The following is a 113981-nucleotide window of genomic DNA, read 5'->3' as shown; positions in this document are numbered from 1 at the left end:
TGGTCTCGTCGGCTTTGGGCGCCGGCGCCACGGACGTGACCTTCCCGTCCGGTGCGGCGGCCTTGGCCGCCGCGACCTGGGCGCTGAGCGGCAGGGCGGCCTCGCCCACGCGGGCGACGGTCAACTGGTCGGAGTAGACGATCCTCTCGGCCTGCCAGGAGCCGGCGTAGAGCAGCCCGGTGGCGGCGGCGAGGAACAGCAGCGGGGCGACGAGCAGGCCCGCGTAGAAGTGCATGCGCAGGAGCAGCGGCCGCAGGGCGGCCCAACTGCCGCCGCGGTTCTTCGGTATGCCGGCGGGGGCGTCTGGGGTGGCGTCCGGCGTGCGGGCGCCCTGGGCCTCGTCGAGAGACATGTGGGTCCTAGGTGTAGGCGAAGACATGGGGAAACCGGCCCCAGGTCTCGCCCCTCCGGGCGGAGGGTGCGCCGGTTCAGGCGCGGGCAGGACGGCCGGGGGCCGTGGTGCGGACGGCTCGGCCCGCGGGCGGCCCGCGGCGCACCACGGCGTGGGCGTGCACGGCCCCGCGCAGACGGCGCGGCCGTTCGTACGGGGGGCGGCACGTCATCAGGGCTGCCGGGGCCGCCGGGGCCGCCACCCGTTCCCGTACGAGGACGAGCGCGCGGGCGAGCGGCCGGGCCGCGTGCCGCGCGGCGGCGCCCAGGGTCCGGGCGAGCCGGAAGACGGCGGCCTCGCCCCAGGCCAGCCAGGCGGCGCAGAACAGTCCGGCGAGCACGTGCGCGGCGATCATCCCGGCTCCGCCGTGACCGGCCATGGCGTGACCGGCTCCGCCGTGACCGGACATCGCGTGCCCGGCCATGCCGGCGAGGTCGGCCATGCCCGTGAGGTCTGCCATGCCCGTGAGGTCTGCCATGCCCGTGAGGTCTGCCATGCCCGTCGGGTCGGCCATCGCGGCCGCCATCGCGGCCGGGTCGGCGCCCGCGCCCCCGCTCCCGCCCGTCTCCATGCCCGGCACGTGGTGGTGACCGGTGGTCGCCGCGGACGCGGACGCCGGCGCGGCGGCCCGGCTGCCGGAGAAGACGAGGTGCAGCACCCCCTGCACGGCGAGCAGGGCCGCGGCGATCCCCGCCGGTCCCCGCCGCCGGCCGGTGGCGAGCCGGGCGAGTGCGCCGGTCACCCCGAAAGCACACAGAAGGCCCATAAGGGGGATATCGGTGCCGGACATGTACGAATGCCCCACCGCACCCAATGCGGTACACATCGCCGCGAACATCGCGGCCCGCGTGGTGCGCATCGGCGCACGGCTCCTCGGCATGGCCGGGACATGGTCCCACGGGGCCGGTGGAGCCCGCCAGGAGGCCGTATCCGATCATGATCGGGTGAATCCAATTCCACTGGGAGCGGTCTACGCCGGCGGGGTCCAGCTCGGGGCGCACGCCTTGGAGCGGATGGCGGCCGCGGAACGGGAGCGCCTGCTCCGCAGCTGCTCGACGAATGTCGACAATCTCGCCGCCGGGCGCTGGGAGACGCTGCTGAGCAGCGCCTTCGTCGTCGAGGAACCCATGCCCCTGCCGTACGCGCTGCTGCTGGTCGCGGTGCTCGGGTACGCCGAGTACGCGTACGGCGCCTGGTGGACGGCCGCGGTGTTCCTGTTCGGGCACGCGACGGCGACCCTCCTCGTGTACGGAGCCCTGCGCCGGACGGCCGATCCGCGGACCCGGCGCGCCCTGGACGTGGGGACCAGCTACGGATTCAACGCCGTGCTCGGGGCGCTGACCTCGGCCCTGCCGCGCGGGGCGGTCCGTACGGCTGGACGGGCGGGGCTGCTGGCCCTCGCCGCGGCCCCCGTCCTGGGGCGCCGGCGGAGCTTCACGGACGCCGGACACCTGGCGGCCCTCGCCCTGGGGATCGGGGTCTCGCTGGCCGTCGATTGCCTTTCCGGGCCAAAGCATCCGAAAATCATATGAATCACCAAAGAGTGCGCATGCAAGAACACGCACGAGAGCACGCGCACGAGCCCGCCCGAGCCGCTGGAGCAGCCACGATGACCGCCACCCCCGCCACCACCGTCGCCAACCTCCGCGACCTCGGCGGCACCCCCCTCTCCGGCGGCCGCACCGTCCGTTCCGGCCTGGTGCTGCGTTCCGGCCAGCTCGACCGGCTCGACCTCGACGCCGACCCGGTGATGGCCGCGCTGGGCCTGCGCACCGTCATCGACTTCCGCACCGCCGGCGAGCGCACCGCCTACCCCGACCGCGTCCCGGACGGCGTCCGGGTGCTCGTCGGCGATGTCCTCGCCGACAAGATGAACTCGGGCCGGATGCCCGCCGCCGCACAGCTCAAGGACCTGCTGTCCGACCCGGTGGTGGCGGAGGAGCGCCTGGGCGGCGGCAAGGCGCAGGCCCTGTTCGGCGACGTCTACCGCTCCTTCGTGAGCTCGGCCTCCGGGCAGGCCGCGTACCGGATGCTGCTCACCGAGGCCGCCGACCCGGACGCCGGGCCGCTGCTCTTCCACTGCACGGCCGGCAAGGACCGTACCGGCTGGGGCGCGACGGTCATCCTGTCGCTGCTGGGCGCGGACGAGGAGACGCTGATGGCCGAGTACCTGTCGGTGAACCCGGCGGTCAAGCAGGCCTTCGCCCCGATGATCGAGGGCTTCACGGCGGCCGGCGGCGACCCGGACATCGCGCTCGCGCTGATCGGCGTCTTCCCCGCCTACCTGAAGGCGGCCCTGGACGAGGTCGAGACGCGCTACGGCTCCATGGAGAAGTACGTGCGCGAGGGGCTCGGCGTCTCCGACGAGACGGTCGAGGCGCTGCGCGCCCGCCTGACGGCCTGACGGCCTCGCGGCCTCGTGGCCGGGGCCGTCCGCCGGAGCACCGGCCCGCTGCCCCACCCGTGCGCCCGGGCGCTGCCGCCGGTCCTTCCGAACGATTGCGCCGGGGATCGGTGACCATCCGACGATTCCCTCGTTCTGCTGAATGTGACTGCGCCGGATACCGCCACCCGCCCCCTGTCTCCCGACGTCGAGCAGGCCGAGGCCGCCATCGTCGAGCACTACCCTCGGCTGGTGCGGCTCGCCTACCTGGTGCTGCCGCCCTCACTCGGCCGCAACCGCCGGGTGCTCACCGCCCATTCGCTGGTCCAGCGGGCCCTGCCCCGCGGCCGCCGGGACGCGGCGGCGGCCGTGCGGGGCGGGGTCCCGGGCCAGCGCGGCGGCGAGGGCGACGCCGGGTACGCGTACGTCCGGCTGCGCGTGCTGCGCGCCGCCCTGGAGGCCGGGGTACCGCTGACCTTCCGCGCCCTGCCCCGGCGCGCGCAGCTCCCGCCCGCGCTCCCGCAGGTGTGGGGGCTGCGGCTGTTCCCCCGCTCCGGCGGGGCCGAGGAGCTCGCCCTCGACCAGTGGCTGGCCACCCTCGGCGGGCCCGGGCGCGCGGCCTGCGTGCTGCGGGCCCTGGAGCGGCTGCCCGAGCCGGAGGTGCTCCGGGTGCTGGACGAGGCCGGGGTCGCGGACCCGGCCGCCGCGGTCGCGGAGTCCGGGGACCCGGCGAACGACTCCCTGTTCGCCTCCCCCGAGTTCGACCCGTGCGTGCTCCAGGCCCGGCCCACCGACCTGCTGCGCCGGCGGCGCCTGGTGCGGGCCGCGTTGGCCGCCGGGGCCGCCCTCGCCGTGTGCGGGGCGCTGCTCGCGCTGCCCGGCGGGGGCTGGGGCGCGGACGGGGCCGCCGCCCCGCCGTACGCGCGCAACGCCGCCGCCGAAGAGGCGCTGGATCCCGGCAAGCTGCTCCGGGCCGCGCCCACGCTGTGGCGCACGTCCTCCCGTACGGACTTCTCCGCCTGGCCCGCGCGCGGCGACCGGGCCGACGACGCCGGGCTGCTGCGCCGGGCGCTGGCCGTCTGGGCCCGGCCCGGCTCCTCGGTGGTCGTCTCGGCCACCCCGGGGACCCCCTCCGGACCGCCGATGGGACCGCCGCAGCTGCTGTTCGCCGGCGCCGTCGACCAGGCCGTCGTGGTGCTGTTCCACGACGGCCTGCGCGTGGTCCGGTACGCCGAGCCGCGCACCGGGACCAGCGGCGCCGCCCTGGACTTCGCCCGGACCGACGGCGCCTCCGCGGACACCGCGACCGCTCTCGTGGTCAGCCGGGTCGACGGCAACGTCCGCTACCTCGCCGCGCCCTGGGTGACCGGGGCGGCCCTGCGGGACCTGCTGAAGCCGGGCGAGGCCCCGGCGGCCCTGAAGCTCGGCCCGGACGGGGTCACCCCGCCCGTGCCGAGTCCGGCGCCGGCGGGCGACTGCACCAGCTGGAACGGTCTGGCCCTGACCGGTGACGGCGCCACCCGGCTCATCACGGACCTGGGTGAACTGACCCCGGCCCGGCTCACGTCGGGCGCCCCGGGTGCGGAGCGCGATGTGACCGAGGCCGCGGAGCTCGGTGACTGGTCGCGGATCGCCTGCCTGCTGCCGTCGGTCCGCTCGCACGGGGTCCGTACGGTCAACGCCTGGACGTACGCGAAGCAGCCGCTGCCGGAGGGCGAGGGGACGGCGACCTGGCTGTGCACGCGGGCCGAGACCTGGCAGGGCTCGGCGGACCGGGTGCAGGCGCAGTTCCTGACGCCGGGCGCCCCGCTCGCCGCGCAGGCGGCGAGGTCGGAGGGGTCGCAGGCCTGCGGTCCGCGGGAGCCCAGGGTGCTGGCGGGCGTGCTGTGGAAGTCGCGGGCGGGCCAGTGGTACGTCCTGGCGGCGGGCAGTGCGCAGTTCGCCTCGCTGTCGGTGTCGGGCGGCGGGGTGAGCGGGTCCGCGAACGGCAACCGGCTGGCGGTCAAGGCCCGGGAGGGCGCGCAGGTCGACCTGTCGGGCAAGCTGACGGACGGCACGAAGGCGGGGGCGCTGCGGTAGGAGCCGGCGGGCCGGGCGCGCGACCGGCTCCGCAGGAGGGTGGGTGAAGCTTCAACCACCAAATAACGTCAGGGAGTTGGCGGGATCCGGACATGACTGCCGCTATACGCACATGGCATGATCGACTTCCGGTTACCGATCGGTAATCCCCCCCACCCCTCACGCACTCGAAGGTCACCCACGTGCGCACGCTCGCCCGACGCCTCCTGCTCCCCGGCCTGACCACACTGGCGCTCGCCGCCACCGGCTGCTCCTCCACCGCCCACACCGGCGCCTCCGACGCCGCCGCCCCCTCCCCCCTCGCGGCCACGGCCGACGGCACGTCGCAGCGGCTCGACGTGGCCGCGGCGCCTCAGGGGACGCCCACACCGGCGGCCGTGGCCCGCGCCGCCGGGAAGGGCACGACCGAGAAGTCCTCGCTGAAGGTCACCTCCTACGACCGGGCGAGCGGACGGGCCGTCATAGCCAAGGCCCCCCAGGGGCCCTCCCGTTCGCCGTCGCCGGGCAGGTCTCCCGAGGCCGACCGGCCCGTCGCGGTGGGCGACGTCATCGCCAGCGCTCCGGCGCCCGGCGCCCCCGACGGTCTGCTCGCCAAGGTCACCGAGGTCGTCGGGAAGACCGAGGGCGGCACCGAGGTCAAGACCGCCTCCACGACGCTGACCTCCGTCCTGGGCGACGACAAGGCCGACGGCAAGGTCCCCGTCGACCCGTCGTCGGTCACCGTCGAGCCCCTGATGAAGGGCGTCACCTTCTCCTGGGCCAAGGGCCGGGGCATGACGTTCGGCCCCGAGGGCGCGAAGCTGCCCCTGGGCAACCTGCGCCTCGACGTGCAGGCCGCCGTCGACACCGCCCCGGACGCCCCCGCCTCGGCCGGCGCCTCGGTGTCCGGATTCGTCCAGCTCGCCCCCCAGGTGGAGTTCTCGTACGACGGCAGCTCTGGCGGCGGTTCCGGTCCGCGCGGCGCCTTCCTCGGCATGAGCGGCGACTGGTCCTCGCAGTGGAAGCTCCAGGGCCGCGCCGCCGCGAGCACCGGGGCGCCCAAGCGGATCCCCTTCGCGAAGCTGCACAGCGCTCCGGTCATCCAGGTCGGCCCGGTGCCGGTCGTCGTCAACCTGGACCTGACCTGCTACGTCCAGGTGGAGGCCGACGGCCGCGTGACCCTCGACGTCCAGCAGGACGTCAAGGGCGACTTCAAGGTCGGCGGCAGCTACGCGGCGGGCAAGGGCTGGACGCCGGTCAGCGCGTCGAACGTCCGGAGCACTCCGGTCAAGGCGAGCGTCACCGCCGCCGGAAAGGTCAAGGGCGCGCTCGGCGCCGAGGCCTCCGTCGGCCTGTACGGGGCCGTCGGCGTCAGCGCGGACTTCGCCCCCTACGTGCGCGGCGAGGCCGACGTCAAGGCGGCCGCGTCCAGCGACGGCAGGTCTTCCCTCAGCGGCGCCTGGGCGCTGTACGGCGGCTTCGACCTGAGCGGGCAGCTCCACCTGCAGCTGTCCCTGTTCGGCACGCCCGTCTTCGAGCGCCGCGTCCCGCTGGGCACCCTCAACCGCGAGTGGGCGCTCGCGAGCGGGACCGCCGGGCGAGAGAAGTAGACGCAGAGGGGTTTTCCTCTCCACTACCCCTCAGTACATTGACGCCATGTCTAATACGCCGCTCGCGCCCGCCCCCGTGGCGTCGGAACGCATGGACCTGAAGCCCCGGAACGTGTCCTTCGGCTGGAAGGACACCCCGCTCCACTGGCTGCCGAACGACCCCTTCGCCGGGCACATGATCAACGTCCTGCACCTGCTGCTCCCCGCGGGCGAGCGCTGGTTCGTGCACGTCTACAAGCAGGTGCTCCCGTACATCGAGGACGAACGACTGCGCGCGGACGTCGTCGGCTTCATCGGCCAGGAGGCCATGCACGCCGCCGCGCACGACGACGTGCTCCCCCACCTCAAGCGGCTCGGCCTGGACCCGACCCCGTACACGGCACAGGTCGACTGGCTCTTCGAGAAGCTGCTCGGCGACCGGACCCTGCCCCCCGGCCGGGCCCGCCACTGGTGGCTGATGGAGCGGGTCGCGATGATCGCCGCGATCGAGCACTACACGGCGTTCCTCGGCGACTGGGTGCTGAACGCGGACGAGCTGGACCGGCGGGGCGCCGACCCCACCATGCTCGACCTGCTGCGCTGGCACGGTGCGGAGGAGGTCGAGCACCGCTCGGTGGCCTTCGACCTCTTCATGCACGTGGACGGCAACTACCGCCGCCGCGCCCGGACCTGGGCCACCGGCTTCTCGGCGCTGGTCTTCCTGTGGCAGCGCGGGGTCCGCTTCTTCATGGAGAACGACCCGACGCTCACCGACGGCAAGGCCTCCTTCGGGCAGTTCTTCCGGGCGGGACAGCAGGGTGTACTGCCCTCCACGGGCGCCATGCTGAAGTCCATACCGAAGTACCTCTCCCGTACGTACCACCCCTCGCAATCGGGCTCGACGGCCCAGGCCGTGGCCTATCTGGCCACCTCCCCCGGCGCGAACGGCGGTGCGAAGGCGTGAGGCGCACCCTCGCGGTCACGGCGGTGGCCGGCGCGGCCTGGGCCGCCAGGCGGGCGCTGGGCCGCCGCATCGCGAAGTCCCCGCTGTGGCCGCTGCCCGCCCTGGACACACCGGTCTCCGGGTACTCCCCGCGCCGCCCGCTGCGCGCGCTGATCGTCTCCCGTACGGAGCCGGCCGAGGGGGTGCTGCGGCTGGTCCTGGAATCGCCCGAGCTCCCCGCGTGGACGCCGGGCGCGCACGTGGACATCACCCTCCCCTCGGGCCTGGTGCGGCAGTACTCGCTGTGCGGGGATCCGGCGCAGGCGGGTGCCTACACGATCGCGATCCGCCTCGTCGAGGACGGCCGCGGCGGCTCCCGCGAGGCGCACGCCCAGCTGGTCGAGGGCGCCGAGCTGGAACTGCGGCCGCCGCGCAACCGTTTCGAGCTGGTCCCCGCGCCCTCGTACGCGTTCGTCGCGGGCGGCATCGGCATCACCCCGATCCTGCCGATGCTGCGGGCGGCCACGGCGGCCGGCGCCGACTGGACCCTCCTCTACGGGGGCCGCTCGCGCGCCTCGATGCCCTTCCTGGCCGAACTGGCCGAGTACGGGGACCGGGTGACCGTGCTGCCGGAGGACGAGGTGGGCCTGCCCGACCTGGCGCCGCTCGCCGGGATCCGGCCCGGCACGCCGGTCTACTGCTGCGGCCCGGAGCCCCTGATGCGCGCCGTTGCGGCCGCGGTCCCGGATCCCGCGCAGGTCCGCCTGGAGCGTTTCGTCCCGTCGGCGCCCGGCCCTGCGCGGCCCTTCACCGTCGAACTGCGCCGCTCGGGGCGCACGGTGGAGGTCGGCGCGGCGGAGAGCGCGCTGGCCGCGGTGCGGCGGGAGCTGCCCGACACCCCGTACTCCTGCGAGCAGGGCTTCTGCGGCACGTGCCGGCACCGGGTGCTGGTGGGCGAGGTCGACCACCGCGACGAACTGCTCAGCGACCAGGAGCGTGCGGATGCGATGCTGCTGTGCGTCTCGCGCGCGAAGGGGGACCGCCTCGCCCTGGACCTCTGAGGGGTCCCCAGTAGGGTGTCCGCATGACAACCGGGGTGCGGCGCAGGATGGGTGTCGAGGAGCGACGGCAGCAGCTGATCGGGGTTGCCCTGGAGCTGTTCAGCAACCGGTCGCCCGACGACGTCTCCATCGACGAGATCGCGGCGGCCGCGGGGATATCGCGGCCGCTCGTCTACCACTACTTCCCGGGCAAGCTGAGCCTGTACGAGGCGGCGCTGCGGCGGGCGGCCGATGAGCTGGCGCTGCGGTTCGTGGAGCCCCAGGAGGGGCCGCTCGGCGCCCGGCTGCTGCGGGTGATGGGGCGGTTCTTCTCGTTCGTCGACGAACACGGGCCGGGTTTCTCGGCGTTGATGCGGGGCGGCCCGGCGGCCGGGAGCAGCCGGACCAACGCGATGATCGACGAGGTGCGGCAGGCGGCGTACGAGCAGATCCTCGCGCACCTGGGGGTCGAGGAGCCGCCCGCCCGCCTGGAGCTGGTGGTGCGTTCCTGGGTGTCGCTCGCCGAGTCCACGGCGCTGATCTGGCTGGACGGGCGGCGGATCCCGCGGGGCGAGCTGGAGTTGCAGCTGGTGCACGACTTCGCGGCGCTGGCCGCGGTGAGCGCCGCGTACGACGCGGAGATGGCCGGGATCCTCACGCGGATCCTGGCCCACGAGCCGGTGGACGGGCCCTTCGGGGAGCTGGTGGCCCGGCTCGGAGCGCTGGTGGCGGCCGGGGTCGCCGGAGGGGCGCCGGCCCCGAGCTGATCTTGGCTGTGGCGGTCCCTCGCACGTCACCGATAATGCCCGCGTGATCATTGACGACGGGATCTTGTTCCGGCCGGCCGAGGAGAAGGACGCCGGCACCCTGGTGCAGCTGTACGACCAGGCTGCCCGCTGGATGCGGCAGCAGGGCATCGAGCAGTGGAAGCCGGGCGACAAGGACGCCGCGCACTTCCTGGCGAAGATGCGCGACGGCGACGTGTGGCTCGCCGGTGACACCGACGGGCGGGTGGTCGGGGCGTACGAGCTGTGGTGGTCCGACGAGGAGGCCTGGGGCGTGCAGCCTCCGGTGGCCGGGTACGTGCACCGGCTGATGGTGGCGCGCGGGGCCGCCCCCGCCGGCGCCGGGCGCCGCATGCTCGAACATGCCGAGCGGCGGATCGCCAGGACGGGACGGGAGCGGGCCCGGCTGGACTGCGTCTCCACCAACCCCCGGCTGCTCGCTTACTACCGGGCTGCGGGCTACCGGGTGGTCGGGGAGTTCCCCCACAAGGAGGGGAAGGACGGCAGGATCTACGGGGTGATCCTGCTGGAGAAGCGGCTGGACCGGCTCACCGCCGTGTGAAGACGGCGACGGTGCGGGCGGGGGTCGTGAACTCTCCTGTCTGCGCGTCGTAGGTCGCCTGCTTGACCGTGGCGTCGGAGCCCGCGGCCTGGACCGGGTGGAGGGCGTAGGCGCTGCCCGCGAGCGCGGTCAGGCGCTGGGGCTGGGCGGTGGGGGTGGCGTTGAAGACCACCACCAGGTCGCCCAGGGTCATGGTGATCACGCCCGGGGTCTCGTCCTTGCCGGAGAGGGGGAAGGCCAGCTGCTGCTGGACGGCCTCCGCGGTGGTGAGGGCGAAGGACCGTTCCATCGTACGGATCTTCAGCAGGTCTCGGTAGGCGGCCGAGGCTGCGGTGATCTCCGTGCAGCCGGGAGCGGCCGCGCCCGTCAGGAGGGGCTTCGCGTAGAGCCACTTCGAGGCGTTGTCGGCGGCCGGGGGCAGGCCGCGGCCGAAGCCGTTGCCGTCACGGCAGTCCCAGTGGACGGCGTTGAACCAGTCGCCGCTGTCGTAGGAGTTGCGGTCCAGGGACTTGGAGCGGAGCAGGTCGGTGCCCGCCTGGGAGAGGGCCGGGCCCTGGGAGAGGGCGGCCGTCGCCATGGCCAGGACCTGCATGCGGGCCCGGTCGGCGGCGGAGGTGCCCGGCGGGAGCTTGTAGGTGAGGGCGTCGGCGAGGGTCTCGTTGTCGTGGGCGTCCGCGTAGGCGAGGGCGTCGCCGGGGGCGGCCGCGTAGCCGGCGGGGGCGCCGTTGTAGTCGAGCTCGGAGCCCTTGATGCGGCGGCCGGTGGTGTCGGTGAAGGCGTACGGGGCGAGGTTCCCGGACAGGCCGACCTTGATCAGGTCCTGGGCGTGCAGCAGGCGGGCCTTCTGCTCGGCCGGGGTGCCGTTGGCCGGTGAGCCGTTGGGCGCGGTGAACAAGCCCGAGGCGAAGCCCTGGACGCGCGGGTCCTCGTCGAAGGGGCCGCCGCCGCGGACGGCGTCACGGGCCCGGTCGGAGAAGGTGGCGATGCCGGTGCCGGCCATGTTCTGCTGGGTGGCCTGGACGAAGCGGGCGTCGTTGGCGATCTCGCCGAAGTTCCAGCCCTCCCCGTAGAGGACGATCTTCTTCCCGTCGACCCCGTCCTTGGCGGGGGTGAGCTCGTCGAGGGCCTTGCGGACGGCCAGGATGTTGGCCTTCGGGTGGTGGCCCATCAGGTCGAAGCGGAAGCCGTCGACCTTGTACTCCTTCGCCCAGGTGACGATCGAGTCGACGACCAGCCGGCCCATCATCGCGTTCTCGGGGGCGGTGTTGGAGCAGCAGGTGGAGGTCGCGACGCTGCCGTCGGCGAGCAGGCGCTGGTAGTAGCCGGGGACGATGCGGTCGAGGACGGACTTGTCCGACTGCCCGGCGGCGACGGTGTGGTTGTAGACCACGTCCATCACGGTGCGCAGGCCGGCGCCGTTCAGGGACTGGACCATGCGGCGGAACTCGACCGTGCGGGCCGTGCCGTTCGGGTCGCTCGCGTACGAGCCCTCGGGGACGGTGTAGTGCAGCGGGTCGTAGCCCCAGTTGTAGGCGTCCTTCGCGGCCGCGGCGGCCACGCACGCCTGCTGCTCCTGCGAGTCCGGTGCGTAGACGGTGAGGTCGCAGGCGGGTTCGGTGCGGTCGGAGGCCTTCTCCGGGATGGTGCCGATGTCGAAGGCCGGGAGGAGGTGGACGTAGGAGGTCCCGGCGGCGGACAGGTCGCGCAGGTGGCGCATGCCCGCCGACTCGGTGTCGGTGAAGGCGAGGTACTGCCCGGGGTGGCGCGAGGTGCGGTCCGCGACGGAGAAGTCGCGGACGTGCAGCTCCTGGATCTGCGCCGAGGTGAAGGGGACGGGCGCGGGCTTGCGCAGGTCCTTCCAGCCGGGCGGGGCGAGCTTCGGGTCGGCGAGGTCCACGACCAGGCTGTGGGTGGAATCCGCGGTCAGGGCGGTGGAGTACGGGTCGGTGACGAGGTTGCGGACCACCTGGCGGGTGCTCGGCGCCCAGACGGTGACGGCGTAGCGGTACGGCTTCGCGGCCCAGCCGCGCTCGCCGCGCACCGACCAGACGCCGGTTGTGTCGTCACGGCGCATGGGCAGGGTGCGGCCGTCGAGTTCGAGGGAGACCTCCTGGGCGGTGGGGGCCCATACGGAGAGGGTGGGGCGGCCGTCCTTGAACACCGGGCCCAGGGGCGCCGTGTTGGCGTACAGGTCGTCGAGGACGCCGGCGAGCTGGACGCCGGTCGCGGCGAGGACGGCGCCGTTGGCCGCCCGGGCGCTCGCGACGAGCTGGCCGCGCAGGGCCTCGCGGACCCGGTCGCGGTCGCGGGGGTCGACGGTGAAGGCGGTGTACGCCGCCAGGTGCGGGAACTTCTGCTTCTGGGCGGCGGTGAGCTCGGACCGGTTCAGCCGCAGCCACCGGGCCTGGCCGGTCAGGGTGCCGTTCTCGGCCTTGACGGCGCCCTCCCGGGAGGCGAGGAGCTGTACGGAGGCGGCGGCCGCGGGGGCGTTCCAGGCGAGGGTGTCGCGGTCGATCCAGACGGCCTGGGCCTTGGTGAGGTCGAGGGCGGCCGCCGATCCGGCGGGCTGCGGGAGGAGGTAGTGCTCCGTGCCGCCGAGCATCCAGACCTCGTGGCCGGTGGTCTTCAGGTCGAGGGACTGGTCGGTGGGGAGGTCCTTCTCGTCGCCCTTGTGGAGGATGTAGCCGAGGCTGGTGGCCCCGGCCGCGAGCGGGACCTCGTAGACCGCGCCGTAGGAGTCGGTGCGGGTGGGGAGCAGCGGCTTGGACCAGTCGGTCGGGGTCGCGGCGCCGGTCCAGACGTGCAGGCCCCAGCCGTCGTAGGCGCCGTCGGGGCGCTGGTAGTGCAGGACGGCCTTGGAGGTGTCCTGGGGCGGGTAGGCGGGCCGGTCGGTGCGGGCGGGTTCCTTGCCCTGCTCCAGCCAGATCTCACCGGTCTTCGTCACGTCGATGGTGCGGTCGGCGGCGACGTCCTTGTTGCCGTCCTTGTCGATGACGAGGTAGCCGACGGAGGAGGCACCGGGCTTGAGCTTGACGTGGGCGAAGGCGCCGTACGCGTCGCGGCCGGTGAAGTCGTGCCCGGCGGGCCAGGGCGTCGCCTCGCCGTCGGCGAGGTCGCCCCAGGCGTACAGGCGCCAGTTCGTGTAGTCGCCGTCGGGCCGGTTGTAGTGGACGACGGCGTAGTCGCGCTGGGTGGCGGTGGGAACCTCGGCGGGCGGGACCTGGCCGGAGGTGGACTGGGCGAGGGCGCTCGCGGTGCGGCCGGCGGAGTCGACGACGACGGCCTTGTAGCGCAGGGGCGTTCCGGCGGGGGCGGTGAGGTGCTGGGTGACCTTGTACGGGGCGTGGTCGGCGGAGCCGAGGACCTGCCACCTGTCGGTGCCGGTCTGGGCGGCGAACACGACGCGGTTCAGGCCGCCGCCGGTCACGTCGGCGGTGAGCTCGACGGTTCCGGTGGCGCCCGCGGCCGGCGCCTTGAGGGTCAGGGCGGGCTTGGCGGCGGGGGCCGGGAGGGGGGCGGTGCCCTGGAGGACGACCGAGCCGAAGGCGGGGACGACGACGGTGAGCTTGCCGGCCGAGGAGGCGCGGATCAGCGCGGTGCCGCCGTGGAGGGTGCGGTACTGCGCGCCGGCGGGGGCGTCGATCTCCACGGCCCTGGACTCGGTCCCGTTGTTGGCGGCGACGAGGTACTCGGTGCGGCTGCGGCTGTCCGTGCGGGCGAAGGCGTAGACGGAGCCGTCGCTGAGGCGCTCGCTCTGCATGCCGTCCCGCAGGGCGGGGTGGTCCTTGACCAGCTTCGAGAGAGCACTGATCTGCTGGTAGAGCGGGTGCCCCGGATCGTAGGCATCGCTCGCGTGCGTGCGCACTGTTCCGAGCTGGTCGTCGTCGACGTAGTCGGCGACCCGGGAGGCGAACAGCGGCTGGCGGGCGTCCTTGTCGCCGCCCGCACCCGTGAAGCCCTGCTCGTCGCCGGAGTAGACCACCGGATTGCCCCGGGAGAAGAACATCAGCTCATTGGCCAGCCGGTAGCGCTCCAGCAGCTCCTGCTCGCCGGCGCCCGGCCGGTCCTGCTTCAGGAAGGTGCCGAAGCGGCCCATGTCGTGGTTGCCGAGGAAGGTCACCTGCTCGTAGGCGTTGGCCTTGTCGGTGGTGTACCGGTAGTCGTCACCGAAGACGGAGGCCAGCCTCCCGGCTCCCGCGCCCTGGGAGGCGTAGGCGCGGATCGCGTCCTGGAGCGGGAAGTCGAGGGTGGCGTCGAGCCGCCCGCGCGTCACGTACGGAGAGGTGACCGCGGTGTCGGCGGAGTAGACCTCGCCGAACATGAAGAAGTCGTCGCGGCCGCGCTTGGCCGCGTACTTGTCCAGCGCGGTGGCCCACTGCGTCCAGAACTCCGTGTTGACGTGCTTGACGGTGTCGATACGGAACCCGTCGATGTCGAAGTCCCGGACCCACTTCTCGTAGATCTTCTCCATCCCGTCGACGACCTCGGGACGCTCGGTCCACAGGTCGTCGAGACCGAAGAAGTCGCCCTGCCCGGAGGACTCGCCGGCGAAGGTGGAGTCACCGCGGTTGTGGTACATCGCCGGGTCGTTGAGCCACGCCGGCGACTTGAGGTCCTTCTTCGCGTCGGGCACGAAGGGGGTCCGCGGGAAGGACCCGGCACCGACCTTCGGGAACTTCCCCTTCCCCGCCGCGTAGTCCGCGTCGTCGAACGGCACCCCGTCCTTGGTCAGGTACGGGAACGCCCCCTTCGACAGGTACGAGTAGGACGCCTCCCGGTAGTCGACGACATCGGCGGTGTGGTTGGTGATGACGTCGAAGAAGACCTTCATCCCCTTCCCGTGCGCCTTCTCCACGAGCCGCTCCAGATCGGCGTTGGTGCCGAAGTGCGGGTCGACCTGCGTGAAGTCGGTGATCCAGTAGCCGTGGTAGCCGGCGGAGACGTCATCGCCCTTCCCCTGCACCGGCTGGTTCTTGAAGATCGGCGCCATCCAGATGGCGGTCGTCCCCAATCCCTTGATGTAGTCGAGCCGGTCGGTGAGCCCCTTGAGGTCGCCGCCCTGGTAGAAGCCCTTGTCCGTCGGGTCCAGGCCGGTCTCCAGCCGGGTGCCGGTCAGACCGCCCCGGTCGTTGCGCGGATCGCCGTTCGCGAACCGGTCCGGGAGGACGAAGTAGAACTGCTCCCGGGTCAGGTCGTGACGGGCCGGCTCGGCGGCCAGCTTGGCGTCCGAGGGCGGGGCGGGCGGCCTGGCCGTGGCGGCCGCGGCGGGGAGGGCGGGCAGGAGCGTCACGGCCAGGGCGGCGGCGAGGACTCCTGCTGCAGGGCGTCTCAAGGCGAATCTCCTCGTGGATGAGGGCCGCCCGGCGGTGGCGGGGAAGAAGGTGCCGGGCGGCCCTGGCAGGTGGGGCGAGGGCTCAGCTGCGCCAGGTGTCGGTCAGCGTGATCGTGCCGCTCGCGGGGACGGTGGCCGTACGGTTGGCGCCGCTCTCCCAGGTGACGTTGCCGGAGCCGTCCTTGCGGATGTACTTGTACGCGAAGGAGGTCCCGGCCGGGAGCGTGACGTCGAGCTTCCACACGGGATAGGCGGCGGGGTCGAGCTTCAGCGCGCTGCCGGTGTTCCAGCCGCCGAGCTCGGCACGGTCGCCGGCGACGTAGACGTTCTCACCCGGCACGGTGGTGGCGTTGACCGCGAAGGAGGCACCCGCGCTCGTCGCGGGCGGCGTGGAGCCGGAGCAGGTCCGCGCACCGGCGTGCAGCGCGAGCGCCGTCCCCGCCGGGAGGGTGGCGGAGAAGCGCCCACCCGAGTCCACGGTCACCGTACGGCCGCTCTGGACGTCGCAGTAGGCGCCGCCCGGCAGGGAGGTCTGGAAGGTCCGGCTGAGCGCCGAGCCCTCGTGGTTGATGGCGACGTACGCCTTGGTTCCGCGCCCGAAGGCGATCTGGTCCGCGCCGTTGTCCCACCAGTTGGTGACGGCCTGACCGCGGGCCGCGTTGCGGAAGCCGACCATGGAGGAGATCTCCCGCCAGGCGTGCTGGCACTTCCATCCGTCGGCGTAACAGGCGCTCACCGCGCCGCCGTTGGGCGGACCGGCGTCCTTGTCACTCCACTCGTACCCGGAGTGCACGTCGGGAGACCCGTACGGCCAGGCCAGCATGAACACGCTGGCGAGCGTGTAGTCGGACCCGTTCTTGTAGGTGAGGGTGTCACCACCGCGCTCGGTGTCGTGATTGTCGACGAAAACAGCCGACTGCGCACTCGCCGTGTACCCCCAGGCCTCACCGAAGTTCTTCAGGTACGCCAGGTTCTCGTTCTGGAAGACCCGCTTCAGATCCCGCGCGTACCGGAACTCCTGCACGTCCCCGTTCCCGAGGTACTCACTCGGCGACACGGCCTCACCGGCGCCGTGGATGGCCTCCTGCTTCCAGTAGACCCCCGGAGCGGTCAGCCGGGACTTGATGGCGGCGAGGTCGGCGGCGGGCATGTGCTTGGCGGCGTCGATCCGGAACCCGTCGACACCGAGCGACAGCAGATCGTTCAGATAGCCGGCGATCCGCCCCCGCACGTACTCCTCACCGGTGTCCAGATCGGCCAGCTGCACGAGCTCGCAGTTCTGGACGTTGCCCTTGTCCTGGTAGTTCGAAATCACCGCCCGGCAGTCGTCCATGTCGGCCCCGGAGTAGAGACCCGGGTACCCGTACTTCGTGTACGAACTCCCGCCCGTCCCCACGCCGTCCCCGGCAGCCATGTGGTTGATCACCGAGTCGGCGACGACCTTCACCCCGGCCGCGTGGCACGTGTCGACCATGGCCTTGAAGGCGGCCCGGTCCCCGAGCCGCCCGGCGATCTTGTAGCTGACGGGCTGGTACGAGGTCCACCACTGGGAGCCCTGGATGTGCTCCTGCGGCGGCGACACCTGCACGAACCCGTACCCGGCCGGCCCGAGCGATTGGGTACAGGCCTTGGCCACGGACTCGAACCGCCACTCGAACAGCACGGCGGTGACGTCCTTGTCCCCTGGCGGGGCGGCGGAAGCCTGCGGAGCGTATCCGGTGACCGCGGCGAGCGCACCGGCGGCGAACAGGCCGGCGACGACGGCGCGCAAGGGTCTGGCAGCACTGACAGACATGTGGGGGGCCTCCTGGCGGGAGAGGTGGGGATTGTCCGCGACCGTAGAGGTGCAGCCCCGGCTGTTGCAAGAGTTTGCGCAAGAGATTGCAGAATTGTTTCCGGCCACCCCCGGCCTTTGACCAGTGATCCACTTCAGTGAGACGCTGCCGCGTGACTTCGAAGCAGACCGGCATCTCATCGGCGCGATATTCGGCCTGGTCTTCATCCAGGTGAACGCCGCCGCCCTGCCCCCGGCCGCCGGAATCCCCCTCCGCGTCCTCGCGATCGCCGCGTTCCTCCGCCTGTTCATCACCCTGCGCCGGGCCCGCACCGCGACGTCCGACGACGCCACCCCACCGCGCACCTTCGGCCGGGGCTACCTCGTCGTGGTGGCCGCCGAGGTCCTGGCCGCCGCGACCGGCCTCTTCGTCATCAACCGCGTCCTGCACGTCCCGAACGCCTCGGTCGGCTGGCTCGCCCTGGTGGTAGGCCTCCACTTCTTCGGCCTCGCGGCCGTCTGGGCCATGCCCCGCCTGCACTGGCTGGCCGCGGCCATGACCACCTGCGGCGCCACCGGCCTGGCCCTGGCCGCCTACGACGCCCCCACCGCCGCCATCGCCACGGTGGCAGGCATCACCCCAGGCGCCTTGCTCCTCACCTCCGTCTGGCGGAACCTCACACCGGCCGGCAAGACCCCCCAAAACGCGTAGGCTGTCGCCTGCGTCAGACAGAGAAGCCGGAGATCTTCTGCGGCGTCACCCGGACCACCAGCCGAAGGACCTCGTCCGGCTCCGGGGGCGGGTCCTCACCGAGGTACTTCTGCGAGAGCTCGCGCGGAAGCGACTTCTCCGGGTCTTCGATCAGTTCGACGGTGCCGCGGATGTCCACGGAGTGGTACGGGTTCGCGATGTCGTAACTCGTTGAAGTCCAACACGACCTCACCGTTCTCTCCGACATGCCTACGTGCTCTGGCTGCATGGAACCAACCCAGGTCCCCGGTTCTTCCCGACGCAGCAGCCCATGACTCACCCGGTCAACGGCGGTGATACGCATGACGGTTGAAGTGGCCGCAAGGACCGGGCCCACAGCCGGCGGCGGACGCCGAACCGGCCGAAGCACGTAGCGATCCAACGCGCCACCAGCCACAGACGGCGGCGGACGCCAAGCCCGGCGCAGCGCGTAGCGAACTGACGCGCGCGCTGTCCCGCCCCGCTCGCCTCGCGGGCGCTGACGGGGCTGCCGGTTCGCCCGGAGGGCGCGACCTCCGGGCGGTGGCGCTCCGGCGGGCCGGTCATGGCCGGTCCCCCTCGCCCCCCCCGGCCATTCCCCTGGGGGCTTCCCGGCGGTCTGTTGGCGTTTCGGGGTGGGCCGGTCTGTCAAGGGTGGCCGGAGGCCATCGCGAAGCGACGCGACGAAGGAGCGCCCTTGACAGGCCGGCGCGCCCCGAAAGGACAGTGGACCGCCGGGAAGCCCCCAGGCACTCTCCCGGCCCCGCCCGGCACAACCCCCAAGCCCAGCCACCGGCTGGGCCCGGTTCGCTCGGGAGGGGGTGGAAGCGGACCCGCACAACGCAGGCCCCCGCCCCCTCAGCCCCCCGGCCCCGGCCCCGGCCCCGTAGACCCCCGCACCACCAGCTCCGGCTGGAACACGTACTCCGTGCGCTGGACGGGGGTGCCGCCCACCGCCTCCAGGAGGGCGCCGACCGCCGCCGTCGCCATCGCGCGCACCGGCTGGCGGACCGTGGTCAGGGGCGGGTCCGTGAAGGCGATCAGCGGCGAGTCGTCGAAGCCGACCACCGACACGTCCTCCGGCACCCGCAGCCCCCGCTCCCGGGCGGCCCTGATGACGCCGAGGGCCATCGGGTCGCTCCCGCACACCACCCCCGTGCAGCCCCGGTCCAGCAGGGCTCCGCCCGCCGCGTGGCCGCCCTCGACCGTGAACAGCGTGCGCTGGATCAGGCCTTCGGCGTCGGCCCCCGGCCGCGCGGCCAGGAACCCCTGCTCCTTGCGGGCCGACGGGACGTACCGGGTCGGGCCGATCGCCAGGCCGATGCGCCGGTGCCCGAGCTCCTCCAGGTGCCGTACCGCCATGTCCGCCGCCGCCCGGTCGTCCGGGGAGATGAAGGGGGCGTTCACCCGGTCGTTGAAGCCGTTGATCAGGACGAAGGGAACACCCCGCGCGGCGAGCCGCTGGTAGCGCGCCGGGTCCGCCGCCGCGTCGGCGTGCAGGCCCGACAGGAAGACGATCCCGGTGACGCCGCGCTCCTCCAGCTGCTCCACCAGCTCGTCCTCGGTGGCGCCGCCCGGAGTCTGCGTGCACAGCACCGGCGTGTACCCGTGCCCGGCCAGCGCCTGCTCTATGACCTGGGCGAACGCCGGGAAGATCGGGTTGGTCAGCTCCGGGATGAGCAGTCCCACCAACCCGTTGCTGCGCCGCTTGAGCCGCACCGGCCGTTCGTAGCCCAGCAGGTCGAGCGCGGCCAGCACCTTGTGCCGGGTGCCGGCCGCCACTCCCGACTTGCCGTTCAGCACACGGCTGACGGTCGCCTCGCTGACCCGGGCCTGCGCGGCGATGTCCGTCAGCCTCAGGGGCGTGCCGGAGGGGGAGGTCACACCTCCCACCACACCGCCGTGTCGGCCGGCAGGACGTCCGGCTCCGCGAGCTCCCCGCTGGCCAGCAGTACGGTGCCCGGCGCGGGCAGCCGTACCGGTGCGCCGGTGGTGTTCACCGTGCACACGAAGTCCCCCCGCCGGAAGGCCAGCACGCCGTCCGGGGCGGGCAGCCACTCCACGGAGTCGCCCGCGCCCAGCTCGGCCCGCTCCCGGCGGATCCGCAGCGCGGAGCGGTACGTCTCCAGCGTCGACGCCGGGTCCCCGGTCTGCGCCTCGACGCTCAGGCCCGCCCATTCGGCCGGCTGCGGCAGCCAGCTGCCGCCGCTCCCGAAGCCGTACGGGGCCCGGTCGCCGGACCACGGGATCGGTACGCGGCAGCCGTCGCGCAGCCCGTCCTGGCCGTTCGCCTTGAAGAAGGAGGGGTCCTGGCGCACCTCGTCCGGCAGGTCCAGGACCTCGGGCAGGCCGAGCTCCTCGCCCTGGTAGACGTACGCCGACCCGGGCAGGGCCAGCATCAGCAGGGCGGCGGCCCGGGCCCGGGCCAGGCCCTGCGCCCCGCCCCCGTAGCGCGTCACGTGCCGTACGACGTCGTGGTTGGACAGCACCCACGTCGTCGGCGCGCCCACCGGGCGCATCGCGTCGAGCGAGTCGTCGATGGTGGCGCGCAGCGCGTCGGCGTCCCAGCCGGTGTTCAGGTAGTGGAAGTTGAAGGCCTGGTGCAGCTCGTCGGGCCGCAGGTACAGCGCGGTCCGGGCCGTGCTCGGCGTCCAGGCCTCGGCGACGCCGATCCGGTCGCCCGCGTACTCGTCCAGCACCGTCCGCCAGGAGCGGTAGATCTCGTGGACCCCGTCCTGGTCGAAGAAGGGGAGCACCTGGTTGCCCAGCAGCTTCAGCTGCTCGCCGCGCCCCAGGTCGGGCAGGCCGGGCGCCTTGACGAGGCCGTGGGCGACATCGATGCGGAACCCGTCGACGCCCAGGTCCAGCCAGAACCGCAGCACGGACCGGAACTCGTCCTGGACGGCGGGGTGTTCCCAGTTGAAGTCGGGCTGCTCGGGGGCGAAGAGGTGCAGGTACCACTCCCCGTCCGCGACCCGGGTCCACGCCGGGCCGCCGAAGATCGACTCCCAGTCGTTGGGCGGGAGTTCCCCGGCGGCGCCCCGTCCCGGGCGGAAGTGGAAGCGCTCGCGCAGCGGGGTGCCGGGGCCTTCGCGGAGCGCCTGCTTGAACCATTCGTGCTGGTCGGAGCAGTGGTTGGGGACCAGGTCCACGATGATCCGCAGGCCCAGCTCATGCGCTTCGCGGATCACGGCGTCGGCGTCGTGCAGGGTGCCGAACATCGGGTCGATGGCCCGGTAGTCGGCGACGTCGTAGCCGGCGTCGGCCTGCGGCGAGGCGTAGAAGGGGCTGAGCCAGACGGCGTCGACGCCCAGCTCCTTGAGGTAGGGCAGGCGGCTGCGGATGCCTTCGAGGTCCCCCATGCCGTCTCCGTTGGAGTCGGCGAAGCTGCGCGGATAGACCTGGTAGATCACCGCTTCTCTCCACCAGCCGGGCTGGGTGCCGGTGGAGGTGGGAAGTGTCTCGGCGAGGTGCTGGGTCATGTCGTCCTTGAAGAGATCGGGCCGGAAGGTACGTCGGGCGGGCAGGGTGGTCAGCCCTTGGTGGCGCCCGCCGTCATGCCGGCGACGAGGTGACGCTGGGCGAATACGAAGAAGATCGCCGCGGGGATCGCGATGAGGACCGAGGCGGCGCTCATCGCACCCCAGTTGGAGGTGTACTGCGTGACGAAGGTCTGGAGCCCGCCGGCCAGCGTGAGGTTCTCCTCGCCGACCATGAAGGCGGAGGCGTACGCGACTTCGCCCCAGGCGGTGATGAAGGCGTAGAAGCCGGTGACGGCGAGGCCCGGCTTGGCGAGCGGCAGGATGAGCCGCCAGAAGGTGCCGAAGGGGTTGAGGCCGTCGACGCGGCCGGACTCGTCGATCTCCACCGGGATGGTGTCGAAGAAGCCCTTCATCATCCAGGCGCAGAACGGCACGGCGATGGTGAGGTAGGTGATGATCAGGCCGACCGGCTGGTTGAGCAGCCCGAGATCGCCCATCAGGTTGTAGAGCGGGACGATGAGGATGGCCATCGGGAACATCTGCGTGATGAGCAGGGTCCACATCAGCGGCTTCATTCCGGGGAACTTGAAGCGGCTGACGGCGTATCCGGTGGTGGCGGCGATGAACACGCCGAGGACGGTGGTGACGCCGGCGACGAGGACCGAGTTGCCGAACCAGCTGAGGAAGTGGCTCGACTCCAGCAGGTAGCGGTAGTTGCCGAGGGTCGGTTCCTTGACGAAGTCGGTGGTGATCGCGTGCTGCGCGGGCTTGAGCGAGGTCAGCAGGATCCACAGCACCGGGAAGACGGCGATGACGGACGCGGCGAGCAGCGTGAGGTGCAGGCCGGCGGAGGCGAGCGGGGAGCGGCTGCCCCGGCCGCGGGCGGCGGGGGTCCGGGCGGCGGGCGTGCGGGGGGCCGGCGAACCGGTGGTGGACGTATCGGTGGTCATGGTCACCACACCTCTCCCTGCTTGCGCAGCGAGCGCCGGTACACCAGCGCGAAGATCATGAGCAGCAGGAGGATCAGCACGCCCCAGGTGGCGGAGACGGCGAAGTCGCGCGGGCTCGTGATGAACGCCTCGCGGAAGGCCTGGGTCACCAGGATCTCGGTGGAGTCCCCCGGTCCGCCGCGGGTGAGCAGGAAGATCACCGGGAACATGTTGAAGGTCCAGATGGTGGAGAGCAGGATCACCGTCATGCTCACGGCGCGCAGACCGGGCAGGGTGATGTGCCGGAACCGCTGCCAGGCGGTGGCGCCGTCCATCTCGGCGGCTTCGTAGAGCTCGCCGGGGATCGACTGCAGTCCGCCGAGCAGGGCGACCATCATGAAGGGGACGCCGAGCCAGACGTTGACGGCGATGACCGAGAACTTGGCCCAGGTCGGGTCGTCGAGCCACGGGACGGCCGCGATGCCGCCGCCGTCGAGGAGCTTGTTGAGGATGCCGTTGTCGCGGTTGAAGAGGAACCGCCAGGCGAAGACGGAGACGAAGCCGGGGACGGCCCAGGGCAGGATGAGCGCCATGCGGTAGGCGGCGCGGCCCTTGAAGTCCCGGTTCAGCATGTTCGCGAGGACCAGGCCGAGCGTGAAGGTGATCGACACGCACCCGACGGTCCACAGCACCGTCCACACCAGCCGCTGGAGGAAGACCGGGTCGCCCAGCACGGCGACGTAGTTGTCGAGTCCGACGAACTCGTACGTGGCCTCGAGGTGGCGGGCGCCGATGGTACGGGAGACGTTGCGCTCGTTGGCGTCGGTCAGCGACAGGTAGACGCCCTTGACGAGCGGCCAGCCGATGATCACGCCGAGGACGAGCACCACCGGGGCGACCATGGCCCAGGCGTACCAGTGGGTGGCGAGGGCGCGCCTCAGTCCGCCGTTGTTCCCGCTGTCAGTCCTGCGGCTCCGGCCGCGGGCCACGACGCTGTCGTCGTCGCCCGCGGCCTTCGCCACCGACTGGCTGGTGTGAGCAGCCATGGTTTCTGTTACTTCCAGCCCTTGAGGATCTTGCGGAACTCGGCGCCGGCCGCCTTGGCGGCGTCCTCGGGGCTCGACGCCCCGGTGATCGCCTTGGTGTACTCGACCTTCAGCGGCTCGAAGAGGGAGCCGTTCTCCGGGATCCAGGCGCGCTCGACGGCCTTGTCCACGGCCGGCTTGAAGAACTGCACCATCTCGCTGCTCTTGACGTCCGGCTGGTCGTAGGCGGCGGTGCGGGTGGGGAGCAGGCTCAGCTCCTTGGCCGACTGCACCTGGACCTCCTGCGAGGTCATGTACTCGACGAAGGCGTGGGCCGCGGCACGGTTCTTCGAACCGGCGTAGACGGCGAGGTCGTGGCCGCCCTGCGGGGCGCCCGCCTTGACGGAGCCGGCCGGGACGGGGGCGACGCCGAGGTTGGCCTTGTCCTTGAACTGGTCACCGGCGTAGCTGTCGGCGACCGCCCACGGGCCGTTGATCATCATGGCGGCCTGCCCGGTCTTGAAGGCAGTCTGCATGTTGTTCCAGCCGTCGGTGGCGTTGGTGATCGCCGCGCCGGAGGTGACCAGGTCGCGGGCGGTCTTGAAGGCCTTGACGCCGGCCGCGTTGTCCACGGTGACGGTCTTGTTCTTCGCGTCGACCAGGTCGCCGCCCTCGCCGTAGATCAGCGGGAGGAACCAGTAGGAGTCGTCGCCGCGCAGGTAGAGCCCGGCCTTGCCGGTCTTCTCCTTGATGGCCGCGGCGGCGGTCTTCAGCTCCTCCAGCGTCTTGGGCGGCTGGACACCGGCGTCCGCGAGCATCTTCTTGTTGTAGAAGAGGCCGAGGGTGTCGATGACCTGCGGAACGGCGTAGGTCTTGCCCTCGTACTTGCCGCTGGCGGCCGCCTGCGGCAGGAACTCGGCGTCGACCTTCTTGGCCGTCTCGGCCGGTACCTCGTCGAGGTACTGGAGGGAGGCGAAGTCCGCGACCCAGCCGACGTCGGCGCGGATCACGTCAGGGGCGTCGGAACCGCTGCTGAAGGCGTTCTTGACCTTGTTCTGCGCGTCGCCGTACGGGACGTTGACGTACTTGACGGTCACCTTCGGGTGCTTCGCGGTGAACGCCTCGGCGATCTTCTGGAAGCTGGCCTTCTCGGCGTCGTTGGAGGTGTCCCACCACGTGACCGTGCCGGAAAGCTCGCCGCCGGCCTTGGTTTCGCCACCGTCGCCCTTGTCACCGCCGCAAGCCGTCGCCGCGAGCGCCAGGGTCGCGACCAGCGCGGTGGCCGCTATGCCACGCCGCATATGAACTCCTTCGATGATCCCGGCCGCGCCCTCGCGGTCCCGAGTTGCCAGGAACGTAACAAGACTGAAAGCCGACCGAAAGAGCTTGCGGCAATTTTCTGCAAGACCCGGGGATCGTTACATCCGCGTGTCCGGACGGTTGCCGCAGCTTGCTGTTAGTTCGAGTCACCTTCGAGCCTCCGGGCCCGCAACCAGGGGGCGTGTGCTCGCGTTGACCCCGATATGACCCACGAGCTGACGGCCGCCCCGCTTGCAAGCGCTTCCAGCAATACCACCGCAAACGGCGGCTGGTGGCGTGATGCCGTCATCTATCAGGTGTACGTCAGGTCCTTCGCCGACAGCGACGGCGACGGCGTCGGGGACCTGCGCGGGGTCCGCGAGCGCCTCCCCCACCTGGCCCGCCTCGGGGTCGACGCCGTGTGGCTCACCCCCTTCTACGTCTCCCCGCAGGCGGACGGCGGCTACGACGTGGCGGACTACCGTGCCGTCGACCCGCTCTTCGGGGACCTCTCCGACGCCGACGAGCTGGTCCGGGCCGCGCACGCGCTGGGACTGCGGGTCATCGTCGACGTCGTGCCGAACCACACCTCCGAGCGGCACCCGTGGTTCCGCGCCGCCCTCGCCGGGGAGCCCGGGGCCCGGGAGCGCTACCTCTTCCGCCCGGGCCGGGGCACCGCCGGGGAGCTGCCGCCCAACGACTGGGAGTCGGTCTTCGGCGGGCCGGCCTGGACCCGCGTCGCGGACGGCGCCTGGTACCTGCACCTCTTCGCGCCCGAGCAGCCCGATCTGGACTGGGGCCACCCCGAGGTCGCCGCCGAGTTCACCTCCGTGCTGCGGTTCTGGCTCGACCTCGGCGTCGACGGCTTCCGCATCGACGTCGCCCACGGCATGGTCAAGGCCTCCGGGCTGCCCGACATCGGCCGCGGCGCCCAGGCCACCCTCATCGGCACCGAGCCGCTCCCCTTCTTCGACCAGGACGGGGTCCACGAGATCCACCGCTCCTGGCGCCGGCTCCTGGACTCCTACGAGGGGCAGCGCATCGGCGTCGCCGAGGCCTGGGCCCCGACCTCCGAACGGCTCGCCCTCTACGTCCGGCCCGACGAGATGCACCAGGCCTTCAACTTCCGTTTCCTGAACTGCCCGTGGAACACCGCCGCCATGCGGACCGTCATCGACGAGTCGCTGGCCGCCACCGCCTCGGTGGGCGCGCCGACGACGTGGGTGCTGTCCAACCACGACGTCGTACGGCACGTGACGCGCTACGGGGGCGGGGCGCAGGGCCTGGCCCGGGCCCGGGCCGCCGCCCTGCTGATGCTGGCCCTGCCCGGGTCGGCGTACGTCTACCAGGGCGAGGAGCTCGGCCTGCCCGAGGTCCTGGACCTGCCGGACGCCGCCCGGCGCGACCCGGCCTTCCTGCGCACCGCCGGACAGGACGGGCTGCGCGACGGCTGCCGGATCCCGCTGCCCTGGTCGGGGGACGGGCCCCCGTACGGCTTCGGGCCGGCCGGCAGCTGGCTCCCCCAGCCCGCCGACTGGGCCGGCCTCAGCGTCGCCGCCCAGACCGGCGACCCGCACTCCACGCTGGAGCTCTACCGGGCCGCCCTGGAGCTGCGGCGCGCGCTCCCCGGCCTCGGGGCCCCGGAGGCGGGGGCGCTGACCTGGCTGCCCGCTCCGGAAGGCGTCCTCCTCTTCACCCGGCCCGGTTTCGCCTGCACCCTCAACAGCCGCCCGGCCCCCATCGAACTGCCCGCACCCGGCCGTCCCGTGCTCTCCAGCTCGCCGGTGGAGACGGACGGCCGCACCGTCCGTCTTCCGCCGGATTCGTGCACGTGGTGGGCATTTTGACGTGGCGGCCGGTACAGTCCCATCCCGTGACCGCACGGCTAGCCGACATCGCAGCCCAGGCGGGGGTCAGCGAAGCCACAGTCAGCCGCGTGCTCAACGGCAAGCCCGGCGTGGCCGCCGGCACCCGTGAGTCCGTGCTGGCCGCGCTCGACGTGCTCGGTTACGAGCGGCCCGTACGGCTGCGCCAGCGCAGCGCCGGGCTCGTCGGGCTGATAACCCCCGAACTGGACAACCCCATCTTTCCGGCGCTCGCCCAGGTCATCGGGCAGGCGCTGACCCGCCAGGGCTACACGCCGGTGCTGGCCACGCAGACGCCCGGCGGGTCCACCGAGGACGAGCTGACCGAGATGCTGGTCGACCGGGGGGTCTCCGGGATCATCTTCGTCTCCGGACTGCACGCCGACACCACGGCCGACATGGGCCGCTACGACCAACTCCGCGGGCAGGGCGTCCCGTACGTCCTCATCAACGGGTTCTCCGACAAGGTGCGGGCCCCCTTCGTGTCCCCCGACGACCGGGCCGCGATGCACCTCGCCGTCACCCACCTCACCGCTCTCGGGCACACCCGCATCGGGCTCGCGGTCGGGCCGAAGCGGTTCGTGCCGGTGCTGCGCAAGATCGAGGGCTTCCGGACCGCGATGAAGGAACGGCTCGGGCTCCGCGAGGCCGAGACCGAGGAGCTGATCCAGCACTCGCTGTACTCGCTGGAGGGCGGCCAGGCCGCCGCGGCCGCGCTCATCGCGCGCGGCTGCACGGCGGTGGTGTGCGCCAGCGACATGATGGCGCTCGGCGCGATCCGGGCAGCCCGGCAGCAGGGGCTGAAGGTGCCGCAGGAGGTGTCGGTGGTCGGTTTCGACGACTCCCCGCTCATAGCGTTCACCGATCCGCCGCTCACCACGATCCGGCAGCCCGTGCAGGCCATGGGACAGGCGGCCGTCCGGACGCTGCTGGAGGAGATCGGCGGTACGCCGGCCCCGCACAGCGAATTCGTCTTCCTGCCCGAGCTGGTCGTGCGCGGCTCCACGGCGTCCGGTCCCGGGCAGCGCGGAAGGACGTAACGGGCGTGAAGGACGTAAGGGCCACGTGTCGTCCGTAGGGCTGAGCGGCTGCGTGGAAGACCGTCCCGAGGGATGATCGGAGGCGAGATCGCATCTGGCAGACTCCTATCCCATGGGTGAAGCGAGCGTGAAGACACTGGAAACCCGGACGGATGTCTCGTCACCCACGGTGAGCGAGCTCGAGACCCGCCCGGGGTCCGATCGCGCGCTGCTGAGCCGGCTGCGGTCCCCGCGCCGGCCGCGGATCTGGTTCGAGATCGTGCTCATCGCGGTCAGCTACTGGACGTACTCGCTGATCCGCAACGCGGTCCCCGAACAGAAGGGGGCCGCTCTCGCGAACGCCGACTGGATCTGGGGCGTCGAGCGCTCCCTCGGCATCGCCATCGAGCAGTCGGTCAACCACGCGGTCAACTCGGTGACCTGGCTGATCGTGGGCATGAACTACTACTACGCCACGCTCCACTTCATCGTGACCATCAGCGTACTGGTGTGGATCTACCGCTTCCATCCCGGGCGTTACGCGGCCACCCGCCTGGTTCTCTTCGCCACCACGGGCGTGGCCCTGGTCGGCTACTACTTCTACCCGCTCGCGCCGCCCCGGCTGATGAACGGGCAGAGCTTCGTCGACACCGTGCTGGTCCACCACACCTGGGGCTCCATGGCCTCCGGGAACCTCAAGCACATGTCGAACCAGTACGCCGCCATGCCCTCGATGCACATAGGGTGGTCGCTCTGGTGCGGGCTGACGATCTTCGCGGTCGCCTCCGCCCCCTGGGCCCGGATCCTGGGTCTGCTCTACCCGACGGCGACCCTCGTCGTCATCGTGGCCACCGCCAACCACTTCTGGCTCGACGCCGTGGGCGGCATGCTCTGCCTGGCCTTCGGCTTCGCCCTCTCGCGGACCTGGTACGGCTCGCTCCCGCACCGGCTGCCGCGCCACCCCGTGCACGTCGGCCCGCACCCCTTCTCCGCTGCGCTGAACCGCTTCCGGCGGTAGTACGGGGTCATGCCCGCCGGTAGCGGTTCAGCCGCCGGCAGCGGGTTTGGCCGCCGGGAGCCGCTTCAGCGACCGCCGTCCCGGTGTGTGATCCGGCCGCCCGACATCGTGAGGCGGACCGGTGCCTCGGCCAGCTCGTCCGGCGGGGCCGTGACCGGGTCGAGGCCGAAGGCCGTCAGGTCCGCCCGGCAGCCGGGCGCGATCCGGCCCGCCACCCGCTGCTCCCCGGCCGCGAGCGCCGCGTGCGAGGTCAGCCCCTCCAGCGCCATCAGCCCCGTCAGGCCTGGGCCCGCCGAGGCCGCGCCCAGCGGGCTGCGGGCGGTGACCAGCACCCGGCGGGCGTCGTAGTGGGCGATGGGCCAGTCCGACCCGAGCGCGAGGACGGCTCCCGCGTCCCGCAGGTCCCGGCAGCGCCAGGCCCGGCCGGCCCGCTCCCCGCCCAGCCGCTTCGACCACTCGTCGGTGTGGTCGGCGCGGGTGTAGGCGGTGTGCGGCGGCTGCATGGAGGCGATCACCCCGAGTTCGGCGAACCGCTTCAGCTGGTCGTCGGGGACCGTCTCGATGTGCTCGATCCGGTGCCGCATCCGGGCCTGCTCGCCGAGGGTCGCCACCGTGTCCAGGACGTGGCGGACGGCCGCGTCGCCGATGGCGTGGGTCGCGGTGCGCACCCCCGCCGCGTCGAGGACCCGTACGGCACGGGCGTAGGCCTCGGGGTCGGGCCAGAAGGCGTCGGTGCCCTGGCCGTGGCAGTCGGCGTGCTCCAGCCAGGCGGTGCCGCCCTCGACGGTGCCGTCCATGAAGAACTTCACGCCGCCGACCTGCCAGTGGCGGCCGCCGAGGCGCTGCAGCCCGATCAGCTCGTCCAGGTCCTGCGCGGTGGCCCCCGGCATGCACCAGGGGGCCAGGCGCAGCCGCAGCGGCAGGTCGCCCTCGTACTCGACGGTGGCGAGGAGGGCGGGTACGTCTCCGTCGCCGAGGTCCATGACGTGGGCGCCGGTGAGGCCGGTGGCGGCCATGGCGTCGAGCAGTGCGACGAGGCTTGCCCGGCGCTGGGCGTACGTCGGCTTCGGCACGAGGGCGCCGACGAGGGCCATCGCGGCGTGTTCGACGAGGTGGCCGGTGGGCCGGCCGTCGGGGTCGCAGACGATGTCCGAGCGCTGGGCGAAAGCGCGGGGGCCGGTGATGCCGGCGGCGGCCAGGGCCGCGCCGGTCACGAGCGCGGAGTGGCCGTCGTACAGGCGCAGGAAGGCGGGGGCGCCGGCGAGTGCCTCCTCGATCAGGTTGCGGTGGACGGGGCGGCCGCCGAAGGCGTTGTGGTCGAGGCCGTGGCCGGTGACCCAGCCGCCGGGGCCGCGCTCGGCGGCGCGCAGGGCGGCGCGCAGCTGGTCGAGGTCGCGGACGGCGGAGAGGTCGGTGCCCTGGGCCATCTCGATGCCCCAGACGGGGTGGCTGTGGGCGTCGGTGAGGCCGGGGGTGAGGGTGGCGCCGCGGAGGTCGACCAGCTCGGTGCCGGGGCCGCGCCAGTCGCGTACGTCGGCGTCGTCGCCGACGGCCACGATCTCGCCGTCGCGGACGGCTACGGCGCCGGCCTGGGATCGGGCGGGGTCGAGGGTGCGGACACGGGCTCCGGTGAGGACGGTGTCGGGAGCGGGCACGTCGGTACGTCTCCTTCGTGGTCTGCGGGGGCGGGCTCGGCGGCGAAGCGGGCGTAGACCTCGGGGCGGCGGGTCTTCAGCCGCTGGGCGAGGGCGAGGCCGGCGAGGAAGACGCCGGGGACGAGGGCGATGAGGACGGTGTTGACGGTGGGGGAGGCCATGGTGAAGAGGTCCACCTTGGAGACCACCAGGAAGATCGCCACGGCGAGCAGGGCGGCGGCGGTGACGGGCGCGATCACCGTCCGCCAGGGGCCTTCCGCGTGGGCGGCGCGCCGGAAGTAGACGGGTACGGCGATGGCGGCGAGCAGCATCAGGGCCATGAGGCCGATCATGCCGGGGGTGTTCACCCACAGCAGGAGCTGCTGGTACGGGTCGGCGCCCGCGAGGGCGAAGGAGAGGACGACGACGGCGCCGAGGGCGGTCTGCGCGGCTCCGGCGAGGTAGGGGGAGCGGTGGCGGGGGTGGACGCGGCCGAGGGCGGCGGGCAGGACGCCCTCCTCGGCGAGGGCGAGGGCGTAGCGGTTGATCGCGTTGTGGAAGGCGAGGAGGGAGGCGATGACGCTGGTGACGATGAAGACGTGCATCAGGTCGGCCGCCCAGGGGCCGACGTAGGTGGTGATCGCGGCGAAGAACAGGCCGGCGGGGTCCTCGGTGGCGGCGGTGATCACCTCTTCGGCGCCGAAGGCCTGGATGACGGTCCAGACGACGAAGGCGTAGAAGAGGCCGAGGAACCCGACGGCGATGTAGGTGGCGCGCGGGATGGTCCGGTCGGGGTCCCGGGCCTCGCGGCGGTAGATGACGGTGGACTCGAAGCCGGTGAAGGCGGCGAAGGCGAAGGCCAGGACGGCGGCGGTGCCGGGGACGAGGACCGCGCCGGGGGCGAAGCTCCTCGCGGACAGGCCGTGGGCGCCGCCCTTGATCAGGACGCCGGCGGCGAGGAGGACGAGTATCCCGGTCTCGGCGACGAGGAGGACGCCGAGCACCTTGGCGCCGAAGTCGATGGAGCGGAAGCCGCCGTACCAGATGAGGGCGAGGCCGGCGAGGGACACGGGGAGCCAGGGGACGTCGAGGCCGCCGAGGGCGTGGGCGGTGTCGGCGGTGGTGGTGCCGAGGAGGCCGTAGACGCCGATCTCCATGCCGTTGTAGCCGACGAGGGCCAGCAGGGCGGCGCCGATGCCGACGCGCTTGCCGAGGCCGCGGGTGATGTACGCGTAGAAGGCGCCGCCGCTGCGGACGTGGCGGCTCATGGTGGTGAAGCCGACGGCGAAGACGGCGAGGGTGATGCCGGCGAGGAGGTATCCGGCGGGGGCGCCGATGCCGCCGAGGAGGATGGCGACGGGCGCGACTCCGGCCATGACGGTGAGGGGGGCGGCGGCGGAGACGACGAAGAAGGAGATGTCGGTGGTGCCGAGCGCTGCGCGGCGCAGGGCGGGCGCGGAAGCGGGCGGGGGTGCGGATGCGGATGACGGCGCTGGCGTTTGGGGCAACGGGAGGCACCCTTCTGCGAACGGCAGGCTGCGGAGGGAAGAAAACCTAAAGGCTTTCGGTTTGCGGCAATGTAGCCTCCGGTTTTGGGATACGGGAAGACCTGACGGCGGGAGAAGACCGATGGCACGGCCGCGCACCCCCCTCCTCGACCGGGAGCGGATCGCCACGACCGCCCTGCAACTGGTCGCGGAGCAAGGCGAGTTCAGCGTGCCGCAGATCGCCCGGGCGCTCGGTGTGCAGACCGGGTCGGTGTACCACCACGTGGACGGCCGGGCGGGCGTGGTGGAGCTGATACGCGAGCTCGTGTGCGACCGGATCACCGATGGGGCCTGGGCCCTGGAGCCCTGGGACCGGGCCCTGGAGGAGTGGGCGCGCTCCTACCGGGCCGCCTTCGCCGTCTACCCGCGGGCCATCCCGCTGCTGATGACCACACCGGTCCGGGCCCCGAAGGTGCTCGCGCACTACGAGCGCGCCGTCGGGCTGCTGCTGGCGGCGGGTTTCGCGGGCGACCGGGTGATGCCCCTGCTGACGGCGCTGGAGAACCTGGTGCTCGGCTCGGCACTCGATCTGGCCGCACCCGAGACCATGTGGGAGCCGTCCCCGGACACCCCCCTGCTCTCGCGCGCCCTGGCGGCGGTGGGCACGGGCCGCGCGGACGCGGCCTTCGAGGTGGGACTGGCGGCCTTCCTGGCCCACGCGCGGGCCCTGCGGGGCGAGGGCGAACCGGAGGATCTCCCGGCGCAGGCGCGCAAGTAGGGCCCCGGGCCGGGCATTTACGCCTCCGCGGGCGTGCGTTCCGACCCTGATCCACCGGCACCCTCTAAACTACCCAGCCGACCGTTTCCCTTATCCGCACGCGCGCCCAGGAGTTGTCCCGGCATGGCCGTCATCCACCGCACCACCATGACCCCCGGCAAGCTGGAGCTCCTGGCGGCCTGGCTGCCGGCGCAGCCCTGGTACGCCGGTCTCCCCGGCCGGGCCCCGGAGTTGGCGAAGGCGGGCGGCTTCCGGCTCGACGACCCCGAGGGCGAGGTCGGCATGGAGTTCATGGTGGTCACCGACACCTCCGGCGACAGCCCGGTCACCTACCACGTGCCCCTGACCTACCGCGGCGCCCCGCTGGAGGGCGCCGAGCAGGCCCTCGTCGGCACGTCGGAGCACGGCGTCCTGGGGCGGCGCTGGGTGTACGACGGCACCCACGACCCGGTCCTGATGGCACAGCTCCGCGCGCTGCTGCGGGGCGAGGCGGTGCCGCAGAACCAGAGCGAGAGCGGCACGCCCGACCCCACGGTCACCGTCGAGGCGGCCGGCCTGCCCCTGGACGCCGAACCCGCCGTGACGGTGACCCGCGTCCTGCACCCGGAAGCCCCCGGGGGCCCGGGCGCGCCCGCTCGCGTCACGGCCGGCTGGCACACCCCGGACGGCGGGTCCGCCCGCGGCACCTTCGTCACCGTGCAGGCGTGATCGCGGCCTACGCCCCGTAGAAGAGCTCCTCGACCACCGCGCGGGCGCGGCGGGTGATGCGGCGGTAGTCGTCGAGCATCTCCCCCACCGTGCCCTCGGCGTAGCCCAGGTAGCGGGCCACCGCCGCCAGGTCGCGGGCCTCGGAGGGGAAGGTGTCGCCGGCGCGGCCGCGGACCAGCATCACGGCGTTGCGGACCCTGGTGGCCAGGACCCAGGCCTCGTCCAGGATCTGCGCCTCCTCGGTCGGGATGAGCCCGGCCGCGTGGGCGGCGTACAGGGCGCGGCGGGTGCGGGTGGTGCGCAGGCCCGGTTCGGCCCAGGCGTGCCGCATCTGGATGAGCTGGACGGTCCATTCGACGTCACTGAGGCCGCCGCGGCCGAGTTTGGTGTGGAGGGTGGGGTCGGCGCCGCGCGGCAGGCGTTCGGACTCCATGCGGGCCTTGAGGCGGCGGATCTCGCGGACGGCGTCCTCGGTCAGGCCCTCCATGGGGTAGCGCAACGGGTCGATGAGGTCGATGAAGCGGCCGCCCAGGTCCGTGTCCCCGGCGACCTGTTCGGCGCGCAGCAGGGCCTGGCTCTCCCAGGTCAGGGACCAGCGCCGGTAGTAGGCGGCGTAGGAGGCCAGGGTGCGGACGAGCGGGCCCGAGCGGCCTTCGGGGCGCAGGTCGGCGTCGATGAGCAAGGGCGGGTCGGCGGTGGGGATCTGGAGCAGTCGGCGCATCTCGGCGATGACGGTCTGGGCGGCCTTGGCGGCCTCCTGTTCGTCGACGCCCTCGCGGGGCTCGTGGACGAACAGGACGTCGGCGTCGGAGCCGTAGCCCAGCTCGTGGCCGCCGAAGCGGCCGACGCCGATGACGGCGAAGCGGGTGGGCAGCATGTCGCCGTAGTGGCTCTGGACGGCGGCGCGCAGGGCTCCGGCTATGGTGGCGGCGGCGAGGTCGGAGACGGCTCCGCCGACCCGGTCGACGAGGGCTCCCTGGTCTTCTTCGGCGGGGCTGTCCTCCGTACCGTACGAGCCGATGATGTCGGCGGCGGTGGTGCGGAAGAGCTCGCGGCGGCGGACCCCGCGGGCCGCGGCGACGGCGGCTTCCGCGTTCTCGGCGCGGCCGACGGCGGCGAGGACCTCCTGCTCCAGGGCCTCGTGGCTACGGGGCTGCAGGCCTTCGGGGTCGCCGAGCAGGGCCACGGCTTCGGGGGCGCGCATGAGGAGGTCGGGGGCGAGGCGTCCGGCGGACAGGACGCGGGCGAGGTTTTCGGCGGCGGCGCCCTCGTCGCGGAGCAGCCGCAGGTACCAGGGGGTCTTGCCGAGGGATTCGGAGACCTTGCGGAAGTTGAGCAGGCCGGCGTCCGGGTCGGCGGAGTCCGCGAACCAGCCGAGGAGGACGGGCAGCAGGGTGCGCTGGATGGCTGCGGCGCGGGTGACGCCGGAGGCGAGGGCTTCGAGGTGGCGCAGGGCGGCGGCCGGATCGGCGTAGCCGAGGGCTTCGAGGCGCTGGCCGGCGGCGCGCGGGGAGAGCCGGGTCTCGCCGGGGGCGAGCTGGGCGACGGCGTCGAGCAGCGGGCGGTAGAAGAGCTTCTCGTGGAGGCGGCGGACCACGGAGGCGTGCCGGCGCCAGGCCTTGTTGAGTTCGGCGACGGGTTCGGTGCGCAGGCCGAGCGAGCGGCCGAGGCGGCGGAGGTCGTTCTCGTCCTCGGGGACGAGGTGGGTGCGGCGCAGCCGGTAGAGCTGGATGCGGTGCTCCATGGCGCGCAGGAAGCGGTACGCGTCGTGGAGCTGGGCGGCGTCGGCACGGCCGACGTAGCCGCCGGCGGCGAGGGCGTGCAGGGCGTCGAGGGTGGTGCCGGAGTGCAGGGTGGCGTCGCTGCGGCCGTGGACGAGCTGCAGCAGCTGGACGGCGAACTCGACGTCGCGCAGGCCGCCGGGGCCGAGTTTGAGCTCGCGGTCGACCTGGGCGGCGGGGATGTTGTCGACGACGCGGCGGCGCATCTTCTGGACGTCGGCGACGAAGTTCTCGCGCTCGGCGGCCTGCCAGACCAGGGGGCTTATGGCGTTGATGTACTGGGCGCCGAGTTCGGGGTCGCCGGCGACGGCACGGGCCTTGAGGAGGGCCTGGAACTCCCAGGTCTTGGCCCAGCGTTGGTAGTAGGCGAGGTGGGAGGAGAGGGTGCGGACGAGGGGGCCGTTGCGGCCCTCGGGGCGGAGGTTGGCGTCGACGGGCCAGATGGTGCCTTCGACGGTGGTCTCGGAGCAGATCCGCATGAGGTGGGAGGCGAGGCGGGTGGCGGCCTGGATGCCCTTGCCCTCGTCGGTGCCGGGGGCCGCCTCGCCGACGAAGATGACGTCGACGTCGGAGACGTAGTTCAGCTCGTTGCCGCCGCACTTGCCCATCGCGATGACGGCGAGGCGGCAGGCGGCCGCGTCGGCGGGAGCCGCGGCCGAGGCGATGCGCAGGGCTGCGCGGAGGGTGGCGGTGGCGAGGTCGGCGAGTTCGGCGGCGGTCTCGGCGACGTCTATGGTGCCGCAGACGTCGCGGGCGGCGATGGACAGCAGGCAGCGGCGGTAGGAGACGCGGAGCTGGACCGGGTCGTGGGCGTCGGCGAGTCCGCGCTCGAAGTCGGGGAGGCCGGGGTGGAGGTCGGCGGCCTCGTAGGTGACGAGGGCCTGCCAGTCGAGGGGGTGGCGGGCGAGGTGGTCGCCGAGGGCCTCGGAGGCGCCGAGCACGCCGAGCAGGCGGTCGCGCAGGGGCTTGGCGCTGACGAGGGTGGCGAGGAGTCCGGGCAGTTCGTCGGGTGGCTGCGCTTCGGCGAGCCGGACGAGTCCGCGCAGGGCGAGGTCGGGGTCGGCGGTCGCCCCGAGGGCGTCGAGGAGCACCGGATCGGCGCGTACGGCGGCCAGCGCGTCGGCGTCGAGCAGCCCGGCGGCGGCGGAGGGGTCGGTGAAACCGCTGCGCAGCAGCCGGATGAAGGTGCTGCTCCTGCGTCCCGGGACCGTCATCCCGCCGCCTCCCGCGGTTGTCGCTGCCTCTGCCCTGGCGTGCTGGGAGTGAGCCTAGCCGGAGCAGGCGTTCGACTCACCGCCGCGTATCATGCGGAGGCTTATCGGATTATCCGAAGACTTATGGCTCCATGGGGCCCGCACCCCGCCGACCGGCCGCAAGGACCCCCATGCCCGACTCCCGCCCCGACCGCCCCACGGCGGGGCAGAGCGCATGGCCCGGCCCCCCGGCGCCGGTCCCGGCGGCGGGGCACGGATGGTCCGGGCCCACGATGCCCCCGGCCCCGGAACACGGTTGGTCCGGGCCCGCGATGCACCAGGCCCCACCGGCGGCAGAACACGCGTGGTCCGGCCCCGCGACGCACCAGGCCCCACCGGCGGCAGAACACGCGTGGTCCGGCCCCGCGACGCACGAGGCCCCACCGGCAGCGGAACACGCGTGGTCCGGGCCCACGGTGCCCCCGGCCCCGGCGGCTGAACACCCGTGGCACGGACCCACCACGCACCAGGCCCCACCGGCGACGGGACTCCCGTGGCCCGGATCCAGCACCCACCAGACCCCGGCGGCGGCGCCGGAACACGCGTGGTCCGGCCCCGCGATGCACCAGGCCTCACCGGCAGCGGAACACGCATGGCCCGGCCCCGCCACGCACCAGCCCGCACCGGCAGCGGGGCACCCGCAGGGCGCGGCGCCCTTCGGTGCCTGGCACGCCGCCGCGGATCATCACCAGGTCCCGCCGGCAGCGGGACACCCGGAGACCACCGCTGCCCACGCCATCCGGCATGCCGCCGCGGGCGCCGCGTACGGCCCGCAGCCGTGGCAGCCCGTCGCCGCGGGAGCCGCCGCCCCGTACCCCCAGACGCCCCCGGCCGACGGTGGCGGGCACGCCGCCACCGGCCCCGGACCGGGCCCGCAGCCGTGGCAGCCGGCGGTGCACGCTCAGTCGGTACACGCCGCCGGGCGCGCCGGGCAGCCCTACGCGCCCGCCGCCACCCCGGCCGGTGCCGGATACCCGGGCCCGGACGCGCGCGCCCCGCGCTCGGCGACCCCGCCGGACGGGGACGGGGAGGCGGTGCGGCCCGGCCGGGGCCCGCAGCGCACGGCACCCGCCGGTTCCCCGCAGGGCCGGCGGGCCGCTCGGCGCGCCGAGGAGGCCGCCGCCGGCACCCGCCGCGCGGGCGACACCGGCACCGGGCGCCCGGCCGCAGCGGCACGGGGAGGACGGGGAGGACGGGGAGGACAGGGGTCCGGGTCCCCCGGGGACGGCCGAACGGGCGGCGCCGCGCGCCCCCACGGCCCGTGGAAGCGGCTCGTCAAGGCGGTGGCCCTCTGTGCCGCGGCCGCCGCCACCGCCATGCTCGTCCTGCGCGGCAACGACGCCCTCGACCGCCTCGCCGCGCCCGCTCCCCCCGACGCCAAGGCCACCGCCCCCGCGGTCCGGGCCGACGCGCCCGACCCCGGACGCGTGCTCCAGATCGTCGCCCACCCGGACGACGACCTCTACTTCATGAATCCGGACCTGCGCTATTCCATAGCCGCCGGCCACCCCGTGACCTCCGTCTACCTCACCTCCGGCGAAGCCGACGGCATCAACGCCGCCGAGGGCAAGCAGGGTTCGGCCAAGCCCGACAAGCCCGGCTACGCCGAGGCCCGCCAGAACGGCATACGCGCCGCCTACGCCAAGATGGCCACCGGTGACCGCAGCAGCGCCTGGAAGCGCACCGTCGTCCCGACCAGGGGCGGCGGCCAGGCCGAAGTCGACGTCCTCCAGGCCAAGCCGCAGGTGAACCTCGTCTGGCTGCAGATGCGCGAGGCCGGCACCGTCCACGATCCCGCCCCCGACAGCCTCCACGGCCTCTGGGACGGCAAGGCGACCCGCCTGGAGTCGGTGCTCGCCTCCGGAACCCCCGTCAAGCAGAGGTTCACGTACACGAAGGACCAGGTCGTCCAGACCCTGGTCGGCGTCCTGGAGCAGTACAAGCCGACCACCATCCGCTCCCAGGACCCGACCCCCGGCCGGTTCCCCGACACCCGGCGGTACACCGACCACCAGGACCACCTCTACGGCGCCCGTTTCGTTCAACTGGCCACCGCCGCCTACGCGAAGGACGTCAAGGACCGCCCCCACTTCGCGGTGCAGAACTACCTCGGCTACGTCAACGGCTCGCTGCCCAGCGCCCTGGACCCGGACGAGGCCAGGGAGAAGCTGGACATCCTGGGCACCTACGCCTGGCTCGACCGGCAGAACCACTGCGGCAGCAACGCCGGCTGCGGCGACCTCAAGGTGTCCGGCAACCCGGCGGGCAACCGGTGGACTGAGTCCATCAACTACGCCCGCGGAGCGGGCACTTCCTGGCTGACCTCCGACAAGGAGCACGGCCTGTGGGCCTTCAAGGTCCTCGACGGCCAGCTCGCCGTCTGGCACCGGACCGGCCTCATCGGCCGCTGGAGCGGTCCCACCCTGCTGCCCGGCACCGGCATGGACCAGGGCATGTCCACCGTCACCCTGACGGACGGCCGGATCGCCGTCTTCGGCACCCGCACCTCCTTCGGCGCGAAGCCGGCCGACTACAAGCGCGAGGTCGTCTACGCGGTCCAACAGCGCCCGGGTGCCGAGGAGTTCGGCGAGTGGCAGTCGCTGGGCACCCCCGAGGCGGCGGACGAGAACTGGACCTCCGACATCAGCGCGCCCGCCGTCTCGGTCGACGGCACCGGCCGCCCGGCGGCGTACGTCCGCGACGGCTCCGACACCCTGCGCGGCCGCGTGCAGCAGGCGGACGGCAGCTGGGGTCCGTGGGAGAAGTACGGCGGCACCGACCTGCACGGCACCCCGGCCACCGCCACCGACGGAGCCGGCCGGCGGATGGTCTTCTCCTCGACCTCCAAGACGGTGGTGGGCTGGGTGCAGCCCAGACCGGGCGCCCCCCTGGGCCCGGCCACCGCGACCGGGCTGCCGGACACCACGCTCCCGCTCACGGCGGAGGGCCGCGAGGGCGGGGTCCGGCTGTGGTTCCGCAAGCCCGGCTCCGGCAACGTCCGCACCGCCCTCGTCACGGGCGACGGCGGGCTGAAGGTGAACCACCTCACCGACCTCGGCGGCCTCCAGGGCTTCGGCGCGGTGACGGCGAGCGGACACGTACTGGCCGGCCGCACGGCGGGCGGCCAACTGGGCTCGGAACTCGGATCGGGCCGGCCCTGGGAGCGGTCGCCGCTGATGTTCGTCGGAGCGCCGTCCTCGACGATGACCGGGAAGAACATGGTCGGTCTGGCGGTGCTGGGGCTCGACGCGCGGCTGTACGTGACCTCCTCGGCGGACGCCCCGGACGCGTACCTGGCGCCGTGGCAGCCGGTGGGTCCGCGCAACACCGCCCCGTAACGGTGCACAGCACCACACACGAAGCATTCCACGCCCAACGCCCCGTACCAGACAACCGGTAGCCGCACGGGGCGGACGAACAGCCTCCACATCCAGGTCACATATCCGGACCAAAAACTCCACAGGGTGCAATCACGTCCGGCCTTTTCCGGAAACCGGCAGTCATCGGCGAAATGGGTGAACCAAATTGCCGGTATCGGCCTCTCTCTGACTGCTCAGCAGTTTTCCCGACCGGAACGACCGAACGACCTCCGAGGCGTGACCGATGCCCATGACCCGCCGCCGCTTCGCGGCGCTCGCAGCCGTGCTGGCCGCCGGTACCACCGGCGTGTTCGCCGTGGCCTCCGGCCAGCAGACGCCGGCCCGGGCCACCCAGGACAAGGCCCCGGCGGCCGCGCTCCCGGCGAGCGCCACGGCCGGATCGGTCGTCCAGGTCGTCGCCCACCCCGACGACGACCTGTTCTTCATGAACCCCGACCTCAGCCGCTCGCTGCAGGCCGGAATCCCGGTCACCACCGTCTACCTCACCTCCGGCGAAGCCGACGGCCGCAACGGGGCCAAGGGCGGCGCCGCCACGGACCCCGAGCAGCCCGTCGACCACGCCCACTACGCCGAGGCCCGGCAGAACGGCATACGTTCCGCCTACGCGCAGATGGCCCTCGGGGACCGGACCGGTGTGTGGCGCCGTACGGTCATACCGACCACCGGCGGCGGCCAGGCCGAGCTGGACGTCCTCGTCGACAAGCCGGAGATCAACCTCGTGTGGCTGCAGATGCGCGAGGCCCGCTCCACCGGCGGGGACGCGCCGGAGAGCCTGCGCGGCCTGTGGAACGGGCGGATACCCGCGCTGCCCTCCCAGCTGGCCTCCGGCACCCCGGTCAAGCGGACGTACACGTACACCAAGGACCAGCTGATACAGGCGATGGCCGGAATTCTGGAGCGGTACCGGCCCACGACGATACGGATGCAGGACCCGACTCCGGGCCGGTACGAATCCGGCCGGTACACCGACCACCAGGACCACATGTACGGGGCGCGCTTCGTACAGGCCGCCACCGCCGCCTACGCGGAACGCGTCACGAACCGCCCGCACTTCTCCGTCCAGAACTACCTCGGCTACCACAACGGCGACCTCCCGCACACGCTGGACCCGCAGACGGCCGAGACGAAGACCGGCTACCTGCGGACCTACGCCTGGCACGACCACGAGAACTACTGCGGCTCCCCCTCGGGCTGCGGCGACCGCAAGGTCGCGGGCAATCCGACCGGGCGCAACTGGGCCCAGTCCCTGCGCTACAGCCGCGCCGACCACACCTCCTGGCTGGCGGAGGGCACGCCCGGCCGCCTCTGGGCCGTCGCCGCGCTGGACGGGCAGGGCGCGTACTGGACGCGGAGCCCCGGCGGCGACTGGGCCGGACCGGCCCTCCTCCCGGGCACCGGCATCGACCCGGGCCCGACCACCACCCGCCTCCCCGACGGCCGGATCGGGATCCTCGCCACCCGCACCGTCCTGGGCTCCGGGCCCGCCGACTACCGCCGCGAGGTCGTGTACGCCGTCCAGTCCGCGCCCGACGGCCCCTTCGGGCCGTGGCAGTCGCTCGGCACACCCGAGCGGGGCGACGAGGAGGGCACCTCGGCGATCAGCGCGCCCTCGGCGGGCGTGGACGCCGAGGGCCGCCTCACCGTCTACCTCCGCGACGCCCGCCGCACCCTGCGCGCCTGCGCCCAGCAGCCGCACGGCGGCTTCTCCTCCTGGCAGCAGCTGGGCGGCGACGACCTCCAGGGCGATCCGGTGACGGCGGTGGATTCCGCCGGCCGCCGCCACGTCTACGCCACCACCAGCGACTCGGTCCTGGCCTGGACCCAGGCCACCCCGGGCGGCCCGCTGCTGGGACCGTCGCCCACGGGGCTGCCCGCCACCACGGTCCCCCTGTCGGCGGCCCCGGACGGCGCGGGCGTCCGCCTGTACTTCCGCCGCCCCGATTCGGGGGTCGTCCGTACCGCCCTGGTCACGGCCACCCCGGGCAGGCCGCAGGTCTCCAGCGTCGCGGAGGCGGGCGGCCGGGCCGGCTACGGCGCGGTCGGCGTCGCGGGCCGCGTCATCGCCGGTCGCGCGGACACCGGCACGGTCGGCACGACCTCCCTCGGCGGCCCCCCTGCGTGGTCCGAGTCCCGCATGCTCTACGCGGGCGCCCCCGGAGCCGTCCTCGAACTCTCCGGCACCACGACGGCCGTCCTCGGCCTCGACGCCGCCCTCCACATCACCACGACCCCCCGCCCCCCGACGGCCCCCACCTGGCACCGCGCGGTGCGCTGACGCTGGTGTTCCGCATTTGACGACGGCCCGCAAGGGGCATGGACTGGATTCACGGGCGCGCCGGCCAGACTCCGTCCTAGGGAGAACGGCGATGACAACCAGCGAATCCTTCACCCTCCTCGAGCCGTACCGGATCGCCGAGGAGACGTTCGTCATCCCCTGGGCCCTGGAGGCCCCTCCGGTCGGCCATTTCCCGATGAACTCGATGGTGATCCGGGGGGCCGAACCGGTACTCGTGGACACCGGGGCGCCGGCGGTGCGGGCCCAGTGGCTGGAGGCCGCGTGGTCCGTGGTGGATCCCCTGGACGTCCGGTGGGTCTTCCTCACCCACGACGACCGTGACCACGCGGGCAACCTTTTGGCGGTGCTCGCCGCGTGCCCCAACGCGACCCTGCTGACCACGTGGTTCTCCATCGGGCGCATGGCCGAGGAGTGGGAGACGCCCATCAACCGGTGCCGCTTCGTGACCGACGGCGACACCGTGGACGCGGGCGACCGGACCCTGGTCGCCAAGCGGCCGCCCCTGTACGACAACCCGACGACCCGGTCCCTGTTCGACCCGAAGACGAAGGTCCTGTGGTCGGTGGACACGTTCGCGACGAACGTGCCCGCGCCCATGCCCTACGTCGCAGACCTGTCCGACGACGAATTCCGGGACGGTCAGTTCTTCGGCGGCCGCCTGGTCTCGCCCTGGTCCGCGCTGCTGGACGGCAAGAAGTTCGGGGCGGTGGTGGACGACATCCAGCGGCTCGGCGCCGAGGTCATCGCCGGCTGCCACTGCCCGGTGCTGCGCGGCCCCCGGACCGCGGAGGCGTTCGACCTCCTCCACCAGCTCCCCGGCATCCCGCCGTGGCAGGAGTTCACGCAGGCCGACCTCGACAACTGGATGGCACTGGCGGAGAGCTCGGTCCCCCCGGAACAACCCCGCCCGTCGGCCACGTGACACCCCGGCCCACCCCCTGACGGCCCGGGGGGCCGACGACGTGACGCCGCCGACCCCGGGATCCCCGTCCGGAACGGGCCTGCCTGCCGACTACAGCACCGGCTGCGACAAGTCCCGCGGGCAGGACTCGGCGCCCTGGTCCACGTTTCACCGCCTACCCCGGGCATGAAGACTCGGGGCACGGCAACCGCTAGGGGCGGGCTTCGCTGAGCATCGGAGAATCCGGTCGAGGAGCGGCGGACATCCGGGCCGCTCACGGCACTGCCGAATCCCTCCCCGGGGTTTCAACTCAGCTGCTCGCGCACGAGATCAAGGAATGCCTGTCGGCTCGGACGGATGTGCGCCCAGACCTTCTCATCCTGTGGCTCTCCCGGGTCTTCGGGGCCCTTCCTGATCACGTCCTGTACTGCCCACGCGAGGCTATGTGCCGCTTCGCTGACCTCAGACGTGCACAGCACGTGGATCGTCTTCTGCATCACCCACACCCTGTCAAGGACCTGCCTTGCCCGGTCCTGCCACTGCTCGTCAGTCAGGTTGTGGTGATACCGATCCACCGCGACTCGTTCAGCTTCCTGCACCGCAGACAGAAATTCGATGAGGTGAGTGAGACGCTCGTTGCGGCGCGCCTCGGCAAGTTCACGAACACTGCGGCGCTCCTCGCCGCGTTCCAAGGCGCGTCCTGCCGAGCGCTGGGCCAGCATCGACATCAACCCGCCGAGCAGGACGCCGATGAGCGGCGCAAGCGTTGTCCACACAACGTCCGATTATGACACCGATGGCATGAGCATGGCGCGGGGTTGATTCTGCGGCGGACGGCCCACAGACGGCCCAGGGCGAATGAGACGACTCAGGGCCAGCGGCTGAGTGCCGCTGGCCCTGAGTGTGGTTCTGACCCGAAAGGCCGCCTGACCTGCGGTTACAGCACCGGGAGGTTCTTGCGGAGTTCGAAGGCCGTGACCTCCGAGCGGTATTCCTCCCACTCCTGCTTCTTGTTGCGCAGGAAGAAGTCGAAGACGTGTTCGCCGAGGGTTTCGGCCACCAGTTCGCTGCGTTCCATCAGGGCGATGGCCTCGCCGAGGTTCTGCGGGAGGGGTTCGATGCCCATCGCCCGGCGTTCGGCGTCGGAGAGGGCCCAGACGTCGTCGTCGGCGCCGGCCGGGAGTTCGTAGCCCTCCTCGATGCCCTTGAGGCCCGCCGCCAGGAGGACGGCGTACGTCAGGTAGGGGTTGGCGCCCGAGTCGATCGAGCGGACCTCGACGCGGGAGGAGCCCGTCTTGCCCGGCTTGTACATCGGGACGCGGATCAGGGCCGAGCGGTTGTTGTGGCCCCAGCAGATGTACGAGGGGGCCTCGCCGCCCGCGCCGGCGCTGCGGGAGGAGCCGCCCCAGATGCGCTTGTAGGAGTTGACCCACTGGTTGGTGACCGCGGCGGTTTCGGCGGCGTGCTTGAGGAGGCCCGCGATGAAGGAGCGGCCGACCTTGGAGAGTTGGTACTCGGCGCCCGACTCGTAGAAGGCGTTGCGGTCGCCCTCGAAGAGGGAGAGGTGGGTGTGCATGCCCGAGCCGGGGTACTCGGAGAAGGGCTTCGGCATGAAGGTGGCCTGGACGCCCTGTTCCAGGGCGACCTGCTTCATCACCAGGCGGAAGGTCATGATGTTGTCGGCCGTGGAGAGCGCGTCGGCGTAGCGGAGGTCGATCTCCTGCTGGCCGGGGGCGCCCTCGTGGTGGCTGAACTCGACCGAGATGCCCATCGATTCGAGCATCGTGATCGCCTGGCGGCGGAAGTCCATGCCCACGTTCTGCGGAGTGTGGTCGAAATAGCCGGAGTTGTCCGCCGGGACCGGGCGGGTGCCGTCCAGCGGCTTGTCCTTCAGCAGGAAGAACTCGATCTCCGGGTGGGTGTAGAAGGTGAAGCCCAGGTCGGAGGTCTTGGCCAGGATGCGCTTGAGGACGTAGCGCGGGTCCGCGAAGGACGGGGAGCCGTCCGGCATCAGGATGTCGCAGAACATCCGGGCGGTCCCGGGGGCCTCGGCGCGCCACGGCAGTATCTGGAAGGTGCTCGGGTCCGGCTTGGCGATCATGTCGGACTCGTAGACCCGCGCGAAGCCCTCGATCGCGGAGCCGTCGAAGCCGATGCCCTCGTCGAAGGCCTGCTCCAGCTCCGCGGGGGCGACCGCGACGGACTTGAGGAAGCCCAGTACGTCGGTGAACCACAGGCGCACGAAGCGGATGTCGCGCTCCTCAAGCGTCCGGAGGACGAATTCCTGCTGCTTGTCCATGCCTTCATCCTCGCAGTTCAGACGGCCTGTGCACCACCGCCCCCGGGGGGTTCGGACACAGTCGGGCCGGCCCAGTATCGCCAGTGGTGGTTTCCGCCACATTACGCACCCGCCAAAGGTCGCGGCACCCCCGCACTGACCGCGGAGCCGTCATGAGCATTACCATCTGCGCCCATGGGGGGCCGGGAGGACACACAGCGGGGGCGTCGTGTACGTCCCGGACTGCTGCGCGCCGTCCTGCTGACGGCCTTCGGGCTGCTCGCCGGGTTGCTCCTGCTGTGCGCGCGGCCCGGTGAGCCGCACGCCCCGCCCCCGACGGCCTCGCAGGTCCGCGAGCCGGCGCACGCCGTCTGCGTGTCCCCGTACGACCTGCCCGGCTGCTCCTCCCTCGCGCACTCCATTCCGGGCGTCCTGCCCGTGCCGCCGCCCCCCGTGACCGTGGCGGGCGGCGATCCGCTGCCCGCCGCCGCGACCGGCGGGGCCGGCCGGGTCCGGCCGCCGGAGCCGCTCGCGCGCGCCCCCGGCCTGCATGCCCTCCAGGTGCTGCGGACCTGACGGGTCCGGTCTCCGTTCCACCACCCCCCCTCATCGGCTTTCAGCAGAAGGAACCAGGGCACATGGCCAGCAGGACCTCGGACAACCACTCCCGCCAGCAGCGCATAGCCGAGATGCGCCGGGCCGACAAGGCGCGGGACCGGCGCAACACGGCCATCGCGATCACGGTCTCGTCGGCCGTCGTCGTCGGCCTGGTCGGCTTCGGCGCGTGGGTGCTGATCGACCAGAAGCAGACCGAGCAGCGCAAGCTCGCCGCCATCGAGAAGGCCCGCAACACCCCCGTCGACGGCGTGCGGGAGTGGGACGCGAAGAAGCTGGGCCGCACCCACGTCGAGACCCCGGTGACGTACGAGATGAACCCGCCGGTCGGCGGCGACCACCACCCCCGCTGGATGAACTGCAACGGCGACGTCTACGCGAGCCCGGTGCCGGAGGTGAACGCCGTGCACTCGCTGGAGCACGGCGCGGTCTGGGTGACCTACAACGAGAAGGCCCCCAAGGACGACGTGGACAAGCTCGCCGCCACGGTGGGCAAGACCCCGTACTCGCTGATGAGTCCGGTCAAGGAGCAGGCCGGCGCGATCATGCTCAGCGCCTGGGGCAAGCAGCTGACGGTGGAGAAGGCGGACGACCCCCGCGTGGCGCAGTTCTTCACCAAGTACGTGCAGGGCCCGCAGACCCCGGAGCCGGGCGCGGCCTGCACCAACGGACTGGGCGCCAACGGGCTGGGCGCCAAGTGAGCCGTACGCCCCGCACGTACTGGGTCGCGGGTACGGCCGTCCTGCTGGCGCTGCTGTTCGCGGCGGCCGCCACGGTCGCCGCCGCGAGCGGGGATTCCGGTACGGAGCCCCGTACGCCCGGTCTCCACTCGGCGGACGCGGGCTTCGCCCGCGACATGGCGGTGCACCACCAGCAGGCGGTGGAGATGTCCTTCATCGTCCGCGACCGCACGCAGGACGAGGCGGTCCGCAGCCTCGCCTACGACATCGCCAACACGCAGGCCAACCAGCGGGGCATGCTGCTCGGCTGGCTGGACCTGTGGGGGCTGCCCAAGGTGGTGGCCGGTGAGCCGCCGATGTCGTGGATGGGCAGCGAGGGGGAGCACGCGGGCCACTCCGGGCACGCCGGTCACTCCGGGCCCACCGGTCACCCGGAGCACGCCGACCCCGGCGCGAAGCCCGGCGCGCTCATGCCCGGCATGGCCGGCAAGGAGGAGCTGGCGCAGCTGGGCGCCGCCTCCGGCCGGGACGCGGAGGTGCTCTACCTCCAGCTGATGACCGACCACCACCAGGGCGGCGTCGCGATGGCCGAGGGCTGCGCCCGGCTGTGCGGGACCCCGGTCGAGCGGGAGCTGGCGCAGGGCATGGTCGACGCGCAGCGCTCGGAGCTCACCCTGATGGCGGACATGCTGAAGCAGCGCGGAGCTGCGCCGCGCGGGTGACGGGACACGCCCGTACGGTGGTGGGAGGCGCCCTCTCACCCGTACGGGCGTGTGTTTCGCCGTGCGGGGCCGCACGGCGGGCCGAACGGCACCGTCGCGGCGGGCGCCGAGCCGGGCGCGTCCGCGTCCGGCGCGAACGGCGCGTTCAGGAGGTTAAGCGATGACCACCGCCGCAGAGATCATGCACGCCGGGGCCCAGTGGATCCCCGCCACCGAGACGCTGGACCGGGCCGCCGAGCTGATGGCCCGACTGAACGTGGGCGCGCTGCCCGTCAGCGACGCCGACGAACGGCTGTGCGGCATCATCACGGACCGCGACATCGTGGTGGGCTGCATAGCCAAGGGCCAGGACCCGGCGAAGATGACGTGCGGTGACATGTGCCAGGGCACCCCGCGCTGGATCGACGCCGAAGCGGACGTGTCCGAGGTGCTGCAGGAGATGGAGAGCCACCAGATCAAGCGCCTGCCGGTGATCAGGAACAAGAAGCTGGTGGGCATGATCAGCGAGGCCGACCTGGCGCAGCACCTGTCGGAGGAGCAGATCGCGGAATTCGTCGAGAAGGTCTACGCGAGGCGCTGACCCCGACGCGGCTCCCCCGCTGTGAGGACCGCCCGGGCCACCTGGTCCGGGCGGTCCAGCATGACCAGGTGCCCGGCGGGCTCGGCGACCTCGAAGCGGGCGCCGAGCCGGTCGGCGAGCTCCGCCTGCCGGGCGAGCCAGCGCAGGGCGCCGCGCCCCGAGCTGCCGTCGTGGCCCGCGAGGACGGTGGCGGGTGCGGTCAGCGGGTGCGCCGCGCGCAGCGCCAGGACCTCGGCGGCCATGTCCGGGTAGCGGGAGTTCTCCAGCAGGGCGCCGCGCCAGACGCGGCCGGTGCGGTAGCAGCGGCGTACGAGGTCCCGTGCGGCCGGGTCGCCGCCGCCGGTGCGCGAGGCCCGTACGGCCCGGCGGCGGGCCGCGGGGCCCAGCGCGGCGGGCAGTCCCGCGGCGGTCACGGCCCGGCCGAGGAGACCGGCGGCGGCGGTGCGCAGCGCGGCGGGTACGGCCGTACGGGGGCGCTCCTCGACACTGCCGTCGAGCAGGACCAGGGCGGCGGTGCGCTCCGGGTGGAGGCGGGCGAAGGCCTCGGCGTGGAAGCCGGCGATGGAGTGCCCGACGACGGTGACGGGGCCGGACGGCAGCGGCCGCTCCGGGCCCGCCGACGACCCCCCGGCGCCCAGCGCGTCCAGCAGTCCGGCGATGCGCCGCGCCTCCCCCGCCGCCGTCGGCGGTTCGGCGGCCGGGCCGCTGAGGCCGTGTCCGGGGCGGTCGAAGCGGACGACGGTGCGGCCCGCGGCGACGAGCGGCGCCACCACCGGATCCCAGTCGAACCAGGCCATGGCGAGCCCGGCGCTCAGCACGACCACGGGCCCCCGCCCCTCGACGACCACGTGCAGCGGGACCGCGCCCCCGCCCCCGTCCACCAGGACGAAGCGCCCGGCACCGGCCCCGGTCACGTACGGCGCTCCTCGTGCACGGAGTACGCGAGCAGCCCCAGCCAGAGCGCCACGAGCAGCACCTGGAGCCGCTGCCCGGCCCCCAACGCCCACGTCCCGCGCCCGGCCGTGAACAGCGCGATGGCGGTCAGGGTCCAGACGGTCGCGAGCAGCTCCAGGACGACGAGCGCGGGGCCGTAGCGGGCGAGCGGGGCGAACCAGCCGTAGCGGCGGGCCGCGACGGTGAGGGCCACGAGCGCGACGAGGGCGCCGGTCATCGCGAGGCTGCTGCTGACGGCATGGGCCTGATGGGTGGCGGGAACCAGTCCGGCCGTCTCCCGGGCGGCGCATTCGGGGTCCGCGGTGGGCGTGCAGCTGAGCGGCAGCCAGGCATCGGCGGCGGTGGCCGCGCCGAAGAGGGTGACCCCGGCCCACCCGGCGACCGCCCAGGGGCGGCGGGATTCGGCGTACCGCACCAGCCGGAGCAGGGCCAGCAGGCCGCCGGCGAAGGCGAGCAGCCCGGCGGTGAAATCGGTGGCCCGGAACAGGCCGCCGAGCGGCCGGTCCTGGGCGGCGAGCTCGCTGACGTACGTCTCGATGGGGTTGAGGCCCGTGGAGAGGACCACTTCGAGCACCCACGCGGTGTAGGCGGCGGCGCCGAGACCGAGGAGCGTCGCGACGGGCCACGCGGTACGCGGAGACAGGCCATGGGGGGACATAGTGTGACTAATCCTAAGCAGACCGGGGTCGGTCCATCGATCGGATACCCACCCCGGGTAGGGTTCCGATCATGACGCGCAGTGACCAGCGAGCCGCCCCGCGGGCCCGGCTGCTCCTGCCGCTCCTGCTGCTCCTGCTGCTCGCCGCACTGCTGCCGGGCTTCGCCACCCTGCACCCCGGGGGTCGTCCGGCTGAGTCCCACGCCCTGGTAGACGTGGTCACGGCCCACCCCGTTGCCTCCGCCCCGGCACCGGCCGCCGAGGGAGCCGGTCCGGCCGCCGGGCTCGCCGTGCTCGGGGAGTCCGGCCTGCCGGCTCTCGCCGCCGGACCCACCGGCTCCCGCGCTGCCGCGCCGCTCGGGGGCGCGGCCCGCGCTCCGGGCCGGTCCGGCGCGGGCCGGTCGACCGTCCTGCGGATATAGGACCGGCCCCGAGGGGTCTCGCCGATCGGGCCGGCTCCCGGCGGATCCGATGCGGTCGGCGAGACACCTCCGGGGCGCCGTGCCCCCGTCCGCCCCCGGGCGGCGCCGCAGCGCGCCCACCTGCCCGTACCCCTCCCCCCCACAGCCCCGAGGTGCTCCCCCATGCCCGCTCTGCCCGCCCGAACCCCGTCCCGCCCGCCCGCCCGACTCCTCTCCCGCCGCTCCGTGCTCGGCGCGTCCGCATCCGCTGCCGCCGCCGTCGCCGGTGCGGCGCTGCTCACCGCCTGCGGCGGCTCCGCCGCCTCGCGCTCCGGGGCTTCCCACGATTCCGGCCGGGGGCACGGGCCCATGGACCACGGCGGCTCCGCCGCCGATGTCCCCGGCTACGTCGACCCCGCCGGCCCCGAGGTCAAGGCCGCCGAGGCCGCCCGCAAGGCCACCGGCCCGCTCACCGAGGTCAAGCTCACCGCCACCGCCACCACGCTCGACCTCGGCGGCGGGCACTCCGTCCGCTCCTGGGCGTACGGGGACGCGCTGCCGGGCCAGGAGGTCCGGGTCACCGCGGGCGGCACCCTCGCCCTCACCCTCGCCAACAACCTCCCCGAGGCCACCTCCCTGCACTGGCACGGCCTCGCGCTGCGCAACGACATGGACGGGGTCCCGGGCCTGACCCAGCGGAACATCGCCCCCGGCGGCTCGTTCGCGTACCGGTTCGCCGTCACGCAGCCGGGGACGTACTGGTTCCACCCGCACACCGGGGTCCAGCAGGACCGCGGGCTGTACGCGCCGCTCATCGTCGAGGACCCGAAGGAGCCCCTCTCGTACGACAAGGAGTGGGTGGTGGTCCTGGACGACTGGATCGACGGGGTCGACGGAACCACCCCGGACGCGGTCCTCGCCGAGCTCCGCAAGGGCGCGAACCCGGGGAGCCACGCCCACGGCCGGGCACCCAGCCCCACCCCCACGGCCACGGGCGCCGCCCGCAAGCCCCCGCGCCTCCTCGTGGGCGCCGACAGCGACGTCCTCGGCAACGAGGCGGGGGACGTCGCCTACCCGTACTACCTGGTCAACGGCCGGGTGGCCCAGGACCCGTCCGTCTTCACGGCGAGCCCCGGCGACCGGATCCGGCTGCGCATCATCAACGCCGGCGCGGACACGGCCTTCCGGATCGCCCTGGGCGGCCACGAGCTGACGGTCACCCATACGGACGGCTACCCGGTGGAGCACGCGAAGACGGGCTCCCTGCTGCTGGGCATGGGCGAGCGCTACGACGTGCTGGTCACCGCGAAGGACGGGGTGTTCCCGCTCACCGCCCTCGCCGAGGGCAAGGGGCAGTCGGCCCTCGCGGTGCTGCGCACCGGGGCGGGGACGGCCCCGACCCCCGCCACCCGGCCGGCCGAGCTGGACGGGCCGCCGCTCATGGCGGACTCGCTGAGGCCCGCGGAGTCGGCCGCGCTGGCCCCGCGCGAGCCGGACCGCACGGTGCAGCTGCGGCTGACCGGCTCCATGGCCCGGTACAACTGGGCCTTCAACGGCGCGCCGTACACGCCCGACCAGCGGCACCCGGTGAAGGCGGGCGAACGGGTCCGGCTGGAGTTCGCCAACGCCACGCCGATGTGGCACCCGGTCCACCTGCACGGCCACACCTTCGCCCTGGGCGGGGAGACGGGCGGGGCCCGCAAGGACACCGCCGTCCTGCTGCCGGGCAGGCGGCTCGCGGTGGACTTCGACGCGGACAACCCGGGGCTGTGGATGACCCACTGCCACAACGTCTACCACTCGGAATCCGGGATGATGACCGTCCTCGGCTACCAGCTCTAGGGCCTGCGGCGGGACCGGAAAGAGGCCGGGCCCAGGACATCGCGTCAGAAAGACGATTACACTGGGCCGCGTGCCTCAACTACGCCTCGCACTGAATCAGATCGACTCGCGCGTCGGCGACATCAGCGCCAACGCCGACTCGGTCGTCCACTGGACCCGGCACTCCGCCGAGCAGGGCGCCCACCTGGTGGCCTTCCCGGAGATGATGCTGACCGGGTACCCCGTCGAGGACCTCGCCCTGCGCGAGTCCTTCGTCGAGGCCTCCCGCACGGCGCTGCGCGGGCTCGCGGCGCGCCTCGCGGCCGAAGGCCTCGGCGAGCTGCCGGTCGTCGTCGGCTACCTCGACCGGACCGAGAAGGCCAGGCCCCGGCTCGGCCGCCCGGCCGGCTCCCCGGAGAACGCGGCCGCCGTGCTCCACCGCGGCGAGGTCGTGCTGCGCTTCGCCAAGCACCACCTCCCCAACTACGGGGTGTTCGACGAGTTCCGGTACTTCGTGCCGGGCAACACCCAGCCGGTGATCCGGGTGCACGGCGTCGACGTGGCCCTGGCCATCTGCGAGGACCTCTGGCAGGAGGGCGGCCGGGTGCCCGCCACCCGCTCCGCCGGGGCCGGGCTGCTGATCTCGATCAACGCCTCCCCGTACGAGCGCAACAAGGACGACGTACGCCTCGAACTGGTGCGCAAGCGCGCCCAGGAGGCCGGCTGCACCCTCGCCTACCTGGCCATGATCGGCGGCCAGGACGAGCTGGTCTTCGACGGGGACTCGATCGTCGTCGACGGCGGCGGCGAGGTCATCGCCCGGGCCCCGCAGTTCTCCGAGGGCTGCGTCCTGGTCGACCTCGACCTGCCGGCGGCCCGCCCCGACGCCCCCGAGGGCGTCGTCGACGACGGACTGCGCATCGACCGCGTCGTCCTGTCCGAGGAGCCGGTGGAACCGTACGAGCCGGTCGTGCCGGGCGGGTACGCCGACCGCCTGGAGGACGACGAGGAGATCTACGACGCGCTGGTCGTGGGCCTGCGCGCGTACGTCAGGAAGAACGGATTCCGCTCCGTCCTGATCGGGCTCTCCGGAGGCATCGACTCCGCGCTCGTCGCCGCCATCGCCTGCGACGCCGTCGGCGCGCAGAACGTATACGGCATCTCGATGCCCTCGAAGTACTCCTCGGAGCACTCCAGGGGCGACGCGGCCGATCTGGCCGAGCGGACCGGCCTGAACTTCCGGACCGTGGCGATCGAGCCGATGTTCGACGCGTACATGGGCGCGCTGGGCCTGACCGGCCTGGCCGAGGAGAACCTCCAGTCCCGGCTGCGCGGCACCCTGCTGATGGCCGTCTCGAACCAGGAGGGCCACATCGTGCTGGCCCCGGGCAACAAGTCCGAGCTGGCCGTGGGCTACTCCACCCTGTACGGCGACTCGGTCGGCGCGTACGGCCCGATCAAGGACGTCTACAAGACGGACGTCTTCCGCCTGGCCCACTACCGCAACCGGGCGGCCGCCGAGCGCGGCGAGACGCCGCCCATCCCGGAAAACTCCATCGTGAAGCCGCCGAGCGCCGAACTGCGCCCCGGCCAGGTGGACACGGACTCGCTGCCGGACTACCCGGTGCTGGACGCGATCCTGTCCCTGTACGTGGACCGCGACCGGGGCATCGAGGAGATCGTCGCGGCCGGCTTCGACCGCGAGCTCGTCGCCAAGACCCTGCGGATGGTGGACACGGCCGAGTACAAGCGCCGCCAGTACCCGCCGGGCACGAAGATCTCCGCGAAGGGCTTCGGGAAGGACCGCCGGCTGCCGATCACGAACGGCTGGCGCGAGCAGTCCTGAGGTGTCCGGCCCGGGCACGGGCCGGACAGGGGAGGGCCCCCGCCGCATCAGCGGCGGGGGCCCTCCCCTGCGTCTGCCTGCGCCTGCTTCTCCTGCGCCTGCTTCTCCTGCGTCTACTTCTTCACCGTCAGCCGCGCCGCGACCGGGAGGTGGTCGCTACCCGTGCGCGGAAGCGTCCAGGAGGCCTCCGGCTTCATGCCGCGGACCATGATCTGGTCGATGCGGGCCATCGGGAACTGGGCCGGCCAGCTGAAACCGAACCCGTCGCCCGCCGCGCCCTGCGTGGAGCGCATCTGCGAGGTGACCTCGGACAGGGCCCGGTCGTTCATCGTCCCGTTGAGGTCGCCGAGCAGCAGGACCTTGCGCAGCGGTTCGGCGGCGAGCGCGGAGCCGAGCGCGTCGGCGCTGTTGTCGCGCTGGTTGGCGGTGAAGCCGGCGTTCAGCTTGACCCGGACCGAGGGAAGGTGGGCGACGTAGACGCCGATGTCGCCCTCGGGGGTGGCCACGGTCGTGCGCATGGCGCGGGTCCAGCCCAGCCGGATGTCCACGGGCCTGCTGGAGGTCAGCGGGTACTTGCTCCACACGCCGACCGTGCCCTCGACCGCGTGGTACTTGTACGTGCCCGCCAGGGCCTTCTCGTAGACGGGGACGGCGCTGCCCTTGAGCTCGGTCAGGGCCAGGACGTCCGCCCCGGACTTCGCCACGGATTCGGCGGTGCCGCGCGGATCGGGATTGTCGGCGTCGACGTTGTGGGTGGCGACCATGAGGTTGCCGCCCCGGCCGGACTTGTCGGTGACCAGTCCCCCGAACAGGTTCACCCAGACCGCGGCCGTCAGCAGGATCGCGATGAGCGCGGTGGCCGACCTGCGGTACACGGCCGCCGCCAGCAGGACCGGGACGGCCAGGCCCAGCCAGGGCAGGAAGGTCTCGGTGAGGCTGCCGAGGTTGCCCACGTCGTTGGGCAGCTCGGCGTGGAAGATCATGACCAGCGCCAGCAGGACGGCGAGGCCGGCGAGGACCAGCCCGCGGCGCCAGATGCCGCGGTCCCCTCTCAGGGCGGCCAGCCGGCGCCGGAAGCGGGATCCGGAGGGCTCGTGCTCCGAGCCGCCATTCCCCATTTCCGTCAGATACGCCTGTGCCATGCCGCTGCCCTCACTGCCGTGCTCGCGCTCCGTCCCCGCCCCTTGACCCTAGGCGATGTACGGAGCCTTACGTGTCCTACGTCACGACCGTTCGTCACGGTCGTACGTCCGGGAGGACGAACGGCCGTACGCCACGGGTTCCGCTTGTCACGAAACGCGCACATTGACGCGCCCGGGCCGGGCGCGCCCCCCGGAGCACTTCCGCCACGGGCCCGGCGGATGCCACCATGGTGGGTGAGTCCGGGGACACCGTGAGGGTGCCTCGAGATGACACAAGGAGCAGTTGCAATGACGCATGCCGTTTCGCCTGCCCGCGAACCCGCAGCCGCCGCCACCGCCACCGCCACGTCGGGTACCCCCACCCTGTACGGAGGCACGGGCACCCGCCGCATCACCGTCCGCGACCTGACCCTCGCCAAGGAACGCGGCGAGAAGTGGCCCATGCTCACCGCCTACGACGCGATGACCGCGTCCGTGTTCGACGAGGCCGGCATCCCGGTGATCCTCGTCGGCGACTCGATGGGCAACTGCCACCTCGGCTACGACTCCACCGTGCCGGTGACCATGGAGCAGATGACCATGCTGTCGGCGGCCGTCGTGCGCGGCACCCGCCGGGCGCTGGTCATCGGCGACATGCCGTTCGGCTCGTACCAGGAAGGCGCCGTGCAGGCGCTGCGCAGCGCCACCCGGCTCGTGAAGGAGGCGGGGGTCGGAGCGGTGAAGCTGGAGGGCGGCGAGCGCTCGCTGCACCAGACCGAGCTGATCGTGCAGGCCGGCATCCCCGTCATGTCCCACCTGGGGCTGACCCCGCAGTCGGTGAACGCCATGGGCTACCGGGTGCAGGGCCGCGGCGACGAGGCCGCGCACCAGCTGCTGCGCGACGCCAAGGCGGCGCAGGACGCGGGCGCCTTCGCGGTGGTGCTGGAGCTGGTTCCGGCCGAGCTGGCCGCCGAGGTCACCCGGTCCCTGCACATTCCGACGGTCGGCATCGGCGCCGGCGCGGAGTGCGACGCGCAGGTGCTGGTGTGGACCGACATGATGGGTCTGACCGGCGGGAAGATGCCGAAGTTCGTCAAGCAGTACGCGCAGCTGCGCCAGACCATGGGTGACGCGGCGAAGGCCTTCGCGCAGGACGTCGTCGGCGGAACGTTCCCGCAGGAGGAGCACGCCTTCCACTAGTCATCGAGTGCCGTACCGACAGCCCGCCGACCGTGCGTCGGCGGGCTGTCGGCTGCCTGTCGGTCTGCTGTCGGTCGTTTGTCAGTGGCGGCTGGTCCCATGGTGGACATGACGCGAAACGACAAGACGCACAACGCCGTCGAAGTACGGGGGCTGGTCAAGCACTACGGCGAGACCAAGGCCCTCGACGGTGTCGACCTGGACGTCCGCGAGGGCACCGTCCTCGGGGTCCTGGGTCCCAACGGCGCCGGCAAGACCACCCTGGTCCGCTGCCTGTCCACCCTGATCACCCCCGACGCCGGGACGGCGACGGTCGCGGGCTACGACGTGGTCCGCCAGCCGCGGCAGCTGCGCCGCACCATAGGCCTCACCGGTCAGTACGCCTCGGTCGACGAGAAGCTCTCCGGCTGGGAGAACCTCTACATGATCGGCCGGCTGCTGGACCTGTCCCGCAAGGACGCCCGCCTGCGCGCCGACGAGATGCTGGAGCGCTTCTCCCTGACCGAGGCGGCCAAGAAGGCCGTCATGAACTACTCCGGCGGCATGCGGCGCCGGCTCGACCTCGCCGCCTCGCTGATCGGCAACCCGGCCGTGCTCTACCTGGACGAGCCGACCACCGGCCTGGACCCCCGTACCCGCAACGAGGTCTGGGACGAGGTCCAGCGGCTGGTCGCCGAGGGGGCCACCGTGCTGCTGACCACCCAGTACATGGAGGAGGCCGAGCAGCTCGCGAGCGAGCTGACGGTCATCGACCGGGGCAAGGTCATCGCCAACGGCAAGGTCGACGAGCTGAAGGCGCGCGTCGGCGGCCGCACCCTGCGGATCCGGCCTGCGGACGCGGCGGACCTGCCGAGCGTCGCCCGCTCGCTGGCCGAGGCCGGACTGGACGGAGTGGCCGGCTCCCAGGCCGTGCCGGACGAGGGCGTGCTCCTCGTCCCGATCCTGAGCGACGCACAACTGACCGCAGTGGTCGGCCTGCTGGCGGCCCGCGGGTACGCCATCGCCGACATCAGCACCTACCTGCCCAGCCTGGACGAGGTGTTCCTGTCCATCACGGGCCAGAAGCCCGCCATCATCACCGAGGAGGTCGCGGCATGAGCTCCGTAACCACGACGAAGCCCACCGGCCAGGCGGCCGCCCCGGCCGCGGCCGCCGCGGCGTCCGACGAGGGCCGGATCGGCCTGCGGGCCAACCTGCGCCACATCGGCGCCCTGGTCCGGCGCAACGCCCTGCAGATCAAGCAGGACCCCGAGTCGATGTTCGACGTCCTGTTCATGCCGATCATCTTCACGCTGCTGTTCGTGTTCGTCTTCGGCGGCGCGATCTCCGGCAAGGGCAACCAGGGCGAGTACGTCAACTACGTGGTGCCCGGCCTGATGGCCATGATGGGCATGAACATCGCGATGGGCGTCGGCACCGGCGTCAACGACGACTTCAAGAAGGGCGTGATGGACCGGTTCCGGTCCATGCCGATCGCCCGGTCGTCGGTACTCCTCGCGAAGATCGTCGTCGAGCTCGGGCGCATGATGGTCGCCATCGCGATCCTGCTCACCGTCGGCTTCATGCTCGGCCTGTCGATCAAAAGCTCCGTGCTCGACCTGTTCCTCGCCATCGGGCTGTCGGCGGTCTTCGGCGCCTCGCTGATGTGGATCTTCATCCTGCTCGGCCTCACCCTGAAGACCGCCCAGGCGGTGCAGGGCATGGCGATGATCGTCCTGATGCCGTTGCAGTTCGGCAGCTCGATCTTCGCCCCGCCGACGACCATGCCCGGCTGGCTGCAGAGCTTCACGGACTACAACCCGCTGTCCAACCTCGCCGACGCGGCCCGCGCCCTGATCAACGGCACCCCGCTCGGCAACTCCGTGTGGATCACCCTGGCCTGGTCGGCCGCCATCACGGCGGTCACCATGCCGATCGCGGTCCGCAAGTTCCGCCAGAAGACCTGATCCGGGTCGGCCGGTCCGTTCGGATCGCGTCCCGGACGGGCCCCTGACCGGGGGCCGGGTCAGAAGAGGGCGGCGGCTTCCTCCAGGGTGAGGCCGCCGCCCTTGGCGTACGCCTCCTCGTAGGCGGTGTCGCCGAGCGCCGCCCGTGCCAGCTCCTCGGCACGGGCGGCGTCTTCGCGCTCCGTGGTGACGGGGAAGTGCCCGGGCGGCAGGTGGGCCCGGTACGCGCCGAGCAGCCTGGCGGCGTCGTACTCCCGCTGCCGGCCGCCGAGCGAGACCAGGGACACCGCCGCCGTCACCAGGAAGACCGCGGGCAGCTGCGGGGCGACCATCAGCGCGAGCGGGTTGTCCAGGGCCTCCATGGCCTCGTGCACCCGCAGCAGCGCCTCCTCGTGCTTGCCCTCCTGGTTGTCCAGCCAGGCCGTCGTGGCGAGCAGGAAGACGTCGAAGACGGCGAAGGCGCCCATGGCGAACTCCTCGCGCAGCGCCCGGATCTGGGCACGGGCCTCCGGGATCCGCCCGGTGCGGCCCAGGATGGCGGCGAGGAACATCCGGGCCGCGGGCATCGCCTCGTTGCCGAACCGCTGCACGGTGGCGACCGTCCCGGTCAGGATCTCCTCGGCCTCGGTCATCCGGCCGCTCTCGACGAGGGAGCCGGCCATCCGCACCCGCAGGACCGTCACCTGCGCCTTCGCGCCGAGGCGTTCGGCATACGCGATCGCCGCGAGGTAATCGTGGGCGGCCGGCCCGTACTCGCCGCGCCTCTCGCGGGCCTCGGCCCGGGCGGACAGCGCCTCCGCGCAGCCCCAGGCGTCACCGAGCTCCCGGAAGAGGGCCAGGCTCTCCTCCGCGTCGCGGGAGGCGTCACCGGCCCAGTCGGCGCGGTTGGCGAGGATGTTGGCGCGCAGCTGGAGCGCCGAGGCCAGTTCCCACCGGTAGCCGAGCGAACGGGCCGTCTCGACGGTCTTGTCGACGACCTCCTTGAGCAGGCCGGGGTCGCCCGCGATCATGACGGCGTAGATCCACAGGGAGCCCGGCGTCCGGCAGGTCTGCGGGAGCCCGGGCCGGTACGTGGCGAGCACGCCGTCGATCTGGGCCCGGACCTCCGGGTTGTCCCAGTCGGGGCTGGTCTGGTCACGCGAGGCCAGCCGTACCAGGTTCAGGGCGCGCCAGCCCTCGGCGAGCACGTCATCGGTGTAGGGCGGGGGCGTGTCCACGAGCCGCTCGTACACGGGCTCCGCGGGGACGATCGGCGGCACGAAGGGGTCGGGGCCGAGGGCGGCGGCCGCTTCGGTCCAGTGCCGGGACTCGGCGCGCAGGTCCTGCATGTGCCAGTACCAGCCCAGCGCGTGGACCAGGCACAGGACTTCGCCGATGTCGCGGGTGGCGACGGCCCGGCGCAGGGCGGTACGGAGGTTCTCGTACTCGGTGGCGATCCGGTCGGCGGCCGCCCGCTGGCCGTGGCCGCGGAGCAGGGGCTCGCTGGTGCGGGCGAGTTCGCGGTAGTGGACGAGGTGGCGGCGCCCGGTGTCCTCGAGGTCGCCGGCGGTCTCGGCCAGGCGCTCGGCGGCGTACTCGCCGACGGTCTCCAGGAGGCGGTAGCGCATGGCCGAGCCGTCGGGGCCGGGGGCGGCCACGACGAGGGACTTGTCGACGAGGGAACCGAGGGTGTCGGCGACGTCGAGTCCGGTCCCGTCGGCGCAGACGGCTTCTGCGGCGGCGAGGTCGCAGCCGCCGGCGAAGACGGACAGCCGGGCGAGGACGGCCCGTTCGGGCTTGTCGAGGAGGTCCCAGGACCAGTCGACGACGGCGCGCAAGGTCTGCTGGCGGGGCAGGACCGTACGGGCGCCGCTGGTCAGGAGGCGGAAGCGGTCGTCGAGGCGGTCGGCGATCTGGCGCGGGGTCAGCAGCCGCAGCCGGGCCGCGGCCAGCTCGATGGCGAGCGGCAGGCCGTCGAGGCGGCGGCAGATCTCGGCGCAGGCCGCCGGGTCGTCCGCGGTGCTGAACCCGGGCCGGGCGGCGGCCCCGCGGTCGGCGAGCAGCCGCAGCGCGACGGGGTCGGGCAGCGGTTCCACCGGGCGCAGGGTCTCCCCCGGCACACCGAGGGGTTCGCGGCTGGTGGCGAGGACCTGCACGCCGGGGCAGCGGGCGAGGACCTCCTCGGCGAGTGCGGCGGCCGCCCCGATGACGTGCTCGCAGTTGTCGAGGAGCAGCAGCATCCGCCGCCGGGCGGCGTACTCGACGAGCCGCTCCAAGGGGTCGTCCCCGGCGCGGTCGGTCAGCGCCCGCAATTCCTCGGCGGCGGCGCCGCGCAGCTTGGTCTCCCGCGCCCCGAGGGCGGCGAGCACCGCCTCGGGTACGTCCTCGGGGTCGTCCACGGGGGCGAGTTCGACGAGCCACACCCCGTCGGGCCAGGTCCCGTCGGGCCGGCCCCCCGCGGTATGCGCCTCGGCGGCCTCCTGCGACAGCCGGGTCTTCCCGGCCCCGCCGGGCCCGAGCAGGGTGACGAGCCGGGCCCGGCGCAGGTCCTCGCCGATGACGCGGATGTCCTGCTCCCGGCCGACGAAGGTGGTCAGCCGCGCCCGCAGGTTCCCCGGCCCGTACGTCTCGGGCGCCGGGGGCGGGTACGGGCCCGGTCCGGGGTCGCCGGAGGCCGCGGCGGCGTGGGCAGGCGGATGCGGCCCCGGCTGCGCGGGGGCGAGGAGGTCGGCGTGCAGGGCCCGTAGCGCGGGGCCCGGGTCGGCGCCCAGACGGTCGGCGAGGTCGCGGCGCACCGCGTCGTAGGCGGCCAGGGCTTCGGCCGGGCGGCCCGCGTCACGCAGGGCCCGGATGCGCAGGGCCTGGAGGGGCTCGTCGAGGGGGTGCTGCGCGCACAGCGCGGTCAGCTCCGGCAGGGCCCGGTCGGCCTCGCCCAGGGCGAGGGCCGCCGCGAGCCGGCCCCGGCGCGCGTCCGCCCGTACGGCCTCCCAGCGCGCGGCCTCCGCGGCCGGGTCCGGGAGGTCCGCCAGCGCGGGTCCGCGCCACAGGGCGAGGGCCTCGTCGTACAGGGCGGCCGCACCGGCCGCATCCGGCGCCCCGGCCGCGGCCCGGGTCAGCCGCTCGAAGCGGTACAGGTCGATGTCCTCCCGCTCGGCAGCCAGCAGGTAGCCGCCCTCCGCGGAGCGCACGGCCCCGGGCCCCAGCGCCCGCCTCAGCCGGGCGACCAGCGCCTGCAGGGCGGCCACCGCCTCGGCCGGCGGGTCCCCGTCCCACACCTCGGCGACCAGCAGGTGCGCCGGGACCGCCCGCCCCGGCCGCAGGGCGAGCGCCGTCAGCAGCGCCCGCAGGCGCGCGCCACCGACGGCGACGGGTGTCCCGTCGTCGCCGAAGGCCTGGGTGGTGCCGAGAATCGCGTAACGCACCGGCCCATTGTCCCCGGTACCCGTGCTTGACCCCGCCCCCTTTACGACGCCCGGCGCGGGATAGGTTTCGCCGCATGGGTCACCAGGGCAGCCGCGGTGAGCGGCAGATCAGTTCCGTATTCCTCGGCATCGTCGCCGTCATGGCGGTGACCGGCTGGGCCGTGTGGACGGGGTACTCGACGAGCACCGGGCTCGCGGTGTTCCTCTTCGTGACCGCGGCGTGGATCGTGTCCCTCTGCCTCCACGAGTACGCGCACGCCCGCACCGCCCTGCACGGCGGCGACCTCACCGTCGGCGCCAAGGGCTACCTGACGCTGAACCCCCTCAAGTACACGCACGCGCTGCTCAGCATCATCCTGCCGGTGATCTTCGTGATCCTGGGCGGTCTCGGCCTTCCCGGCGGCGCCGTGTACATCGAGCGGGACCGGATCCAGGGCCGCTGGAAGCACAGCCTCATCTCGGCGGCGGGTCCGCTGACGAACGTGGCCTTCGCCGTGGTGTGCACGGCCCCGTTCTGGCTGGACGCCCTCGACGGCGTCCCCCAGGCCTTCCGCTTCGCGCTCGCCTTCCTCGCCCTGCTCCAGGTCTCGGCGGCGATCCTGAACTTCCTGCCGGTACCGGGCCTGGACGGCTACGGGGTGATCGAGCCCTGGCTGTCGTACCGGGTGCGGCGCGAGGTGGCGCCGCTGGCGCCCTTCGGCCTGATCGCGGTCTTCGCGCTGCTGTGGATCCCGGAGGTGAACGCGTTCTTCTTCGACGCGGTGCGCGGGGTGCTGTCGGGCCTGGGCGTGTCCGACCTGGAGACATACTGCGGCCGCGACCTCTACCGCTTCTGGCAGGACACCAACGGCTTCTGCGCGGTCCCGCAGTCCTAGGTCCCTAGGGGGTGCCGGCGCCGTGCCCGGCGGCGGTCTTCTGAGCCTTCGCCTTGCGGGCGTAGTACCAGGCCATGTTGGACGTGAGGCCCGCCAGCAGCACCCACACGATCCCGAGGAAGCTGCCCTGCACGAAGGCGACGACGGCCGCGGCCACCGCCAGAACGCAGACGACAACGGCGAAGACGGCAAGGCGGGGCATGGGAAGAGCTCCTCGGGGACACGGAACGGGGTCGAGCCCCTCCAGTGTCCCCCATGCCCCGCAGTGCTCCCGTAAAGGCGGAGGACTCAGACGTCCGTGACGCGCAGGCCCGCGTGGGCCTTGTAGCGGCGGTTGGCCGAGATCAGGTTGGCGACCAGCGATTCGACCTGGTGGGCGTTGCGCAGCCGGCCGGCGAAGACTCCGCGCATGCCGGGGATGCGGGCGGCCAGGGCCTGGACGATGTCCGTGTCCGCGCGGGCTTCGCCGAGGACCATCACGTCGGTGTCGATCTCGTCGACCGACTCGTCCTGGAGGAGGACCGCCGAGAGGTGGTGGAAGGCCGCCGTGACGCGGGAGTCCGGGAGCAGGGCGGCGGCCTGCTGGGCGGCGCTGCCCTCCTCGACCCGGAGGGCGTAGGCGCCCTGCTTGTCGAAGCCCAGCGGGTTCACGCAGTCCACGACGAGCTTGCCGGCGAGGTCCTCGCGCAGCGCTTCGAGGGTCTTGGCGTGGCCCTCCCACGGCACCGCGATGATGACGATGTCGCTGCGGCGCGCGCACTCGGCGTTGTCGGCGCCCTCCACGCCGAGGCCCAGTTCCTCCGCGGCCGTCCGGGCGCGGTCGGCGGCCCGGGAGCCGATGATCACCTTCTGTCCGGCGCGGGCGAGCCGGTAGGCCAGGCCGCGCCCCTGGTCGCCGGTGCCGCCGAGGACGCCGACGACGAGGCCGGAGACGTCGGGCAGGTCCCAGGGGTCCTTGGCCGGTGCCTTGGCGGGGGGCTGCTGCGTGCTGTCTGTGGAGGTCATGGGGGCGAGGGTAACCCCGGGATCCGCAGAGTCGAACGGGGGTGAGGCGGGGGGAACCGCTCCCCACGGTCCCTCCCATACGGCAGGATGCCGTCATGGATGCCGTGAGAGTCGCGCTGCTGCGCGAGGTCCTCGCCGGTACGCAGTGGCCGGGCGCCGCGCGGCGGTTCGCCGGGGCCCTGCGGCGCTCGGTCGTACCGGCCGGCGGGAACCTGCTGCTGGTGGGGACCGAGCAGTACGAGCCCTGGCATCTGGCGGCGCACCTGGTGGACGAGGCCGCCTGGTCGGGGCTGCCGGAGCTGGCGCCCACGCTCGTCCGCCACCGGGTGCTGGCCGGCGAGCCGCCGCACCTGTCGGTGGGGCTGGGCAGGCTGGAGGCGGCCCGGCGCGGGCACACGCTCCTGGTGGTGGCTCCGCGGGAGCCGGGCGAGGGGCTGCTGGAGCGGGTGCACGACGCCCGCCGCGCGGGAGCGACCGTACTGTCGCTGGACGGCGGGGATCCGGATCTGCGGACGCTCGCGCACGACGCGCTGTCGGTGGCGGAGGGAACCGCCGAGCTGGATCTGGACACCGTGCAGCACCTGGTCAGTGCGGCGGCCGGGGAGAACGGCCTGCCGGCGCAGCGCGGGCCGCGCCGCTTCCGGGACCGGCTGGCGCGGCTGGCCGATCAGCTGACCGCCCCGCCGCCCAGTCGCTGGTAGGAGCCCGGAGCCGGTGGTTACCGGCAGGTCCCTACGGCGTCGTGCCTTCCTCGCCCTCGCGGGTCTTGTCGTTCCACTTCGGGTCGTTCTGCCATTCCAGGTTGCGTTCCTCCGCCGTCTCCATGGCGTGGGCCGCCTCCGCGGGCGTCGCGTAGGGGCCGAAACGGTCCTTCGCCGGGCACTCGGGGCCTTCCTCGACCTTCTTGTGGACCAGGCAGTAGAACCACTCGCCGGGTTTGCCCACCTGGCGCTTCTTGAACAGGGCCATCGCTGTCGGGCTCCTCTCGATACCGCTCTCTGCCGCCATGCTGCCCCATCCCCGCTGGATACACTCGCTTGCATGTCTGGCCAGTCGCTGCTCGTACCAGGCGAGCTTTCTCCCGTCCGTTCCGTTCCCGGAAACATCCGCCGGCCCGAGTACGTGGGCAAGCCCGCGCCCACGCCGTACACCGGACCGGAGGTGCAGTCGGCCGAGACCATCGAGGCCATGCGCATCGCCGGCCGCATCGCCGCCCAGGCGATGGAAGAGGCCGCCAAGCTGATCGCCCCGGGGGTGACCACCGACGAGCTGGACCGGGTCGCGCACGAGTACATGTGCGACCACGGCGCCTACCCGTCGACGCTGGGCTACCGGGGCTTCCCCAAGTCGCTGTGTTCCTCGGTCAACGAGGTCATCTGCCACGGCATCCCCGACTCCACCGTCCTGCGCGACGGCGACATCGTGAACCTCGACGTGACCGCCTACATCGGCGGCGTCCACGGCGACAACAACGCCACCTACCTGTGCGGGGACGTCGACGAGGAGTCGCGGCTGCTGGTGGAGCGGACGCGCGAGGCGCTGAACCGGGCCGTCAAGGCCGTCAAGCCGGGCCGCCAGATCAATGTCATCGGCCGCGTCATCGAGTCGTACGCGAAGCGCTTCGGCTACGGCGTGGTCCGGGACTTCACGGGCCACGGCATCAACTCGTCCTTCCACTCCGGCCTGATCATCCCGCACTACGACAGCCCGCACGCCACCACCGTCATCGAGCCCGGGATGACCTTCACCATCGAGCCGATGCTGACCCTGGGCACCCACGAGTACGACATGTGGGAGGACGGCTGGACGGTCGTCACGAAGGACCGCAAGCGGACCGCGCAGTTCGAGCACACGCTCGTGGTGACGGACAGCGGGGCGGAGATCCTGACCCTGCCGTAGGATTTTTTTACCGACAGTCCGTCGGGAACACGTTGACTTAGGCATGCCTAAGCAGGAGGATCGGGTGTGGCGGCACGGTTGCCACGCCTGTTCCCCCTTCCTGGAGGTCCGTCTTGGACGCCTTCTCTACGGTCATTCGCGTCGCTTCGCACGAGCAGCACACCGAGGCGGAGACGTCGACCTTCATGAGCGACCTGCTGGGCGGGCGGCTCGGCGTGGACGCGTACGCGCGCTACACCGAGCAGCTGTGGTTCGTGTACCGGGCCCTGGAGGACGCGGCCGAGTCCCTGAAGGACGATCCGGTCGCCGGCCCCTTCATCCGTCCCGAGCTGATGCGCGTCGCCGAGCTCGAGCGGGACCTGGCGCACCTGCTGGGGCCCGAGTGGCGCGCAAGCGTGTCGGCGCTGCCCGCCACCGAGGCGTACGCCGCGCGGGTGGCCCGGTGCGCGGCCGAGTGGCCGGGCGGGTACGTCGCCCACCACTACACGCGCTACCTGGGCGACCTGTCCGGCGGCCAGATCATCCGCGACAAGGCGGAGCGGACGTGGGGCTTCGCGCGCAAGGGCGACGGCGTCCGCTTCTACGTCTTCGCGGACATCTCCAACCCCGCCGCCTTCAAGCGGACCTACCGGGAGCTGCTCGACGCGATCGCCGCGGACGACCTGGAGAAGCAGCGCATCATCGACGAGTGCAAGCGCGCCTTCGACTTCAACGGCGCGGTCTTCCGCGAGCTGGGCGAGCATTTCCGGCTCAGCGCGTAGAGCAGGCTGGGCTTGCGGATCGGCCCCTACGCGGGCGCGGCGAAGCGGACGCGGCCGCCGATCTCGACGGTGCCGTCGGGGCCGGGAGCCGTGAGGATCTGGGACCCGGCGCCCTGGGTGATGTTCAGGGCGCGGTTCAGCTGGGCGGTCAGCAGGAGCGCCGCCGAGCCCGTGGCCTCGTCCTCCGCGATCACCCCGTCGGCACGGCGCGGAAAACCGCGGGCCCGGATCCGGCCCGCGGCCTCGTCCTCCCAGGCCCAGGCGTACAGCCAGCCCTCGCCCGGCGGCGGGGCGGGCAGCGCCTCGACCTCGGCGACGGACCCGTACTGCTCGGTGCGCTTGCCCTCCACCCACTCGGCGCGGGCCGTGATCCACGTGAACTCCCCGTCGTCACGGGCCCATACGGATCCGGCCGGCGGCTGGAGCTGCTCGATGTCCAGCAGCCAGGCGAGCCCGACCAGCGGGTGCCCGGCGAAGGCCATCCGCGTGCCGGGGGTGCGGATGTCGACGATCCCGCGCTCGGGGTCGTCGACGAAGACGGTCTCGCTGTAGCCCAGTTCGGCCGCCAGCGCCTGCCGCGAGGCGTCGTCGGGGCAGGTGCGGCCGTCGCGTACGACACCGAGCAGGTTGCCGAACCGGCCGTCGGCCGCGCAGAAGACCTTCAGGACGTCGAGATCGTTCACCCGGGCATTCAAGCACGGCTCGGCGCAGGGCCGGCCGAGGCGTTCGGGGGAGCCCCGCCGGGCCGCGTCCGCCGGGAGCCGGTGGAGCTCCAGCCGCATGCGCGAACCGGGGTTCCGCTTGTCCTTCCGATACGCGGTGAAGCCCGTCCCGCAGTACGGAACGGTCACTCCGGCTTGACCTCCGCTTGACCCTTCCATGGGGTGGCCGTGAAGGGCCCGTGACAGCGCCGTGTCCACCGGCACAAGGTGAGAGCTGAATCACTGGACGAGTGGGTATGGGTCAGGTAAGCCTCGGTTAAGTTAGGTCCGCCTCACCGGCCCTCCCCCCTGGGACGGGCCCGATTCGTCCGACGCCCAGGAGCCCGCATGCGCCCCGCCCGCCTCTCCGTCATCGCCGCCGCCTCCGTCGCGGCGGCTCTGACCGCCGTCACCGGCTGCTCCCAGAAGAGCGACGCGGGCGGCGACGGCGCGATCAAGGTCGCGGCCTCCGACAGCGCCTGCGAGGTGTCGAAGACCGAGTTCCCTGCGGGCAAGGTGCAGATCGACGTCGAGAACAAGGGCTCCAAGGTCACCGAGGTCTACGTCCTGTTCCCGGACGCCCGCATCGTGACCGAGCGCGAGAACATCGGCCCCGGCACCAAGGCCTCCATCACCGCCGAGATCAAGGCGGGCGAGTACGAGATCGTCTGCAAGCCCGGCATGAAGGGCGACGGCATCTCCCAGAAGGTCAAGGCCACCGGCAAGGGCGCCGCCGAGGAGAAGCGCAGCCCCGAGGCCGACGCCGCGGTCGCCGCCTACCGCGCCTACGTGGTCGCCCAGGCCGAGGAGACCCTCCCCAAGGCGCAGGCCTTCGCCGACGCCGTCAAGGCCGGTGACATCGAGACCGCGAAGAAGCTGTACGCCCCCTCCCGCATCGGCTGGGAGCGCACCGAGCCGGTCGCCGAGTCCTTCGGCGACATCGACCCGAAGGTCGACGTCCGCGAGGACGGCCTGGAGGCCGGCCAGGACCCGGCGAAGGACTGGACGGGCTGGCACCGCCTGGAGAAGTCCCTGTGGGCCGACAACAAGATCGACGACAACGACAAGAAGCTCGCCGACACCCTGATCGCGGACCTGACCGACTGGCAGAAGAAGGTCGGCACGGCGGAGATCAGCCCCTCCTCGATGGCCAACGGCGCCAAGGAGCTCCTCGACGAGGTCGCCACCGGCAAGGTCACGGGTGAGGAGGAGCGCTACTCCCGCACCGACCTCGTCGACTTCAAGGCCAACATCGAGGGCGCGCAGAAGGCGTACGAGCTGCTCAAGCCGATCGCCGCGAAGAACGACCCGGAGCTCGCCAAGCAGCTGGACACCCAGTTCGCCGCGATGAACGGGCTGCTGGACAAGTACCGCGCCGACAAGACCTCCTACGAGTTCACCGCGTACGACAAGGTCGGCGACGCGGAGCGCAAGGAGCTCTCGGACGCCGTCAGCGCCCTCGGTGAGCCGCTCTCCAAGCTCGCCGCCGCGGTCACCAAGTAACAGCACGGTCGAGATCGAAGGAGGCGGGAGACCACGATGACCGAATCCGGGTCGGAGCCGGCGGCGCAGCAGCAGCCGCAGGCGGAAGAGCAGAACGGCGCCGGCGCGCCCTCCCGGCGCGCCGTGCTGGGCTGGGGCGGCGCCGGGCTCGCGCTCGGCGCGGCCGCGGCCGGCGGTGCGGTGGCCGCACTGGGCAACGGCTCGGACATGGTCTCGGCGGCCTCCGCCGGGGCGGCCGTGCCGTTCCACGGGGAGCACCAGGCCGGTATCGCGAGCGCCGTGCAGGACCGCCTGCACTTCGCGGCCTTCGACGTGAAGACGAACAGCCGCGAGGAGCTGGTCAAGCTCCTCAAGGAGTGGACCGAGGCCGCCCGCCTGATGACGGCCGGCCTGCCGGTCGGCGACGTGTACGAGGGCCTGCCGGAGGCCCCGCCCACCGACACCGGCGAGGCCCTCGGCCTGAAGGCCTCCCGCCTCACCCTGACCATCGGTTTCGGTCCGGGCCTGTTCGCCAAGAACCGGTTCGGTCTGGAGGGCAAGCGCCCCGAGGCCCTGGTCGACCTGGAGCTGTTCCCCGGTGACAACCTGGACCCGGCCCGCTCCGGCGGCGACCTCTGCGTCCAGGCCTGCGCCGACGACCCCCAGGTCGCCGTGCACGCGATCCGCCAGCTGGCCCGCATCGGCTTCGGCAAGACCGTGGTGCGCTGGTCGCAGCTGGGCTTCGGCAAGACCTCCTCGACCACGCCCGACGAGCAGACCCCGCGCAACATGATGGGCTTCAAGGACGGCACCCGGAACATCTCGGGCACCGACAAGGCGGCCCTGGACAAGCACGTGTGGGTCGGCCCCGGCGACGGCAGCGACTGGATGACCGGCGGCTCCTACCTGGTGGCCCGCCGCATCCGGATGAACATCGAGATCTGGGACCGCACCCCCCTGCAGGAGCAGGAGGACATCTTCGGCCGCGACAAGGGCGAGGGTGCCCCCGTCGGCAAGTCCAAGGAGCGCGACGAGCCGTTCCTGAAGGCGATGAAGCCCGAGGCGCACGTCCGCCTCGCGCACCCGGACACCAACAACGGTGCGACCATCCTGCGCCGCGGCTACTCCTTCACGGACGGCACGGACGGTCTGGGCCGCCTCGACGCGGGCCTGTTCTTCCTCGCCTACCAGCGCGACGTCCGCAAGGGATTCATCCCCATCCAGCGCAACCTGGCGAAGTCCGACGTCCTCAACGAATACATCCAGCACGTGGGTTCGGCGATCTTCGCCGTCCCGCCGGGCGTCCGCGACAAGGACGACTGGTGGGGCCGGACGCTGTTCGCCTAGTCCCCGCCGGAGAGGAACAAACGCCGTGTTCGGCAACTATCTGATCGGCCTGCGCGAGGGGCTGGAGGCCAGCCTGGTCGTCTGCATCCTCGTCGCGTACCTGGTCAAGACCGAGCGCCGGGACGCCCTGCGTCCCGTGTGGCTCGGCATCGGGATCGCCTGCGGGCTGTCGCTCGCGTTCGGCGCCATGCTCGAATTCGGCACCCAGGAGCTGACCTTCGAGGCTCAGGAGCTGCTGGGCGGCAGCCTGTCGATCGTCTCGGTGGGTCTGGTGACGTGGATGGTCTTCTGGATGAAGCGCACCGCGCGGCACCTGAAGGCCGAACTGCACGGCAAGCTCGACACGGCGCTCGCCATGGGCACCGGCGCGCTGGTCGCCACCGCCTTCCTGGCCGTCGGCCGGGAAGGCCTGGAGACCGCCCTGTTCGTGTGGGCGTCCGTACGGGCCAGCGGCGAGGGTTCCTCGGCGCCGCTGATCGGGGTGCTGCTGGGCATCGCGACGGCGATCGTGCTGGGGTACCTCTTCTACCGCGGCGCCCTGAAGATCAACCTGGCGAAGTTCTTCCGCTGGACCGGCGGCATGCTGGTCGTCGTGGCCGCGGGCGTGCTCGCGTACGGGGTCCACGACCTCCAGGAGGCCCGCTTCCTCGGCGGCCTGAACGACAGGGCCTTCGACATCAGCGCGGTCGTCCCGCCGGACAGCTGGTACGGCACCCTGCTCAAGGGCGTCTTCAACTTCCAGCCGGACCCGACCGTGCTCCAGCTGTCGGTGTGGGCGCTGTACCTGGTGCCGGTGCTGGCGCTGTTCCTGGTGGACCAGAGCCGTCCGGCGGACAAGAAGCAGTCCTCCGACACCACCCCCGTCAGCAGCGGCTGACGCGGCAGCCCTGCGACGGGCTGTGGTGGCCGGCTTTCCCGCCGGTCACCACAGCCTGTCGGTGTTTCCGGGGTGGAGCGGGACGCGGACGCCGGTGAAGGCTGCCCGGTCCCGGTCCGGATCGTCCGTGAAGAAGGCCGCCAGGACCGTCTTGTCGAAGCCCGGCTCGTCGGTGGCCAGCGGCCGCTCGGGCGTCCCGCCGACCAGGACCGTGCCGGGCAGCGCCGTGAACCCGGCCGCCTCGTAGAACGGCGCCAGCGGCCGGTCGCAGCTGAACAGCGCCAGGTCCACGGCCCGATCCGCCGCCAGCTCGGCGCGGGCCGCCGCCACCAGCCGGCCGCCGATCCCCCGCCCGCGCAGCGCGGCCCGCGTCACGACCGCGCTGAGCCCGGCCGCCCGGTACGTCCGCCCCGCGAGGCCGATCTCCTTGTACAGCAGCGCCAGTGAGGCGGCCACCGTGCCGTCGCCGTCCACGAGCAGCAGCGCGCGCGGGACGAGCGCGGGATCGTGGCCCGGCGTGGAACCCGGCCAGGCGGCGGCCTCCAGGTCCGCGACCTGCCGGGCCAGTGCCGCGGGCACGTCGGCCTCCGCACACCCGAGCACCACCGGATCCGGATTCACCCCGGGACTCCGCCCCGCGTCTTCGAGCCGCGCCACATCAGCCCCACCGTGCGTCGAGGAGCGGGGTCCGGGGCAGGGCCCCGGCGGCGCCGCACCCGCTCACGGGATCCGTACTCCCGCCCCGCCGACCCTGACCCGGGGGTCACCGGCGCGCAGTTCCACCGTGAGCACCCCCGGCCGGCCCATGTCCTCGCCCTGGTGGAGGGTGAGCACGGCGTCCTCCGGGACCAGTCCGAGCTCGCGGGCGTACGCGCCGAAGGCGGCAGCGGCGGCTCCGGTGGCGGGATCCTCGACGACCCCGCCGACCGGGAAGGGGTCCCGTACGTGGAACTCGGCCGGGCCCGCCCGGTGCACCAGCTGGACCGTGGTGAGGTCCAGGCGCCGCATCAGGGCCTCCAGCCGGGCGAAGTCGTAGGCGAGGTCCGCGAGCCGGGCCCGGGTGGCGGCGCCGAGCACCAGGTGCCGTGCGCCGGCGTAGGCGATCCGGGGCGGGAACGACGGGTCCAGGTCCGCCTCCGGCCAGTCCAGCGCGGCCAGCGCCTCGGCGAGGTCGGCCGCGCCGATCTCCTCGGTGTGCGGCTCGACGCTGGTCAGGGTGGCCCGGAAGCCCGCGTCCGACGCGGTCACCGACACCGGGACGGTCCCCGCGCGGGTCGCGAGGACCAGCTCGCCGGGGCCGATCCGCTCCCCGAGCGCCACGGCGGTGGCCACCGTGGCGTGCCCGCAGAAGGGGACCTCCGCCTTCGGGCTGAAGTACCGCACGGTGAACGACCGGCCGGGCAGGCCGCCGAGCCCCTCGGGCGGGGCGGTCAGGAAGGCCGTCTCGCTGTAGCCCAGTCCGGCGGCGATCTCCAGCATCGCGCCGTCGTCCAGCCCGGCGGCGTCCAGGACGACCCCGGCGGGGTTGCCGCCTTCGGGGTCCTCGGAGAAGGCGGTGTAGCGCAGTACTTCGGTGTCCGTGGTATCGGTCATGCGGCCATGATCACCCAGCGGCCCGGGCGAGGGCCAGCCCCGTCCGGGCCGGCCGGGAGACACCCCAAGACACTCCCTAGCCGCGTCCGATGTACGGCATGGAGGTCGCCATCACCGTGGCGAACTGCACGTTCGCCTCCAGCGGCAGCTCCGCCATGTGCAGCACCGTGCGGGCCACGTCGGCGGCGTCCATCACCGGTTCGACCGCGAGCTGCCCGTTGGCCTGCAGGATGCCGGTCTGCATCCGCTCGGTCATCTCGGTCGCCGCGTTGCCGATGTCGATCTGCCCGCAGGCGATGCGGTACGGACGCCCGTCGAGCGACAGCGACTTGGTCAGGCCCGTCATGGCGTGCTTGGTCGCGGTGTAGGCGATGGAGTTCGGGCGCGGCACGTGCGCGGAGATGGAGCCGTTGTTGATGATCCGGCCGCCCTGCGGGTCCTGGTGCTTCATCTGGCGGAAGGCGGCCTGCGCGCACAGGAAGGAGCCGGTGAGGTTGACGTCCACGACGGAGCGCCAGGCCTCGTAGCTGATGTCCTCCAGCGGGACCCCGCCCGGGCCGAAGGTGCCCGCGTTGTTGAAGAGCAGGTCGAGGCGCCCGTAGCGCGCGCGGACCGCCTCGAACAGAGCAGTCACGTCGTCCGGATCGCTCACGTCCGTCCGTACGCACAGCACGTCCGCGTCGGCCCCGGCCGCCTCGGCCGTCTCCTCCAGCGGTTCGGTCCGGCGGCCCGCGACGGCCACGGCCCAGCCGGCGGCGGCCAGCGTCAGCGCGACGGAACGGCCGATTCCGGAGCCGGCCCCGGTCACCACGGCGATCTTCTTGGCACTTGCGTTCATGGGGCCGCAGGGTACGTCACACCGGGCTGCGGCCCCGGGACGTTCCGATAGCTGAGAGCATGGTCCGGTCAGGGGTGCACGCAGCAGATCAGAGGACTGGAGTTCCGCATGCCGGAGAGAGCCCCCGCGACGGCCCGCTCAGCCGAGGCGACCGAGCCGTCACCCGAATCGCCCTCCGCACCCGCACCCGCCCCCGCACCCGCCGACACGGCCGGCGACAGGGCCACCGACACGGCCGCCGACGGCACCGGCCCCGTGAAGGCCGCGGCCCGCCGCACCGCCCTCCTCGTCACCTTCATACTCGGGGGCCTCACCGCCCTGCCCCCGCTGTCCATGGACATGTACCTCCCGGCCCTGCCGGAGGTCACCGCCGCCCTGCGCAGCCCGGCCGCGACCGTCCAGCTCACCCTCACCGCCTGCCTCGCCGGCATGGCGCTGGGCCAGCTGGTCATCGGCCCGATGAGCGACAAGTGGGGCCGCCGCCGGCCGCTGCTCACCGGCATGATCGTGTACGTCCTCGCCACCGCCGTCTGCGCCCTCGCCCCGACCGCCGAGCTGCTGATCGCCTTCCGGCTCGTACAGGGCCTGGCAGGGGCGGCCGCGATCGTCATCGCACGGGCCGTCGTGCGCGACCTGTACGACGGCGTCGAGATGGCGAAGTTCTTCTCCACCCTGATGCTGATATCGGGGACCGCCCCGATCATCGCCCCCCTCATCGGCGGGCAGGTGCTGCGCTTCGCCGACTGGCGGGGCGTCTTCGTCATCCTGACCGCCATCGGCACCGCGCTCACCCTGATGGTCTGGCGCGGCCTCGGCGAGACCCTGCCGCCCGAGCGCCGGCACACCGGCGGCCTCGGCTCCACACTGCGGACCATGCGCGGTCTGCTCGGCGACCGGGTCTTCGCCGGCTACACGCTGGCCGGCGGTTTCGCCTTCGCCGTGCTCTTCTCGTACATCTCCGCGTCGCCCTTCGTGGTGCAGGAGATCTACGGTGCTTCGCCCCAGGCCTTCAGCCTGCTCTTCGGGGTCAACTCCGTCGGCCTGATCGCCGTCGGGCAGATCAACGGCAAGCTGCTGGTCGGCCGGGTCAGCCTTGACAAGGCGCTGGCCGTCGGACTCGGCGTCATCGCGCTGGCGTCGGTGTCCCTGCTGCTGATGTCGACCGGGGTGTTCGGGGAGGTCGGGCTGGCGCCGGTCGCGGCCGCGCTGTTCGTCCTGATGTCGGCGATGGGCCTGGTCCTGCCGAACACCAACGCACAGGCCCTGATGCGGACCCCGCACGCGGCGGGTTCGGCGTCGGCGCTGCTCGGCACGTCGTCCTTCCTGATCGGTGCCGTCGCGTCCCCGCTGGTCGGCATCGCGGGCGAGGCCACCGCCGTCCCGATGGCCCTGGTCCAGGTCACGTGCGCCGCCCTGTCGGCCACCTGCTTCCTCACCATGTGCCGCCCCTGGCACCCCCGCGAAACCCCGGCCTAGCCGACCCGCGCGGCGCCGCCACCGGGCCCCCGGCCCAGCCATGGACGCGGCGCCGCCACCGGGCCCCCCGCCCAGCCATGGGCACGGCGCCGCCCTCGGGCTCCCGGCCGCCCGGCGCGGCGCCGTCATCGGACTCCCGGCCGGCCATCGCTGCGGCGCCATGCCCGGGGCCCCCGCCGAGCCACAGGTGCGGCGCCGCTGCCGGGGGCTCCGCCCCCGGGCCCCCGCGCCTCAAACGCCGGCGAGGCTGGTTTTCCCTGATGCCGTCCCCACCCGGGAGCCGCGCCCGCGTATGGGGCACGAGCCACATCCAGCCCCGCCGGCGTTTGAGGCGCGGGGCGCGGGGCGGAGCCCCGGTCCTCAGCCCGCGCCCGCGCACTCGGCCGGGGGCCACAGGGGGACAGGGGCGCCGTAAACTTCGGTGGTGAACGCCTCCGCCCCCACCACCGCCGAGACCCTCCGCAGCGCCCTCGCGGGGTTGCTCGAAGGGCTCCCGCCGAAGCAGGCCTCCGCCGCCGTCGAGCGGCTCATCGCCAGCTACCGGGGGCAGACCCCCACCGACGCCCCCGTCCTGCGCGACCGCTCGGACGTGGCGGCGTACGCCGCATACCGCATGCCCGCCACCTTCGAGGCGGTCCAGGCCGCCCTCGACGCCCTCGCGGAGGCCGCCCCGGACTGGGCCCCCGCCTCGCACGTGGACGTCGGCGGCGGCACCGGCGCCGCGACCTGGGCGGTGGACGCCACCTGGGACGGCCCCCGCACGACCACGGTCCTCGACTGGGCGGAGCCCGCACTGGCCCTCGGCAAGGAGCTGGCGGCGGCCTCCGGCTCGCCCGCGCTCCGGGCAGCGGACTGGCGGCGGGCGGTCATCGGCTCCGGGCTGTCCCTGCCCGACGCCGACCTGGTGACCGTTTCGTACGTACTGGGAGAGCTGACGCCCGACGCCCGCACGGCCGTCGTCGCCGAGGCGGCCCGCGCGGGCCGGGCCGTGGTGCTGATCGAACCCGGCACCCCGGAGGGCTACCTCCGCATCCGCGAGGCCCGCGACCAGCTGATCGCGGCCGGGCTGCACGTGGCCGCCCCCTGCCCGCACGACGGGACCTGCCCGATCGAGGTCGGCCGGGACTGGTGCCACTTCTCGGCGCGCGTCAGCCGTTCCTCCCTGCACCGCCAGGTCAAGGGCGGCTCCCTCCCCTACGAGGACGAGAAGTTCAGCTACGTCGCCGCGACCCGCTTCCCGGCCCGGCCGGCCCCCTTCCGGATCACGCGGAAGCCGCAGATCCGGAAGGGTCTCGTCCTGCTGGACCTGTGCGGTCCCCGGGACGGGGACGCGTCAGGCCTGACCCGGGCCACCGTGACCAAGCGCCACGGTGACCTCTACAAGGCGGCGCGGGACGCCGACTGGGGCCAGGACTGGCCGCCGGCCACGACGGCCGGGGACCGGTAGAGCCGCTGCCAGGTCCGCCAGGCCGCCAGGGCCGCTAGGGCCGCAGCTCCTGCGTACAGCACTTCACGCTGCCGCCGCCCTTGAGCAGCTCCCCCAGGTCCATCGGGATCGGCTCGAACCCGCGGTCGCGCAACGGCGCCAGCAACCCGGTCGCCCCCTGCGGCAGCAGCACGTGCCGGCCGTCCGAGACCGCGTTCAGCCCCAGCGCCGCCGCGTCCTCGGCGTCGGCGAGCAGCGCGTCCGGGAAGAGCCGGCGGAGCACGGCCTGGCTGCCCGCCGAGAAGGCGCCGGGGTAGTACATGACCTCGTCGCCGTCGAGGACGCTGAGCGCCGTGTCCAGGTGGTAGTACCGCGGGTCCACCAGGTCGAGGCCGATGACCGGGCGGCCGAAGAACTCCTGGGCCTCGTCGTGCGAGAGCGGGCTGGAGCGGAAACCGCGGCCGGCCAGGAGGTAGCTGGCGGTGACGGCGAAGTCCCCCTCGCCCTCGTTGACGTGGGACGGTTCGTGGACGTCCTGGTAGCCGTGTGCGCGGAACCAGTCGAGGTGGATCTCGGCCTCGGGGGCGCGTTCCGGATAGGCGAACCGGGCACCGAGCACCCGGCCGTCGACGACCAGGGCCCCGTTGGCCGCGAAGACCATGTCGGGCAGCGCGGGATCCGGTACGAGGGTCTCGACGGTGTGACCGAGGGAGCGGTAGCGGTCCCTGAGGTCCTCCCACTGGGTGAGTGCGAGGGGCAGGTCCACCGGTTTCGTGGGGTCCATCCACGGATTGATGGAGTACGTGACCTTGAAGTGCGCGGGTGGGCACATCAGGTAGCGCCGGGGTGTGGCGTCTCTGCGCAAAGAAGGCTCCTCACGACTTACACGACTCACGACGAGTAGTGGAGAGAATCGTCTCTCCTCAAGCGGGACAGCGCAGTGAACTGATTGGGTGGTTTACGGGACCAGAGGAAGACCAGGGGAAGACCAGGGGAAGACGAGACGTCTCGGTTGATAGTTTGGCGGCATGCCCAAGACCCCCGACGCCACCCGCCGCAGCGACCGCTCCCGGCGGGCCATCCTCGACGCCGCGCTCGCCCTCGTGGGAGAGGTCGGCTACAACAAGCTGACGATCGAAGCCATCGCGGGACGCGCCGGGGTCGGCAAGCAGACCATCTACCGGTGGTGGCCGTCGAAGGCCGACGTCCTCCTCGAGGCCTCCCTCACGCTCGCCGGGGACGCGGAGACGGCGGCCGAGTGGACCGGCTTCCCGGACACGGGCGATCTCGCGGCCGACCTGAAATACGTCCTGCGGGCGACGGTGGACGAGCTGAACGACGAGAAGTACGCGGCCCCGGCACGCGCCCTGACGGCCGCGGGGGCCGCCGACCCCGAACTGGGAGCCCGCTTCCGCGAGCAGCTGCTGGAGCCGCAGCTCGCCCTGTACGAGGCGCGGTTGCGCACGGCGAGGGAGGCCGGCCTGCTCGTGCCGGACGCGGACCTGCGACTGACGGTGGAGATGCTGCTCGGTCCGCTGACGTACCGGTGGCTGCTGCGGACGGCGCCGCTGACGCACCGTTATACGGACGAGCTGGTGGACCGGGTGCTGGGCGGGGTGGCGGTCGCGGCGGCGGACGGAGTGGTGGATGGAGTGGCGGACGGGGTGGCGGACGGGGTGGCAAACGTCACCGCGGACTAGACGCACCGGAGCCCACACGAGCCCAATTGCCCGAATTTCGCGGTTATCTGGGGGTTACCGGTCGCCCATCCCGAACCCCCCGGTCGCGGAGAGCGGTCACCCGGGGCGCAGGATGGTGGGACCATGTGAAGGTGCGCCGGGGCAACCGTGAGGTGAGGGGATAGATGGGGTCCGAGTCCGGCCGCGTCAAACGCGGCGAGCAGAGCAGGATTTCCCAGTGGCTGCGCCGGCGGCAGAAACCCGCCGCCGAAGACCCCGGACGCGAGCGCGAGGCGCTCCTCCTGGCCGTCGCCGCCGCCGGTCTGCCGCTCGCCCCCGCCGCCCATCCCGCCGGCTACCGGTGTTCGTGCGACCGGATCGGCTGTCCGACGCCCGCACGGCACCCCCTCTCCTTCGCCTGGCAGACGCAGTCGACCACCGATCGCGCGCAGGTCGAACGCTGGGCACGCAACCAGCCCCAGGCCAACTTCATCACCGCGACCGGCATGGTCCACGACGTACTCGACGTCCCGCTGGAGGCCGGCGCCGCCGCCCTCGCCCGCCTGCTGGAGGCCGGCATCGAGGTGGGCCCGGTCGCCGAGTCGGGCGGTACGGGTGACCAGGCGCGCATGCTCTTCTTCACCGCGACGCGGGGTACGCCGGAGGACGAGGACGAGTGGTGGCCGTGCGAACTGGACTGCCACCCCGAGACGATGGACGAGCACCCCGGACTGCGCTGGCACTGCCGCGGCAGCTACGTCCTGGTCCCGCCGGCGGCCCTCCCCGGTGACCAGTCGGTGAGGTGGATCCGTGGCATGGAGCACCCCCTCCCGGACCCGCTCACCCTCCTGGAGTCCCTGACGGACGCCTGCGCCCAATACGCGGGCACCACCGCCCAGACCCCGGCCACCGTAGCCTGGCCCCTGGGCCGCTGACCCCACCGAGCCCCCCGGAGCTCCACCCCGCGCCTCAATCGCCGGCGAGGCTGGGTTTCGCCCTGCCGCGCGCATACGTGCGGCTCCAAGATGCGGGGCTCCGCCCCGCACCCCGCGCCTCAAACGCCGGCGAGGCTGGAGTGGGTGCGGCTTCAAGATCGAGGCTCCGCCCCGCGCCTCGAACGCCAGCGGGGCTGGAGTGCGTGCGGCTTCAAGACCAGCGGGGCTGGTTGTGACGACCTGTGCTGCTCAGTGCCGCTGAGGGGGCGCGAGCCGCATCCGAAAGCCGACCTCGGCCCAATCCAGCCTCGCCGGCGTTTGAGGCGCGGGGGCTCGGGGGCGGAGCCCCCGCAGCGGCGCCGCAGAGGCACCGCACCTGCCGATCCGGCCTCCGCCGCCCGACCCAGCCGCGCCGGCGATTGAGGCGCGGGGCAGACCCGCCGCAACGGCGCCACGCCCCGCCCGGTCGGCGGCGGTCAGTGGATCTGGGTGACGATCACGTCGAGGGACCACGCCTTGCCCGGCTTCGCGGGAGCCTCGGCCTCGACCACGTAGGACAGGTCCCGCAGGGCCGTCACCAGGTCCGCCGGCGACGCGGGGGCCGCCCCCGCGAGCAGCAGGTCCCGGACCAGCCGCCCCTTGGTCGCCTTGTTGAAGTGGCTGACCACCGACCGCTTCTCCACCCCGTCCACCGTCTGCGAGTGCAGCACCCGCACCGTCGCCGTCCGCCCCGCCACCTCCCCCTTCGGCTTCCACGCCGACGCGTACGCCGACGACCGCAGGTCCAGCACCAGCCCCTCCCCCGCCGCCTCCGGCATGACCGAGGCCATCGGCTCGCGCCAGTACGCCCCCAGCGCTCCCAGCCCCGGCAGCTTCACGCCCATCGAGCAGCGGTACGAGGGGATCCGGTCGGTGATCCGCACCGCACCCCACAGGCCCGAGAAGACCAGCAGCGCGTCCTCGGCCGCCGTGCGCGCCGCCGGCGTCAGGTCGGCGAGGCCCAACGCGTCGTACAGGACCCCGGTGTAGATCTCCCCCGCCGGCCGGGCCACCGCCGAGCGCAGCTCCGCGTTCTTCGCGACCTCGCCCCGCAGCCCCTCGCTCAGGCCGAGGACCTCGCGCGCCTTGAGCTCGTCCGCCCCGCACAGCTCGACCAGCTCGTCCAAGACCGCCGCGCGCGCCGCGGCCAGGCCGGGCAGCGACAGCGTCTCCGGCTTCAGGGGTGCGCCGGAGCCGCCGGCGGCCTTTCCTTCGGACGGCGGCAGCAGCACGAGCACGGTGGTTCTCCTTCAACACGACACGACGCGGGGGATGCGGCCCCGGAGCCAGGGTAGACGGCCCGCGGGCCCGGCCCGGCCCCCGAGCCGGGCCCGCCCCGACCGCCCGACCCCGCGCACATCGCCCGGCCAGGGCCTACGCTCGGTCCATGCCACGCCGTCACCTGCACATGACCGGCGCAGACGGGGTTGCCCTGCGAGCCGCGCTGCGTGACCTGCGGACCGAGCTGGACGTGCCGCGGGAGTTCCCCGCCGAGGCGCTCGCCGAGGCCGAGCGCGCCGCCGGGGCGCCCCGCCTGTCCGAGACCGGCGCCGACGACGCCACCGACATCCCCTTCTTCACCGTCGATCCCCCGGCCTCCGTCGACCTCGACCAGGCGATGCACCTGGCGAAACGATCCTCCGGCGGCTACCGCGTCCACTACGCCATCGCCGACGTCGCCGCCTTCGTCACCCCCGGCGGCCCCCTCGACAGGGAGGCACACCGCCGCGTCACCACCCTCTACTTCCCCGACGGGAAGATCCCGCTGCACCCTGCCGTGCTCTCGGAGGGCGCGGCCAGCCTGCTGCCGGACCAGACCCGCCCCGCGCTGTTGTGGCGGCTCGACCTCGACGCCGAGGGCCGGGTCGAGACGACCGATGTCCGCCGTGCCCTGGTCCGCAGCCGGGCCAAGCTCGACTACGAGGGCGTCCAGAAGGCCATCGACACCGGTACCGCGGAAGAACCCCTCGCCCTCCTCAAGGACATCGGCCGGCTCCGCGAGGCCCTGGAGGTGGACCGCGGCGGCGTCTCGCTGAACGTGCCCGAGCAGGTCGTCGTCGCACACGACGGCACCTACTCCCTCGCCTACCGGGCCCCGCTCCCCGCCGACGGCTGGAACGCCCAGATCTCCCTCATGACCGGCATGGCGGCCGCCGACCTGATGCTGGCCGCCGGAACCGGCATCCTGCGGACCCTCCCCACCGCCCCCGACGGCGCCGTCGGCAAGCTGCGCCGGGCGGCGAAGGCCCTGCGGATCGACTGGCCCCACCACGTCCCGTACGCCGAACTCGTCCGCTCCCTCGACCCGCACCGCCCCGACCACGCCGCCTTCCTCCAGGAGTGCACGGCCCTGCTGCGCGGCGCGGGCTACACCGTGTTCACCGGCGGCGAGCGCCCCGACCCGGCGATCCACTCCGCGGTGGCGGCCCCGTACGCCCATACGACCGCGCCCCTGCGCAGGCTCGTCGACCGGTACACCGGCGAGCTGTGCGTGGCGGCGGTGGCCGGGGCCGAACCCCCCGAGTGGGCGGTGGCGGCGCTGGCGGCGCTGCCGCAGGAGATGGCGAGCGGCAACCGGCTGGCCAACGCGGCGGAGCGGGAGTCCGTGGACCTCGTCGAGGCGGCCGTGCTCAAGGACCGCGTCGGGGAGACCTTCGAGGCCACGGTCATCGACGTCAAGGACCGGGAGCCGCTGGTGGGCACCGTCCACCTCGAGGAGCCGGCGGTGGTCGGCCGCGTCGAGTCCGCGCGGGAGGCGCTGCCGCTGGGCGAGCGCATCCGGGTCCGGCTGACGCAGGCGGCCCCGGGCACGGCGAAGGTGCTGTTCGCCACCGCGTGAGCGGGTCACCGGACGGCCGGTCCCAGGCGGCCCCGGCGGCTTCTCAGGCGGCCCCGGCAGCTTCTCAGGCGGCCCCGCGCAGGGCGCTGACCAGCGCGCGTGGGTCGTCGGCGTGGAAGCGGATCGTCCGCGCCTCTCCGCGGGCCCCGAGCGGGCGGGTGAAGGCGAGCGGGCGGGCCAGCTCCAGGGTCACCGTGGTCTGGCTGCCCACGATCAGGTCGAGCACCCCGTCCTCGGAGACGGTGACCAGCCGGCCCTCCGGGTAGCGGCGGTCGACGCGGACCGAGGCCACCGCCTCCGGCGGGACGACGAGGTCGAAGAGGGCGCCGTAGCGGATCCGCAGGGACCCGTCGGTGCGGACGACGTGCGGCCGGGCGACGCAGGCGGCGTGCAGGGCGAGCACGAGCAGGATCCCGTAGAGGTCGACGACGAGCACGACCCGGTGGACCGCGGGCCAGGGGATGAGGAGGGCCAGGACGACCGTCTCGATCACCGACACGAAGAGCATTCCGTACATCATGGCCGTCTGCGGTCCGGTGTACCCGGCGGTGAGGTCGCCGTCTCGGACCCCGTGCTTGCGCCGCAGCACCCACCAGCCGAGCGAGGCGGCGGCCCGCAGCTCGTGCCGCACCAGCCGGCGCACCTGGACGGGGACGACGGTGCGCACGGCCGCCCGCCAGGCCTCCCGGGGTGCCGCTCCCCCGGCCCGAGCGGCGGCGTACAGCGCGCGCACCACCCGCGCCTCCAGCAGCAACACGGCGAGCACCAGGACCTCGGACGCCGCCACCGCCCACGCGGGGAGCCGCACGCCGGCGGCGAGGCAGCACACCACCACCAGTTCACCCGGTACGACGGCGGCTGCCACCCAGCGCGCCGCCCGCACCCCCACCCCGCTCACCCGCACCCCGCTCACCCGAATCCCCCTCATACCCGGCCCCTCTCCATGAACGCCTCCATGACCCGGCGTACGACTTCCGCCTGCGCCGGCGGGTACTCGGCGAGCAGCGCCTCCTTGAACCCCGCCGCGACCGCGCCCCCGGCGGGGATCGCGGCGAACACTTCGTCCGGGACGGCTGCGACCAGCTCGGCGGCCAGCGCCGGGATCCGGGGGTCGTCGGCCGGAGCGTCGGCCAGCTCGTCGAGCCGCTCGTACAGCGCGAGCAGGGCCGGATCGGCGGCCAGCGGCCCGAGCGCGGCGTAGAGCCGCTCCCCGGCGGGACCCGAGCCGTCGAGCAGCGTCAGGTGCTCGCGGTCCATCGCCGCACTCGGCGAGGCGGTCGGCGGCGCCTTCGCGAGCAGCGCGGCGAGCGCCGGCGAGACCGGCTCGGTCTCCCCGGGCGGAGCGGCCAGCAGGACGGCGAGCCGCCGCCGGCGCTCGGCGATCTCGGCCTGCTGGCGGGCCAGGTCGGCGTCGAGCTCTTCGAGTACGTCGGCCAGCTCCCGCCCGGCGTCGTCCGCGAGGACGTCACGCACCTCGTCGAGGCTGAGCCCGAGCTCGGTGAGCCGGCGTACACGGGCCAGCAGCACGGCGTCACGGACGCTGTAGACGCGGTAGCCGTTGGGGCGCCGCTCCGGTTCCGGAAGCAGCCCGACATGGTGGTAGTGCCGGATCGCCCGGGTGGTGACCCCGACGAGCACGGCGATCTCTCCGATCCGCATGGCCCCAGTAGAAACCCTGCCGTTGCGGCAAGGTCAAGCGAGGCCGTCGCCCCGGGTAACATGGCCACCACGGCAGACGAGTCGGCCGGACGGCCGCGTCGGGATCCTCGGATCCCGCCGAGGAACGTCCGGGCTCCACAGGGCAGGGTGGTGGCTAACGGCCACCCGGGGTGACCCGCGGGACAGTGCCACAGAAAACAGACCGCCGGGGGCCTTGGCCCTCGGTAAGGGTGAAACGGTGGTGTAAGAGACCACCAGCGCCTGAGGTGACTCAGGCGGCTAGGTAAACCCCACCCGGAGCAAGGTCAAGAGGATCCGTCCCCGGACGGATCTGCGCGAACGCTTGAGGGCTGCCCGCCCGAGTTCGCGGGTAGACCGCACGAGGCCGGCGGCAACGCCGGTCCTAGATGGATGGCCGTCTCCCCGGCGACCGCGAGGTCACCGGGTGACAGAACCCGGCGTACAGGCCGGCTCGTCTGCCGCCTCCACTCCCGTTCGGGGCTCCGGTCCGGGGCTCCGGTGCGGGAGTTTCCCGATCACAGGCCGGCGGTGTCGATCTCCACGCCGAAGGGGTCCGGGAGACGGACGGGGATCCCGAACGGATGTGGTCCATCCGCGACGGCGTAGCCGTCGGCGACCGGGTCGGAGAACAACGTCCAGCTCGCGTCCATCCGGTCGACGAGCAGGTACAGGGGGACGCCGAACTGTCCGTACCGTCGCCGCTTCTTGATCCGGTCGTCGGCCGCGTTGGACTCCGAGGTCACCTCCACCACCAGCAGTGCCTCCTCCACCGAGAGCGACTTGGCGCCCTTGGCGACGGCCTGCGGGATGATCGCGATGTCGGGCAGGTACCAGTTCTCCGTGCCCGGCAGGTCCAGGTTGCCCGAGCCCTTCACGCACTTCAGTTCACGGGCCCTGCGGGCGAGCCCGTCGCGGATCATGTCCACGGCGTTCTCGTGGTCCCAGGTGGGAGCCCTGATCTCGAATTCCCCCTCGATGAGCTGCGCGCGCACGCCGCTCTCGTTCAGGCGCTGGACGGCGAACTTCAGCGATGCCTCCCTGTCGACGGGGAGGTACTCGCGGTGCCGGTGCTGAGCGGACATCGTGGCTTCTCCCGAGGGTCTAACGGGGTGAGGACCGGCTGGGACCTTCGTGGCGGGGCCAGGCGGCGTTGCTCTGTCGGCCGGCGTACCGACACCCGTCGTGGCGCGGGTGTCGGTGGAACGGTGTCCCCCTACGGCGTGCAGGCACCGGCTACCGCAGGTGGGACGTGTCGTTCAGGAGGCGGAGCGAGGCGTTGCCGTCCGCGTAGTAGGCCACCGCCGAGAGGGAGGCCGCGGAGAGTTCCATGCGGAACAGGGACTCCGGCGGGGCGCCCAGAGCCAGGCGGACCAGGATCTTGACCGGGGTCACGTGGGTGACCAGGAGGACCGTGCGGCCCCGGTGGGCGGCCAGGAGCCGGTCGCGGGTGGCGGAGATCCGGCGGGTGGCGGCCGCGAAGCTCTCGCCGCCGCCGGTGGGGGCGGCCTTCGGGGAGTCCAGCCACGCCTGGAGGTCGTCCGGGAAGCGCTCGCGCACCTCGGCGAAGGTCAGGCCCTCCCAGGCGCCGAAGTCCACCTCGCGCAGGCCCTCTTCGACCGTGACGGGCAGGCCGAGGCGGTCGGCGACGGCCTGGGCCGTCTCGCGGCAGCGGCGCAGCGGGGAACTGACGACCGTCTGGATCGTGCCGCGGGCGGACAGCGCCTCGGCGACCGCGGCGGCCTGGCGGCGGCCGGCCGGGGACAGCTCGGGGTCGGAGCCGCCGCTGCCGGAGAAGCGCTTCTGGGGGGTGAGGGCGGTCTCGCCGTGCCGCAGCAGCACGAAGGTGGCGGGGGTCCCCATGTCGGGGGCCCAGCCCTGCCCCTGGGCGGGGGCCTCGGCGGTGTGGTCGGCCTGGCCGGGCCGCGGTGCCGGGTGGGCGTCGGGCGTCGCCCCGGCGGGCGCGGGCTCCGCGAACAGGGTGTCGGCGACCGGCTCCGCGAGCGCCGGGCCAGGGGCCGTCGTACGGGAAACGTGGGCCTGCGCGGGGCTGCCGGTGCGCGCGGGCGACGCCGCCGTGGCGGCGGGGGCCGCGGGGGCCCCGGGGGCGGCCGGGGCGGCGTGGGCCGCGGGGGCCGCTGAACCGTCCGCCGGCCTGGCCGAGACCAGGGCGGCGCGGACCGCCGCGGCTCCCTTCGCCGCGTCGCCCACAGGGCCCGACGGCGGGGCGGCCAGGGCGCGGGCCGCCGACGTGTCGAGCGCGGCCGTCGAGGCCGACGGCTCCCACTGCGCGCCGCGCTTGCCCGCGTCCATCGCCTCGTTGGCGAGCCGGTCCGCGTGCCGGTTCCGCTCGCGCGGGATCCACTCGTACGTCACCTGGGACGCGGGCAGGATCCGCGCGGCCTCCGCCGCCAGCGGCTTCATGTCCGGGTGCTTGATCTTCCAGCGGCCCGACATCTGCTCGACGACCAGCTTGGAGTCCATCCGGACCCGGACCCGCGCGTCCGGGGCCAGCTCCCGGGCGGCCTTGAGGCCGGCGATCAGGCCCTTGTACTCCGCCACGTTGTTCGTGGCGACGCCGATGTACTCGGCGCGCTCGGCCAGCGTCTCGCCCGTCGCCGGGTCGAGGACGACCGCGCCGTAGCCGGCGGGCCCCGGGTTGCCCCGGGAACCGCCGTCGGCCTCCACGACGAACGCGGCTGGTCCCTGCATCAGATGCCCGAGTCCGCCGTACGGACCAGGATGCGGCCGCAGTTGTCGTGCCGGACGACCTGGTCGCGGGCCGCGGCCTTGATCTCGTTGACCTCGGCCATGTCGAGCTCCAGGCGGCAGCCCTCGCAGCGGCGCTGGTACAGGCGCGCGGCGCCGACCCCGCCCTGCTTGACGCGGATCTTCTCGTACAGCGCCATCAGGTCGGCCGGCATGGACGCGACGATGACCTCGCGGTCCTTGGCGATCTTGGTGGCCTCGGCGTCGAGTTCGCCCGTGGCGGCGTCGCGGCGCGCGGTGGCGTCCGTCAGCTTGGCCTCGAGGGTCGCGACGCGGTCGGTGAGTTCGGTGACGCGCTCCTGCGCGGCCTCCAGGCGCTCCATGACCTCGAGGACGACGTCCTCCAGATCGGCCTGCCGCTTGGCGAGGGAGACGACCTCGCTCTGGAGGTTCGCCAGGTCCCGGGCCGAGATCCCGGCGCCGGAGTCGAGCCGCTGCTGGTCGCGGGCGGCGCGCTGGCGCACCTGGTCCACGTCCTGCTCCGCCTTGGTCTGCTCGCGGGCGGCGTCGCTCGCCTGCGTCTGGGCCGCCACGAGGAGGTCGCGCTGCTGCGTCAGGTCCTTGGTCAGCGAGTCGACCTCGGCGTGCTCGGGCAGCGACTTGCGCTTGTGGGCGAGCTGAGACAGCCGGACGTCCAGGGCCTGGATGTCGAGAAGTCGGATCTGGTCGGCGGGCTCGGCGTTCAGTTGGGGGCTCCAGAGATAGAAGGGGGTGTGACGGACGGCGCGTGCGCCGTCCACGGGTCGGTGACCGTGCGCGAGACGTGGGTCCGCAGACCCCAGCCGTGGCGCTCGGAGATCGCGTCGAGCTGCGCGGCGGCCTGCTCGCACCAGGGCCACTCGGTGGCCCAGTGCGCGGCGTCGACGAGGGCCAGCGGGCTCTGCTCGCGGGCTTCGGACACCGGGTGGTGGCGCAGGTCGGCGGTCAGGAAGACGTCCACGCCGGCGGCCCTGACCTGGTCGAAGAGGCTGTCGCCGGAGCCGCCGCTGACGGCGACGGTACGGATGACGGCGTCCGGGTCGCCCGCCACGCGGATGCCCTGCGCGGTCTGCGGCAGCCGGGCCGCGGCGCGGGCGGCGAACTCGCGCAGGGTCTGGGGGTGGTCCAGTACGCAGATCCGGCCGAGGCCGCGGCGGCCCTCCGGGTCGGTCGGGTCGGGCACCAGCGGGCCGGTGATCCGCAGGTCGAGGGCGCCGGCGAGGGCGTCGGAGACTCCGGGATCGGCGGTGTCGGCGTTGGTGTGGGCCACGTGCAGCGCGATGTCGTTCTTGATCAGCGTGTGCACGACGCGGCCCTTGAAGGTGCCGGCCTCGACGGTGGTGGTGCCGCGGAGGTAGAGGGGGTGGTGGGTGACGATCAGGTCGGCGCCCAGCTTCACCGCCTCGTCGGCGATCTCCTGGACGGGGTCCACGGCGAACAGGACCCGGGAGACCTCGGCATCGGGGTCGCCGCAGACGGTCCCCACGGCATCCCACTGCTCGGCCCGCGCGGGGGGCCAGAGAGCGTCCAGCGCTGCGATGACTTCAGAGAGACGGGGCACGGGCCAAGGCTACCGTCCGTGGCGGCCGTCCCCGCCAGGGAGAAGGGGACTCCGTCAGGAGGACCGGGCTCCGGCGCGGTCGCGCCGGACGCCGGACCCGGACGAGGGAGGCCACGGCGAGCACAATCGCCACCTCCACCACAGGCGAACCGGCGGGCGGACACCCGTACGTGTGAAGCGTGCTGGGTCGTCTTGTTCGGCTGGAAGTGCGAAAACTAGCTTCGCCCCGGAGGTGACGGCCGGATGACTGCCTGTGCCATCGAGATGACGACCACGGCCCCGTTCACGATCACCGCGGACGGTTCGTACGCCGCCCGGCTCGCGGGGGACGGAGAGGCGCGCTTCGCGGAGCGCTGGACCCTGGCCGGGCCGGAGCCGTACGCGGTGCCGCTGCCGCTCGCGCAGCCGGAAGAGGCCGACAGCGAGGTGCTGCCGCTGGCCGACGGGCGGGTGCTGATCCGCCGGCGGGTGGCGGACCGGCACGCCTTCGCGCTGCTGTACCCGACGGGCGGCGCCGCGGACGGTCCGCGTACCGGGGAACTGCAGCTGGGCGCGGTGGCGGCGCAGGACGGGCCGGGGCAGGACGGGCCGGGGCAGGACGGCGCCGGGCAGGAAGGGGACCGGGGGATCCGCCTGCTGCCGCCCTCCCCGGACGGGCGCAGCGCCTTCGCCCTGGCGGTGGCGGACACCTCCACCACCGTCTGGCAGGTGGCCGGAGGCGGCTTCGGGCCGGTCGCCCGGATCCCCGGCCGGTGTTCGGGCGGCGTCTGGCTGGACCGGGCGGGCCGGATGCTGGCCCTGGACCGGGAACTGGACGGCACCACCAAGGCCGTCGCCGTGGACCTCGGCCGCGGCGGCGAGGTCTCCCCGCTGCTCCAGATCACCGAGGACAGCGACGACCGGCTCCTGCTGGCCGACCCGGACAGCGCACTGCTGCTGATCCGCTCCGACGCGCCGGGCGAACCGCGCCTGGGCTGGGGCGTGCTGGGCAGCTCCCTGCCGGTCCGCTTCCCGGAGTGCCTGCGGATGCGGGACGCGATCCCGTTCGCGGTCCAGCCCGGGCAGGCCCTGATGCCGGAGACCTGCGGGGTCGCGCTGCGGCTGCCCGACGGGGACATCGGCCTGTGGCGCCCGGCCGACCGCCGCCTCTTCCGGCTCGGGGCGCCCGCGGGCTGGCTCGGCGGTACGGGCCTGTGGAGCCGCGAGGGCCGTCTGCACCTTCCGTACGCGACCCCGGAGGTGCCGTGCGGGATGGTGAGCCTGAGCCAGCCGGTCTGCCCGCCCCCGCCGGTGCGGCTGGACCCGCCGCCGCCCCCGCCCGAGCCGGTCCGCCCGGTGCCGCTCCAGCAGGCCCGGCTGGGCGGCTGAGCGGGCGGCCCGCCCGGGGCGGTCGGCGCGCGTACCTAGCCGTGCTTGAGGCCGAGGACCTCGGCGGCCGCGAAGGTTTCGTTCGCCGGGCGGGAGTCGTAGTGCGGGGTGAGCACCTCGTCCAGTTCCTCGAAGGAGAAGGCCTCCTTCGAGGTGTCGAACTTGGCCGCCACCTTGGGGCGTTCCATGACGACCACGATCCCGCCGTGCACGACGAACAGCTGCCCGTTGGCCTTGGCCGAGGCGGGTGAGGCCAGGTAGCCGACGAGCGGGGAGACGTGCTCGGGGGCCAGCGGGTCGAGCTTTCCCTCCTCCGGGACCTGGAAGCCGGCGAAGACGTCCTCGGTCATACGGGTGCGGGCGCGCGGGCAGATGGCGTTGGCCGTCACCCCGTACTTCGCGAGGGCCAGGGCGGTCGAGGTGGTCAGGCCCACGATGCCGCCCTTGGCGGCCGCGTAGTTCGGCTGGCCGGCCGAGCCGCCGAGGAAGGCCTCGGAGGAGGTGTTGATGATCCTTCCGTACACCGGGCCGCCCGCCGCCTTCGACCGCTCGCGCCAGTGCACGGAGGCGAAGTGGGTGGTGTTGAAGTGGCCCTTGAGGTGGACCCGGATGACCGAGTCCCACTCCGCCTCCGACATCGAGAAGACCATCCGGTCGCGCAGGATGCCCGCGTTGTTGACCAGGATGTCGAGCTTGCCGAAGCTGCTCACCGCCAGGTCGACCAGCTCGCGCGCCTGCTCGAAGTCGGCCACGTCGCCCAGGTGCGCGACGGCCCGGCCGCCCGCGGCGCGGATCTCGTCGGCCACTTCCTGCGCCGGTGCGGCCGAGGCCTCCCCGGAGCCGTCCCGTCCGGGTTGCCCGAAGTCGTTGACGACCACGCTCGCGCCGAGCCGCGCGAGCTCGATCGCCTCGGCCCGGCCGAGCCCGCGGCCCGCGCCCGTGACGATGGCGGAGAGTCCCTCAAGTGGCAGTGACATCCGTACGGTTCCCCTCGGATTCGGCAGAACGGGTCAGAGTTCGATGCAGGTGCGCAGGGCGACGCCCGTGCGCATCTGGTCGAGGGCGTCGTTGATCTCGGCCAGGTGCACCCGGTGGGTGATCAGGTTCGCCAGGTCGATCCGGCCGGCCCGCCACAGCGCGATGGTGCGCTCGTAGGAGCGGAGCACGTCCCCGCCGCCGTACATCGAGGGCAGGATCTTCTTCTCGTCGAAGAACAGCGAGAACATGTTGACCTGGAAGTTGTCGTCGAGGGCGCCCGCGCCGACCACGACGACCGAGCCGCCGCGCCGCGTCATCTCGTACGCCGTCCGGGCGGTCGCGGACTTGCCGACGACCTCGAAGACGTAGTCGAAGCCCTCGCCGGCCGTGATCCGGTTCTTGGCGTCGGCGAACTCCTCCGGGGAGACCGCCTCGGTGGCGCCGAACCGCAGCGCCGCCTCACGCCGCGAGGCCACCGGGTCCACGGCGATGATCTGCGCCGCGCCCTGGACCTTGGCGCCCTGGATGACGGATATGCCGACTCCGCCGCAGCCGATGACGGCGACCGAGGAACCGGCCTCCACCTTGGCGGTGTTGATGGCCGCGCCGAGTCCGGTGGTGACGCCGCAGCCGATGAGCGCCGCGATGTCGAAGGGCAGGTCGTCGGGGATGGGGATGGCGCACGCGGCGGGGACGACCATCTCCTCGGAGAAGGTGCCGGTGCCGGCGAAGCCGAAGATCTCGGTGCCGGCCCGCTTGAAGTTGGGGGTGGCGACGTTCCCGAAGGCCTCGAGGCACAGGTGTCCCTGGCCGCGCTTGCAGGAGGGGCAGTGCCCGCACGGCGGCAGCCAGCAGACGAGGACGCGGTCGCCGACCTGGTGGGTGGTGACCCCGTCGCCGATGTCCGTGATCACGCCGGAGCCCTCGTGGCCGGGGATGAACGGGGCGGGCTGGGGCAGGACGCCGCTCATCGCGGAGAGGTCGGAGTGGCACAGGCCGGTGGCCTTGATGCGGATCCTGACCTTGCCCGGGCCGAAGCCCACGGCCTCCATGTCGTCGACGACTTCGAGCTTGTCCTGGCCGATCTCGCTCTGCAGTGCTGCGCGCACGGTGCGGCTCCTTTGGGTGGATTACGCGTGTTCGACGACGGTGTCGGCGAGGACCGGCGCGTCGTCCCGTTCGACGGCGGTCACCGACGCGAGGACGCGGCCGGGCTCCTGCCACATCCGGATGCGCAGCGTCTCGCCCGGGAAGACGATCCCGGCGAACCGCGTGCGGTAGGCGCGGACCCGGGACACGTCCCCGCCGAGGGCGGTGTCGACGACGGCCTTGAGGGTCATCCCGTACGAGCACAGGCCGTGCAGGATCGGCTTGTCGAAGCCGGCCAGCTTGGCGAACTCGGGGTCGGCGTGCAGCGGGTTCCAGTCGCCGGAGAGGCGGTAGAGGAGTCCCTGGTCCTCGCGGATGTGCCGTTCCTCGGTGCGGTCGGGGGCGCGCTCGGGCAGTTCCTCCCGGACGGAGGGGCCGCGGTCGCCGCCGAATCCGCCCTCTCCCCGTACGAAGATCTGCGCGTCGCTGGTCCACAGCGGCCCGTCGGCGTCCGCGACCTCGGAGCGCAGCACGATGACGGCCGCCTTGCCCTTGTCGTAGACGGCGGCGACCTTGGAGCTGGAGGTGGCCTGCCCCTTGACGGGGATGGGCCGGTGCAGCTCGATGGAGTGGCCGCCGTGCAGGACGGCGGCGAGGTTGACGTCGATCCCGGGCGCGGAGAGGCCGCCCAGCATGGCCATGCCGGCGCCGGCGACGGTCGCGAAGCTGGGGAGGACGTGGAGTTTGGACTCCAGGGTGTAGCGCAGCTCGTCGGGGTCGGTCGCCGGGAGTCCGGCGCCGAGGCCGAGGTGGTAGAGCTGGATGTCCTTGTGGTCCCAGCGGATGTCCCCCTGACGGGGGTCGGCGGCGAGGGCCCTGGCGGCATCGATCGGCATGAAGATGCTGCTCCTCTGGATCTCTGGATCTCTCTGGTTCTCTGGAAGACCTCGGTGCGGCCGTCCGCACCGTCGGCCGCACCGAGGTCGTATGCGGGCCGGACTGTGGGAGCGTTCCTTTTAGAACGCGTTCTAGGTCCGGCCGGTGAGGGAATGTATAACGCACGCCCCCGCAGTTGGGAAGACTCCTGACTTCACGTCAGATAGGCTCTGGCCGTGGAAGAAATGCCCGTGGAACACCGCCAGGCCCGCGCCCTGCGCGTCCTGCTGGATCCGCAGAACCCGGCCCTGGCGCTCCAGCTCGGCCTCCAGCCGGACATCGAGGTCGTACGGGACCTGACGGCGCGGCCGGTGGTGGCCCTGGTGGAGGAGGTCGCCTCCGTGCAGGCCGTGCTGGCGGAGGATCCCGAGTGCCGGGTCCTGGTCCTGACGGGCTCCGCGCATCCGGGGCTGCCGGCCGCCTCGCTGGGCGCCGGCGCGGCGGGGCTGGTGCTGCGCGACGGGCCGGTCGAGGACCTGGCGGACGCGATCCGCCGGGCGTCGATGGGGGAGACGGTGATCGACCCGAGCCTGGGGTGAATCCTTTTCCGGCGACCCGGTCTCTTATGGGTGTACCGACGACAACGTCGGTACACCGTGACCTGGAGGTTGTCGTGATCGCTCTCATCGCCGGTGCCGCCGCGCTCGTACTGCTCTGCACGTGCACGTTCTTCGTCCTGCGCAAGCGGGGTCGGGCTCGTGGCTGACACGACCTGGCCGGGCGAGACGCTGATCGCCGCCGCGCAGTGCGGCGACGTCGACTCGATCACCGCGTTGGTGTCCGGATCTCATCCGCACGTACGCCGCTTCGCCCACACGCTGTGCGCCTCACCCGAAGACGCCGAGGACGCGGCCCAGGAGGCGCTGATCATCCTGTACCGCAAGATCGGGATGCTGAGGGCCTCGGGCGCACTGGCGTCATGGATGTTCCGCATCGTCCGCAACGAGTGCCTGCGGCGCGCCCGGTCGGCGATACCGCGGGGCTCGGAGCAGCTGCCGGACGGCGCCGTGATGTCCGCCGAGGACGAGGTGGTGCTCCGCCTGGAAGCGGCCCGGGTGGCGAAAGCGGTGGCCGCCCTGCCCGCCGACCAGCGGAACGTGCTGATCATGCGGGACATCCAGGGCCTCAGCGGACGCATGACCGCCGATGCGCTCGGGATTCGCACCGCCGCGATGAAGTCCCGGCTGCACCGGGCCCGCGCAGCCGTCCAGCTCGCGCTGCGGAACACACCCGAACCGGCTCCAGGAGGCAACCGTGAAGACGACGATGACTGACGGCCGCGACTTCGCCAGCGCCTCCCTGCCCCGGCACCTGGTGCGCGGCGCGATCGGATTCGGTTCGCTGATCGGTGCCTTCGCCCTCCTTCCGGTCGTGGGAGTGGGCAGTCTGCTGTTGGCTCCGGTCGGTGTGGTCGCGCTGCGCGGGTGCCCGATGTGCTGGGCCGTCGGGCTGGCGCAGACCCTTTCCCGTGGCCGGCTGAAGCGCGAGTGCGTGGACGGCCGGTGCGAGCTTGTGCGGGGACAGTGATCTCCCTGGGTAGTGTCGTCAAAGTGGCGCCGGCCGCCCGAAGGGCGGGGCCTCCGGCCAGGCGGGACTTTGACGACACGACCTAGGTTGATCCGATGGGCATATTCGACAAGCTGACCGGTACGCGGCGTCCCGTCGGCGGTGTCAGACCGCTGCCCGCAGCGGAGGTCCGGGCCGCGTTGCTCGCGCTCGACGGGCCGGACGCCCCGTTCGTCCTGCGCGACGGCACCCCGAAGGAGGCCGCCGACCTGGTGGCGGTGTGGCGCATCCCGCCGGGCCCCTGGCATCCGCGCCGCGGCCAGACCCGCCTGCGCCTGGTCCCGGCCGCCCGCGAGGTCCGCACCCTCGACGAGAAGTGGGAGGCCTTGGAACCGGGGGAGGTCTCCTTCAACGGCACGGGCCTCGCGTACTCCCGCGGCCCCCTGACCACGGTCTCCAAGCAGTGGACCCTCGAACGCGGCCCCGACGGCCGCCGCCGCCTGCAGGAGACCTCCGCCTTCAGCTCCGCCCGGGTCACGTCCCCTCTCCGCGACACGGTCCTGGCGGCGGGCTGGACCTGGCGCGGGGTCTTCCGGTGGTGACGGCCGGGTCCAGCCCCACCGCACCGGCTGCCCCGCCGGGGCCTACTTCCGCAGCAGCGTGACCACCGCCGCGCCGCCGAGGCCGATGTTGTGGGCCAGGCCCACCCTCGCGCCGGCGACCTGGCGCGGACCGGCTTCCCCCCGCAGCTGCCAGACCAGTTCGGCCGCCTGGGCCAGGCCCGTCGCGCCCAGCGGGTGGCCCTTCGAGATCAGACCCCCGGAGGGGTTCACCACCCAGCGGCCGCCGTACGTCGTGGCCCCGGATTCCACCAGCTTCCCGGCGGCGCCGTCCTCGCACATGCCGAGCGCCTCGTACGTCAGCAGTTCGTTGATCGAGAAACAGTCGTGCAGTTCGATCACGTCGACGTCCTCGATGCCCAGCCCCGACGCCTCGAAGACCTGCCGGCCCGCCGCCGCCGTCATCGGCTTGCCGACCACGTCGATGCACGAGCCCGACGAGAAGGACGCTTCCGTGTCCGTCGTCATGGACTGCGCGATGATCTCCACCGCCTTGTCGTGCAGTCCGTGCCGCACCACGAACCGCTCGGAGACGACGAGCGCGGCCGCCGCCCCGTCGGACGTCGGGGAGCACTGGAGCTTCGTGAGCGGCGCGTGGATCTCCTTCGCCGCCAGGATCTCCTCCACCGTGTACACGTCCTGGAACTGCGCGTTCGGGTTGTCCGCCGAGTGCCGGTGGTTCTTCGCGCCCACCGCCGCGAGCTGCGCGGCCGTGGTCCCGTACCGCTCCATGTGCTCGCGCGCCGCGTTGCCGAAGATCTGCGCGGTGGGCGGGGACATCTCGAAGCCGTGCCCGGCGGCCATGATCCCGTAGTGGCGGGCCACCGGAGACGTCTTGAAGTCACCCCCGTCGGCCCCGCCGCCCAGCGCGCCCCGCTTCATCTTCTCGAAGCCGAGCGCCAGCACGCAGTCGTTGATGCCGCCCTCGACGAACTGCCGCGCCATCATCAGCGCCGTCGACCCGGTCGCGCAGTTGTTGTTCACGTTGTAGACCGGGACCCCGGACAGGCCCAGTTCGTACGCCGCCCGCTGGCCGGCCGTGGAGGCCTGAAAGCAGTAGCCCACCGGCACCTGTTCGACGAGCCCGTAGTCCACTCCCGCGTCCGCGAGCGCCGCGGAACCGGCCTCCTTCGCCATGTCCCAGTACTGCCAGTCCCGCGACTCCGGCTTCTCGAACTTCGTCATGCCGACGCCCACGATGTACGACTTCATCACTGATGCCCTTCAGTCCCTCGGGAGGCCGAGAATCCGCTCGGCGACGACGTTGAGCTGGACCTGCGTGGTGCCCCCGGCGATGGTCAGGCAGCGGGACATGAGCATCCCGTGCACCGCCCGCTCCCCCGCCCCCTCCCGCACCGCGCCCGCCGGTCCCAGCAGTTCGAGCGCGAGCTCGGCGGTCCGCTGCTGGTGCGGGGTCTGGACGAGTTTGCGTACGGACGCGCCCGCGCCCGGCTCCAGCCCCGACACCTGCTGGAGCGTGGTGCGCAGCCCGATGCACGCCAGCGCGTGCGCCTCGGCGGTGAGCGCCCCGATGCGCGCCCGGTACGCGCCGTCCAGATCGGCGGAGCGGGCGAGGAGGGCTTCGAGGCCGGTGTCGAAGGTCATCTGGTCGGCCATGTGGACGCGCTCGTTGCCGAGGGTGTTGCGGGCCACCTTCCAGCCGCCGTCGGGCGCCCCGACCAGGGCGTCCGCCGGGAGCGGCGCGTCGTCGAACCAGACCTCGTTGAAGAGGGCCTCCCCGGTGATCTCCTTCAGCGGCCGGATGTCGATGCCGGGGGTGTTCTTCATGTCGACGACGAAGTAGCCGAGTCCCTTGTGCTTGGGGGCGGCGGGGTCGGTGCGGGCCAGCAGGATCCCGTAGTCGGCGCTGTGGGCGGAACTCGTCCACACCTTCTGTCCGTTGACCTTCCAGGAGCCGTCCGCCGCGCGCTCCGCCCTGGTCCGCAGCGAGGCCAGGTCCGAGCCCGCCCCCGGTTCGGAGAAGAGCTGGCACCAGGTGACGTCCCCGCGCAGGGTCGGCAGGACGTACGCCTCCCGCTGCGCGTCCGTCCCGTAGGCGATCAGCGAGGGCACGACCCAGGTGGCGATCCCGAGGTCGGCGATCTTGACCCCGGCCCGCCGCAGCTCCTGCTGGACGACGAGCTGTTCGACCGGTCCGGCGCCGAGGCCGTAGGGGGGTGGCAGGTAGGGGGCCGCGTAGCCGGTGGGGGCCAGGATCCGCCGGGCGGCGGCCGGGTCCAGCCCGCGGGCGTCCTCGATCGCGTCACGGGCCTTCGCGCGGTGGGTCTCGGCTGCCCGCAGGCTCTCGGGGGGCAGCTCCAGGCGCAGTTCGCGACGGGCGCCGGCCGCCGCGAGCCGCACGGCCCGTACGCGGTGCCCGTCGCCGGGTCCCAGCAGCTGCCGGGCGACCAGGGCCCTGCGCAGGTGGATGTGGGCGTCGTGCTCCCAGGTGAAGCCGATGCCGCCGAGGATCTGGATGCAGTCCTTGGCGCAGGAGTAGGCGGCGTCCAGGGCGGCGCCGGCGGCGAGCGCGGCGACCAGCGAGCGCACCTCGGCGGGCTCGTCCATGGCCTGGGCGGCGTCCCAGGCCAGCGCGCGGGCCTGCTCCAGCCGGACCAGCATGTCGGCGCACAGGTGCTTGACGCCCTGGAACTGCCCGATGGGCCGCCCGAACTGCTCGCGCACCTTGGCGTACTCGGCGGCGGCGTGCAGGGCCCAGGCGGCGGTGCCGCAGGCGTCGGCGGCGAAGAGGGTGCAGGCCAGGTCCCGGACCAGGGCGGCGTCCAGCTCCAGCAGCCGGCCGGGCGCCACGGTGACAGCGCGGGCCCGCACCTCGGCGGTGGGGCGGGTGGGGTCGGCGCTCTCCTGCGTACGGATGTCCAGGACGGCGGCGTCCACGGCGAACCAGCGGGTGCCGTGCGCGGCCTCCGCGGCGAGCAGTACGAGGTCGGCCTCGCCGGCGCCGAGCACCGGCGGCGCGACCCCGTCCAGCAGGTGTCCGCCGCCCTCGACGGCGACGGCGGTCAGCGTCCCGGGCCCCAGCGCGACGGCCCCGACCCGGCCGTCGAGCGGTTCGACCCCGGCCCGGTCCAGCAGTACGGAGGCCAGCGCGCTCGGCAGGTACGCGCCGGGCAGCGCGGCCCGGCCCGCCTCCTCGACGACGACGGCCAGATCCAGGAGGGTCCCGCCCTCCCGGTGCGGCTCCAGCAGCCCCTGCGCGGTCATCGCGTCCCAGTAGGCGGGCCGCGTGCCGGTCTGCGGCGGGGTGTCGAGGAGCTTGCGCACCTCCTCGGGCGGCACGGCGCGCGCCACCCAGCCGCGCACGGCCTCGGCCAACTCCCGCTGTTCCTGCGTGATTCCGATGCCCATGCGCGGCAGAGTAGAACACGTTCCAATCTGACGGAAGGTCAGATGAGGTGCGAGTCGGGAGACCGGCGGCGGGAAGTCCACAGGAGGCCCGCGATCGCCCCAACTCGGCGTTTTGTGCACGTTGTTGAAGATCCATCAACCGCCTACGATGCCTGGCATGGACACGGCTGGGTTGGATCGGAGCGTGCCGCATTCGGGAAGCTGAATCACGATTCCTTCCCGTCGCACCCGATGTGACGCCGGCAAGACCAACACCACTACGTAGGGGGATGGACCATGCGCATGAAGCGGACCCTGACACTGTTGCTCGCCGCAGCCGGCGTCACGCTCGGAATGGCCACTCCGGCCAACGCATATGAATGCCCGACCGGCTTTTTCTGCCTCTACTACAACTCCAACCAGGCCGGCGCCCGCTGGTTCACGGACACCGATTACCCCAACCTCGCGGGGGAAGTGTTCACCACGTGGGCCAATGGTGAGGGCGAGCCGGTGAAGAACAATGCCGCGTCCTCCCAGAACGCCTCGAACTACTGCTACCGGGTCTACTACAACTCGTACTACGCCGGTCCCTACGACACCGTTCAGGCGCACACGTCCCGGAACCTCGCGAACACGTACAACAACAACGCTTCCGTCCGAGACCTGATCTGCTGAGCACCGACGACCAGACCGGAGAAGGGTGTTCTGCAACCGTGACCGCGGCTGCAGAACGCCCTTCCTTGCTTACCCGTAGAGGAATCCAGTGAACCCGACCACCCCTTCTTCCAGAGCGTGTGCCGGTATCGCGGTGTTTTTGCTCCCGCTCCTGTCCGCATGCTCGGCCGGCGACACCGCCCCCGGTGAAACCCCGGGCCGGACCGGGGTGCGCCAGGTCAACGACAGCAAGGCCCTCAGGCTGCCCCTGGACGATTACCTGCTGACGACGGACGACGCGCAGGCACTGGCCCGGGGGCGCGCCTCCCTCATGCAGCGGTGCCTTGCCGGACTGGGCGCCACATACACCCCTGCAGCGCAGCCGAGCACCGACATCGAAACGAACGAGCGGCGTTACGGCCTGGCCGATGCGGAGCTCGCGAAACAACACGGGTACCACGTGCCCGACATGCAGAAACCGGCCGAAGAGTATCCGGCCGCGATCATGCCGCTCGTGAGGGGTGAAGAAACCACCCACAACGGCGTACCCGTACCGGAGGGCGGGTGTGCGGGAGAGGCGCAGAGAGAACTTCACGAGGTCGAACTGCAGAAAGCCCTGGAACTTCCCCAAAAGCTCAACATGGAAAGCTACGTGAAGTCACAGAAGGCGCCTGCGGTGGTGAAGGCGAGCGAGGCGTGGTCGAAGTGCATGCAAGGGTCCGGGCACACGTACCCCGACCCCCTCGCCGCGATAAACGACAAGGAATTCAGCGCCGCGACACCCGGGACCCGCGAGAAGGAAGTGGCGCTCGCCGACGTGCTGTGCAAGCAGAAGGTGAACCTGATCGGCATATGGTCCGGTGCCGAGAACGAATACCAGCGGTTCTTGATCGAGTCGAATGCGAGCGTTTTGGCGGAGCCGTTGCTCGCCAAGCAGAAGACCATGGCGAGCGCGAGGGCGGCGATCCGGCAGTAGGACGGCTGCTGCCCCGCCAGACCCGCGCAGGCCCGCTCAGGCCCGCTCAGCGCGTGGCGGCCTTCAGCGCGGCACGGGCCACCTCCTTCGCCTTCGTCTCGCAGGCCCCCTTGGCGTAGGGCTTCGCCCGGAGGCCCACCCAGACCGAGAGATTGCCGTCGCGGACGGCGAGGACACAGGTCCAGTCGGTGCCGACCGGGAGGTATCCCCAGTAGGCCTCGGTGCCGAAGGTGAGGTTGCGCGCCTCGCGCTGACCGGCCGCTTCCAGGTGGAAACGGTCCTGCCGGGTGGCCGCGTTGGCCGCCGCGTCCCCGCCGAGGCTGAGTTCCCACTGGACCAGTGCCGCCGGCGCCTCGGCGGTCGGGCGCCCGGCCCAGTTGCAGCCCGAGCGCACTCCCTCGGCCGTCTCGGACCAGGTGTCGAGGGTCGACTGCTGCCCCTCCAGCGGCAGTTCCTTGTGCGCCACCTGACAGCTCGGTACGGCCGTGTAGGCGACGGGAGCCACGCCCCGGTCCCGGTCCCGGTCCCGTACGTACAGTGCGCCCCCGGTACCGGCCGCGACGAGGAGTCCGGCCACCGCGAGGGCACCGATCCGGCGCGAACCGCGCCACGGGCTGCGTTCCGGCGCCGCCGGCGCGGTGGCCCCGGGGCGGGAGCCGGGCGCATCCGGCCCGGCCGGGGGAAAGACCGGCCCCGCCGGGAGTGACTCCGGCTCCGCCGGCGTTCGAGGCGTCACCGGGGACGACTCCGGCTCCGCCGGCGTTCGAGGCGCCGGGGGTCCCCCCAGCAGGAGCCGGGGGTCGGCCGCCGGCAGCGGCGCCGCCGGGGCGTCCTGCGGGACGGCTCGCGCCTCCGGCTCGGCCCGCCCGTCCAGCAGCCGGTCGATGTCCCCGCGCTGCGCCGCGATCATCGCGTAAACAGCGGGCGGCCACTGCCGCCCCGTCGGCGCCACCGGCCCGATCAGTTCGCGCAACCGCGCCGGAGTCGGCCGGGCGGCCGGGTCCTTGGCCAGGCAGCTCGCGACGACCTCCCGCAGCCCCGCCGGGACCCCGCTCAGATCGGGCTCGGCGTGCACCACGTCGTAGAGGGTCCGCAGGGTGGAGGATCCGGCGAACGGGCTGCGACCGGTCATCGCCATGGCCAGCACCGATCCGAGGGAGAACACGTCGCTGGCGGGCGTCAGCGGCTTGCCTTCGGCCTGCTCGGGCGACATGTACGCCGGCGAGCCGACGACGAAACCGGTCCGCGTCAGCCCGGTGTCCCCGTCCGCTTCCCCCTCCGTAGCCCGGGCGATCCCGAGGTCGATGACCCGTACGCCGTCCTCGGCGAGCAGCACGTTGGCGGGCTTGAGGTCCCGGTGGACGAGGCCGGCCCGGTGGATCTCCGCCAGGGCCGACGCCAGCCCGGCCGCGAGACGCCGTACGACGTCCTCCGGCAGCACCCCGACCGCCTCGACGACGGCGCCCATGGACGGCCCCGCCACGAACACCGAGGCCAGCCAGGGCGTGGCCGCGTCCGCGTCGGCGTCGATCACCGCCGCCGTGTAGGCGCCGGACACCTTGCGGGAGGCCGCGACCTCACGCCGGAACCGGGCCCGGAAGCCCTCGTCGTCGGCGAAGTGCGCGAGTACCTGTTTGACGGCGACGAGCCGCCCGTCCGGCCCCGCGGCCAGCAGCACCCGCCCCATACCGCCCTGCCCCAGCACGCCGAGCACGTCGAACGGCCCCACGCGCTTGGGTCCCGACGGCCCCACGTCTTCCATACGCCCCCCGTCCCCTCCCCCGGTACGGGGACGGATCATACCGAGCGGGCCGCCACGAGGGCCGTGAATGCGGAGGGGCCGACGGCGAAGGCGGACGGACGGGCGGGCGGAACCCACCCTGGACCCCTACCGGGCGGTAGGGCAGCATGGGGCCCGCCCACACCCCCGTTCCACCGCCGGAGACACCATGGCCGCCACGCCCAAGCCGGAGACCCTCGCCGCATTCGAGGCCGCCAAGGGGTTCATGCCCGTACGGGAGGGCCTCGCCCTCTACGAGGCGGCGGCGGCCGCGGCCGCGCTCGGGCTGCCGCTGCTGGAGGTCGGGACGTACTGCGGCCGCTCCACGATCCTGCTCGCCGACGCCGCCCGCGAGGCCGGGGTGGCGGCCGTCACCGTCGACCACCACCGGGGCAGCGAGGAGCAGCAGCCGGGCTGGGAGTATCACGACCCGACCGTCGTGGACCCCGAGATCGGCCTGATGGACACGCTGCCCACCTTCCGCCGCACCCTGCACCGGGCCGGCCTCGAGGACCACGTGATCGCGATCGTGGGGCGCTCCCCGCAGGTCGCCGCCGCCTGGGGCGGCCCGCTCGGCCTGGTCTTCATCGACGGCGGCCACACCGACGAGCATGCCACCGGCGACTACGAGGGCTGGGCCCCGCACATCGCCCCCGGCGGGACCCTCGTCATCCACGACGTGTTCCCGGATCCGGCCGACGGCGGCCAGGCCCCGTACCGGATCTACCTGCGGGCGCTGGCCTCCGGCGCCTTCGAGGAGGTCTCGGTGACCGACTCCCTGCGGGTGCTGCGCCGCACGTCCGACGGCCGTCCGTAGTACCCGCACGCGGGCTCCCAGACGGCCGACATCCAGCCCCGCCGGCGTTTGAGGCGCGGGATCCGGGGCGGAGCCCCGGCAGCGGCCCGCAGTGAAGGCAACAACCCCGACGTATATCCGATAAGCACACCACGCCCCCGGATGGCCCACGGTCCGTACCCTCCGGGGGCCCTCGGTCTAGCATCGCGGCGTGCGCAACGACGACAGCCCCCCACGTCCCGAAGCCGCCGCGTCGGCCGGACCGGACCACCGGCCCTGGTTCACGCGCCGCTCCACCCTCGTCATCGCGGTCGCCGCGCTGGCGCCGACCGCCCTGGCCGGCTGGGTCCTCACCCAGGTGCTGACCGGGGCGGGACCGGACGGCCGCGACGCGAAGCCGGCGGCCGCCGCGAGCGCCGCCCCGGCCGCCCCCGCGTCCGCCCCCGCCACGCCCACGCCCGACGCGGCCCCCGCCAAGGGCCCGCTCACCGGTCGGACCGTCGTCATCGACCCCGGCCACAACACGGGCAACTTCGACCACACCGACGAGATCGAGCGGCAGGTGGACATCGGCACGAACCGCAAGGAGTGCGACACCACCGGCACCACCACGAACTCCGGCTACATGGAGGCGGAGTTCACCATGGACGTGTCCGTGCGCGCACGGGCCCTCCTGGAGGCGAAGGGCCTGAAGGTGGTCCTCACCCACGAGGCCGCCGACCGCGCCTGGGGCCCGTGCATCGACGAGCGCGCCCGTATCGGCAACGAGGCGAAGGCCGACGCCGTCGTCTCCGTCCACGCCGACGGCGTCTCCGCGGGCAACCGCGGCTTCCACATCATCCTCCCCGCCGAGGTCAAGGAGGGCGCCGCCGACACCGCGGCCATCGTCGGACCCTCCCGGCGGCTCGGGGAGCGGATCGCCGGGAACTTCGCCCGGACCACCGGTTCGTCCCCCGCCAACTACCTCGGCAGCGGTACCGGATTGGTCATCCGCGACGACCTCGGCGGACTGAACCTGTCAACTCGGCCCAAGGTCTTCATCGAATGCGGCAACATGCGTGACGCCAAGGACGCGGCGCAGCTGACGAGTCCGGAGTGGAGGCAGAAGGCGGCCCAGGGCATCGCGGACGGCATCGTCGGCTTCCTCGGCGGGTAGTCCAAGCGGGAGTCCCGCCGGGACTCCCGGTGGGACCGCCCGACGCCCCGATCCTCTCGGCCGCCGGAGACCTCCGTACCATGGTGCCGCCCGCCCCGCTGCAGGCATGCTCTGCGACCGCGGCACCACGAGACGACCGAGACCGAGAAGGACACCTAAGACGTGAACATCCGCTCCCTCACTCGAGGCGACGGCGTGGTGATCGGAGCAGCGGCGCTGCTGTTCATCGCCTCGTTCCTCGATTTCTACTCCGCCGACGGCGCCGACCTGCCGAACGTGTGGAACGGCGACAACCTGGCGCTCCCCACCATCTTCCTGGTCGGTTTCGCCGCCGCCGGGCTGCTCGTCTTCGCCCGCGTCCAGCCTGAGGGGCGCAAGGTCCTGGGGCTGCCGCTCACCGCGTGGGGCAGCGTGCTCGCCGTCTCGGCCGCCTGGGCCTCGCTGTGGTCGCTGATCACCTGCCCGTCGGTCCTCGGCCCCGGTGCGGGTTCCGTCCTCGCCTTCCTCGCGACGCTGGCCCTGGCCGGTGTGGCCGTCGCCGGTGAGAAGGTCCCGGCGCTGGCCGGCCAGCTGGTGCCGGAGCCGAAGCCCGCCGCCGTTCCGCCGTACGGGGCCCAGCCCCAGCCGGGCGCCGGATACGGGTACCCGGGCGGGCAGCAGCCGCAGCCCTACGGCGGCACCCCGCAGCCGGCCCCGCCCTACGGCGGCACGCCGACCCCGACCCCGGCTCCGGGTCCGCAGGACGGCGGGGCGCCCGCCCCGGCTTCGGACTTCTCCCCGTTCTGGTTCGCGGTCCCGGTGGCCCGCCCCCTCTTCGCCGAGGACGGCTCCCCCAGCCAGATCGCCGAACTCGCGCCGGGCACCTGGTACCTGGCCGTCGAGCAGCGCGGCCCGTCCGCCCTGGTCGCCCAGACCCAGGACGGGCGCCGCGGCGTCCTGAACGACACCTCGGGCATCCAGCGCGGCTGATCGCGCATCAGCCGCGCCCCACATCAACGGCCCCCCGCCCTTCCCGGCGGGGGGCCGTTGCTCTACAGTCACCTGACGCACCGTCAGGAACGGCATCGCGGAGGGGACCGTCCATGCGCCTGGGACTCGCACTCGGCTACTGGGGCCGCGGCCCCAACCCGGACCACCTCGGCCTCGCCACCGAGGCCGAGGACCTCGGCTACGCCTCGGTGTGGACCGCCGAGGCCTGGGGCTCGGACGCCTTCACCCCGCTGACCTGGATCGCCGCGCACACCTCCCGGATCCGTCTCGGCACCGCCATCGCGCAGATGGCCGCCCGCACCCCCACCGCGACCGCCATGCACGCCCTCACCCTGGACCACCTCTCCGGCGGCCGGATGATGCTGGGCCTGGGCCTGTCCGGCCCGCAGGTGGTGGAGGGCTGGTACGGGCGCCCGTTCCCCGCCAGCCCCCTCACGGCGACCCGCGAGTACGTCGAGGTCATCCGCCAAGTGCTGCGCCGGGAGGCCCCCGTCGCCCTCGACGGCCGCTTCCACCAGCACCCGTACGGGGGCGCGGACGGCACCGGCATCGGCAAACCGCTGAAACCGATCACCCACCCGCTCCGCGCGGACCTGCCGGTGCTGCTCGGCGCGGAGGGGCCCAGGAACATCGCCCAGACCACCCGCATCGCGGACGGCTGGCTCCCCCTCTACTGGTCGCCGACCCGCACGGACGTGTACAAGGCCTCGCTGGCCGAGCTCCCCGAAGGGTTCATGATCGCGCCGATGGCCCGGGCCAAGGTCTGCGACGACGTCGCGGAAGGGCTCCTGCCGGTCAAGGCGATGCTCGGCTTCTACATCGGCGGCATGGGGCACGCGGCCCGGAACTTCCATGCCGACCTGATGGCGCGGATGGGCTACGAGGAGGAGGCCCGGCGCATCCAGGAACTCTTCCTCGCCGGCCGCAAGGAGGAGGCGGTCCTGGCCGTCCCGGACGCGTTCGCCGACGAGATCTCGCTGATCGGGCCGCGCGCGCGGATCGCGGAACGCCTGGAACTGTGGCGCAAGGGCCCGGTCACCGACCTCCTCCTCACGGCCCCGGACCCGCACACCCTGCGCGTCCTGGCGGAGCTCAACAGTTAGCGGGATGACCGGTCGACAGGGCGCGGAGACATCCAGTCCGCCACGCCCCGTTCAACCAAGCCGCTTCAGGCCCTGTCCGGCTCTTGGCGCACCGGCGAACCGGCGCTAGCCGCCCAGCTGGGAGACGCTGGGGACCTTGTCGGTCACCTCGGCGCCCGCGCTCTTGCCCGCGTCCTTGACGCCGTTGATGACGCTGTCGAAGGAGTTGATGTCGGCATCGCCGGCCTCGCCCTTGCGGAGCTTGCTGCCGAGGCCCTTGAGGGACTCGATGCCCGCGGTCAGCGGGCCCATCGCCTTCGACAGGAGCGGGTCGCCCTTGGCGTTCTCGGCGGCCGCCTTCAGCCGGTTGTAGGCGAAGGCGCCGGCGAGACCGGCCTTGATGAGCGCGAACGTACGGCCCTTCGCGCCCTTCTTGAACTTGCCGTCACGGTACGGCTTGACGATCCACTGGTACGTCGCCCCCGCCGCGAGCCCCGCGTTGGCGACGAAGCGCGTCTTGGCGAACTTCTGCCGCTCGGCGGAGGTGCTGGGAGAGGGTGTCGCGGCCAGCTCGTCGGCTTCGTCGGCGGCCGGCTCGGCGGCCGCGAGGGCAGCCAGCTCGCCCATCGAGGCGGCGGAGAGCTCCTCCCGCCGGCCGTCGCCGCCACCGCTGCCGCATGCGGTGGCGCCGGCCAGCAGCGCGGTGGACAACACCACCGCCGTGAGGGCGCGGCGGATTCGGACGGTCGTGGGTACGGACACGGTTTCCTCCGGGGGGGGCTGGGCGTCCCCAGCAGCCTCGTACCGGGCCGGTGGCCCCGCCACCGGGGGGACCCGTTCGGGTTTGCGCCGCGCCCGCGCGGCAAGACGCGTGACATGCGCACACACACCCGAGTACACGCCCGAGGAAGCGGAAGCATCCAGGCAGGCCGGGCCGTCGCACTGGTGGCGGACGTGCTCGCCTTCGTCATCGTCCTGTGGATCCTGCTGTACCTGCTGGACGCCAACCGGGGCAACGAGCTGGTGGAGTTCATCCACGACACCGCCTCCTGGCTGGCCGGCTGGTCCTACGACCTGTTCACCTTCAGCCGCGAATGGGTGCAGGTCGTGGTCGGCTACGGCCTGGCCGCGGTGGTCTACGTCCTGGTCGGACACGCCGTCGCGGGCTGGCTGTACCGCCGCTGACCGACGCCCCTGCCCCCGCCCCCTGCCCCCGTCTGAACAGTGCAAAAGGGCCCTCCCTCACCGTGCGGTGGAGGAGGGCCCCTTCATGCGCTCATGCGGTCGTACGGCTCAGCCGCAGCAGTCGGGCTCCAGCCCGGCCGGGAGCGAGGTCCCGCCGAACACCTCGGTGGTGGCCTCGTCGCCGCCGAGCGCCGCGACCGCGAGCAGCAGGGATCCGGCGGTCCACGTGGTCTGCTCGACGGGCCAGACCGCCGCGTCGTCGAACACGTACCCGGTCCAGTACATGCCGTTGTCGGCGCGCAGGTGCGTGATCGAGCGCAGGATCTCCAGCGCCCGGTCCGACTCCCCCGTCGCCCACAGGGCGAGCGCCAGCTCGCAGGACTCGCCTCCGGTCACCCACGGGTTCGGCAGGACGCAGCGCACGCCCAGGTCCGGGACCACGAACTCGTCCCAGCGCTCCTCGATGCGCGCCTTGGCCTCGGGGCCGGTCAGGGCCCCGCCGAGGACCGGGTAGTACCAGTCCATCGAGTACCGGGACTTGTCCAGGAACCGCTCGGGGTGGCGGCGTATCGCATGGCCCAGGGCGCCGGCCGCGAGCTCCCAGTCGGGCTGCGGCTCCTCCCGGTGCTCGGCGATCGCCAGCGCGCAGCGCAGGGCCTGGTGGATGGAGGAGGAGCCCGTCAGCAGGGCGTCCGTGACGGGCGTGCCGTCCGCCTCCCGCTTCCAGCCGATCTCCCCGCCCGGCTGCTGCAGGCCCAGCACGAACTCCACGGCCGCGTACACCACCGGCCACATGCGGTCCAGGAAGGTGTCGTCGCCGGTCGCCAGGTAGTGGTGCCAGACCCCGACGGCGACGTACGCGGTGAAGTTGGTCTCCCGCCCCGCGTCCTGCGGCGCGGCGGTGTCCACCCCGTCCGCGCGGTCGGCGTAGGCCGCGTACCAGGAGCCGTCCTTGTTCTGGTGGGCCGCGAGCCACTCGTACGCCTTCGCGGCGGCCGCGTGCTCCCCGGCCGCGTCCAGCGCCATCGCGGCCTCGGTGTGGTCCCACGGATCGAGGTGGTGGCCGCGGAACCACGGTATGGCCCCGTCGGCCCGCTGCGCGGCCAGGATCCCGGCGACCGTCTCGGCGGCCTGTTCGGCGGTCAGCACCCCGTTGAGGACAAGGTGTTCGGGTGCGGTGCGCTCCGGCGAGCTCACTGGGCGGAGCCCGCGGCGCCTGCGGAGCCGGCTGCGGCCGCGTCGACGGGGAGGTGGGGCTTGGTCGCGTAGGCCACGAAGCTCTTGCCTATGACCGGGTTGAGGGCCTGCTCGGCGAGGCGGGTGAGCGCGGGCTTCTTCATGATGTCCCAGACCAGAAGCTTGTGGTACGCCCGGACGGGCAGCGCCTTGTCGTTGTCGACGCCGAAGGCGCACTTGAGCCACCAGTACGGGGAGTGCAGCCCGTGCGCGTGGTGCGTGCCGTACGGCTTGAGGCCGGCGGCCTCCATCTTGCCGAGCAGCTCGTCCGCCTTGTAGATGCGGATGTGTCCGCCCTCGACCTCGTGGTACGCGTCGCTCAGCGCCCAGCAGATCTTCTCCGGGCCGTAGCGCGGCACGGTGATGGCGATCCGGCCGCCCGGCTTGAGGACGCGGACCATCTCGGCGAGGACGCCCTTGTCGTCGGGGATGTGCTCCATCACCTCGGAGATGATGACGACGTCGAAGGACTCGTCGGGGAAGGGCAGGGCGAGCGCGTCGCCCTCCATGGCGGTGGCGGTGGCGCCGGCCGGGGCCTCACCGGCCTCCTTCATGGCCGCGAACCACTTGGCGACCTCGCGGATCTCCTCGCCGTTGCGGTCGACGGCGACCACCTGGGCGCCTCGCCGGTAGCACTCGAAGGCGTGCCGGCCTGCGCCGCAGCCCAGATCGAGTACGCGGTCGCCTGCGGCGAGCGGGAACCGAGAGAAATCGACGGTCAGCACGGGGTCCTGCCTTCGCGGTCGCGGGGGTGTTCGGGGGTGCACATGAGCTGGGGTGGGGGGTTCGTGGCGTGGGTGGGTGGTTCGTGGCGCGGGCGGGGGGAGGTCACCGCGCGCGGCGGGTCCGGGTGGCTGCCTGTGCGATGGCGGCGCGGTAGTGCGCTGCGGTGGCCTCGGCGGCCTTGGCCCAGGTGAAGCGGGCCAGGACCCGTTCGCGGCCGGCGGCGCCGAGGCGGGCCCGCAGCTCCGGGTCGCCGAGCATCCGGCCGAGCGCCCCCGCCAGTGCGCCCGCGTCGCCGGGGGGCACCGCGAGGCAGGTCTCGCCGTCGGGTCCGGAGACCTCGGGGATCGCGCCGCCCGTGGTGGCGACGAGCGGGGTGCCGGTGGCCATCGCTTCGGCGGCGGGGAGCGAGAAGCCCTCGTAGAGGGAGGGCACGCAGGCGACCTGCGCGCTGCGCACGAGGTCGACGAGTTCGGCGTCGGTGATGCCCTTGACGAAGCGCACGGCGTCCTGGAGGCCGTACGAGGCGATGGCGCGGGCGACCGGCCCCTCCTCGGCGCGCTTGCCGACGACCACGAGGTGCGCCTCGGGCTGTTCGGTGCGCAGCTTGGCGAGGGCCTCGACAAGGTGCACGAGTCCCTTGAGCGGGACGTCGGCGCTGGAGGTGGTGACGATCCGGCCCGGGACCTCGGCGACGGACGGGTCGGGCGACCACAGGTCCGTGTCGGCGCCGATGTGGACGACGTGGATGCGGCCGGCCTGGACCCCGAGGTGCTGGGCGATCTCCTGCTTGGAGGTGCCGGAGACGGTGAGGACGGAGGGGAGCCGGCGGGCGACGCGGCCCTGCATGCGGGTGAAGGCGTACCAGCGGCGTACGGAGGCCCGCTTCATGCGGTCCTTCGCGGCGGCGAGGTCGAGTTTGCGGTCGACGGTGATGGGGTGGTGGATGGTGGTGACCAGGGGGGCGCCGAGGTCGCCGAGGAGCCCGTAGCCGAGGGTCTGGTTGTCGTGGATGACGTCGAACTCGCCGACGCGGGCGGCGAGGTGCCGGCGGGCGCGCAGCGAGAAGGTCAGCGGCTCGGGGAAGCCGCCGGTCCACATGGTGGCGACCTCGAGGGCGTCGATCCAGTCCCGGTACTCCTCGCGCTTGGGGGTGCGGAAGGGGTCGGGCTGGCGGTAGAGGTCGAGGCTCGGGAGCTCGGTGAGCGACGCGCCGGTGTCGAGGACCGGGTAGGGCTGCGCGCCGATGACCTCGACGGAGTGCCCGAGGCGGACGAGCTCGCGCGAGAGGTGGCGGACGTAGACGCCCTGGCCGCCACAGAACGGGTTCCCCTTATAGGTGAGGAGTGCGATACGCAGCGGGCGGTCGCCGTCAGTGGCCGAGCCTGCGAAAGGGCTCTCCACCATGGCCTCAGCCGTCACTCTCGGCCCCCATCTCCCTGCACTTTCGCCGGAGCGTAACCGCTCGGATAATGTAGAACAAGTTTCAGACTTGATCCGTCGAAGAGCATTGAATCTACCGGCCGGAAACCACACCGTAAGAGGCGGAGCAGGTGATTCGCGCCACGGATGCGGCGCCTGCGATGCTGTTGCCGGGCCGACCCGGAACCAGCCCCGCCGCACGCCCCTTGCACGCCCCCGCAACGACACGGAACGCCATGGAACGGGACACATGACAGCGGAAGCGAAAGCCGTCAGTACGGTCACCACGCCGGCGTCCCCTCCCCTGACGGAACGCCAGGAGGCGCGTCGGCGCCGGATCCTGCACGCCAGCGCCCAGCTGGCCAGCCGGGGCGGCTTCGACGCCGTCCAGATGCGCGAGGTGGCGGAGGCCGCCGGCGTCGCCCTCGGCACGCTGTACCGGTACTTCCCGTCCAAGGTGCACCTGCTGGTGGCCACCATGCAGGACCAGCTCCAGCACATGCACACCACGCTCCGCAAGCGCCCACCAGCCGGCGACGACCCCGCGGCGCGGGTGGCGGAGACCCTGATGCGGGCCTTCCGGGCCCTCCAGCGGGAGCCGCACCTGGCGGATGCGATGGTCCGGGCGCTGACGTTCGCGGACCGCAGCGTGAGCCCGGAGGTGGACACGGTCTCCCGGCTGACCACGGCGATCATCCTGGACGCGATGGGCCTGGAGGCCCCGCCGACGGCGGAACAGCTCTCGGCGGTCCGGGTCATCGAGCACACCTGGCACTCGGCACTGATCACGTGGCTCTCGGGCCGCGCGTCGATTGCCCAGGTCAAGATCGACATCGAAACGGTGTGTCGCCTGATCGACCTGACGGCACCGGGACGGGAAAAGGCCTGAATCGGGCGGTGGGGGGTGCGGGGCCGGGGCCTCCGCCCCCCTCTCACCCCCCTGCCGGTCGGCGGCTTCCCACCCACCGCGGGCGGGGGTGGGGGCGGGGCGGGATGACAGGTACGGCGGGGGCTGGAGGGCCGGGAGCCTGCAGGGCGGGACGGGGAAGCGAAGCGGCACGCGAGGGCCGGAAGCATGCCAGGCGGCACCGTGAAGTGAAGCGGCACACGATGGGCGGAAGCCGACTTACCCGGGAGCGGTGAGGGTTTGGGGGTTTCCCGTCAGTCCCATCGTCTCTCCGGTTCGGGCCGGTCCCTCAAGGGCGCTCCCTTCGGTCGCGTCGCTTCGCGATGGCCTACGGCCACCCTTGACCGACCGACCCGAACCGGAAAGCCGAAAGACTGCCGGGAAGCCCCCAAAAGAACGATCACCGGTTCAGTGACATGACCAAGGGCCCGCCAGGGATGCTCGAGCCCGCTCCCCCAATCCGGCCAAGGCCCACCACGAAAGCCGGGCAGCGCCAGGGGCGAAGGCAGACAGCCTCCGCCCGGGCCCGTTCCCTCACGCTCCGGGCCGGGGGCGGCTCTACCTGCACCAAACGGCGGCGAGAAGCCCCTCCGGGCCCACCAGCGCGTCAAATCGCTACGCGCTCCTCGCGGCTTGGCGTCCGGCGGCCGTCTGGGGCTGGGAATAAGCCGCCACAAATCGCTACACAGCTGAGGTGACCTGGCGGCGATCATGCCGTCTTGGGCTGCTCATAAGCCGCCAGAAATCGCTACACGGCTGAGTGATCCGGCGGCGATCAGCCCGCCGTGGGCTGCTCATAAGCCGCCCACGGCGAGTAAACGCACGGTGGACGGGCGCCTGCGGGCCAACGGGCGCGCCTACCTGGAGAAGAAGTCCGGCCGGCGGGCGCCTGCGGGAAGTGAGCAACACGCAGCGACACGAATGGGCCCCCTGGGGCGTCGCGGAAACTGGGCGGCGCCCACGACATCACCCACGCTCCTGGCCGGCGCCTGCGGCCGATTGACAGCCGACAACAACGCCTACGACAGAAGTCGGACCCCTTGGGAGCGTCAGCAGGCAGTAGGCGGCGCGCCCAACGGTGCCAGAAATGCCCATGGGCGGCGTCTGCGGCCATTGGCAGCGGCCAGAAGTGCCCACGCCCGGCGTCTGCGGCCGGTCGAAAGCCGCCAACGACACACATGGGACCCCATGTCGGCTGTCTGTGGGTCATTTCGCCGGAGAAGAGGGGCCAGACGGAGTGTGAGACCGGATTTCTCAACCTCTCACTCCGCCAAGACGCTTCACGCCGCCCAATCGGCCGCCAAATGGGGACAAACTATCCGCTGTCGCGGTCTCGGGGACGCTTGTAGCGATCTTGGGCGGCTTATGTCCAGCCCCAGACGGACGCCGGACGCCAACCCGCGAGAAGCGCGTAGCGATCTGACGCGTACCACCCGCCTGACCTGCCCCGATGCCCGTCTGACCGCTGTCTGGTGACGCTTCGGCTGCCACCGGCCCCGAACATGCCTGCTTCCCGGCCCGGGCGGAGGCTCTTGGCCCGGGGATCGGCGCCGCCCAGCCCTCGTGGTGGGCCTTGGCCGGATTGGGGGAGCGGGCTCGAGCATCCCTGGCGGGCCCTTGGTCATGTCACTGAACCGGTGATCGTTCTTTTGGGGGCTTCCCGGCAGTCTTTCGGCTTTCCGGTTCGGGCCGGTCGGTCAAGGGTGGCCGCAGGCCATCGCGAAGCGACGCGACCGAAGGGAGCGCCCTTGAGGGACCGGCCCGAACCGGAGAGACGATGGGACTGACGGGAAACCCCCAAACCCTCACCACTTCCGGGTAAGTCGGCTGCCGCCCATCGCGTACCGCTTCACGTCACGGTGCCGCCCGGCACGCTTCCGCCCCGCAGCCCCCGCCCGCATATCGGCCCGCCCCGCCCCCACCCCCGCCCGCGGCGGGTGGGCAGCCGCCGACCGGCAGGGGGGTGAGAGGGGGGCGAAGGCCCCGCCCAACCAGAAGCCCAACCCAGGTCGAGCTGGCCCCCTGGGCAGGCGCCGCCCCCCCTAGTCCTCCGGGGGAAAAACCGGTTCGCCCGTTGTTGCCAGGGTGATCAGGATGGCTTCGACCGGGCAGCCTTCGGCTGCCGTGAGGATCGGCTCGTTCGCGTCCGTCTGCGGGGTGCGGGGGTGGGACTGGCGGGCCGCGTCGAGGGTGAAGCCGTCCGGGGCGTGGTTCACGCACATGCCCGAGCCGATGCAGACGCCCCGGTCCACCTCGACCTGCCAGCGGTCTCCCATCAGGCACCCGCCTCGTAGCCCGCGGGGAGGTGGATCATCTTGTGCTCAAGGTATTCGGACAGGCCTTCCGGGCCGAACTCGCGGCCCACGCCGCTGCTCTTGTAGCCGCCGAACGGGCCGAGCATGTCCAGGCTGAAGGTGTTCACGTTGAACGTGCCCGTCCGGATCTGCCGGGCGAAGTCGATGCCGTGGGACACGTCGCCGGTCCACACGCTGCCGCTGAGGCCGAAGTCGGAGTCGTTCGCGATGCGGGCGGCCTCCGCCTCGTCCCCGTACGGGATCAGGCAGACGACCGGGCCGAAGATCTCCTCGCGGGCGATGCGCATGGAGTTGTCGACGTCGCCGAAGAGGGTGGGCTCGACGTACCAGCCCTGTTCGAGGCCCGCCGGGCGGCCGCCGCCCGCCAGGACCTTCGCGCCCTCCTCCTGGCCGATGCGGATGTAGTCCAGGGAGCGCTGCTGCTGGCGCCGGGCCACGAGCGGGCCGAGCTGGGTCGCCGGGTCGAGGGGGTCGCCGACGACGAGGGAGCTCGCCGCCGCGGCGAGGGCCTCGGCGATCTCGGCGTAGCGGCCGCGCGGGGCGAGGACGCGGGTCTGGGCCACGCAGGCCTGTCCGTTGTTCATCCAGGCGGCCGGGACGATCCCGGCGATCGTGGTCTCCAGGTCGGCGTCCGGGAGGATGACGGCTGCGGACTTGCCGCCGAGTTCGAGGGTGACCCGGGTGAGGTTGCGGGCCGCGACCTCCATCACGCGCTTGCCGGCCGCGACCGAGCCGGTGAAGGCGACCTTGTCCACGCCGGGGTGGCCGACCAGGTACTCGCTGACCTCGCGGTCGGCGGGCAGGATCGACAGCACGCCCTCCGGCAGCCCGGCCCCGCGCGCGATGTCGGCGAGGATGTAGGAGTCCAGCGGGGACTCGGGGGACGGCTTGAGGATGACCGTGGAGCCGCTGAGCAGCGCCGGTGCCAGCTTGGCCGCCGCCACGAACTGCGGGACGTTCCACGGGATGACGGCCGCGACGACGCCCACCGGCTCGCGGCGCACCAGGATCGGGCCGAGCACGCCCTGGCGGTATTCCTCGTACGGGTAGGCGCGGGCGACGGTGATCGCGGCGTCGTAGACCATCATCGGGCCCAGCGCCTGGGCGAGGACGCTCCAGGAGTACGGGGATCCGTTCTGGGAGCTGATCGAGCGGGCGATCTCCTCGTGCCGGACGGCTATGGCGTCCTTGATGCGGGTGACGACCGCGATCCGCTCGTCGAGGGACATCCGGGGCCAGGGCCCCTGGTCGAAGGCCTTGCGCGCGGCCTCGACGGCCCGGTCGACGTCCGCCTTCGCGGCGTGCGGGACGGAGCCGATGACCTGCTCGGTGTGGGGGGAGACGACCTGGATCGTGTCGGTGCCCTGCGGATCCGTCCATTCCCCGCCGATGAACAGTTGTCCGTGTTCCACGAGCTCGGTCATGGCTGATGCCTCCTGCGGCTTGGCGTTCCAGAACTGATACCAGTTCTAGTTGGAGGAGTCCACGGGCAGGACGGAACAGCCCGGAGATCCAACGACTAGTCAGGAGCCGTTGGAAATGGTCGACTTGGGCTACCACTTCAGGAGTGGAACGAGTTCTTGTTCCTTCAGTCCGGCAGCAGGGGGCCCTCATGCAAGAGGACACGTCACAGGTGACCGATCACGGCGGCGGGGTCTGGGCCATCAAGGTCCCCATCCCCGACAACCCGCTCGGGCACACCCTCGTCCACGTCCTCGACACCGACCGCGGCCCGGTCCTCGTCGACACCGGCTGGGACGACCCCGCCTCGTGGGACGCCCTCGTCGCCGGCCTCGCCGCGCTCGGCACCGCCGTCGCCGATGTCCACGGCGTGGTCATCACCCACCACCACCCCGACCACCACGGCCTGTCCGGGCAGGTGCGGGAGGCCTCGGGTGCGTGGATCGCCATGCACGCCGCCGACACCGAGGTGGTCGTACGGACCCGCTCCGCCGAGCCCGGTGTCTGGTTCGACTACATGAGCGAGAAGCTCGCAGCGGCCGGAGCCCCCGAGGAACACATCGCCCCGCTGCGCGCCGCCCGCGCGAGCGGCCGCATGCGGACCCTGCCCGGGCTGCGGGCCGCCGTCCCCGACCGGGAGATCGTGCCCGCCGAGCTGCTGCCGCTCGCCGGGCGCCGGCTGCGGGCGATCTGGACCCCCGGCCACACCCCCGGCCACGTCTGCCTGCACCTGGAGGAAGACCACCCCGCCAACCTCCCCGGCAACGGCCGGCTCTTCTCCGGCGACCACCTCCTGCCCGGGATCTCCCCCCACATCGGCCTGTACGAGGACCCGGAGGACACCCGCGTCACCGACCCCCTCGGGGACTACATCGACTCCCTCGAACGCATCGGCCGCCTCCGGCCCGCCGAGGTGCTCCCCGCCCACCAGCACGCCTTCACCGACGCACCCGCCCGCGTACGGGAGCTGCTGCACCACCACGAGGAGCGGCTGACCGGGCTGTGGGCGCTGCTGGCCGAGCCGCTCACC

99 protein-coding genes and 1 other RNA gene (2 of these 100 cut by a window edge) are annotated in these 113981 nt (G+C 72.9%); 54 read left to right on the top strand and 46 right to left on the bottom strand.

The features are described from left to right. Positions 1–352, bottom strand: partial view of a PepSY-associated TM helix domain-containing protein gene (locus ACIP5M_RS22950; protein ID WP_401199828.1) — the beginning only. 1112 nt of this gene lie to the left of the window's left edge; the window shows 352 of its 1464 coding nt (coding positions 1–352); the start codon lies at positions 350–352; the stop codon falls past the left edge of the window. Between the two features lie 76 nt (positions 353–428). Further along, positions 429–1133 (bottom strand): hypothetical protein, encoded by a 705-nt coding sequence (locus tag ACIP5M_RS22945; RefSeq protein ID WP_401199826.1) that lies wholly within the window; start codon positions 1131–1133, stop codon positions 429–431. A gap of 202 nt (positions 1134–1335) precedes the next feature. Between ACIP5M_RS22945 and ACIP5M_RS22940 the strand changes: the two genes are divergently transcribed. The 8 genes from ACIP5M_RS22940 (at position 1336) to ACIP5M_RS22905 (ending at position 9751) form a co-directional block, all read left to right on the top strand. After that, entirely contained in the window at positions 1336–1923 is a 588-nt protein-coding gene (locus ACIP5M_RS22940) for a rhomboid-like protein (protein WP_401199824.1), read from the top strand. 77 nt (positions 1924–2000) lie between these two features. Next, positions 2001–2795 (top strand): tyrosine-protein phosphatase, encoded by a 795-nt coding sequence (locus ACIP5M_RS22935; protein WP_401199822.1) that lies wholly within the window; start codon positions 2001–2003, stop codon positions 2793–2795. 144 nt (positions 2796–2939) lie between these two features. After that, positions 2940–4853 carry a hypothetical protein gene (locus ACIP5M_RS22930; protein ID WP_401199820.1) on the top strand — a complete coding sequence of 638 codons (1914 nt, stop codon included), beginning with the start codon at positions 2940–2942 and terminating at the stop codon, positions 4851–4853. A gap of 182 nt (positions 4854–5035) precedes the next feature. Beyond that, positions 5036–6442 carry a hypothetical protein gene (locus tag ACIP5M_RS22925; RefSeq protein ID WP_401199819.1) on the top strand — a complete coding sequence of 469 codons (1407 nt, stop codon included), beginning with the start codon at positions 5036–5038 and terminating at the stop codon, positions 6440–6442. A gap of 46 nt (positions 6443–6488) precedes the next feature. Further along, entirely contained in the window at positions 6489–7385 is an 897-nt protein-coding gene (locus ACIP5M_RS22920) for a metal-dependent hydrolase (RefSeq protein WP_401199818.1), read from the top strand. Then, positions 7382–8425 (top strand): PDR/VanB family oxidoreductase, encoded by a 1044-nt coding sequence (locus ACIP5M_RS22915; protein WP_401199817.1) that lies wholly within the window; start codon positions 7382–7384, stop codon positions 8423–8425. The genes ACIP5M_RS22920 and ACIP5M_RS22915 overlap by 4 nt, the downstream gene beginning before the upstream one ends. Positions 8426–8448: 23 nt before the next feature. Next, entirely contained in the window at positions 8449–9171 is a 723-nt protein-coding gene (locus ACIP5M_RS22910) for a TetR/AcrR family transcriptional regulator (protein WP_401199816.1), read from the top strand. Between the two features lie 43 nt (positions 9172–9214). Further along, positions 9215–9751: a GNAT family N-acetyltransferase gene (locus tag ACIP5M_RS22905; RefSeq protein WP_401199814.1), complete on the top strand. Its 537-nt coding sequence runs from the start codon at positions 9215–9217 to the stop codon at positions 9749–9751. On the opposite strand, the gene pulA is transcribed toward ACIP5M_RS22905, so the two are convergent. Together pulA and ACIP5M_RS22895 are read right to left on the bottom strand one after the other, a co-directional pair. Continuing rightward, positions 9738–15083 (bottom strand): pullulanase-type alpha-1,6-glucosidase, encoded by a 5346-nt coding sequence (gene pulA / locus ACIP5M_RS22900; RefSeq protein ID WP_401199812.1) that lies wholly within the window; start codon positions 15081–15083, stop codon positions 9738–9740. The two genes, ACIP5M_RS22905 and pulA, sit on opposite strands and share 14 nt — an antisense overlap. A gap of 82 nt (positions 15084–15165) precedes the next feature. Then, positions 15166–16878, bottom strand: a complete 1713-nt coding sequence (locus ACIP5M_RS22895) for a carbohydrate-binding module family 20 domain-containing protein (protein ID WP_401199810.1) — start codon at positions 16876–16878, stop codon at positions 15166–15168. 124 nt (positions 16879–17002) lie between these two features. Between ACIP5M_RS22895 and ACIP5M_RS22890 the strand changes: the two genes are divergently transcribed. Continuing rightward, on the top strand, positions 17003–17569 hold the full coding sequence (locus ACIP5M_RS22890; RefSeq protein ID WP_401199808.1) for a hypothetical protein: 567 nt from the start codon (positions 17003–17005) through the stop codon (positions 17567–17569). A 13-nt stretch (positions 17570–17582) separates the two neighbouring features. Here ACIP5M_RS22890 and ACIP5M_RS22885 read toward each other — a convergent pair whose 3' ends face one another. The 6 genes from ACIP5M_RS22885 to ACIP5M_RS22860 form a co-directional block, all read right to left on the bottom strand. Next, on the bottom strand, positions 17583–17747 hold the full coding sequence (locus tag ACIP5M_RS22885; RefSeq protein WP_401199806.1) for a hypothetical protein: 165 nt from the start codon (positions 17745–17747) through the stop codon (positions 17583–17585). 698 nt (positions 17748–18445) lie between these two features. Further along, positions 18446–19480, bottom strand: a complete 1035-nt coding sequence (locus ACIP5M_RS22880; RefSeq protein WP_401199804.1) for a LacI family DNA-binding transcriptional regulator — start codon at positions 19478–19480, stop codon at positions 18446–18448. Then, on the bottom strand, positions 19468–21069 hold the full coding sequence (locus tag ACIP5M_RS22875; RefSeq protein ID WP_401199803.1) for a glycoside hydrolase family 13 protein: 1602 nt from the start codon (positions 21067–21069) through the stop codon (positions 19468–19470). Before ACIP5M_RS22875 ends, ACIP5M_RS22880 begins: the two co-directional genes overlap by 13 nt. Positions 21070–21119: 50 nt before the next feature. Then, on the bottom strand, positions 21120–22019 hold the full coding sequence (locus ACIP5M_RS22870) for a sugar ABC transporter permease (RefSeq protein WP_401199801.1): 900 nt from the start codon (positions 22017–22019) through the stop codon (positions 21120–21122). 2 nt (positions 22020–22021) lie between these two features. Continuing rightward, on the bottom strand, positions 22022–23044 hold the full coding sequence (locus ACIP5M_RS22865; protein WP_401199799.1) for a carbohydrate ABC transporter permease: 1023 nt from the start codon (positions 23042–23044) through the stop codon (positions 22022–22024). Positions 23045–23052: 8 nt separating this feature from the next. Next, positions 23053–24324, bottom strand: a complete 1272-nt coding sequence (locus tag ACIP5M_RS22860; protein WP_401199797.1) for an extracellular solute-binding protein — start codon at positions 24322–24324, stop codon at positions 23053–23055. Between the two features lie 222 nt (positions 24325–24546). Here ACIP5M_RS22860 and ACIP5M_RS22855 point away from each other — a divergent pair, with 222 nt between their 5' ends. The 3 genes from ACIP5M_RS22855 (at position 24547) to ACIP5M_RS22845 (ending at position 28224) form a co-directional block, all read left to right on the top strand. Continuing rightward, positions 24547–26169: a glycoside hydrolase family 13 protein gene (locus tag ACIP5M_RS22855; RefSeq protein WP_401199795.1), complete on the top strand. Its 1623-nt coding sequence runs from the start codon at positions 24547–24549 to the stop codon at positions 26167–26169. A 26-nt stretch (positions 26170–26195) separates the two neighbouring features. Next, entirely contained in the window at positions 26196–27227 is a 1032-nt protein-coding gene (locus ACIP5M_RS22850) for a LacI family DNA-binding transcriptional regulator (RefSeq protein WP_401199793.1), read from the top strand. A 112-nt stretch (positions 27228–27339) separates the two neighbouring features. After that, positions 27340–28224 (top strand): phosphatase PAP2 family protein, encoded by an 885-nt coding sequence (locus ACIP5M_RS22845; protein WP_401199791.1) that lies wholly within the window; start codon positions 27340–27342, stop codon positions 28222–28224. A 65-nt stretch (positions 28225–28289) separates the two neighbouring features. Here the strand turns inward: ACIP5M_RS22845 and ACIP5M_RS22840 are convergent, their stop codons facing one another. Then, positions 28290–29879 (bottom strand): amidohydrolase, encoded by a 1590-nt coding sequence (locus ACIP5M_RS22840; RefSeq protein WP_401199790.1) that lies wholly within the window; start codon positions 29877–29879, stop codon positions 28290–28292. After that, positions 29801–31366, bottom strand: a complete 1566-nt coding sequence (locus ACIP5M_RS22835; protein WP_401199788.1) for an amino acid permease — start codon at positions 31364–31366, stop codon at positions 29801–29803. Before ACIP5M_RS22835 ends, ACIP5M_RS22840 begins: the two co-directional genes overlap by 79 nt. Before the next feature lie 121 nt (positions 31367–31487). On the opposite strand from ACIP5M_RS22835, the gene ACIP5M_RS22830 reads away from it, so the two are divergent. Next, on the top strand, positions 31488–32123 hold the full coding sequence (locus ACIP5M_RS22830; protein ID WP_401199786.1) for a TetR/AcrR family transcriptional regulator: 636 nt from the start codon (positions 31488–31490) through the stop codon (positions 32121–32123). Positions 32124–32246: 123 nt separating this feature from the next. Further along, positions 32247–32831: a 1,4-alpha-glucan branching protein gene (locus ACIP5M_RS22825; RefSeq protein ID WP_401199784.1), complete on the top strand. Its 585-nt coding sequence runs from the start codon at positions 32247–32249 to the stop codon at positions 32829–32831. Positions 32832–32838: 7 nt separating this feature from the next. On the opposite strand, the gene ACIP5M_RS22820 is transcribed toward ACIP5M_RS22825, so the two are convergent. Continuing rightward, a complete protein-coding gene (locus tag ACIP5M_RS22820; RefSeq protein WP_401199782.1) occupies positions 32839–35826 on the bottom strand; it encodes a bifunctional [glutamine synthetase] adenylyltransferase/[glutamine synthetase]-adenylyl-L-tyrosine phosphorylase in 2988 nt (995 codons plus the stop codon). A gap of 599 nt (positions 35827–36425) precedes the next feature. Between ACIP5M_RS22820 and ACIP5M_RS22815 the strand changes: the two genes are divergently transcribed. The 3 genes from ACIP5M_RS22815 to ACIP5M_RS22805 all read left to right on the top strand — a co-directional run bounded on the left by ACIP5M_RS22815 (position 36426) and on the right by ACIP5M_RS22805 (position 42463). Further along, entirely contained in the window at positions 36426–39203 is a 2778-nt protein-coding gene (locus tag ACIP5M_RS22815; RefSeq protein WP_401199780.1) for a PIG-L family deacetylase, read from the top strand. Between the two features lie 265 nt (positions 39204–39468). Beyond that, the gene (locus ACIP5M_RS22810; RefSeq protein WP_401199778.1) at positions 39469–41520 is read left to right on the top strand and encodes a PIG-L family deacetylase; all 2052 of its coding nucleotides are present in this window, start codon (positions 39469–39471) and stop codon (positions 41518–41520) included. 91 nt (positions 41521–41611) lie between these two features. Continuing rightward, positions 41612–42463 carry an MBL fold metallo-hydrolase gene (locus tag ACIP5M_RS22805; RefSeq protein WP_401199776.1) on the top strand — a complete coding sequence of 284 codons (852 nt, stop codon included), beginning with the start codon at positions 41612–41614 and terminating at the stop codon, positions 42461–42463. Positions 42464–42747: 284 nt separating this feature from the next. On the opposite strand, the gene ACIP5M_RS22800 is transcribed toward ACIP5M_RS22805, so the two are convergent. Continuing rightward, on the bottom strand, positions 42748–43218 hold the full coding sequence (locus tag ACIP5M_RS22800) for a hypothetical protein (protein WP_401199775.1): 471 nt from the start codon (positions 43216–43218) through the stop codon (positions 42748–42750). Positions 43219–43379: 161 nt separating this feature from the next. Further along, entirely contained in the window at positions 43380–44741 is a 1362-nt protein-coding gene (locus tag ACIP5M_RS22795; protein ID WP_189963779.1) for a glutamine synthetase family protein, read from the bottom strand. A gap of 174 nt (positions 44742–44915) precedes the next feature. Here ACIP5M_RS22795 and ACIP5M_RS22790 point away from each other — a divergent pair, with 174 nt between their 5' ends. The 4 genes from ACIP5M_RS22790 (at position 44916) to ACIP5M_RS22775 (ending at position 47317) form a co-directional block, all read left to right on the top strand. Further along, the gene (locus tag ACIP5M_RS22790) at positions 44916–45296 is read left to right on the top strand and encodes a hypothetical protein (RefSeq protein WP_401199774.1); all 381 of its coding nucleotides are present in this window, start codon (positions 44916–44918) and stop codon (positions 45294–45296) included. A gap of 62 nt (positions 45297–45358) precedes the next feature. Further along, entirely contained in the window at positions 45359–46036 is a 678-nt protein-coding gene (locus tag ACIP5M_RS22785; protein ID WP_401199772.1) for a DUF3105 domain-containing protein, read from the top strand. After that, the gene (locus ACIP5M_RS22780; protein ID WP_401199770.1) at positions 46033–46737 is read left to right on the top strand and encodes a DUF305 domain-containing protein; all 705 of its coding nucleotides are present in this window, start codon (positions 46033–46035) and stop codon (positions 46735–46737) included. The genes ACIP5M_RS22785 and ACIP5M_RS22780 overlap by 4 nt, the downstream gene beginning before the upstream one ends. Before the next feature lie 160 nt (positions 46738–46897). After that, positions 46898–47317, top strand: a complete 420-nt coding sequence (locus ACIP5M_RS22775; RefSeq protein WP_401199768.1) for a CBS domain-containing protein — start codon at positions 46898–46900, stop codon at positions 47315–47317. Here ACIP5M_RS22775 and ACIP5M_RS22770 read toward each other — a convergent pair. Continuing rightward, positions 47302–48231, bottom strand: a complete 930-nt coding sequence (locus ACIP5M_RS22770) for an alpha/beta fold hydrolase (protein WP_401199767.1) — start codon at positions 48229–48231, stop codon at positions 47302–47304. The genes ACIP5M_RS22775 and ACIP5M_RS22770 overlap by 16 nt on opposite strands. After that, entirely contained in the window at positions 48228–48929 is a 702-nt protein-coding gene (locus ACIP5M_RS22765; protein WP_401199765.1) for a DUF998 domain-containing protein, read from the bottom strand. Before ACIP5M_RS22765 ends, ACIP5M_RS22770 begins: the two co-directional genes overlap by 4 nt. Before the next feature lie 71 nt (positions 48930–49000). On the opposite strand from ACIP5M_RS22765, the gene ACIP5M_RS22760 reads away from it, so the two are divergent. From ACIP5M_RS22760 to ACIP5M_RS22750, 3 genes are all read left to right on the top strand, one after another. Further along, positions 49001–49351, top strand: a complete 351-nt coding sequence (locus ACIP5M_RS22760) for a hypothetical protein (RefSeq protein WP_401199763.1) — start codon at positions 49001–49003, stop codon at positions 49349–49351. A 162-nt stretch (positions 49352–49513) separates the two neighbouring features. Beyond that, positions 49514–51172, top strand: a complete 1659-nt coding sequence (locus ACIP5M_RS22755; RefSeq protein ID WP_401199761.1) for a multicopper oxidase family protein — start codon at positions 49514–49516, stop codon at positions 51170–51172. 70 nt (positions 51173–51242) lie between these two features. After that, positions 51243–52997 carry an NAD+ synthase gene (locus ACIP5M_RS22750; protein WP_401199759.1) on the top strand — a complete coding sequence of 585 codons (1755 nt, stop codon included), beginning with the start codon at positions 51243–51245 and terminating at the stop codon, positions 52995–52997. 113 nt (positions 52998–53110) lie between these two features. Here ACIP5M_RS22750 and ACIP5M_RS22745 read toward each other — a convergent pair whose 3' ends face one another. After that, positions 53111–54139, bottom strand: a complete 1029-nt coding sequence (locus ACIP5M_RS22745; protein ID WP_401199758.1) for an endonuclease/exonuclease/phosphatase family protein — start codon at positions 54137–54139, stop codon at positions 53111–53113. 288 nt (positions 54140–54427) lie between these two features. Here ACIP5M_RS22745 and panB point away from each other — a divergent pair, with 288 nt between their 5' ends. From panB to ACIP5M_RS22730, 3 genes are all read left to right on the top strand, one after another. Next, positions 54428–55318: a 3-methyl-2-oxobutanoate hydroxymethyltransferase gene (gene panB / locus ACIP5M_RS22740; RefSeq protein ID WP_401199756.1), complete on the top strand. Its 891-nt coding sequence runs from the start codon at positions 54428–54430 to the stop codon at positions 55316–55318. A gap of 99 nt (positions 55319–55417) precedes the next feature. Further along, positions 55418–56416: an ATP-binding cassette domain-containing protein gene (locus tag ACIP5M_RS22735; protein ID WP_401199754.1), complete on the top strand. Its 999-nt coding sequence runs from the start codon at positions 55418–55420 to the stop codon at positions 56414–56416. Next, a complete protein-coding gene (locus ACIP5M_RS22730) occupies positions 56413–57264 on the top strand; it encodes an ABC transporter permease (protein WP_401199752.1) in 852 nt (283 codons plus the stop codon). The genes ACIP5M_RS22735 and ACIP5M_RS22730 overlap by 4 nt, the downstream gene beginning before the upstream one ends. A gap of 59 nt (positions 57265–57323) precedes the next feature. Here ACIP5M_RS22730 and ACIP5M_RS22725 read toward each other — a convergent pair whose 3' ends face one another. Beyond that, positions 57324–60665, bottom strand: a complete 3342-nt coding sequence (locus tag ACIP5M_RS22725; protein ID WP_401199751.1) for an AfsR/SARP family transcriptional regulator — start codon at positions 60663–60665, stop codon at positions 57324–57326. A gap of 74 nt (positions 60666–60739) precedes the next feature. Between ACIP5M_RS22725 and ACIP5M_RS22720 the strand changes: the two genes are divergently transcribed. Beyond that, on the top strand, positions 60740–61540 hold the full coding sequence (locus tag ACIP5M_RS22720) for a site-2 protease family protein (protein ID WP_401199749.1): 801 nt from the start codon (positions 60740–60742) through the stop codon (positions 61538–61540). 4 nt (positions 61541–61544) lie between these two features. Here ACIP5M_RS22720 and ACIP5M_RS22715 read toward each other — a convergent pair whose 3' ends face one another. Further along, on the bottom strand, positions 61545–61742 hold the full coding sequence (locus ACIP5M_RS22715; protein WP_401199747.1) for a hypothetical protein: 198 nt from the start codon (positions 61740–61742) through the stop codon (positions 61545–61547). Between the two features lie 86 nt (positions 61743–61828). Continuing rightward, complete coding sequence (gene npdG, locus ACIP5M_RS22710) at positions 61829–62545, bottom strand: NADPH-dependent F420 reductase (RefSeq protein WP_401199745.1); 717 nt, start codon at positions 62543–62545, stop codon at positions 61829–61831. A gap of 95 nt (positions 62546–62640) precedes the next feature. Between npdG and ACIP5M_RS22705 the strand changes: the two genes are divergently transcribed. Further along, complete coding sequence (locus ACIP5M_RS22705; RefSeq protein ID WP_401199743.1) at positions 62641–63246, top strand: hypothetical protein; 606 nt, start codon at positions 62641–62643, stop codon at positions 63244–63246. Between the two features lie 31 nt (positions 63247–63277). Here ACIP5M_RS22705 and ACIP5M_RS22700 read toward each other — a convergent pair whose 3' ends face one another. Then, the gene (locus ACIP5M_RS22700) at positions 63278–63514 is read right to left on the bottom strand and encodes a hypothetical protein (RefSeq protein WP_401199741.1); all 237 of its coding nucleotides are present in this window, start codon (positions 63512–63514) and stop codon (positions 63278–63280) included. Between the two features lie 72 nt (positions 63515–63586). On the opposite strand from ACIP5M_RS22700, the gene map reads away from it, so the two are divergent. Together map and ACIP5M_RS22690 are read left to right on the top strand one after the other, a co-directional pair. Continuing rightward, the gene (gene map / locus ACIP5M_RS22695) at positions 63587–64444 is read left to right on the top strand and encodes a type I methionyl aminopeptidase (protein ID WP_401199739.1); all 858 of its coding nucleotides are present in this window, start codon (positions 63587–63589) and stop codon (positions 64442–64444) included. A 113-nt stretch (positions 64445–64557) separates the two neighbouring features. After that, positions 64558–65205 (top strand): heme oxygenase (biliverdin-producing), encoded by a 648-nt coding sequence (locus ACIP5M_RS22690; protein ID WP_401199737.1) that lies wholly within the window; start codon positions 64558–64560, stop codon positions 65203–65205. 26 nt (positions 65206–65231) lie between these two features. On the opposite strand, the gene ACIP5M_RS22685 is transcribed toward ACIP5M_RS22690, so the two are convergent. Then, entirely contained in the window at positions 65232–65888 is a 657-nt protein-coding gene (locus ACIP5M_RS22685) for a PhzF family phenazine biosynthesis protein (protein ID WP_401199735.1), read from the bottom strand. 366 nt (positions 65889–66254) lie between these two features. Here ACIP5M_RS22685 and efeO point away from each other — a divergent pair, with 366 nt between their 5' ends. Genes efeO through efeU form a run of 3 tightly spaced genes read left to right on the top strand, consistent with a single transcriptional unit; the run spans position 66255 to position 69612 of the window. Next, positions 66255–67409, top strand: a complete 1155-nt coding sequence (efeO, locus tag ACIP5M_RS22680) for an iron uptake system protein EfeO (RefSeq protein ID WP_401199733.1) — start codon at positions 66255–66257, stop codon at positions 67407–67409. Positions 67410–67445: 36 nt separating this feature from the next. Then, entirely contained in the window at positions 67446–68735 is a 1290-nt protein-coding gene (gene efeB / locus ACIP5M_RS22675; RefSeq protein WP_401199731.1) for an iron uptake transporter deferrochelatase/peroxidase subunit, read from the top strand. 25 nt (positions 68736–68760) lie between these two features. Next, complete coding sequence (gene efeU, locus ACIP5M_RS22670; protein ID WP_401199729.1) at positions 68761–69612, top strand: iron uptake transporter permease EfeU; 852 nt, start codon at positions 68761–68763, stop codon at positions 69610–69612. A gap of 45 nt (positions 69613–69657) precedes the next feature. Here efeU and ACIP5M_RS22665 read toward each other — a convergent pair whose 3' ends face one another. From ACIP5M_RS22665 to ACIP5M_RS22655, 3 genes are all read right to left on the bottom strand, one after another. Then, positions 69658–70191, bottom strand: a complete 534-nt coding sequence (locus ACIP5M_RS22665) for a GNAT family N-acetyltransferase (RefSeq protein ID WP_401199727.1) — start codon at positions 70189–70191, stop codon at positions 69658–69660. Positions 70192–70332: 141 nt separating this feature from the next. Further along, the gene (locus ACIP5M_RS22660; protein ID WP_401199725.1) at positions 70333–71205 is read right to left on the bottom strand and encodes a PhzF family phenazine biosynthesis protein; all 873 of its coding nucleotides are present in this window, start codon (positions 71203–71205) and stop codon (positions 70333–70335) included. Between the two features lie 76 nt (positions 71206–71281). Further along, positions 71282–72043, bottom strand: coding sequence for an SDR family oxidoreductase (locus ACIP5M_RS22655; protein ID WP_401199723.1), 762 nt, complete (start codon positions 72041–72043; stop codon positions 71282–71284). 108 nt (positions 72044–72151) lie between these two features. Between ACIP5M_RS22655 and ACIP5M_RS22650 the strand changes: the two genes are divergently transcribed. Together ACIP5M_RS22650 and ACIP5M_RS22645 are read left to right on the top strand one after the other, a co-directional pair. Next, the gene (locus tag ACIP5M_RS22650; protein ID WP_401199722.1) at positions 72152–73519 is read left to right on the top strand and encodes a multidrug effflux MFS transporter; all 1368 of its coding nucleotides are present in this window, start codon (positions 72152–72154) and stop codon (positions 73517–73519) included. A gap of 424 nt (positions 73520–73943) precedes the next feature. Then, positions 73944–74966 carry a small ribosomal subunit Rsm22 family protein gene (locus ACIP5M_RS22645; RefSeq protein ID WP_401199720.1) on the top strand — a complete coding sequence of 341 codons (1023 nt, stop codon included), beginning with the start codon at positions 73944–73946 and terminating at the stop codon, positions 74964–74966. Between the two features lie 34 nt (positions 74967–75000). Here ACIP5M_RS22645 and ddaH read toward each other — a convergent pair whose 3' ends face one another. Then, the gene (gene ddaH / locus ACIP5M_RS22640) at positions 75001–75840 is read right to left on the bottom strand and encodes a dimethylargininase (RefSeq protein ID WP_401199718.1); all 840 of its coding nucleotides are present in this window, start codon (positions 75838–75840) and stop codon (positions 75001–75003) included. A gap of 133 nt (positions 75841–75973) precedes the next feature. On the opposite strand from ddaH, the gene ACIP5M_RS22635 reads away from it, so the two are divergent. Together ACIP5M_RS22635 and ACIP5M_RS22630 are read left to right on the top strand one after the other, a co-directional pair. Next, positions 75974–76645 carry a TetR/AcrR family transcriptional regulator gene (locus ACIP5M_RS22635; protein ID WP_401199716.1) on the top strand — a complete coding sequence of 224 codons (672 nt, stop codon included), beginning with the start codon at positions 75974–75976 and terminating at the stop codon, positions 76643–76645. A gap of 164 nt (positions 76646–76809) precedes the next feature. Then, positions 76810–77559 (top strand): bifunctional DNA primase/polymerase, encoded by a 750-nt coding sequence (locus ACIP5M_RS22630; protein ID WP_401199714.1) that lies wholly within the window; start codon positions 76810–76812, stop codon positions 77557–77559. Positions 77560–78035: 476 nt separating this feature from the next. On the opposite strand, the gene yaaA is transcribed toward ACIP5M_RS22630, so the two are convergent. Beyond that, a complete protein-coding gene (gene yaaA, locus ACIP5M_RS22625; protein ID WP_401199712.1) occupies positions 78036–78836 on the bottom strand; it encodes a peroxide stress protein YaaA in 801 nt (266 codons plus the stop codon). 149 nt (positions 78837–78985) lie between these two features. On the opposite strand from yaaA, the gene ACIP5M_RS22620 reads away from it, so the two are divergent. Then, positions 78986–80437, top strand: a complete 1452-nt coding sequence (locus ACIP5M_RS22620; RefSeq protein ID WP_401199711.1) for an RNB domain-containing ribonuclease — start codon at positions 78986–78988, stop codon at positions 80435–80437. Positions 80438–80501: 64 nt separating this feature from the next. Here ACIP5M_RS22620 and ACIP5M_RS22615 read toward each other — a convergent pair whose 3' ends face one another. Together ACIP5M_RS22615 and ACIP5M_RS22610 are read right to left on the bottom strand one after the other, a co-directional pair. After that, positions 80502–81365 (bottom strand): hypothetical protein, encoded by an 864-nt coding sequence (locus ACIP5M_RS22615; RefSeq protein ID WP_401199709.1) that lies wholly within the window; start codon positions 81363–81365, stop codon positions 80502–80504. Then, complete coding sequence (locus tag ACIP5M_RS22610) at positions 81362–82096, bottom strand: MerR family transcriptional regulator (protein ID WP_401199707.1); 735 nt, start codon at positions 82094–82096, stop codon at positions 81362–81364. Before ACIP5M_RS22610 ends, ACIP5M_RS22615 begins: the two co-directional genes overlap by 4 nt. Before the next feature lie 77 nt (positions 82097–82173). Between ACIP5M_RS22610 and rnpB the strand changes: the two genes are divergently transcribed. After that, an RNA gene (rnpB, locus tag ACIP5M_RS22605) (RNase P RNA component class A) lies at positions 82174–82575 on the top strand. Between the two features lie 57 nt (positions 82576–82632). Here the strand turns inward: rnpB and ACIP5M_RS22600 are convergent. The 4 genes from ACIP5M_RS22600 to ACIP5M_RS22585 all read right to left on the bottom strand — a co-directional run bounded on the left by ACIP5M_RS22600 (position 82633) and on the right by ACIP5M_RS22585 (position 86423). Next, on the bottom strand, positions 82633–83199 hold the full coding sequence (locus ACIP5M_RS22600) for a Uma2 family endonuclease (RefSeq protein ID WP_401199705.1): 567 nt from the start codon (positions 83197–83199) through the stop codon (positions 82633–82635). A 151-nt stretch (positions 83200–83350) separates the two neighbouring features. Next, positions 83351–84826, bottom strand: a complete 1476-nt coding sequence (locus ACIP5M_RS22595; protein WP_401199703.1) for a bifunctional RNase H/acid phosphatase — start codon at positions 84824–84826, stop codon at positions 83351–83353. Then, positions 84826–85569, bottom strand: coding sequence for a zinc ribbon domain-containing protein (locus ACIP5M_RS22590; protein ID WP_401199974.1), 744 nt, complete (start codon positions 85567–85569; stop codon positions 84826–84828). The genes ACIP5M_RS22595 and ACIP5M_RS22590 overlap by 1 nt, the downstream gene beginning before the upstream one ends. Then, positions 85566–86423, bottom strand: a complete 858-nt coding sequence (locus ACIP5M_RS22585; protein WP_401199701.1) for a Nif3-like dinuclear metal center hexameric protein — start codon at positions 86421–86423, stop codon at positions 85566–85568. Before ACIP5M_RS22585 ends, ACIP5M_RS22590 begins: the two co-directional genes overlap by 4 nt. Positions 86424–86666: 243 nt before the next feature. On the opposite strand from ACIP5M_RS22585, the gene ACIP5M_RS22580 reads away from it, so the two are divergent. Further along, complete coding sequence (locus tag ACIP5M_RS22580) at positions 86667–87791, top strand: hypothetical protein (RefSeq protein WP_401199700.1); 1125 nt, start codon at positions 86667–86669, stop codon at positions 87789–87791. 35 nt (positions 87792–87826) lie between these two features. Here the strand turns inward: ACIP5M_RS22580 and ACIP5M_RS22575 are convergent, their stop codons facing one another. Genes ACIP5M_RS22575 through ACIP5M_RS22565 form a run of 3 tightly spaced genes read right to left on the bottom strand, consistent with a single transcriptional unit; the run spans position 87827 to position 90754 of the window. Next, positions 87827–88768 carry a 3-oxoacyl-ACP reductase gene (locus ACIP5M_RS22575; RefSeq protein WP_401199698.1) on the bottom strand — a complete coding sequence of 314 codons (942 nt, stop codon included), beginning with the start codon at positions 88766–88768 and terminating at the stop codon, positions 87827–87829. A gap of 33 nt (positions 88769–88801) precedes the next feature. Further along, complete coding sequence (locus tag ACIP5M_RS22570) at positions 88802–89878, bottom strand: Zn-dependent alcohol dehydrogenase (RefSeq protein ID WP_401199696.1); 1077 nt, start codon at positions 89876–89878, stop codon at positions 88802–88804. 21 nt (positions 89879–89899) lie between these two features. After that, a complete protein-coding gene (locus tag ACIP5M_RS22565; protein ID WP_401199694.1) occupies positions 89900–90754 on the bottom strand; it encodes a MaoC/PaaZ C-terminal domain-containing protein in 855 nt (284 codons plus the stop codon). Positions 90755–90979: 225 nt separating this feature from the next. Here ACIP5M_RS22565 and ACIP5M_RS22560 point away from each other — a divergent pair, with 225 nt between their 5' ends. From ACIP5M_RS22560 to ACIP5M_RS22545, 4 genes are all read left to right on the top strand, one after another. Further along, complete coding sequence (locus ACIP5M_RS22560) at positions 90980–91333, top strand: DNA-binding response regulator (RefSeq protein WP_401199972.1); 354 nt, start codon at positions 90980–90982, stop codon at positions 91331–91333. Positions 91334–91492: 159 nt separating this feature from the next. Next, positions 91493–92068, top strand: a complete 576-nt coding sequence (locus ACIP5M_RS22555) for an RNA polymerase sigma factor (RefSeq protein ID WP_401199692.1) — start codon at positions 91493–91495, stop codon at positions 92066–92068. Next, positions 92049–92321, top strand: coding sequence for a hypothetical protein (locus tag ACIP5M_RS22550; RefSeq protein WP_401199690.1), 273 nt, complete (start codon positions 92049–92051; stop codon positions 92319–92321). Before ACIP5M_RS22555 ends, ACIP5M_RS22550 begins: the two co-directional genes overlap by 20 nt. A gap of 95 nt (positions 92322–92416) precedes the next feature. Then, complete coding sequence (locus ACIP5M_RS22545) at positions 92417–92902, top strand: hypothetical protein (RefSeq protein WP_401199689.1); 486 nt, start codon at positions 92417–92419, stop codon at positions 92900–92902. A gap of 42 nt (positions 92903–92944) precedes the next feature. Here ACIP5M_RS22545 and ACIP5M_RS22540 read toward each other — a convergent pair whose 3' ends face one another. Continuing rightward, complete coding sequence (locus tag ACIP5M_RS22540) at positions 92945–94132, bottom strand: lipid-transfer protein (protein WP_401199687.1); 1188 nt, start codon at positions 94130–94132, stop codon at positions 92945–92947. 12 nt (positions 94133–94144) lie between these two features. Then, positions 94145–96289 carry an acyl-CoA dehydrogenase gene (locus ACIP5M_RS22535; protein ID WP_401199685.1) on the bottom strand — a complete coding sequence of 715 codons (2145 nt, stop codon included), beginning with the start codon at positions 96287–96289 and terminating at the stop codon, positions 94145–94147. Positions 96290–96565: 276 nt separating this feature from the next. Here ACIP5M_RS22535 and ACIP5M_RS22530 point away from each other — a divergent pair, with 276 nt between their 5' ends. Together ACIP5M_RS22530 and ACIP5M_RS22525 are read left to right on the top strand one after the other, a co-directional pair. Beyond that, complete coding sequence (locus ACIP5M_RS22530; RefSeq protein WP_401199683.1) at positions 96566–96943, top strand: peptidase inhibitor family I36 protein; 378 nt, start codon at positions 96566–96568, stop codon at positions 96941–96943. Positions 96944–97031: 88 nt separating this feature from the next. Beyond that, positions 97032–97898, top strand: coding sequence for a hypothetical protein (locus tag ACIP5M_RS22525; protein WP_401199681.1), 867 nt, complete (start codon positions 97032–97034; stop codon positions 97896–97898). 46 nt (positions 97899–97944) lie between these two features. On the opposite strand, the gene ACIP5M_RS22520 is transcribed toward ACIP5M_RS22525, so the two are convergent. Beyond that, complete coding sequence (locus ACIP5M_RS22520) at positions 97945–99660, bottom strand: protein kinase (RefSeq protein ID WP_401199679.1); 1716 nt, start codon at positions 99658–99660, stop codon at positions 97945–97947. A 187-nt stretch (positions 99661–99847) separates the two neighbouring features. Here ACIP5M_RS22520 and ACIP5M_RS22515 point away from each other — a divergent pair, with 187 nt between their 5' ends. From ACIP5M_RS22515 to ACIP5M_RS22500, 4 genes are all read left to right on the top strand, one after another. Beyond that, positions 99848–100495 (top strand): class I SAM-dependent methyltransferase, encoded by a 648-nt coding sequence (locus ACIP5M_RS22515; protein ID WP_401199677.1) that lies wholly within the window; start codon positions 99848–99850, stop codon positions 100493–100495. A 190-nt stretch (positions 100496–100685) separates the two neighbouring features. After that, positions 100686–101630 (top strand): N-acetylmuramoyl-L-alanine amidase, encoded by a 945-nt coding sequence (locus tag ACIP5M_RS22510; RefSeq protein WP_401199675.1) that lies wholly within the window; start codon positions 100686–100688, stop codon positions 101628–101630. A gap of 162 nt (positions 101631–101792) precedes the next feature. After that, complete coding sequence (locus ACIP5M_RS22505) at positions 101793–102599, top strand: hypothetical protein (protein WP_401199674.1); 807 nt, start codon at positions 101793–101795, stop codon at positions 102597–102599. Between the two features lie 113 nt (positions 102600–102712). Next, positions 102713–103723 carry an LLM class F420-dependent oxidoreductase gene (locus ACIP5M_RS22500; RefSeq protein WP_401199672.1) on the top strand — a complete coding sequence of 337 codons (1011 nt, stop codon included), beginning with the start codon at positions 102713–102715 and terminating at the stop codon, positions 103721–103723. Positions 103724–103828: 105 nt separating this feature from the next. Here the strand turns inward: ACIP5M_RS22500 and ACIP5M_RS22495 are convergent, their stop codons facing one another. Continuing rightward, complete coding sequence (locus ACIP5M_RS22495) at positions 103829–104464, bottom strand: hypothetical protein (RefSeq protein ID WP_401199670.1); 636 nt, start codon at positions 104462–104464, stop codon at positions 103829–103831. 114 nt (positions 104465–104578) lie between these two features. Here ACIP5M_RS22495 and ACIP5M_RS22490 point away from each other — a divergent pair, with 114 nt between their 5' ends. Then, positions 104579–104887 (top strand): hypothetical protein, encoded by a 309-nt coding sequence (locus ACIP5M_RS22490; RefSeq protein ID WP_401199668.1) that lies wholly within the window; start codon positions 104579–104581, stop codon positions 104885–104887. 108 nt (positions 104888–104995) lie between these two features. On the opposite strand, the gene ACIP5M_RS22485 is transcribed toward ACIP5M_RS22490, so the two are convergent. The 3 genes from ACIP5M_RS22485 to ACIP5M_RS22475 all read right to left on the bottom strand — a co-directional run bounded on the left by ACIP5M_RS22485 (position 104996) and on the right by ACIP5M_RS22475 (position 108268). Continuing rightward, complete coding sequence (locus ACIP5M_RS22485; RefSeq protein ID WP_401199666.1) at positions 104996–106084, bottom strand: prenyltransferase; 1089 nt, start codon at positions 106082–106084, stop codon at positions 104996–104998. Continuing rightward, positions 106081–106848, bottom strand: coding sequence for a class I SAM-dependent methyltransferase (locus tag ACIP5M_RS22480; RefSeq protein ID WP_401199664.1), 768 nt, complete (start codon positions 106846–106848; stop codon positions 106081–106083). The genes ACIP5M_RS22485 and ACIP5M_RS22480 overlap by 4 nt, the downstream gene beginning before the upstream one ends. Positions 106849–106951: 103 nt before the next feature. Further along, on the bottom strand, positions 106952–108268 hold the full coding sequence (locus ACIP5M_RS22475) for a glycosyltransferase family 4 protein (protein ID WP_401199663.1): 1317 nt from the start codon (positions 108266–108268) through the stop codon (positions 106952–106954). A 250-nt stretch (positions 108269–108518) separates the two neighbouring features. Here ACIP5M_RS22475 and ACIP5M_RS22470 point away from each other — a divergent pair, with 250 nt between their 5' ends. After that, positions 108519–109157, top strand: coding sequence for a TetR family transcriptional regulator (locus ACIP5M_RS22470; protein WP_401199661.1), 639 nt, complete (start codon positions 108519–108521; stop codon positions 109155–109157). A gap of 2060 nt (positions 109158–111217) precedes the next feature. Here the strand turns inward: ACIP5M_RS22470 and ACIP5M_RS22465 are convergent. Both ACIP5M_RS22465 and ACIP5M_RS22460 read right to left on the bottom strand, forming a co-directional pair. After that, positions 111218–111451, bottom strand: coding sequence for a ferredoxin (locus tag ACIP5M_RS22465; RefSeq protein ID WP_401199659.1), 234 nt, complete (start codon positions 111449–111451; stop codon positions 111218–111220). Next, the gene (locus ACIP5M_RS22460; protein WP_401199658.1) at positions 111451–112914 is read right to left on the bottom strand and encodes an aldehyde dehydrogenase; all 1464 of its coding nucleotides are present in this window, start codon (positions 112912–112914) and stop codon (positions 111451–111453) included. The genes ACIP5M_RS22465 and ACIP5M_RS22460 overlap by 1 nt, the downstream gene beginning before the upstream one ends. Before the next feature lie 188 nt (positions 112915–113102). On the opposite strand from ACIP5M_RS22460, the gene ACIP5M_RS22455 reads away from it, so the two are divergent. Next, on the top strand, positions 113103–113981 hold the 5' portion of the coding sequence (locus tag ACIP5M_RS22455; protein ID WP_401199656.1) for an MBL fold metallo-hydrolase. The gene runs 171 nt beyond the window's last position; 879 of the gene's 1050 nt are visible here — the first part of the coding sequence; it begins with the start codon at positions 113103–113105; its stop codon lies off the right edge, out of view.

Source organism: Streptomyces sp. NPDC088762, from assembly GCF_044750905.1.
Taxonomy (GTDB): domain Bacteria; phylum Actinomycetota; class Actinomycetes; order Streptomycetales; family Streptomycetaceae; genus Streptomyces.
This window is presented reverse-complemented; position numbering and strand designations above follow the sequence as displayed.

Bases quoted from the DNA above. Each gene is read 5' to 3' on its own strand.
- ACIP5M_RS22805 (WP_401199776.1), top strand. From the start codon at position 41,612: ATGACAACCAGCGAATCCTTCACCCTCCTCGAGCCGTACCGGATCGCC.
- ACIP5M_RS22655 (WP_401199723.1), bottom strand. From the start codon at position 72,043: ATGAACGCAAGTGCCAAGAAGATCGCCGTGGTGACCGGGGCCGGCTCC.
- ACIP5M_RS22545 (WP_401199689.1), top strand. From the start codon at position 92,417: ATGGGCATATTCGACAAGCTGACCGGTACGCGGCGTCCCGTCGGCGGT.
- ACIP5M_RS22795 (WP_189963779.1), bottom strand. From the start codon at position 44,741: ATGGACAAGCAGCAGGAATTCGTCCTCCGGACGCTTGAGGAGCGCGAC.
- map (WP_401199739.1), top strand. From the start codon at position 63,587: ATGTCTGGCCAGTCGCTGCTCGTACCAGGCGAGCTTTCTCCCGTCCGT.
- ACIP5M_RS22790 (WP_401199774.1), top strand. From the start codon at position 44,916: ATGGGGGGCCGGGAGGACACACAGCGGGGGCGTCGTGTACGTCCCGGA.
- ACIP5M_RS22765 (WP_401199765.1), bottom strand. From the start codon at position 48,929: ATGTCCCCCCATGGCCTGTCTCCGCGTACCGCGTGGCCCGTCGCGACG.
- ACIP5M_RS22875 (WP_401199803.1), bottom strand. From the start codon at position 21,069: ATGACCCAGCACCTCGCCGAGACACTTCCCACCTCCACCGGCACCCAG.
- ACIP5M_RS22620 (WP_401199711.1), top strand. From the start codon at position 78,986: ATGCCACGCCGTCACCTGCACATGACCGGCGCAGACGGGGTTGCCCTG.
- ACIP5M_RS22465 (WP_401199659.1), bottom strand. From the start codon at position 111,451: ATGGGAGACCGCTGGCAGGTCGAGGTGGACCGGGGCGTCTGCATCGGC.
- ACIP5M_RS22935 (WP_401199822.1), top strand. From the start codon at position 2,001: ATGACCGCCACCCCCGCCACCACCGTCGCCAACCTCCGCGACCTCGGC.
- ACIP5M_RS22855 (WP_401199795.1), top strand. From the start codon at position 24,547: ATGACCCACGAGCTGACGGCCGCCCCGCTTGCAAGCGCTTCCAGCAAT.
- ACIP5M_RS22870 (WP_401199801.1), bottom strand. From the start codon at position 22,019: ATGACCACCGATACGTCCACCACCGGTTCGCCGGCCCCCCGCACGCCC.
- ACIP5M_RS22460 (WP_401199658.1), bottom strand. From the start codon at position 112,914: ATGACCGAGCTCGTGGAACACGGACAACTGTTCATCGGCGGGGAATGG.
- ACIP5M_RS22490 (WP_401199668.1), top strand. From the start codon at position 104,579: ATGCGCACACACACCCGAGTACACGCCCGAGGAAGCGGAAGCATCCAG.
- ACIP5M_RS22535 (WP_401199685.1), bottom strand. From the start codon at position 96,289: ATGGGCATCGGAATCACGCAGGAACAGCGGGAGTTGGCCGAGGCCGTG.
- ACIP5M_RS22705 (WP_401199743.1), top strand. From the start codon at position 62,641: ATGGATGCCGTGAGAGTCGCGCTGCTGCGCGAGGTCCTCGCCGGTACG.
- ACIP5M_RS22860 (WP_401199797.1), bottom strand. From the start codon at position 24,324: ATGCGGCGTGGCATAGCGGCCACCGCGCTGGTCGCGACCCTGGCGCTC.
- ACIP5M_RS22515 (WP_401199677.1), top strand. From the start codon at position 99,848: ATGGCCGCCACGCCCAAGCCGGAGACCCTCGCCGCATTCGAGGCCGCC.
- ACIP5M_RS22565 (WP_401199694.1), bottom strand. From the start codon at position 90,754: ATGCCGATCGATGCCGCCAGGGCCCTCGCCGCCGACCCCCGTCAGGGG.
- ACIP5M_RS22540 (WP_401199687.1), bottom strand. From the start codon at position 94,132: ATGAAGTCGTACATCGTGGGCGTCGGCATGACGAAGTTCGAGAAGCCG.
- panB (WP_401199756.1), top strand. From the start codon at position 54,428: ATGACGCATGCCGTTTCGCCTGCCCGCGAACCCGCAGCCGCCGCCACC.
- ACIP5M_RS22865 (WP_401199799.1), bottom strand. From the start codon at position 23,044: ATGGCTGCTCACACCAGCCAGTCGGTGGCGAAGGCCGCGGGCGACGAC.
- ACIP5M_RS22715 (WP_401199747.1), bottom strand. From the start codon at position 61,742: ATGCCCCGCCTTGCCGTCTTCGCCGTTGTCGTCTGCGTTCTGGCGGTG.
- ACIP5M_RS22775 (WP_401199768.1), top strand. From the start codon at position 46,898: ATGACCACCGCCGCAGAGATCATGCACGCCGGGGCCCAGTGGATCCCC.
- ACIP5M_RS22720 (WP_401199749.1), top strand. From the start codon at position 60,740: ATGGGTCACCAGGGCAGCCGCGGTGAGCGGCAGATCAGTTCCGTATTC.
- ACIP5M_RS22815 (WP_401199780.1), top strand. From the start codon at position 36,426: ATGCACCAGGCCTCACCGGCAGCGGAACACGCATGGCCCGGCCCCGCC.
- ACIP5M_RS22755 (WP_401199761.1), top strand. From the start codon at position 49,514: ATGCCCGCTCTGCCCGCCCGAACCCCGTCCCGCCCGCCCGCCCGACTC.
- ACIP5M_RS22820 (WP_401199782.1), bottom strand. From the start codon at position 35,826: ATGACGGTCCCGGGACGCAGGAGCAGCACCTTCATCCGGCTGCTGCGC.
- ACIP5M_RS22735 (WP_401199754.1), top strand. From the start codon at position 55,418: ATGGTGGACATGACGCGAAACGACAAGACGCACAACGCCGTCGAAGTA.
- ACIP5M_RS22600 (WP_401199705.1), bottom strand. From the start codon at position 83,199: ATGTCCGCTCAGCACCGGCACCGCGAGTACCTCCCCGTCGACAGGGAG.
- ACIP5M_RS22660 (WP_401199725.1), bottom strand. From the start codon at position 71,205: ATGACCGATACCACGGACACCGAAGTACTGCGCTACACCGCCTTCTCC.
- ACIP5M_RS22825 (WP_401199784.1), top strand. From the start codon at position 32,247: ATGGCCGTCATCCACCGCACCACCATGACCCCCGGCAAGCTGGAGCTC.
- ACIP5M_RS22895 (WP_401199810.1), bottom strand. From the start codon at position 16,878: ATGTCTGTCAGTGCTGCCAGACCCTTGCGCGCCGTCGTCGCCGGCCTG.
- ACIP5M_RS22520 (WP_401199679.1), bottom strand. From the start codon at position 99,660: ATGGAAGACGTGGGGCCGTCGGGACCCAAGCGCGTGGGGCCGTTCGAC.
- ACIP5M_RS22830 (WP_401199786.1), top strand. From the start codon at position 31,488: ATGGCACGGCCGCGCACCCCCCTCCTCGACCGGGAGCGGATCGCCACG.
- ACIP5M_RS22560 (WP_401199972.1), top strand. From the start codon at position 90,980: ATGCCCGTGGAACACCGCCAGGCCCGCGCCCTGCGCGTCCTGCTGGAT.
- ACIP5M_RS22810 (WP_401199778.1), top strand. From the start codon at position 39,469: ATGCCCATGACCCGCCGCCGCTTCGCGGCGCTCGCAGCCGTGCTGGCC.
- ACIP5M_RS22610 (WP_401199707.1), bottom strand. From the start codon at position 82,096: ATGCGGATCGGAGAGATCGCCGTGCTCGTCGGGGTCACCACCCGGGCG.
- ACIP5M_RS22635 (WP_401199716.1), top strand. From the start codon at position 75,974: ATGCCCAAGACCCCCGACGCCACCCGCCGCAGCGACCGCTCCCGGCGG.
- ACIP5M_RS22470 (WP_401199661.1), top strand. From the start codon at position 108,519: ATGACAGCGGAAGCGAAAGCCGTCAGTACGGTCACCACGCCGGCGTCC.
- ACIP5M_RS22730 (WP_401199752.1), top strand. From the start codon at position 56,413: ATGAGCTCCGTAACCACGACGAAGCCCACCGGCCAGGCGGCCGCCCCG.
- ACIP5M_RS22530 (WP_401199683.1), top strand. From the start codon at position 96,566: ATGCGCATGAAGCGGACCCTGACACTGTTGCTCGCCGCAGCCGGCGTC.
- ACIP5M_RS22575 (WP_401199698.1), bottom strand. From the start codon at position 88,768: ATGTCACTGCCACTTGAGGGACTCTCCGCCATCGTCACGGGCGCGGGC.
- ACIP5M_RS22595 (WP_401199703.1), bottom strand. From the start codon at position 84,826: ATGCAGGGACCAGCCGCGTTCGTCGTGGAGGCCGACGGCGGTTCCCGG.
- ACIP5M_RS22745 (WP_401199758.1), bottom strand. From the start codon at position 54,139: ATGGCACAGGCGTATCTGACGGAAATGGGGAATGGCGGCTCGGAGCAC.
- ACIP5M_RS22500 (WP_401199672.1), top strand. From the start codon at position 102,713: ATGCGCCTGGGACTCGCACTCGGCTACTGGGGCCGCGGCCCCAACCCG.
- efeO (WP_401199733.1), top strand. From the start codon at position 66,255: ATGCGCCCCGCCCGCCTCTCCGTCATCGCCGCCGCCTCCGTCGCGGCG.
- ACIP5M_RS22615 (WP_401199709.1), bottom strand. From the start codon at position 81,365: ATGAGGGGGATTCGGGTGAGCGGGGTGCGGGTGAGCGGGGTGGGGGTG.
- ACIP5M_RS22910 (WP_401199816.1), top strand. From the start codon at position 8,449: ATGACAACCGGGGTGCGGCGCAGGATGGGTGTCGAGGAGCGACGGCAG.
- ACIP5M_RS22920 (WP_401199818.1), top strand. From the start codon at position 6,489: ATGTCTAATACGCCGCTCGCGCCCGCCCCCGTGGCGTCGGAACGCATG.
- npdG (WP_401199745.1), bottom strand. From the start codon at position 62,545: ATGACCTCCACAGACAGCACGCAGCAGCCCCCCGCCAAGGCACCGGCC.
- ACIP5M_RS22580 (WP_401199700.1), top strand. From the start codon at position 86,667: ATGACTGCCTGTGCCATCGAGATGACGACCACGGCCCCGTTCACGATC.
- ACIP5M_RS22760 (WP_401199763.1), top strand. From the start codon at position 49,001: ATGACGCGCAGTGACCAGCGAGCCGCCCCGCGGGCCCGGCTGCTCCTG.
- efeB (WP_401199731.1), top strand. From the start codon at position 67,446: ATGACCGAATCCGGGTCGGAGCCGGCGGCGCAGCAGCAGCCGCAGGCG.
- ACIP5M_RS22700 (WP_401199741.1), bottom strand. From the start codon at position 63,514: ATGGCCCTGTTCAAGAAGCGCCAGGTGGGCAAACCCGGCGAGTGGTTC.
- ACIP5M_RS22785 (WP_401199772.1), top strand. From the start codon at position 45,359: ATGGCCAGCAGGACCTCGGACAACCACTCCCGCCAGCAGCGCATAGCC.
- ACIP5M_RS22650 (WP_401199722.1), top strand. From the start codon at position 72,152: ATGCCGGAGAGAGCCCCCGCGACGGCCCGCTCAGCCGAGGCGACCGAG.
- ACIP5M_RS22845 (WP_401199791.1), top strand. From the start codon at position 27,340: ATGGGTGAAGCGAGCGTGAAGACACTGGAAACCCGGACGGATGTCTCG.
- ACIP5M_RS22630 (WP_401199714.1), top strand. From the start codon at position 76,810: ATGGGGTCCGAGTCCGGCCGCGTCAAACGCGGCGAGCAGAGCAGGATT.